The organism is Mesorhizobium sp. NPDC059025, assembly GCF_042739655.1.
Taxonomy (GTDB): domain Bacteria; phylum Pseudomonadota; class Alphaproteobacteria; order Rhizobiales; family Rhizobiaceae; genus Mesorhizobium.
The window spans coordinates 676511-791853 of the sequence record NZ_JBHYIM010000001.1; the positions used below are offsets into that span (position 1 = coordinate 676511).

Annotated in this window: 106 protein-coding genes and 1 pseudogene (2 of these 107 running past the window's edge); 72 read left to right on the forward strand and 35 right to left on the reverse strand. The window is 61.0% G+C overall.

Going from position 1 to position 115343, the window contains the following annotated elements:
- Positions 1-4, forward strand: partial view of a chloramphenicol phosphotransferase CPT family protein gene (locus ACFWYE_RS03260; protein ID WP_379109525.1) — the final stretch only. Its footprint begins 626 nt before the window's first position; the window shows 4 of its 630 coding nt (coding positions 627-630); the start codon falls outside the window, past its left edge; the stop codon is at positions 2-4.
- 23 nt (positions 5-27) lie between these two features.
- Here the strand turns inward: ACFWYE_RS03260 and ACFWYE_RS03265 are convergent, their stop codons facing one another.
- Positions 28-822 (reverse strand): class I SAM-dependent methyltransferase, encoded by a 795-nt coding sequence (locus ACFWYE_RS03265; protein WP_379109527.1) that lies wholly within the window; start codon positions 820-822, stop codon positions 28-30.
- Between the two features lie 115 nt (positions 823-937).
- On the opposite strand from ACFWYE_RS03265, the gene ACFWYE_RS03270 reads away from it, so the two are divergent.
- Both ACFWYE_RS03270 and ACFWYE_RS03275 read left to right on the forward strand, forming a co-directional pair.
- On the forward strand, positions 938-1675 hold the full coding sequence (locus ACFWYE_RS03270) for an AzlC family ABC transporter permease (RefSeq protein WP_379109529.1): 738 nt from the start codon (positions 938-940) through the stop codon (positions 1673-1675).
- Positions 1672-2022, forward strand: a complete 351-nt coding sequence (locus tag ACFWYE_RS03275) for an AzlD domain-containing protein (protein WP_379109531.1) — start codon at positions 1672-1674, stop codon at positions 2020-2022. Before ACFWYE_RS03270 ends, ACFWYE_RS03275 begins: the two co-directional genes overlap by 4 nt.
- Before the next feature lie 11 nt (positions 2023-2033).
- On the opposite strand, the gene ACFWYE_RS03280 is transcribed toward ACFWYE_RS03275, so the two are convergent.
- Complete coding sequence (locus ACFWYE_RS03280) at positions 2034-2456, reverse strand: HIT family protein (protein WP_379109533.1); 423 nt, start codon at positions 2454-2456, stop codon at positions 2034-2036.
- 78 nt (positions 2457-2534) lie between these two features.
- Between ACFWYE_RS03280 and ACFWYE_RS03285 the strand changes: the two genes are divergently transcribed.
- A complete protein-coding gene (locus tag ACFWYE_RS03285; RefSeq protein ID WP_379073040.1) occupies positions 2535-2867 on the forward strand; it encodes a DMT family transporter in 333 nt (110 codons plus the stop codon).
- 69 nt (positions 2868-2936) lie between these two features.
- Here ACFWYE_RS03285 and ACFWYE_RS03290 read toward each other — a convergent pair whose 3' ends face one another.
- The 3 genes from ACFWYE_RS03290 to ACFWYE_RS03300 are packed head-to-tail and all read right to left on the reverse strand — an operon-like array spanning position 2937 to position 5397.
- The gene (locus tag ACFWYE_RS03290) at positions 2937-4151 is read right to left on the reverse strand and encodes a GNAT family N-acetyltransferase (RefSeq protein WP_379109534.1); all 1215 of its coding nucleotides are present in this window, start codon (positions 4149-4151) and stop codon (positions 2937-2939) included.
- Positions 4152-4192: 41 nt separating this feature from the next.
- A complete protein-coding gene (locus ACFWYE_RS03295) occupies positions 4193-4921 on the reverse strand; it encodes a glycerophosphodiester phosphodiesterase (protein WP_379109536.1) in 729 nt (242 codons plus the stop codon).
- Positions 4922-4932: 11 nt separating this feature from the next.
- The gene (locus ACFWYE_RS03300) at positions 4933-5397 is read right to left on the reverse strand and encodes a RidA family protein (protein WP_379070819.1); all 465 of its coding nucleotides are present in this window, start codon (positions 5395-5397) and stop codon (positions 4933-4935) included.
- A gap of 136 nt (positions 5398-5533) precedes the next feature.
- Here ACFWYE_RS03300 and ACFWYE_RS03305 point away from each other — a divergent pair, with 136 nt between their 5' ends.
- The 5 genes from ACFWYE_RS03305 (at position 5534) to tsf (ending at position 9409) form a co-directional block, all read left to right on the forward strand.
- Positions 5534-6367, forward strand: coding sequence for a cell envelope integrity EipB family protein (locus ACFWYE_RS03305; protein WP_379070822.1), 834 nt, complete (start codon positions 5534-5536; stop codon positions 6365-6367).
- A 19-nt stretch (positions 6368-6386) separates the two neighbouring features.
- Positions 6387-6665 carry a DUF4031 domain-containing protein gene (locus ACFWYE_RS03310; RefSeq protein WP_379070825.1) on the forward strand — a complete coding sequence of 93 codons (279 nt, stop codon included), beginning with the start codon at positions 6387-6389 and terminating at the stop codon, positions 6663-6665.
- A complete protein-coding gene (locus tag ACFWYE_RS03315; RefSeq protein WP_379109538.1) occupies positions 6662-7273 on the forward strand; it encodes a LysE family translocator in 612 nt (203 codons plus the stop codon). The genes ACFWYE_RS03310 and ACFWYE_RS03315 overlap by 4 nt, the downstream gene beginning before the upstream one ends.
- Before the next feature lie 208 nt (positions 7274-7481).
- A complete protein-coding gene (rpsB, locus tag ACFWYE_RS03320; RefSeq protein ID WP_326892195.1) occupies positions 7482-8267 on the forward strand; it encodes a 30S ribosomal protein S2 in 786 nt (261 codons plus the stop codon).
- 221 nt (positions 8268-8488) lie between these two features.
- Positions 8489-9409 carry a translation elongation factor Ts gene (gene tsf / locus ACFWYE_RS03325; RefSeq protein WP_379070831.1) on the forward strand — a complete coding sequence of 307 codons (921 nt, stop codon included), beginning with the start codon at positions 8489-8491 and terminating at the stop codon, positions 9407-9409.
- A 241-nt stretch (positions 9410-9650) separates the two neighbouring features.
- Here the strand turns inward: tsf and ACFWYE_RS03330 are convergent, their stop codons facing one another.
- The gene (locus ACFWYE_RS03330) at positions 9651-10586 is read right to left on the reverse strand and encodes a LysR family transcriptional regulator (RefSeq protein WP_379109540.1); all 936 of its coding nucleotides are present in this window, start codon (positions 10584-10586) and stop codon (positions 9651-9653) included.
- A gap of 98 nt (positions 10587-10684) precedes the next feature.
- On the opposite strand from ACFWYE_RS03330, the gene ACFWYE_RS03335 reads away from it, so the two are divergent.
- From ACFWYE_RS03335 to lpxB, 14 genes and pseudogenes are all read left to right on the forward strand, one after another.
- Positions 10685-11416, forward strand: a complete 732-nt coding sequence (locus ACFWYE_RS03335; RefSeq protein ID WP_379109542.1) for a glucose 1-dehydrogenase — start codon at positions 10685-10687, stop codon at positions 11414-11416.
- Positions 11417-11459: 43 nt separating this feature from the next.
- On the forward strand, positions 11460-12002 hold the full coding sequence (locus tag ACFWYE_RS03340; protein WP_379109544.1) for a nuclear transport factor 2 family protein: 543 nt from the start codon (positions 11460-11462) through the stop codon (positions 12000-12002).
- A gap of 43 nt (positions 12003-12045) precedes the next feature.
- On the forward strand, positions 12046-13152 hold the full coding sequence (locus ACFWYE_RS03345; protein WP_379109545.1) for an aldo/keto reductase: 1107 nt from the start codon (positions 12046-12048) through the stop codon (positions 13150-13152).
- 160 nt (positions 13153-13312) lie between these two features.
- Complete coding sequence (gene pyrH / locus ACFWYE_RS03350) at positions 13313-14035, forward strand: UMP kinase (RefSeq protein WP_054310889.1); 723 nt, start codon at positions 13313-13315, stop codon at positions 14033-14035.
- Between the two features lie 55 nt (positions 14036-14090).
- Positions 14091-14645, forward strand: a complete 555-nt coding sequence (gene frr, locus ACFWYE_RS03355) for a ribosome recycling factor (RefSeq protein WP_129415073.1) — start codon at positions 14091-14093, stop codon at positions 14643-14645.
- Between the two features lie 4 nt (positions 14646-14649).
- A pseudogene (locus ACFWYE_RS03360) lies at positions 14650-15396 on the forward strand (isoprenyl transferase); the annotation flags it as partial.
- Positions 15393-16220, forward strand: a complete 828-nt coding sequence (locus ACFWYE_RS03365; protein ID WP_379109547.1) for a phosphatidate cytidylyltransferase — start codon at positions 15393-15395, stop codon at positions 16218-16220. The pseudogene ACFWYE_RS03360 and the gene ACFWYE_RS03365, both read left to right, overlap by 4 nt.
- Before the next feature lie 96 nt (positions 16221-16316).
- On the forward strand, positions 16317-17459 hold the full coding sequence (gene rseP / locus ACFWYE_RS03370) for an RIP metalloprotease RseP (protein WP_379109549.1): 1143 nt from the start codon (positions 16317-16319) through the stop codon (positions 17457-17459).
- Positions 17460-17679: 220 nt separating this feature from the next.
- Positions 17680-20073: an outer membrane protein assembly factor BamA gene (gene bamA, locus ACFWYE_RS03375; RefSeq protein WP_379070855.1), complete on the forward strand. Its 2394-nt coding sequence runs from the start codon at positions 17680-17682 to the stop codon at positions 20071-20073.
- 75 nt (positions 20074-20148) lie between these two features.
- Positions 20149-21201: a UDP-3-O-(3-hydroxymyristoyl)glucosamine N-acyltransferase gene (gene lpxD / locus ACFWYE_RS03380; protein WP_379070858.1), complete on the forward strand. Its 1053-nt coding sequence runs from the start codon at positions 20149-20151 to the stop codon at positions 21199-21201.
- Entirely contained in the window at positions 21194-21664 is a 471-nt protein-coding gene (gene fabZ / locus ACFWYE_RS03385) for a 3-hydroxyacyl-ACP dehydratase FabZ (protein WP_379070861.1), read from the forward strand. The genes lpxD and fabZ overlap by 8 nt, the downstream gene beginning before the upstream one ends.
- A 14-nt stretch (positions 21665-21678) precedes the next feature.
- On the forward strand, positions 21679-22512 hold the full coding sequence (gene lpxA, locus ACFWYE_RS03390) for an acyl-ACP--UDP-N-acetylglucosamine O-acyltransferase (RefSeq protein WP_129415081.1): 834 nt from the start codon (positions 21679-21681) through the stop codon (positions 22510-22512).
- The gene (locus ACFWYE_RS03395; protein WP_379109551.1) at positions 22487-23392 is read left to right on the forward strand and encodes an LpxI family protein; all 906 of its coding nucleotides are present in this window, start codon (positions 22487-22489) and stop codon (positions 23390-23392) included. Before lpxA ends, ACFWYE_RS03395 begins: the two co-directional genes overlap by 26 nt.
- Positions 23389-24558 carry a lipid-A-disaccharide synthase gene (gene lpxB, locus ACFWYE_RS03400; RefSeq protein ID WP_379109553.1) on the forward strand — a complete coding sequence of 390 codons (1170 nt, stop codon included), beginning with the start codon at positions 23389-23391 and terminating at the stop codon, positions 24556-24558. The genes ACFWYE_RS03395 and lpxB overlap by 4 nt, the downstream gene beginning before the upstream one ends.
- 26 nt (positions 24559-24584) lie before the next feature.
- On the opposite strand, the gene ACFWYE_RS03405 is transcribed toward lpxB, so the two are convergent.
- The 4 genes from ACFWYE_RS03405 to gltX all read right to left on the reverse strand — a co-directional run bounded on the left by ACFWYE_RS03405 (position 24585) and on the right by gltX (position 28740).
- The gene (locus tag ACFWYE_RS03405; protein WP_379109758.1) at positions 24585-25046 is read right to left on the reverse strand and encodes a hypothetical protein; all 462 of its coding nucleotides are present in this window, start codon (positions 25044-25046) and stop codon (positions 24585-24587) included.
- A gap of 142 nt (positions 25047-25188) precedes the next feature.
- On the reverse strand, positions 25189-25581 hold the full coding sequence (locus ACFWYE_RS03410) for a DoxX family protein (RefSeq protein ID WP_379073042.1): 393 nt from the start codon (positions 25579-25581) through the stop codon (positions 25189-25191).
- 270 nt (positions 25582-25851) lie between these two features.
- The gene (gene gltA / locus ACFWYE_RS03415) at positions 25852-27141 is read right to left on the reverse strand and encodes a citrate synthase (protein ID WP_129415086.1); all 1290 of its coding nucleotides are present in this window, start codon (positions 27139-27141) and stop codon (positions 25852-25854) included.
- Between the two features lie 177 nt (positions 27142-27318).
- Positions 27319-28740: a glutamate--tRNA ligase gene (gltX, locus tag ACFWYE_RS03420; protein WP_379109555.1), complete on the reverse strand. Its 1422-nt coding sequence runs from the start codon at positions 28738-28740 to the stop codon at positions 27319-27321.
- A gap of 91 nt (positions 28741-28831) precedes the next feature.
- On the opposite strand from gltX, the gene ACFWYE_RS03425 reads away from it, so the two are divergent.
- Positions 28832-31384, forward strand: coding sequence for a ComEC/Rec2 family competence protein (locus ACFWYE_RS03425; protein ID WP_379109556.1), 2553 nt, complete (start codon positions 28832-28834; stop codon positions 31382-31384).
- Between the two features lie 26 nt (positions 31385-31410).
- Here ACFWYE_RS03425 and lexA read toward each other — a convergent pair whose 3' ends face one another.
- Positions 31411-32133 carry a transcriptional repressor LexA gene (gene lexA / locus ACFWYE_RS03430; RefSeq protein WP_379070873.1) on the reverse strand — a complete coding sequence of 241 codons (723 nt, stop codon included), beginning with the start codon at positions 32131-32133 and terminating at the stop codon, positions 31411-31413.
- A 194-nt stretch (positions 32134-32327) separates the two neighbouring features.
- Positions 32328-33215, reverse strand: coding sequence for a LysR family transcriptional regulator (locus ACFWYE_RS03435; RefSeq protein ID WP_379109558.1), 888 nt, complete (start codon positions 33213-33215; stop codon positions 32328-32330).
- Between the two features lie 115 nt (positions 33216-33330).
- Here ACFWYE_RS03435 and ACFWYE_RS03440 point away from each other — a divergent pair, with 115 nt between their 5' ends.
- Positions 33331-33681 (forward strand): antibiotic biosynthesis monooxygenase, encoded by a 351-nt coding sequence (locus tag ACFWYE_RS03440; RefSeq protein WP_379070879.1) that lies wholly within the window; start codon positions 33331-33333, stop codon positions 33679-33681.
- Between the two features lie 263 nt (positions 33682-33944).
- Here ACFWYE_RS03440 and glp read toward each other — a convergent pair whose 3' ends face one another.
- The 5 genes from glp to ACFWYE_RS03465 are packed head-to-tail and all read right to left on the reverse strand — an operon-like array spanning position 33945 to position 39369.
- Positions 33945-35150: a gephyrin-like molybdotransferase Glp gene (gene glp, locus ACFWYE_RS03445; protein ID WP_379109560.1), complete on the reverse strand. Its 1206-nt coding sequence runs from the start codon at positions 35148-35150 to the stop codon at positions 33945-33947.
- Positions 35150-35635 carry a cyclic pyranopterin monophosphate synthase MoaC gene (gene moaC, locus ACFWYE_RS03450; RefSeq protein ID WP_379109561.1) on the reverse strand — a complete coding sequence of 162 codons (486 nt, stop codon included), beginning with the start codon at positions 35633-35635 and terminating at the stop codon, positions 35150-35152. The genes glp and moaC overlap by 1 nt, the downstream gene beginning before the upstream one ends.
- A gap of 2 nt (positions 35636-35637) precedes the next feature.
- On the reverse strand, positions 35638-36450 hold the full coding sequence (gene trpC, locus ACFWYE_RS03455; protein WP_379109563.1) for an indole-3-glycerol phosphate synthase TrpC: 813 nt from the start codon (positions 36448-36450) through the stop codon (positions 35638-35640).
- A gap of 16 nt (positions 36451-36466) precedes the next feature.
- The gene (gene trpD / locus ACFWYE_RS03460; RefSeq protein WP_379109565.1) at positions 36467-37477 is read right to left on the reverse strand and encodes an anthranilate phosphoribosyltransferase; all 1011 of its coding nucleotides are present in this window, start codon (positions 37475-37477) and stop codon (positions 36467-36469) included.
- Entirely contained in the window at positions 37474-39369 is a 1896-nt protein-coding gene (locus ACFWYE_RS03465; RefSeq protein ID WP_379109567.1) for a SurA N-terminal domain-containing protein, read from the reverse strand. The genes trpD and ACFWYE_RS03465 overlap by 4 nt, the downstream gene beginning before the upstream one ends.
- 119 nt (positions 39370-39488) lie before the next feature.
- Here ACFWYE_RS03465 and tpiA point away from each other — a divergent pair, with 119 nt between their 5' ends.
- The 7 genes from tpiA (at position 39489) to ACFWYE_RS03500 (ending at position 45542) form a co-directional block, all read left to right on the forward strand.
- Positions 39489-40256: a triose-phosphate isomerase gene (gene tpiA, locus ACFWYE_RS03470; RefSeq protein WP_379109568.1), complete on the forward strand. Its 768-nt coding sequence runs from the start codon at positions 39489-39491 to the stop codon at positions 40254-40256.
- Between the two features lie 141 nt (positions 40257-40397).
- Positions 40398-40877 carry a preprotein translocase subunit SecG gene (secG, locus tag ACFWYE_RS03475; RefSeq protein ID WP_379109570.1) on the forward strand — a complete coding sequence of 160 codons (480 nt, stop codon included), beginning with the start codon at positions 40398-40400 and terminating at the stop codon, positions 40875-40877.
- Between the two features lie 169 nt (positions 40878-41046).
- Positions 41047-41430, forward strand: coding sequence for a rhodanese-like domain-containing protein (locus tag ACFWYE_RS03480; RefSeq protein ID WP_379070904.1), 384 nt, complete (start codon positions 41047-41049; stop codon positions 41428-41430).
- A gap of 98 nt (positions 41431-41528) precedes the next feature.
- A complete protein-coding gene (locus ACFWYE_RS03485; protein WP_379109571.1) occupies positions 41529-41807 on the forward strand; it encodes a DUF1905 domain-containing protein in 279 nt (92 codons plus the stop codon).
- 277 nt (positions 41808-42084) lie between these two features.
- Positions 42085-43209, forward strand: coding sequence for a L,D-transpeptidase (locus ACFWYE_RS03490; protein ID WP_379070907.1), 1125 nt, complete (start codon positions 42085-42087; stop codon positions 43207-43209).
- Positions 43210-43349: 140 nt separating this feature from the next.
- Positions 43350-44987, forward strand: coding sequence for a CTP synthase (locus ACFWYE_RS03495; RefSeq protein ID WP_379070910.1), 1638 nt, complete (start codon positions 43350-43352; stop codon positions 44985-44987).
- 15 nt (positions 44988-45002) lie between these two features.
- Positions 45003-45542, forward strand: coding sequence for a DUF1697 domain-containing protein (locus ACFWYE_RS03500; RefSeq protein WP_379070913.1), 540 nt, complete (start codon positions 45003-45005; stop codon positions 45540-45542).
- Positions 45543-45631: 89 nt separating this feature from the next.
- On the opposite strand, the gene ACFWYE_RS03505 is transcribed toward ACFWYE_RS03500, so the two are convergent.
- Positions 45632-47080, reverse strand: coding sequence for an NCS1 family nucleobase:cation symporter-1 (locus ACFWYE_RS03505; protein ID WP_379109572.1), 1449 nt, complete (start codon positions 47078-47080; stop codon positions 45632-45634).
- Positions 47081-47275: 195 nt separating this feature from the next.
- Here ACFWYE_RS03505 and ACFWYE_RS03510 point away from each other — a divergent pair, with 195 nt between their 5' ends.
- Positions 47276-47794, forward strand: a complete 519-nt coding sequence (locus ACFWYE_RS03510) for a GNAT family N-acetyltransferase (RefSeq protein WP_379109574.1) — start codon at positions 47276-47278, stop codon at positions 47792-47794.
- A gap of 21 nt (positions 47795-47815) precedes the next feature.
- Here ACFWYE_RS03510 and ACFWYE_RS03515 read toward each other — a convergent pair whose 3' ends face one another.
- Positions 47816-48565 (reverse strand): sulfite exporter TauE/SafE family protein, encoded by a 750-nt coding sequence (locus ACFWYE_RS03515; protein ID WP_379109575.1) that lies wholly within the window; start codon positions 48563-48565, stop codon positions 47816-47818.
- A gap of 269 nt (positions 48566-48834) precedes the next feature.
- On the opposite strand from ACFWYE_RS03515, the gene ACFWYE_RS03520 reads away from it, so the two are divergent.
- The 14 genes from ACFWYE_RS03520 (at position 48835) to ACFWYE_RS03585 (ending at position 62189) form a co-directional block, all read left to right on the forward strand.
- On the forward strand, positions 48835-49737 hold the full coding sequence (locus ACFWYE_RS03520; protein WP_379109576.1) for a VOC family protein: 903 nt from the start codon (positions 48835-48837) through the stop codon (positions 49735-49737).
- On the forward strand, positions 49734-50567 hold the full coding sequence (gene kdsA / locus ACFWYE_RS03525; RefSeq protein ID WP_379109577.1) for a 3-deoxy-8-phosphooctulonate synthase: 834 nt from the start codon (positions 49734-49736) through the stop codon (positions 50565-50567). Before ACFWYE_RS03520 ends, kdsA begins: the two co-directional genes overlap by 4 nt.
- Before the next feature lie 91 nt (positions 50568-50658).
- Positions 50659-50862 (forward strand): dodecin family protein, encoded by a 204-nt coding sequence (locus tag ACFWYE_RS03530; protein ID WP_101937016.1) that lies wholly within the window; start codon positions 50659-50661, stop codon positions 50860-50862.
- Between the two features lie 89 nt (positions 50863-50951).
- Positions 50952-51941, forward strand: a complete 990-nt coding sequence (locus tag ACFWYE_RS03535; protein ID WP_379109578.1) for an isopenicillin N synthase family dioxygenase — start codon at positions 50952-50954, stop codon at positions 51939-51941.
- Between the two features lie 134 nt (positions 51942-52075).
- Entirely contained in the window at positions 52076-53350 is a 1275-nt protein-coding gene (gene eno / locus ACFWYE_RS03540) for a phosphopyruvate hydratase (protein ID WP_379109579.1), read from the forward strand.
- Positions 53350-53802, forward strand: coding sequence for a DUF6636 domain-containing protein (locus ACFWYE_RS03545; protein WP_379109581.1), 453 nt, complete (start codon positions 53350-53352; stop codon positions 53800-53802). The genes eno and ACFWYE_RS03545 overlap by 1 nt, the downstream gene beginning before the upstream one ends.
- Positions 53803-53929: 127 nt before the next feature.
- Positions 53930-54253, forward strand: a complete 324-nt coding sequence (locus ACFWYE_RS03550; RefSeq protein ID WP_379109582.1) for a septum formation initiator family protein — start codon at positions 53930-53932, stop codon at positions 54251-54253.
- A gap of 271 nt (positions 54254-54524) precedes the next feature.
- Complete coding sequence (pdhA, locus tag ACFWYE_RS03555) at positions 54525-55562, forward strand: pyruvate dehydrogenase (acetyl-transferring) E1 component subunit alpha (protein ID WP_379070942.1); 1038 nt, start codon at positions 54525-54527, stop codon at positions 55560-55562.
- A gap of 15 nt (positions 55563-55577) precedes the next feature.
- Complete coding sequence (locus tag ACFWYE_RS03560) at positions 55578-56966, forward strand: pyruvate dehydrogenase complex E1 component subunit beta (RefSeq protein WP_379070946.1); 1389 nt, start codon at positions 55578-55580, stop codon at positions 56964-56966.
- A gap of 18 nt (positions 56967-56984) precedes the next feature.
- On the forward strand, positions 56985-58358 hold the full coding sequence (locus ACFWYE_RS03565; protein WP_379109584.1) for a pyruvate dehydrogenase complex dihydrolipoamide acetyltransferase: 1374 nt from the start codon (positions 56985-56987) through the stop codon (positions 58356-58358).
- A 20-nt stretch (positions 58359-58378) separates the two neighbouring features.
- Positions 58379-59020: an SGNH/GDSL hydrolase family protein gene (locus ACFWYE_RS03570; protein ID WP_379109586.1), complete on the forward strand. Its 642-nt coding sequence runs from the start codon at positions 58379-58381 to the stop codon at positions 59018-59020.
- A gap of 164 nt (positions 59021-59184) precedes the next feature.
- Complete coding sequence (gene lpdA, locus ACFWYE_RS03575) at positions 59185-60627, forward strand: dihydrolipoyl dehydrogenase (RefSeq protein ID WP_379109588.1); 1443 nt, start codon at positions 59185-59187, stop codon at positions 60625-60627.
- 125 nt (positions 60628-60752) lie between these two features.
- Positions 60753-61727 (forward strand): lipoyl synthase, encoded by a 975-nt coding sequence (gene lipA, locus ACFWYE_RS03580; RefSeq protein WP_379070958.1) that lies wholly within the window; start codon positions 60753-60755, stop codon positions 61725-61727.
- 9 nt (positions 61728-61736) lie between these two features.
- A complete protein-coding gene (locus tag ACFWYE_RS03585) occupies positions 61737-62189 on the forward strand; it encodes a type II toxin-antitoxin system RatA family toxin (protein ID WP_379070961.1) in 453 nt (150 codons plus the stop codon).
- A gap of 36 nt (positions 62190-62225) precedes the next feature.
- On the opposite strand, the gene ACFWYE_RS03590 is transcribed toward ACFWYE_RS03585, so the two are convergent.
- On the reverse strand, positions 62226-62714 hold the full coding sequence (locus ACFWYE_RS03590) for a CinA family protein (RefSeq protein WP_379109589.1): 489 nt from the start codon (positions 62712-62714) through the stop codon (positions 62226-62228).
- Entirely contained in the window at positions 62711-63940 is a 1230-nt protein-coding gene (locus ACFWYE_RS03595) for a bifunctional 2-C-methyl-D-erythritol 4-phosphate cytidylyltransferase/2-C-methyl-D-erythritol 2,4-cyclodiphosphate synthase (RefSeq protein ID WP_379109591.1), read from the reverse strand. The genes ACFWYE_RS03590 and ACFWYE_RS03595 overlap by 4 nt, the downstream gene beginning before the upstream one ends.
- A gap of 139 nt (positions 63941-64079) precedes the next feature.
- Between ACFWYE_RS03595 and dusB the strand changes: the two genes are divergently transcribed.
- The 9 genes from dusB (at position 64080) to ACFWYE_RS03640 (ending at position 74602) form a co-directional block, all read left to right on the forward strand.
- Positions 64080-65108, forward strand: coding sequence for a tRNA dihydrouridine synthase DusB (dusB, locus tag ACFWYE_RS03600; RefSeq protein WP_379070970.1), 1029 nt, complete (start codon positions 64080-64082; stop codon positions 65106-65108).
- Positions 65105-66238, forward strand: a complete 1134-nt coding sequence (locus ACFWYE_RS03605) for a nitrogen regulation protein NR(II) (RefSeq protein ID WP_379109593.1) — start codon at positions 65105-65107, stop codon at positions 66236-66238. The genes dusB and ACFWYE_RS03605 overlap by 4 nt, the downstream gene beginning before the upstream one ends.
- Complete coding sequence (gene ntrC, locus ACFWYE_RS03610) at positions 66235-67695, forward strand: nitrogen regulation protein NR(I) (protein ID WP_379070976.1); 1461 nt, start codon at positions 66235-66237, stop codon at positions 67693-67695. Before ACFWYE_RS03605 ends, ntrC begins: the two co-directional genes overlap by 4 nt.
- Positions 67696-67840: 145 nt before the next feature.
- Positions 67841-70126, forward strand: coding sequence for an ATP-binding protein (locus ACFWYE_RS03615; protein WP_379109594.1), 2286 nt, complete (start codon positions 67841-67843; stop codon positions 70124-70126).
- Positions 70116-71477, forward strand: coding sequence for a sigma-54 dependent transcriptional regulator (locus tag ACFWYE_RS03620; RefSeq protein ID WP_129415155.1), 1362 nt, complete (start codon positions 70116-70118; stop codon positions 71475-71477). Before ACFWYE_RS03615 ends, ACFWYE_RS03620 begins: the two co-directional genes overlap by 11 nt.
- Positions 71478-71568: 91 nt before the next feature.
- Positions 71569-72429: a D-amino-acid transaminase gene (locus ACFWYE_RS03625; protein ID WP_379070982.1), complete on the forward strand. Its 861-nt coding sequence runs from the start codon at positions 71569-71571 to the stop codon at positions 72427-72429.
- A 144-nt stretch (positions 72430-72573) separates the two neighbouring features.
- The gene (gene hfq, locus ACFWYE_RS03630; RefSeq protein WP_018428055.1) at positions 72574-72819 is read left to right on the forward strand and encodes an RNA chaperone Hfq; all 246 of its coding nucleotides are present in this window, start codon (positions 72574-72576) and stop codon (positions 72817-72819) included.
- Complete coding sequence (gene hflX / locus ACFWYE_RS03635; protein WP_379070985.1) at positions 72820-74205, forward strand: GTPase HflX; 1386 nt, start codon at positions 72820-72822, stop codon at positions 74203-74205. It begins immediately after the preceding gene.
- A gap of 1 nt (position 74206) precedes the next feature.
- Positions 74207-74602 carry a VOC family protein gene (locus ACFWYE_RS03640; RefSeq protein ID WP_379070988.1) on the forward strand — a complete coding sequence of 132 codons (396 nt, stop codon included), beginning with the start codon at positions 74207-74209 and terminating at the stop codon, positions 74600-74602.
- 198 nt (positions 74603-74800) lie between these two features.
- On the opposite strand, the gene mazG is transcribed toward ACFWYE_RS03640, so the two are convergent.
- Positions 74801-75625: a nucleoside triphosphate pyrophosphohydrolase gene (mazG, locus tag ACFWYE_RS03645; protein ID WP_379109596.1), complete on the reverse strand. Its 825-nt coding sequence runs from the start codon at positions 75623-75625 to the stop codon at positions 74801-74803.
- A gap of 137 nt (positions 75626-75762) precedes the next feature.
- The gene (locus tag ACFWYE_RS03650; RefSeq protein WP_379070994.1) at positions 75763-76947 is read right to left on the reverse strand and encodes an aromatic amino acid transaminase; all 1185 of its coding nucleotides are present in this window, start codon (positions 76945-76947) and stop codon (positions 75763-75765) included.
- Between the two features lie 277 nt (positions 76948-77224).
- On the opposite strand from ACFWYE_RS03650, the gene ACFWYE_RS03655 reads away from it, so the two are divergent.
- The gene (locus ACFWYE_RS03655) at positions 77225-77374 is read left to right on the forward strand and encodes a hypothetical protein (RefSeq protein ID WP_379070996.1); all 150 of its coding nucleotides are present in this window, start codon (positions 77225-77227) and stop codon (positions 77372-77374) included.
- 81 nt (positions 77375-77455) lie between these two features.
- Positions 77456-78388, forward strand: coding sequence for an LLM class flavin-dependent oxidoreductase (locus ACFWYE_RS03660; protein ID WP_379109598.1), 933 nt, complete (start codon positions 77456-77458; stop codon positions 78386-78388).
- Positions 78389-78451: 63 nt separating this feature from the next.
- On the opposite strand, the gene ACFWYE_RS03665 is transcribed toward ACFWYE_RS03660, so the two are convergent.
- The 12 genes from ACFWYE_RS03665 to ACFWYE_RS03720 form a co-directional block, all read right to left on the reverse strand.
- Positions 78452-79819: an FAD/NAD(P)-binding protein gene (locus ACFWYE_RS03665; protein WP_379109599.1), complete on the reverse strand. Its 1368-nt coding sequence runs from the start codon at positions 79817-79819 to the stop codon at positions 78452-78454.
- A gap of 192 nt (positions 79820-80011) precedes the next feature.
- Entirely contained in the window at positions 80012-81184 is a 1173-nt protein-coding gene (locus ACFWYE_RS03670; protein WP_379109601.1) for an alpha/beta hydrolase, read from the reverse strand.
- A gap of 139 nt (positions 81185-81323) precedes the next feature.
- The gene (locus tag ACFWYE_RS03675) at positions 81324-83009 is read right to left on the reverse strand and encodes a transporter (RefSeq protein ID WP_379109602.1); all 1686 of its coding nucleotides are present in this window, start codon (positions 83007-83009) and stop codon (positions 81324-81326) included.
- Positions 83010-83094: 85 nt separating this feature from the next.
- Positions 83095-84795 (reverse strand): aspartate:alanine exchanger family transporter, encoded by a 1701-nt coding sequence (locus ACFWYE_RS03680; RefSeq protein ID WP_379109603.1) that lies wholly within the window; start codon positions 84793-84795, stop codon positions 83095-83097.
- A 57-nt stretch (positions 84796-84852) separates the two neighbouring features.
- A complete protein-coding gene (locus tag ACFWYE_RS03685; RefSeq protein WP_379109605.1) occupies positions 84853-86226 on the reverse strand; it encodes a glutamate decarboxylase in 1374 nt (457 codons plus the stop codon).
- Between the two features lie 473 nt (positions 86227-86699).
- Positions 86700-88292 carry a TolC family protein gene (locus ACFWYE_RS03690; RefSeq protein ID WP_379109606.1) on the reverse strand — a complete coding sequence of 531 codons (1593 nt, stop codon included), beginning with the start codon at positions 88290-88292 and terminating at the stop codon, positions 86700-86702.
- Positions 88289-90331, reverse strand: coding sequence for an FUSC family protein (locus tag ACFWYE_RS03695; protein WP_379109608.1), 2043 nt, complete (start codon positions 90329-90331; stop codon positions 88289-88291). Before ACFWYE_RS03695 ends, ACFWYE_RS03690 begins: the two co-directional genes overlap by 4 nt.
- Positions 90309-91382, reverse strand: coding sequence for a multidrug transporter subunit MdtN (mdtN, locus tag ACFWYE_RS03700; protein WP_379109609.1), 1074 nt, complete (start codon positions 91380-91382; stop codon positions 90309-90311). The genes ACFWYE_RS03695 and mdtN overlap by 23 nt, the downstream gene beginning before the upstream one ends.
- The gene (locus ACFWYE_RS03705; protein ID WP_379109611.1) at positions 91379-91687 is read right to left on the reverse strand and encodes a YtcA family lipoprotein; all 309 of its coding nucleotides are present in this window, start codon (positions 91685-91687) and stop codon (positions 91379-91381) included. Before ACFWYE_RS03705 ends, mdtN begins: the two co-directional genes overlap by 4 nt.
- Before the next feature lie 293 nt (positions 91688-91980).
- Entirely contained in the window at positions 91981-93345 is a 1365-nt protein-coding gene (locus ACFWYE_RS03710; protein ID WP_379109613.1) for a PepSY-associated TM helix domain-containing protein, read from the reverse strand.
- Positions 93346-93408: 63 nt separating this feature from the next.
- Positions 93409-93798, reverse strand: coding sequence for a DUF2946 family protein (locus tag ACFWYE_RS03715; RefSeq protein WP_379109615.1), 390 nt, complete (start codon positions 93796-93798; stop codon positions 93409-93411).
- A 134-nt stretch (positions 93799-93932) separates the two neighbouring features.
- On the reverse strand, positions 93933-96110 hold the full coding sequence (locus ACFWYE_RS03720) for a TonB-dependent receptor (RefSeq protein ID WP_379109617.1): 2178 nt from the start codon (positions 96108-96110) through the stop codon (positions 93933-93935).
- Positions 96111-96309: 199 nt separating this feature from the next.
- On the opposite strand from ACFWYE_RS03720, the gene ACFWYE_RS03725 reads away from it, so the two are divergent.
- The 14 genes from ACFWYE_RS03725 to ACFWYE_RS03790 form a co-directional block, all read left to right on the forward strand.
- Positions 96310-97308 carry a helix-turn-helix transcriptional regulator gene (locus ACFWYE_RS03725; protein ID WP_379109618.1) on the forward strand — a complete coding sequence of 333 codons (999 nt, stop codon included), beginning with the start codon at positions 96310-96312 and terminating at the stop codon, positions 97306-97308.
- A 210-nt stretch (positions 97309-97518) separates the two neighbouring features.
- Positions 97519-100098, forward strand: a complete 2580-nt coding sequence (locus tag ACFWYE_RS03730; RefSeq protein WP_379109620.1) for an ABC transporter ATP-binding protein/permease — start codon at positions 97519-97521, stop codon at positions 100096-100098.
- Positions 100095-101795 carry an ABC transporter ATP-binding protein gene (locus ACFWYE_RS03735; protein WP_379109622.1) on the forward strand — a complete coding sequence of 567 codons (1701 nt, stop codon included), beginning with the start codon at positions 100095-100097 and terminating at the stop codon, positions 101793-101795. The genes ACFWYE_RS03730 and ACFWYE_RS03735 overlap by 4 nt, the downstream gene beginning before the upstream one ends.
- Positions 101796-102110: 315 nt before the next feature.
- Positions 102111-103634 (forward strand): ABC transporter substrate-binding protein, encoded by a 1524-nt coding sequence (locus tag ACFWYE_RS03740; protein WP_379109624.1) that lies wholly within the window; start codon positions 102111-102113, stop codon positions 103632-103634.
- Between the two features lie 96 nt (positions 103635-103730).
- Entirely contained in the window at positions 103731-104660 is a 930-nt protein-coding gene (locus ACFWYE_RS03745) for an ABC transporter permease (RefSeq protein WP_379071023.1), read from the forward strand.
- A 9-nt stretch (positions 104661-104669) separates the two neighbouring features.
- Positions 104670-105527, forward strand: coding sequence for an ABC transporter permease (locus tag ACFWYE_RS03750; RefSeq protein ID WP_379109626.1), 858 nt, complete (start codon positions 104670-104672; stop codon positions 105525-105527).
- On the forward strand, positions 105524-107182 hold the full coding sequence (locus ACFWYE_RS03755; protein ID WP_379109627.1) for a dipeptide ABC transporter ATP-binding protein: 1659 nt from the start codon (positions 105524-105526) through the stop codon (positions 107180-107182). Before ACFWYE_RS03750 ends, ACFWYE_RS03755 begins: the two co-directional genes overlap by 4 nt.
- Position 107183: 1 nt before the next feature.
- Positions 107184-108380 carry a serine hydrolase domain-containing protein gene (locus ACFWYE_RS03760; RefSeq protein ID WP_379109629.1) on the forward strand — a complete coding sequence of 399 codons (1197 nt, stop codon included), beginning with the start codon at positions 107184-107186 and terminating at the stop codon, positions 108378-108380.
- 218 nt (positions 108381-108598) lie between these two features.
- Positions 108599-109627 (forward strand): extracellular solute-binding protein, encoded by a 1029-nt coding sequence (locus tag ACFWYE_RS03765; RefSeq protein ID WP_379109631.1) that lies wholly within the window; start codon positions 108599-108601, stop codon positions 109625-109627.
- Positions 109628-109708: 81 nt separating this feature from the next.
- The gene (locus ACFWYE_RS03770) at positions 109709-110674 is read left to right on the forward strand and encodes an alpha/beta hydrolase (RefSeq protein WP_379109632.1); all 966 of its coding nucleotides are present in this window, start codon (positions 109709-109711) and stop codon (positions 110672-110674) included.
- Positions 110675-110680: 6 nt separating this feature from the next.
- Positions 110681-112651, forward strand: a complete 1971-nt coding sequence (locus ACFWYE_RS03775; protein ID WP_379109634.1) for an MOSC N-terminal beta barrel domain-containing protein — start codon at positions 110681-110683, stop codon at positions 112649-112651.
- A 236-nt stretch (positions 112652-112887) separates the two neighbouring features.
- The gene (locus tag ACFWYE_RS03780; protein WP_379109636.1) at positions 112888-114297 is read left to right on the forward strand and encodes an aspartate aminotransferase family protein; all 1410 of its coding nucleotides are present in this window, start codon (positions 112888-112890) and stop codon (positions 114295-114297) included.
- A 1-nt stretch (position 114298) separates the two neighbouring features.
- Positions 114299-115252: a 3-hydroxyacyl-CoA dehydrogenase NAD-binding domain-containing protein gene (locus ACFWYE_RS03785; protein ID WP_379109637.1), complete on the forward strand. Its 954-nt coding sequence runs from the start codon at positions 114299-114301 to the stop codon at positions 115250-115252.
- On the forward strand, positions 115249-115343 hold the 5' end (the start) of the coding sequence (locus tag ACFWYE_RS03790; protein ID WP_379109639.1) for a 3-keto-5-aminohexanoate cleavage protein. Its footprint extends 730 nt past the window's final position; only the first 95 of its 825 coding nucleotides appear in the window; the start codon lies at positions 115249-115251; its stop codon lies beyond the right edge, outside the window. The genes ACFWYE_RS03785 and ACFWYE_RS03790 overlap by 4 nt, the downstream gene beginning before the upstream one ends.

Here is a 115343-nt window from a genome sequence, read left to right on the forward strand (position 1 = left end):
ATAGATTATCGCCAAAAAGCTGGCCGGTTATCGGCTCGCCGGCTTGCGCAGTCGAAAATGCAGAAAGATCGGGGCTACCCGGGTATCGGCCACAATAGGCTCTGCCGCCGCAGTTTCCTCGCTTGCCATGGGTTCGCCCAAGGCTTCGATGACAAAGCCAGACTGCACGATCATAGCTACCCACTGGCTGAGCGTGCGGTGGAAGCGCGGTACGCGGAAAGGTTCGGCTTCGGCCCGTTCATCGGCCGGTGCGGCTGAAAAGTGCCAGGTTTCGATCGCGCCGTCTGTTGCCGTGAAATAGCGGCCGACTTCGACAGCATGTACCTCGCCGTTGTCGTCGCGGATGTTGCGCCGGTAGGGCGGCACGAAGCAGGGATGCAGGATCGAGAACTGGAAGAATCCTTCCGGCTTCAGCACCCGGCATGCTTCGACAAGGGCAATCTCCGGCCTGGCTATGTCCATCATCGACATGAACGCCGTGGCGAAGTCGAATGTTGCATCGGCAAAGGGCAGGGCCGTTGCGCTGGCGTTCTGATAGACAATGCCGAGGGGGGCGGAGGTCTCGGATTCCTTGGCATGGCGGATGAAGGTCGGGGCGATATCGATTGCCTGCATGCGGGCGCCCGCCCGCGCGAGCTGGCGCGTGTTTTCACCCTCGCCGCAGCCGATGTCTATACCACTGAGCCTTCGAATCTCTGGCAAGAACGCCAGAAATGCCGGTGTGTTCAGAGCATCCCGGTAGACATCGTAGCCGGCACGCACGTGCCGGGTCCATGTCTCGGCGTTGGCTTCCCAGTATCGGCCTACTTCCTGTTCATCCATCGCCGTATCTCCAGCCAGAGGGCGGCTGCTTACAGCTTTTCCTGGATCAATGGAAAGACGGAATCCACCTTTCGGCGTGGTCGCATCACGTGGCAGCCCATGCTATGGCCGGGATATGTCGCCTTCTACCTCCGACACGGCAGTACCTCGTTCGACCTGGTTCCTACGCGGCATTCGCGCAGCATTTTCCCTTCCCGGCCTGATCCTCGTCAGCTCCTTCGTCGGATTCGCTGCACTGGCAAAAGATGCCGGAGTCACGATGGCGCAAGCCGCCTTCATGACCGGAACCGTCTGGGCGTTGCCTTCCATGGTAGTCCTCGTGGGCGCGATCGTGTCAGGTGTCGCGCTGCCGGCGGCATTGTTTGCGGTGACGTTGTCAGCCATACGCCTGATGCCGATGGTGATGGCGCTCGTGCCCGAGATGCGGACCGAGAGGACCCGGCAATGGGTGCTCTACCTTCTTGCGCATTTCGTGGCGGTGACCTCATGGGTCCTGGCGATGGAGCGCCTGAAGCACATTCCGCGTGACATGCGCACAACCTACTACGCCGGGCTCGGCGGCACGCTGGTCACGTCGAACATCATCGTGGTCACCGCCGTCTATGCGGTGGCGGATGCGCTGCCTTCCACCATTTCGGCGGCGCTGCTTATGCTTACGCCGATGTACTTCCTGACATCGTTGTGGGGTTCTGCACGCGAGCGGGTAGGGCACGTGGCGATGGTTCTGGGCCTTGCTCTCGGGCCGGTCTTCCACGTGCTGCTGCCGCAATTCGATCTCTTGGCCGCTGGAATGGTTGGCGGCACGGCTGCCTATGGTTGGCACCTTTGGCGGCGCAAGGCGGGCGCGGCATGAGTTATTTTTCCAACGGTGCCTGGTGGTGGCCGTATCTGTTCATTCTCGTTGCCGGCTTCGCCGCCACCGACATCTGGCGCTTCCTCGGCGTCTATCTCGGTGGCAAGCTTTCCGAAGATTCTGACCTGCTTGTGCTGGTCCGCACGATGGCGACGGCGCTTGTTGCCGCCGTCATCGGCAATCTGATCGTCTTTCCCGGTGGTGCGCTTGCGCACACATCGCCCACGCTGCGCATTGCCGCGGCAGGCCTTGGCTTCGCCGCTTACTTGTTATCGGGCAAACGCATGGTCGTCGGCATCATCATGGCCGAACTTCTGCTGCTGGCCGGGCTCTATCTGGAGTTCTGATCCTGAGCCGATCAGCTATCCAGGGCCGCCTTGATCTTTTCGGCGTTCGCAGCAAGCACTTCGGGCTTTTCCATTCCGCCACTGTGGGGCTTAAGCGACACACCTTCAAAGCGCGGAATGACGTGCACATGCAGATGGTAGACCGTCTGACCGGAAGCCGGTTCGTTGAATTGCATGATGGTGACACCGTCGGCGGCAAAGGCTTTCTTCACGGCCTGCGCTACTTTCTGTGTTACGGCGAAGAGGGGAGCCAGCGTCGCCGGGGCGGCGTCCAGTAGATTGCGTGAGGGGGCACGCGGAACGACCAGGGTGTGCCCCGTGCCTTGTGGCATGACATCCATGAAGGCGATTACGGCATCATCTTCGTAGACGCGGTGCGAAGGGATCTCACCGCGCAGCAGCCTGGCGAAGATGTTGGTATCGTCATAGCTCATGGTGTGCCTCTCGTGCTGCCGGGCGGGCTGGGGTACTCATCCTGCAGGTTGCACGAAATCAGGCGCCGGAAAAGCATGTTGCAAAACTATATCTATCTGGTGGTCGCGATCCTGTTCGAGGTGGTCGCCACGACAGCGTTGAAGGAAACACAGGGATTTACGAGGCTTGGACCGTCGCTCGTTTCCGTGGCGGGCTATGCGCTCGCCTTCTATTTCCTGTCGCTGCCGCTGCGCACCATGCCGGTCGGAATTGTCTACGCGCTCTGGTGTGCCGCCGGCATCGCCTTGATCACGGCCATTGGCTGGATCTGGTTCCGACAGGCGCTTGACACTCCGGCGCTGATTGGCATGGGGCTGATCGTGGCGGGCGTGGTGGTGATCAACGTGTTTTCCAAGACAGTCGTGCACTAGCGCGACACGGAATCAACAAGTTCGGAGCTTCTTGCGGCGTCTGAATGGACACCTCGTCTCAGTGGCGCATCAATCGATGACTGGCTCGCCTTTGCGGAACGGAGTGTGCTCGTCGAGATAGTCGCTCATTGCCGCCACTTCGCGGCGTTCGCGCAGGAGATAGTCGGCGACGGCTCGCCTGAGGCCGGGGTGGGCGATGTAATGTGCCGAATGCACCGTCACCGGCCGGTAACCGCGCGCCAGCTTGTGTTCGCCCTGGGCACCTGCCTCGACCACTTTCAGCCTGTTCTCAATCGCGAAATCGATGGCTTGATGGTAGCAGACTTCGAAATGCAGGAACGGATGGTCCTCGATGCAGCCCCAGTTTCGGCCATAGAGCGTGTCGGAGCCGATGAAGTTGATGGCTCCGGCAATATAGCGACCGTTGCGCTTGGCCATGACGAGCAGGATGTCATCGGCCATGCGCTCGCCAATCAGCGAGAAGAAACGGCGATTGAGGTAAGGGCGGCCCCATTTGCGTCCGCCGGTATCCATGTAGAAGGTGAAGAAGTCGTCCCAGGCCTGCTCGGTGATGGCCCTGCCGGTCAGCCGCTCGATGCTGATGCCGGGACTGAGCGCCTCACGGCGTTCCTTTTTCAAGGCCTTGCGCTTGCGCGACGCCAGCGTGGCAAGGAAATCGTCATAGCAGTCATAGGCTTCGTTGAAGAAATGAAACTGCTGGTCTGTTCGATGCAGGAAACCCGCGGCTTCGAGTGTGGCTATGTCGTCTTCACCCGCGAAGGTGACGTGTGACGATGAAACGCCAAGCCGTTCGGTGACGAGTTTCAGCCCGGCGGCCAGACCGGCTCTTACCGTACTGGCGTCTTCGCGGTCCGAGACGAGCAGGCGAGGTCCTGTGGCAGGCGTGAACGGCACCGAACATTGCAGCTTGGGATAATAGTTGCCACCGGCACGTTCGAAGGCGTCTGCCCAGCCATGGTCGAACACGTATTCACCTTGGCTGTGTGACTTCACATAGCAGGGTACAGCCCCCAGCAACCTGCCGTCGGCGGTTTCCAGCCTGAGATGATGGCCTTGCCAGCCCGTGCGCGAAACGGCACAGCCGGATTCCTCCAGCGCGCTTAGAAAATCAAATGAAATGAACGGATTGTAACCGCTCTTCGATGTCCTTGTCGTGCCAGAGAGGCTATCCCATTCCTCGCGGGTGAAGGCATTGATGCTGGCGGCTATGCGCACGGCATAGCCAGCCTCGTCGGATTCCTTCACATCGTCGCTCTGGTCCATGGCGTGTTATCTATGGTCCGTCGCAGCGCGTGCAAGATGGGTCAGGCGACCTGTACGTGATCGGGCTCGAATCCTTCGAATGTCATCTGGTCGGCATATCTGAAGGTGAGGTCGATTGCAGGTTGGTCGCGGATGGTCCAGGTTATGACCGGCATGCCGAGCTTTTCCCTTACGAAGGAAACAAAGCGATTGGGCAGGTCGCCGGCGGCATAGGACGTGAAGACGATACCATGTGCCAGCATGGAAAAATGCGCCTCGGTTTCATGGTTGCCGGTACCATAGGCGGTCAAGCCACCGGGAATGCCAGGTGCTTCCGTCTCGAATTCGCGGATCAGCCAATGATCGAAGGACATGATGGCGACCTGGCCTTCGTAGCGCTTGAGCAGGCGTCCCACCGCCCTGACAAGCCCGGCGTCATGTCCGGGCGTACCCTTGATCTCGACGACGAGCGGTACGCGCCCGTCAACGAGATCAAGCAGTTCACGCAATGTTGGCGGATGGTCGTCGGTGCCGCCGACACGCAGCTGCGCCATTTCGGCAGCTGTCCGCTGCCAGACGAAACCCTCGGTGCCGGTCAACCGGCGCAGGTCGTCGTCATGGATGACGATAGGCACTCCGTCGGCGGACAGGTGCACGTCGCACTCGATGGCGTAGCCGCGCTCGATCGCGGCAGAGAAGGCGGAGAGCGTATTTTCCCAACGTTTGCCGTTGAGGTCGTGAAAGCCGCGATGTGCGATCGGCCGGGCGGTCAACCAGGAGATGTCGGTCATGATCGAAGTGCCTATTCGACTTCCAGGATTGCTTCGATTTCTACGGGGGCATTGAGCGGTAGCGACGCGCTGCCGACGGCCGAGCGAGCATGCTTGCCTTTTTCGCCGAGCGCGGTCGCCAGCAGATCGGATGCGCCGTTGGCGACAAGGTGCTGTTCGACGAAATCGGGGGTCGAGGCGACGAATACAGTGATCTTGACGACACGGCGGATCTTTTCGAGGTCGCCGAGTGCCGCCCTGGCCTGCGCCAGGATGTTGACGGCGCAATATTTCGCGGCTTCCTGACCGGTGGCGACATCAACGTCGCGGCCAAGCAGGCCAGTCGCGGTCAGCTTGCCATCCTTCAAAGGCAGTTGGCCGGAGGTCAGCAGGAGATTGCCGCTGCGGGCGAACGGGACGTAGTTGGCGACCGGCACGGCGGGCACCGGCAAGGTGATGCCGAGATCGCTTAGCCGCTTTTCGATTGTTTCGCCCATGGTAATTCCCTATTGCTTGAAGGTGTCGCGTTGGTTGGGTCGAAACTGCATTGTTTGACACGCTTCCGCCACGACTTTTTGTGATGTAGATCATCTTTTGCGGCTCAGCTGTCAGCCGCACCGACCGGAGCTGCCCATGCGCGTGACGCGCCTTCTAACCAGTGCCTTTCTGCTCGCCACTGCTCTGCCCGCTGCTCCAGTCTTTGCCGCGCCGTTGCTGCAGCCACACCGCGCCGTCTATGACCTTGCATTGGACAAGGCTTCCGATCGGTCAGGCATCACCGGCCTGTCGGGGCGCATGGTCTACGAATTCAACGGCTCGCCTTGCGAAGGCTATACAGTCAAGTTCCGGTTCGTGACGCAGATCGCGACCAACGACAACAACACGCGCCTTACCGACCAGCAGACCACGACCTTCGAAGACGCGCAGGGCAAGACCTTCTCCTTCGTGACAAAGTCCTTTGTCGATCAGTCGATGGACAAGGAAATCAAGGGCACGGCGACAAAGGAACCCAAGGATCTCAAGGTCGTCCTGGACAAACCTGACAGGAAGACCCTGGAGTTGACCTCGACCCAGTTCCCCACCCAGCATCTGGTGGAACTGATCGGCAAGGCGGAAAAGGGCGAGACCTTCTACGAGACCAGCCTGTATGACGGGTCGGACACGGCAGACAAGGTGATGACGACGACTGTGGTGGTCGGCAAGCCCGTGGCTGCAGCGAAGGACGATCCGGAGGTTTCGGCGCTCGCCAAGTTCAGCAAGGACAAATACTGGCCGGTCGACATCGCCTATTTCGACCAGACCGACAAGGCTGATGGCGAAGAGCTGCCGTCCTATCGTATCTCCTTCAAGCTGCATGAGAACGGATTGACGCGGGATCTCACGATGGACTACGGCGATTTCTCGATGACGGGCAAGCTGGTCAATCTGTCGTTGTTCGATACGCCGCAGAAGCCCTGCAAGCAGTAGCGGCGCTGCTGCCGGTTCCATGGCGGTCTATGTCGATGCGGCAATCTGGAAATGGGCTGGCCATCGCTGGTGCCATCTTCTTGCCGATGACATCAACGAACTGCATGGGTTCGCGGCTCAACTCGGCGTGAAGCGTTCTTCCTATCAGGGACCGCCGAAGACATCGGCGCCGCATTACGATATTACGGGGTTCGAGCGCGATCGCGCGGTGCGGCTTGGCGCCATCGAATGCAGCCGCGAGGAGATCGTTGCCGTATTCCGGCGCGTTCGGATCAAGAACGGGAAGGTGAGGACATGACACTGACGGCCTTCTTTGCCTACAGCACCGCGGTCGTCCTGGCGGCGATGACGCCGGGGCCGGCGATGTTTGCGGTGATCACCAATGGCGTTTCGCGCGGTTTCGCGCGGGCCTTTACCGCCGGCCTGGGGGTGGCGGCGGGTGATGCCGTTCTGGTTACCTTGGCGCTACTCGGGCTGGTCACCCTGGTGCAGACCTTCGAATGGATATTCCTGGTCCTGAAATATGCGGGTGCCGCATATCTGATCTATCTCGGCTTCAAGATGTGGCGCTCGGCGGCCGCCCGGGCGGAAGAGGGTGGCAAGGGCGAGAGCCGGTTCGTTCGCTCCTTCGTGCTTGGAGCTTCCATTGCGCTCGGCAATCCCAAGGCGATCCTGTTCCACGCCTCGATCATGCCGCTGATTCTCGATCTCCACGCCATGACCTTTGCCGATGGCCTTGTCGTGGTTGCTGTCGTGGTTTCGGCCAACATCCTGACCATGGGTTTTTATGCGGCATTGTCGGGTCGTGCGTCGTACTGGTTCCGGGTGCCCGCGCGCATGCGTATGATGAACCGCGTCGCCGGAGGTGCGATGATTGGTACGGGAGCCTTTATAGCTGCGCGATAGCAGGGTACGGCCAGCAGGCTTGCTTTTGCGCTGCAACACGGTTATAGGCGCGACCATTCCACACACGGGCTTTGGTGTCTGTCCGGGAGAAATCCGGCTGAAACCTCCGGTGGCGGCTCAGGTTAACCCCGAAAAGCAATGCGCTTTCGATCCGGTTTTCCAGAAACCGTCAAATGTCCGTGGAGGTCAACCGGAAAGGAACTAGACAATGGCTCTGCCAGATTTCAGCATGCGTCAGCTTCTCGAGGCTGGTGCTCACTTCGGCCACCAGACCCACCGCTGGAACCCGAAGATGGCGCCCTACATCTATGGCGCCCGCAACAACATCCACATCATCGACCTGTCGCAGACTGTGCCGCTGCTGCATCAGGCGCTGAAGCAGGTTTCGGACACCGTTGCCCGGGGCGGCCGCGTGCTGTTCGTCGGCACCAAGCGCCAGGCTTCCGACATCGTTGCCGATGCCGCGCAGCGTTCGGCGCAGTATTACGTGAATTCGCGTTGGCTCGGCGGCATGCTGACCAACTGGAAGACGATCTCGAACTCGATCCAGCGTCTGCGCAAGCTTGATGACCTGCTCTCCGGTGGCGAAGCCCAGGGCTTTACCAAGAAGGAGCGCCTGAACCTCGACCGTGAGCGCGAGAAGCTGAACAAGGCTCTCGGCGGCATCAAGGACATGGGTTCGACCCCGGACCTGATGTTCGTGATCGACACCAACAAGGAAGCGAACGCAATTCTCGAAGCCAAGCGCCTCGGTATTCCGGTCGTTGCTATCATCGATTCGAACTGCGACCCGGACAAGATCGACTTCCCGATCCCGGGCAACGACGATGCTGCCCGCGCCATCCAGCTCTACTGCGACCTGATCGCCAAGGCTGCCATCGACGGCATCGCCCGCCAGCAGGGCGCGCTGGGCGTTGACATCGGCGCCGCGGCTGAAGCTCCGGTCGAGCCGGTTCTCGGCGAGACCCCGGCCAGCGAGACTCCGGAAGCGTAAGGCATTTTGCGGCCAGGTGGCATCACCTGGTGTCGCATAGATGCGGTGAAACAAAAAACTTGGAGCGGTTCCGCGTTTCCGTGAAAAATGGAAACGCTCCAAGGTCGAGGGCCGCCTCAGGCCTTCATCAATTTCATATCTTGGCGCGTTAAGCGCCTGAACGCGGCGCATCATCGAAGAATCGATGGTGCGCCAGCCTATTGCGAAACAAAGAGGCGACAATGAGCATTTCAGCAGCACAGGTCAAAGAACTGCGCGACCTCACCGGCGCGGGCATGATGGACTGCAAGGCGGCCCTGGCCGAAACCAACGGCGACATGGAAGCGGCGGTCGACTGGCTGCGCGCGAAGGGTATCGCCAAGGCCGACAAGAAGGCCGGCCGCACTGCCGCCGAGGGCCTTATCGCTGTGGACGCCGGCCTGCGCGAAGCCGCGATCGTCGAAGTCAACTCCGAAACCGACTTCGTTGCCCGCAACGATGCCTTCCAGGAGATCGTGGCCAATGTCGCCAAGGTCGCGCTGGCCTATGGCAAGACCGAGGCCGTTGCTGCTGCCAAGTATCCGGGTTCCGACAAGAGCGTCACGGACACCATCAAGGACGCCGTCGGCACAATCGGCGAAAACCTCGGCTTCCGTCGTTCCGACAAGCTGACGGTCACTGAAGGCGCGGTTGCGACCTACATTCACAACGCGGTTGCCGACAATCTCGGCAAGCTCGGCGTGCTGGTCGCCATCGAGACCGCCGGCGACGCGCACAAGGCTGGTGCCTTCGCGCGCCAGGTCGCCATGCATGTTGCCGCCACCAACCCGCTGTCGCTCGACGTCGACGCGCTGGATCAGGCGGCCGTCGAGCGTGAACGCGCGATCTTCTCCGAGCAGGCCCGCGCTTCGGGCAAGCCGGAAAACGTCATCGAGAAGATGATCGAAGGCCGTCTGCGCAAGTTCTACGAGGAAGTCGTGCTTCTGAAGCAGGCTTTCGTGCTGAATCCCGACCTGACCGTCGAGCAGGCGCTGAAGGCTGCCGAGAAGGATATCGGCGCTCCGGCCAAGATCACCGCCTATCTGCGCTTCGCCCTCGGCGAAGGCATCGAAAAGGAAGAGACCGACTTCGCGGCCGAGGTCGCTGCGGCAGTCAAGAAATAATCGCTCGAAGCTTCATTCTGGCTTTTTGATCGGCCGGGTGTCCGCGAGGATACCCGGCCGATTTCCTTTGCGGTGTTGATCAGGGCGACATCCGATTGAGACAACCCGCCATTAGAGTTCCTTCAGAGACGGGCCATCTTGCGCCTTTGGCCGACACTGTCGGCAATGTCCCATGGGACGCGATTGGCTGGCCACGGCGGCTCATAGAAACTGCAGGTGAAGCGCACAGTCGCTCGAGGCATCAGACTGCGGTGCTGGAATGACCAAGTGCCCGCGACGATGCCCGGCCGATTTCCTGGGCGGTGTCGATGAAGGCACGCAGCTTCGGTGCCATTGAGGCGCGGCGTGGGAAATAGAGGAACAAGCCCGGTTCCTCGATAGATGTCTCGGGCAAAACCTCAACCAGTCTCCCGGCTGCAAGATCTGTCCGCAGCAGAGGTTCGAAGGCGTAGGCCAGTCCTATTCCGGCAAGCGCGAGGTCGCGCGCCGACATAGGGTCGCTGACGATCGCGGTGCCGCGCGTAGCCACGCTGACGTCTTTGCCATCCTCCAGGAGGTCCCAGCGGTAGAGCGCGCCGGACCGCAGCAGCCGGTAGCCGATGCAGTTGTGGTCGGCGAGCTCACCCAGGCTTTCAGGTTTGCCATTTCGGCCGATATAGGCGGGCGAGGCGACGATGGCGGTGCGAAAGGGCGGTGTCAGCCGCACTGTGACCATATCCTGCGCGATCATCTCGCCCAGCCGAACGCCGGCGTCGAAACCGTCTCCGACGATGTCGGTCAGTCGTTCGTCGGTGAATACTTCGATGCTCACATCTGGATAGCGCTCCGCCATAGCCGTCAACACCGGCAACAGCGCCAGCGTCAGCGCCACCCGTGAGGTGTTGAGCCGCAACAAGCCACTGGCGCGGCCTTTCACGGCACGGATGCTTTCCATGCGTTCGGCAATATCGTCCAGGGCGGGTTCGGCTATGGCAACCAGCGCTCGCCCCGTTTCCGTCAGGGCGACGGAACGGGTCGTACGAGCAAACAGCGGCTGTCCTATCCGCTCCTCGACCAGTCGCACCGCGTGGCTGACCGCCGATGGGCTCATGCCAAGTTCCGCTGCAGCGGGCGCAAAACCGCCGCGTCGCGCCACGGCGACGATAACGGGCAAATGGCCAAGCAGATCGCGATCCATTCATGAATCGTATCGCATAATGAGTGCAGATAAAATGACATTATCAATTGATCCTCGAGCCGCCATCTTGATGACGGAATATCAAGCTGGAGCACGCAATGTCGGGGCAATTTGAAGGAAAGACCGCGATCGTGACCGGAAGCTCACGTGGTATCGGTCGTGCGATCGCTGAACGACTGGCCGATGATGGTGCAGGCGTGGTCATCAACTATCTCGAGAACGAAAGCCGTGCGCGAGAAGTCGTTGATGAAATCGAGGCGAAGGGCGGAAAGGCGATCGCGGTTCAGGCCGATGTGTCGAACCCCGTCGACATCCGCCGACTTTTCGATGAGGCCGAGGCGGCGTTTGGCAGACCCGATATTGTCGTGGCGAATGCCGCAACGGCGATCATCAAGCCGCTCGTCGAGGCCACCGAACAAGACTATGACCGTGTCTTCGACACCAACACCAAGGGTGTCTTCTTCATCCTGCAGGAAGCGGCGAAACGGCTGCGCGACAACGGACACATCGTCGTCACCTCGACGGGCGGTACAAAGATGTTCTTCGGCCAGACCTCCCTCTATCTTGCCAGCAAAGGCGCCGTGGAGCAGTTCGTACGTGTGCTGTCGCGCGAACTGGGGCCGCGCAACATCACGGTGAACGCCATCTCGCCGGGTTTCACCGACACCGAGCTCCTGCCTGATCGGGATCGCGTTGTTGCGGCAGGCATGTCGCCCTTCGGTCGCATTGGCACCCCGCAGGAGGTCGCTGAAGTCGCGGCGTTCCTTGCCAGCGATGCGGCGCGCTGGGTGACCGGCCAGAATGTCGGTGCCGGCGGCGGCGTCTTCTGACTGCCCCAGCTCCCATCAACTGATATCGAAAAGAGGAACGACGATGAACGCTTTGACGCGCCTTGCGCTTTACGCTGCAGTGGCGGCCGCTCCGGACATGGGAAGCAGCGCCGCAGCAACCGAACCCTCGAACGCTGAACTGCGAAGACTTGTCGACGAGCGTGCGCTGATCCGCATTGTCGACCAGATTGACCGCGCCGTTGACGCACAGGACTGGAAGCTGGCGCGCGGCTACTTCGCCGACCGCGTGCGGGTCGATTTCAGTTCGCTCAGCGGCCAGCCCGAAACCGTCATCCCGGCCGATGAGCTGATCGCCGGATGGGCCGGGAACCTGAAGGGCGGCAAGACCAGCCTGCATCTGCGCACCAACCATGATGTATCCATCGATGGGGACCGGGCCGTGGTGAAATCGAATGGCTATGCCTGGAACCGCATGGAAGGCAATGGTGATCCGCTGTGGGAGGTGTGGGGTACCTACACGGCAGAAATGGTGCGGGGCAGCAGAGGCTGGGCAGTCGATGCCTTTGCTTTTCACAAGATGCATGAGCGCGGCAACGACTGGGTGAAGACCACGCCCGGCAGATGAGCCGTGCAGCTGCAGGAAAGCGTCGGGATTTCAGGAGACTTCCATGGGCATGATCTACTACACGCTTGGCAACAGCGGCCTCAAAGTGAGTCGGCTCGCACTTGGTGCGATGACCTTCGGCACCGAGTGGGGCTGGGGTGCCGACAAAACAGCAGCGCGCGCGCTGTTTGACACCTATGTCGAGGCGGGTGGCAATTTCTTCGACACCGCGGACGCCTATACGGGCGGCACATCCGAGACCTGGCTAGGTGCGTTCATCGCGGAGAGGGGACTGCGCGACAAGGCGGTCATTTCCACCAAGTTCAGTATGAATCTGGAAGGGCCGGATCCCAACACCGGCGGTAATGGCCGCAAGAACATCGTGCGGGCGCTTGATGCTTCGTTGAAGCGGCTCGGAACCGACTATGTCGACCTTTACATCCTGCATTGTTGGGACCGGTTGACGCCGCCGGAAGAGGTGATGCGCACGCTGGATGATCTGGTGCGTGCCGGCAAGGTCCGGCATGTCGGTCTGTCCGATGTGCCGGCCTGGTATGCCAGCCGCGCACAGGCCGTTGCGGAATTTCGCGGCTTTGAGCCGATTTCGACACTGCAGCTCGAGTATTCGCTGGTTGAACGCAACATTGAGCATGAGTTCGTGCCGTTTGGCACCCGGCACGGTGCCGGTATCATGGTCTGGAGCCCGCTGGGCAGCGGACTGCTCAGTGGCAAGTACCACTCCGGTGATGCTCGGAAGGTGAGCGGGCGCCTGGAAACGGTGCGTGGGACGACCAATCCCGGTTTCCAGAAATTCAATGATCGAAATTGGGCCATTGTCGCCGAACTTGAAAAGGTCTCGGCAATGCTTGGCAGAAGCATGGCGCAGGTAGCGCTGAACTGGGTGGCAACGCAACCCGGCGTGGCCTCCACCATCATCGGTGCGACCAGGGTGGAGCAATTGCAGGACAATCTTGGTGCCCTGGATTTCGAGATTCCGACCGAGTTGCGGGCAAGGCTCGAACTCGTCAGCCGCCCCGTTGTTCCGTTTCCGTATTCCTTCTTCGGATCCGAGATCCAGGGTGGCATCAGCGGCGGCGCCACGATCGGCTCCAAGCCCTCAGGTTACTATCCGGAGACTCTGGTTGAAGGAACGTACGCCGGCGTCAATTAAGGAAAGCCGGCGAATCCATCAACAGGTGAAGGCCATCGGAGGAGGGCGCGGCGTGACATGGCCGCGCCCTTCGTGTATCCGGTGCAGCACATCGCCAACTGTACGGGACAGCGCCGGGCTTCGCCCGGGACCATCCCGCGACATGACCCCAGGGGACCCAATGACAACCAAACCGCTCTACCGACGTGTCCTGTTGAAAGCGTCGGGCGAGGCGTTGATGGGCGAGCAGCATTTCGGCATCGACGTTTCGGTAGTTGACCGCATTGCATCCGACATTGCCGAGGCGAGGGCACTTGGCGTCGAAGTCGGCGTCGTCATAGGCGGCGGCAATATTTTCCGCGGCGTGGCTGTCGCTTCGAAAGGGGGCGATCGGGTGACCGGCGACCACATGGGGATGCTGGCCACCATCATCAATTCGCTGGCGCTGCGCACTTCGCTCAACAAGATCGGCGTCGACGCAGTGGTGCTCTCTGCGATCGCCATGCCGGAGCTGTGCGAGAGTTTCTCGCAGCGCCAGGCGACCGCTTACATGAACCAGGGCAAGGTGGTGATCTTTGCCGGTGGAACCGGAAATCCCTTCTTCACGACCGATTCGGCAGCGGCGCTGCGCGCTGCCGAAATCGGCGCGGATGCCTTGTTCAAGGGCACGCAGGTGGACGGCGTCTATTCGGCCGATCCCAAGAAGGACCCGACAGCAACCCGTTTCGATCGCATTACCCACGCCGAAGTCATCAATAAGGGCCTTTCCATCATGGATACGGCTGCAATTGCGCTTGCGCGGGAAAACAACATTCCGATAATCGTCTATTCGATCCACGAAAAGGGCGGTTTCGGCGAGATATTGAAGGGCGGCGGCCACTGCACGGTGGTAGCCGACAATTGACAACAGGGCTCAGCCCTGACGCAAGTGGCCCGGACAGCGGGCCGGGGAGACGACAATGAGTGGCGACTACAACGATCTGAAGCGACGCATGGACGGGGCGATCGCCGCCTTCAAACAAGACCTTGCTTCGTTGCGCACGGGGCGTGCGTCCTCCAACCTGCTCGATGCCGTGCACGTCCAGGCCTATGGCTCGGCGATGCCCATCAACCAGGTCGCAACCGTTTCGGTGCCGGAGCCACGCATGATCTCGGTGTCGGTGTGGGACAAGTCGATGGTGGGTGCCGTCGACCGGGCCATTCGCGAATCCAACCTTGGTTTCAATCCGATCGTCGATGGCACCAATCTGCGCATTCCGCTGCCTGAACTCAACGAGCAGCGCCGCAAGGAACTGGTCAAGATTTCGCACGGCTATGCTGAAAACGCCCGTGTTGCTGCCCGCCATGTGCGCCGCGACGGCATGGATTACCTGAAGAAGGCCGAAAAGGACGGCGATATCAGCGAAGACGATCATCGCAAGGAGTCCGATCGCGTTCAGAAGCTGACTGACGAGACGATCACGACCATCGACCGGCTGCTTTCCGAGAAGGAAGCAGAGATCATGCAGGTTTAGGCTCGGCTACAGCCGACGCGAAAGCAGAACCATGGCAACGCCCGCGCATGTCGCGATCATCATGGACGGGAATGGACGCTGGGCCAAGGCGCGCGGTCTTCCGCGCGTCGCTGGTCATCGCGCCGGTGTGGAGGCCGTGCGCCGTACCGTGAAGGCCGCCCCCGACCTCGGTATTTCATACCTCACGCTCTACGCGTTCTCGTCGGAAAACTGGTCGCGGCCGAAGTCCGAAGTCTCTGACCTGATGGGACTGTTGAAGCTGTTCATCCGTCGCGATCTGGCTGAGCTGCATCAAAACGGCGTCCGGGTCAGGATCCTTGGCGATCGCGCGAGCCTGCAGCCCGACATTCGCAATCTGCTCGTGGAGGCGGAGACCCTAACCGCGGGCAATTCGAAGCTGACGCTGCTGATCGCCTTCAACTACGGCAGCCGTGACGAGATCGTGCGCGCGGCGCGCAAGCTGGCCGCCGCTGCCATAAACGGCGAGATCGCACCCGAGCAGATCGACGCCGAGAATTTCGCTGCGCATCTGGATACGGCAGACATACCGGATCCGGAACTTCTCATCCGCACCAGCGGTGAGATGAGGCTCTCCAATTTCCTGCTGTGGCAGGCCGCATACAGTGAGCTTGTCTTCCTGCCTTGCTATTGGCCAGATTTCAGCCGTGAGCATCTGGCGGACGCCATACGCGACTTTGGAGGGCGTGAGCGCCGGTTTGGCGGTCTTGCAGCGCAAGACGTCGCCTCATGAGTGATGGACTCAGCAATCTTCAAATTCGGGTGGTGTCCGCGGTTGTGCTTGGCATTGCCGTACTGGCGCTTACCTGGTTCGGCGCCTTGCCCTTCAGGCTTCTTGCGGCACTGATCGCCGGCGCGGTTTTCTACGAATGGATTCATATGGCTCGCGCCAACGGCGCAAGTCGGCTCGGCTTTCTTCCGGAAGCCTTGATGCTGGTCTTTATCGGTGTGCTCGTTGCTGGGGTCTCGGCTTTGACGACGGCGGCCGTGCTCGCGCTGCTGGTCGCCATCGCCGCGATCTGCGTGGCGATGCGTGGAGCGGGGCAATGGGATGCCGGTGGTCTCGCCTATGCGGGTCTTTCCGGGTTTGCACTGGCTTTCCTGCGCGATAGCGACCGGGCGGGCCTTGCCGCTGTGCTTTTCCTGTTTGCGGTGGTCTGGGCAACCGACATTTTTGCCTATTTTGTCGGAAAGGCCATCGGTGGGCCGAAGCTCGCACCTGCCATATCGCCTGGCAAGACACGAAGCGGCGCATTGGGCGGTGCGGTTTTCGGAGTTGTTGCGGGCGTTCTGGTTGCGGCGGTTCTAGGCCAACCCAATCTTGCTTCGCTTGCTGTCGTGGCGCTGGTGCTGTCAATCGTCGCACAGGCCGGTGATCTGTTCGAATCCTGGGTCAAACGCCGCCATGGGGCCAAGGATTCCAGCACGATCATTCCGGGCCATGGCGGTGTCATGGATCGTGTCGATGGACTTGTGGCTGCGGCCGTGGCCCTGTACCTGATTGGCTGGGTGGCAGGGTCTGCCGATCATCCGGCGCAGGGGCTCTTTCCGGTCTGAAGTTTCGACGTGCACAGCGCATCGGTGCCACGGATTCGCCTGGATTGATGTCACATTTGCGATGCGGACCAAGGACCGGGGAATTGAGGACGTGAATTGAACGAGTTTCTTTCCGCGCTGTTGAGCACCCAGGGCTTTGTGCTCGGCACGCTTGTGCCGTTTCTGTTCGTTTTGACCGTCGTCGTGTTCGTACACGAGATGGGGCACTATCTTGTCGGCCGCTGGTGCGGCATAGGCGTGCGCGCTTTCTCCATCGGTTTCGGTCCGGAATTGATCGGCTTCAATGACCGTCGCGGTACGCGTTGGAAACTCTGCGCGATTCCGCTCGGCGGCTATGTGAAGTTCGTCGGTGACATGAACGCGACTTCGAGCCAGCCCGGCGAGGAGGAACTCGACAAACTCAGCGACAGCGAACGCAGGATCGCCTTCCACACTCAGCCGGTCTGGAAACGGGCGGCGACCGTATTCGCCGGTCCTCTGTTCAATTTCCTTTTGACCATTGCGGTTTTTGCCGTGCTGTTCATGACTTTCGGCCGGTCGGTGCTGGAACCGGCGGTGGCCGAGGTTCGCCCCAGCAGTCCTGCAGCGGAGGCTGGCATTCTGCCGGGCGACCGCTTTGTCAGCGTCGATGGCGCGAAGGTCGAGAGCTTTGCCGATGTGCAGCGCCTCGTTTCCGGCCGGGCGGGTGATGCGATCACCTTCGTCATGCTGCGCGACGGCAAGGATGTCAGCGTGGTGGCGACGCCGCAATTGTCCGAACAGGAAGACGCGCTTGGCAATAAGGTCAAGATCGCGGTGATCGGCGTGACCACCAACAAGGAGGTCGGTCAGCCCAGGCACATAACCTATTCGCCAGGCGGCGCGGTCGTTGCGGCTGTCGAGGCGACCGGCCAGATCATCGAGCGCACCGGCCTGTTCATGAAGCGCTTCGTCGTTGGCCGGGAGGATAAATGTCAGCTCGGCGGGCCCGTCAAGATAGCCGGTATGGCCGGGCAGGCGGCGAAGCTCGGCTTCGAGTGGCTAGTGCAACTTGCCGCATTGCTGTCTGTCGGGATAGGGATACTCAATCTTCTGCCGATTCCGCCACTGGACGGCGGCCATCTTCTCTTCTACGGGATTGAGGCTGTCATCCGGCGACCGGTGTCCGAGCGGATGATGGAGGCGGTTTATCGGACGGGAATGATTCTCGTCCTGGGGTTCATGGGTTTCGTGTTCTGGAACGATTTGTTTGGATGCTGAAATCATGAAGGAATTTGGCTCATGGGGCGGGTTTGTTGAGGCACCGTTTACCATGAGCAGGGATATGAGTGACGCGAAAGCCACGCTGGGAACGTAAGTAAATACAAATTAACCAGAAGCCTTGCGTGTAGGGAAAATCCGGTTAATACGGTACGGGAAAATGACCGCGACGTCCGGTTTTCTCGCCGTGGGGACTACGAGAAAAAGGTTTTATAGCCCGATGAAGGCAGCATCCAAGTTTCTGAGCGCCGCGTCTGCGGCGGCTTTGTCAGCCGCCCTGGTTGTTCCAGGTTCGCTCGCTGTTCAGTTTGTATCGGTGTCTGCTGCCCAAGCGGCCGTGGTGAGCCGCATCGACGTGAACGGCAACACGCGCGTCGATGCCGAGACGATCCGCAACTATGTGAAGATCAAGCCCGGCAAGGCGTTTTCGAACGCCGACATCGACGAAGCCGTCAAGGCGCTGTTCGGTACCGGCCTGTTCTCGGATGTCCGTATCAACCAGGCTGGTTCTGCTCTGGTCATCAGCGTCTCCGAGTACCAGGTCGTCAACCAGGTCATCTTCCAGGGCAACAAGAAGATCAAGGATGCCCAGCTCGCGATGGCCGTGCAGCTGAAGCCGCGTTCGTCCTATTCGCAGGCCGCTGTCGATGCTGACATCGAGGCGATCAAGGAAGCCTATCGTCGTATCGGTCGTGACGACGCCGCGGTTACCAGCCAGATCATGGATCTGGGCGAGAACCGCGTGAACGTCGTCTACAACGTCAACGAAGGCGAGCGCACCAAGATCGTGTCCGTCAATTTCGTGGGCAACAAGGCGTTTTCGAGCCGTCGTCTGACCGACGTCATCGGCACCAAGAAGTCGAGCTGGCTCTCATTCATCCTGCGCGACGACGTGTTCGATGCGGACAAGCTGAAAGCCGACGAGGAGCTGTTGCGCCGCTTCTACTACAATCGCGGTTATGCCGATTTCCAGGTCGTGTCCGCTACGGGTGATCTTGATAGCGCCAACAACCAGTACACCGTCACGATCACGGTGGACGAGGGCGAGCGTTACGACTTCGGCGATATCAGCGTCGACTCGTCGATCCCGGAAGTCGACGCGCAGGCGCTGCAGTCCGTGGTTCAGACCTATAAGGGCGATACCTACAACGCTAAGAAGGTCGAAGATTCGATCATCGCACTGACCGAAAAGGTTGCCGGCCAGGGCTATGCCTTTGCTCAGGTGACGCCGCGTGGCGACCGTAATTTCGAAAACAAGACCATCTCGGTTACCTACACGATCGACCAGGGTGCCAAGGCCTATATCGAACGTATCGAAATCCGCGGCAACGTTCGTACCCGCGACTATGTGATTCGTCGCGAATTCGACCTCAGCGAAGGCGACGCCTTCAACCAGGTGCTTGTGCAGCGCGCGAAGAAGCGTATCGAAGCTCTTGATTATTTTGAGAAGGTGGACATCTCGACCCAGCCAGGTTCAGAGCCTGACCAGGTCGTTCTTGTGGTCGACCTCGTCGAGAAGTCGACGGGTGACTTCTCGGTCGGCGCCGGTTACTCGACCGGTGGTGAAACACCTGGTCCGTCGGTGATGGGTTCGATCACCGAGCGCAATTTCCTGGGCCGTGGCCAGTTTATCAAGCTGTCCGCCGGCGGTGGCAGGAAGTCGCGCGACTACAGCGTGTCCTTCACCGAGCCGTATTTCCTTGGTCGCCGCATTGCAGCTGGCTTCGACATCTACCGCTCGACGCGCGAATACGATGCCTACGATTCGGAAACGACCGGCGCGACGATCCGTTTCGGTCTGCCGATCACGCAGAACCTGACGACGCAGCTCGCCTACAACATCTCGCAAGAGAAGTATAAGTACGACAAGGGTTGCTACGATGCCTCCGGCGTCTTCAATCCGTTGCTCTGCAACGTCTCGCAGGCAATCCAGAACGCAATCACCGATCCGGTAACGGGAAATCTGCGTGGTGCCTGGATCAAGTCGTCGGTCAGCGGTTCGCTGGTCTACAACACCATCGACGACATGAAGAATCCGCACTATGGCATCTATGCCAACGGTGGTGTGGAAGTGGCTGGTCTCGGCGGCGATGCCAAGTTCGTCAAGCTGACGGCACGAGCTTCGATCTATCAGACACTGTCCGAAGAGCTTGATATCGTCGGCTTGGTGTCTGGTGGCGCTGGTCACATCATCGGTTATGGCGACAAGGACCTGCGCGTCTTCGATCTGTTCCAGAACAACGACCGCATGATCCGCGGCTTCGAGTTCAACGGTATCGGTCCGGCAGCGGCCCGGCCCGGCGGCGGCTACGACCATCTGGGCGGCACGACTTACTTCAATGCGTCGGCCGAAGCTCAGTTCCCGCTGCCACTCGTTCCGGAAAGCCTCGGCTTGCGCGGCGCGGTGTTCGCGGACGCAGCGACGCTTTATGGCAACGAGGTTTCGGGTGTCGACGGAACGACAACTGGCATGAAGCTGCGCGCATCTGCTGGTATCGGCCTGATGTGGGCATCGCCTTTCGGTCCTCTGCGTATCGACTATGCGATCCCGCTCAAGAAGGAAAAGACGGACGACGTCCAGGAATTCAACTTCGGCATTTCGACCCGATTCTGATTTGCGAACCATGGCGGCTTCCGGACATTTCGGTTCGGAAGGCCAAGGTCTGATTTGGCTGGATACCGCTCAGGAATGACCGAACCGGTGTTTTTTGTGGCTTCGCGCCGATTCACGGTGGCCGAAGTCGCGAATCTGACTGGTTCGGCTTTGTCTAACGAGGCATATGCCGAGACCGTCATCGAGACGATTGCCTCAGCTACCGACACCAACGACAAAGCCCTGGTCTTTGTGGACGGCAAGCGTAATGCCGGCCTGATGCCGACCTTGAACGCCGCTGCGGTGCTCTGCACGGCGGACATTGCTGACAAGGCGCCTGCCGGTGTCGCGGTTTTGATCAATCCGCGCCCGCAGCAGGCTTTCGCCATGATCGGCCGGCTGTTGTATCCCGATGCTTCCACGCCTGTCGCCCTGACCTCCGAAACGGGGATTTCGAGCCGCGCCTACGTTGATGATACTGCCCATGTCGAAGACGGGGCGATCGTCGAGGCTGGTGCCGTGATCGGCGCCGGCGCATATGTCGGCAGCGGCACGGTGATTGCAGCCAACGCCGTTGTCGGACGCAACTGTCGCGTTGGCCGTGACGGTTACATCGGCCCAGGTGCGAGTGTTCAGTATGCCCTGGTGGGCAATCGCGTGATCATCCACGGCGGAGCTCGCGTCGGGCAGGACGGTTTCGGTTTCGCCGGCGGCGCCAAGGGTCCTGAGCGCATGCCGCAGATCGGCCGTGTCATCATACAGGACGACGTCGAAATCGGTTCGAACACCACGGTGGATCGCGGTGCAATGGCCGATACCGTGATCGGTGAGGCGACAAAAATCGACAATCTGGTTCAGATTGCCCACAATGTGCGTATCGGCCGAGGCTGCATCATTGCCGGCCATTGCGGTCTTTCCGGTTCCGTGACATTAGGCGATTACGTCATGCTGGGTGGCCGTGTGGGTATCGCCGACCACATTACCGTGGGCGACAGGGTACAGGTGGCCGCGTCCTCAGGCTTGATGTATGACATTCCTGCGGGCGAGCGCTGGGCCGGCATGCCTGCGCAGCCAATGCGTGACTTCTTCCGGGAGCTCTCGGCGATCCGCGCATTTACGAAGCATTCCAAGGGGGACAAGAATGGCTGATACGGCCGGTTCGACGCTTGAAGTCGTCGATCTGATCGGGCTGATGAAAATCCTGCCCCATCGCTATCCGTTCCTGATGATCGACCGTATCATCGATATCGATGGTGACAACTCCGCCATCGGCGTCAAGAATGTCACGGTCAATGAACCGCACTTCATGGGCCATTTTCCGGAACATCCGGTGATGCCGGGTGTGTTGATCCTGGAGGCGATGGCGCAGACTGCAGGCGCGATCTGTATCCGCGCGGCGGGTGCTGAAAAGCCGTCACTCGTCTATCTGCTGACCATTGACGGCGCCAAGTTTCGCAAGCCCGTCGTTCCGGGTGACCAGCTGCTGATCCACGTGCATAAGCTCAAGAAGCGCGGCAATCTTTTGAAATTCGCCTGCGAAGGGAAGGTCGATGGTGCCGTCGTCGCCGAGGCCGAGGTTCAGGCGATGATGGTCGAGAACGAGCGACCGTAAGTTTTCAGGTACGCATGACAACCGAAACATTCATTCATTCCGCTGCCGTTGTTGAGTCCGGTGCCCAGATCGGCGTCGGAGCCCGCATCGGGCCATTTTGCCATGTCGGATCCGATACGGTCATTGGCGACAATGTCGAACTGGTGAGCCACGTTTCCGTGCTGGGTGGAACGACCATCGGCGCCGGCACCAAAGTGTGGCCGATGACCGTGCTGGGCGGACCGCCACAGAACACGAAGCACAAGGGTGGCCGCACGACACTGGTCATCGGCGCCAATTGCACCATCCGTGAAAACGTGACGATGCATCTCGGCACCGACAACAGCCGTGGCGAAACGACCGTTGGTGACAACGGCAATTTCCTTGCCTACGCACATATCGGTCATGACAGCGTTGTCGGCAAGAACGCGACATTCGCCAATGGCGCCACGCTTGGTGGCCATTGCGAGGTCGGCGACAATGTCTATATCGGCGGCCTGAGCGCCGTTCACCAGTTCGTGCGCGTTGGCGACAATGCTTTCCTGGCAGGCTGTTCGGCCTTCGTTGGCGATGTCATTCCTTATGCCATTGCCATGGGCAACCGCGCCAAGCTGCGCGGCCTGAATATCGTCGGCTTGAAGCGGGCTGGTCTGCCGCGCTCCGAAATCTACCTGCTGCGGCGCGCTTACCGCGCGATCTTCGACCCCTCGCGCACTGTTGCCGAGAATGTCGAACTGGCCAAGGCGGAGTTTTCCGGTTCCCCGGCGGCGATGAAGATCATCGACTTCATAACCAGCCGTGGCAAGCGGCACTACACCGTGCCGCCGCTGAAGGGCGGGGCCGATGACGACGCCGACGACGACAGCTGAGGGCGGTGGCCGCCTTCAGCTCCCGCCGGATGCCAGGGTCGGTATCATCGCCGGTGGCGGCAGGCTCCCGACTGACGTCGCCAATGGACTCGGCGAACAGGGACATAAGCCCTTCGTCCTGATGGTACAGGGCGAGGCGTTGCCGGAGAGCGCGCTCGGGAAATTTGAGCACGAGGTGCTTTCGCTTGAGAACATCGGTTCTCTGGTCGGAATCCTGAGACGCCGCGGCATCACGCATGTCGTGCTCGCCGGCGAAATCAGGCGGCGACCACGACTTGGCGCTATGCGCTTCAACCTCGGTCTGCTAGCCATTGTTCCACTTGTGATTTCCGCGCTGGCACGGGGGGACGATGGCCTTCTCAAGGTGGTCGTTCGCGGGCTTGAGGCGCGTGGTTTCACCGTTGTCGGGGCACATCAGATCGTCCCGGACCTGACGGCGACCGAAGGAGCCTTGACGCGCCTTGCTCCGTCCACGGCCGACTGGAAGGACATTGAGGCCGCGCACGAAGCTGCAATCGCTATCGGCATGCTCGACATAGGGCAGGGTGCAGTGGCGGTTGGCGGTCGTGCGATCGCGCTGGAAGGGATCGAGGGAACGGACGGCTTGCTGGCACGCGTGAGAGAATTGCGCGGGCATGGCCGGCTGGCTGGAAAGAAGGGCGGCGTGCTGGTCAAATGCGCCAAGCCCGGGCAGGAGCTCAGGGTGGATCTGCCTTCCATCGGCTTGCAGACCGTTGAGGGCGCTCACGCCGCCGGTCTGGCCGGCATCGCTGTGGAAGCCGGCCGCTCACTGGTTTTGGATAGCTCGGCGGTGATCGCAAAGGCGGATGCGCTCGGCCTCTTTGTGGTGGGTCTGCCAGCCAAGGAGCGGATCACATGACGGCTGGGCCGCTCCGGATCGCCATCGTGGCGGGTGAGGAATCCGGCGATCTGCTGGGTGCCGATCTGATCGCTGCGCTCAAGGCAAAGACCGGCCGTGAGATCCAGCTCGTCGGTCTTGGCGGGCGTCATCTCAAGACGCTCGGTCTCAATCCGCCATTCGATGCCAGCGAGATCGCCCTGATGGGATTCAGTGCCGTGCTCGCCGGCTTGCCCCGCTTGATCCGCCGTATCGGCCAGGTTGCCTCGCTGATTGCGACCGCAAAACCGGACTGCCTTGTTACCATCGACAGTCCGGATTTTTCGCTGCGCGTGGCGAAAAAGGTACGCGCGGCCAACCCGGCCATCCCGATCGTGCACTATGTATGCCCGAGCGTGTGGGCATGGCGGCCGGGCAGGGCGCCTGCGATGAAACCCTATGTCGATCATATCCTCTGCATCCTGCCGTTCGAAGCGAAGGCGTTGGAGCGACTGGGTGGACCACAAGGAACCTATGTCGGCCACAGATTGAGCCATGATGCCGATGTGTTGCGCGCTGCTGCAGCGCAGAACGCGCCTCGTGATCTTGGTGAGGACCGGGAAAAGACACTCCTGCTTCTGCCTGGCTCGCGGCGTGGCGAGGTGAAGAAGCTGCTCGAACCCTTCGGAGAAACCGTCGCGGTGCTCGCCGAACGCGGCCACAGGATGCGCCTGCTGTTGCCAACCGTACCCCATGTCGCGGAATTGGTACGAACGGCCGTTTCGTCCTGGCCACAAAAGCCTGAAATCATCGTGGATGCGGCACGCAAGTGGCAGGCATTCGGCGAAGCCGACGTGGCGCTGATTGCCTCAGGCACGGTTTCGCTGGAGTTGGCGCTGTCAGGCGTACCGATGGTTTCGACTTACAAGCTCGATCCGGTGGCAAAGCTGCTTCAGAAGCTTATCACCACCTGGTCGGCGCTTTTGCCGAATCTCATCGCCGATCGGGCGCTGGTGACCGAATTCTACGACATCTATGTGCGGCCGCCGAACCTTGCCCGCCAGATCGAGGCCTTGTGGTCGGACAGCGGACTTCGCACATGGCAGAAAGACGGGTTTGCCGAGGTGCGCCGCCGCATGGCGACCGACCTTCCGGCAGGCGAAATCGCGGCTGCTGTCGTCTTGGGGGAAATCGACAAGCACCGCTGATATCGTGGCTGCGTTGAACTGGCGCCCTAGCTCGCAGAGCCAGAGGCAACGGGCTCTGCGTTTTTCTTCCAGTCACCCGTAGTGTTCCACCAACGATTGGGATTCTCGCTGTCGTCCAGGCCCCTTGATCTGCTGCTGAGGATCGACTGAAGGCGGATTACGGGCTCCTGGTAGCTGTGTGTCAGAAAGATTGCCTCGACCACCTTCTCGGCCAGTTGCTGATCTTCGGGTATTTCAAAGAATATCTCAACGACACCGGGTCGCCTGCGGAGGTCGGTCTCCGGCCCGGCTGCCGCGCCTTGCAGTGGGCGATAGCGTTCCACGCCCTCCGCTGTCTGATAGGAGTTGCTGTCGTATTTTCCCATGACGAGCGGAATGATCGCGGTGACTTCGGCCATGATACGATCGACGTCTTCCATGGGTGCCTGAAAAGTCACCAGCAGCACGGATTGCAGGGTGACGGACCGGGTCGCAAAAGCATTCAGCATCTTGGCGTGCTCCGTGAAAAGAAACGAGCCGAGAATAGCCATGTCCTCCTGACAGGCTTGAGTCAGGAGTCGCCGGTGCCGAAACGAAAACAGCCGGCCTCGTAGCCGGCTGTCCATTGCTGGTCGGGAGTTTGCAGTCTGATTACTTGTCTTTGCCAAGCGCGGCGTCGACGCTCCACGCACCGGGACCAGCCGCGGCGATGAAGAGAAACACGAAGCAGAAAAGCATTGCCGCTTCGCCGCCATTGAGTACCGGGAAGAAGGCCTGCGGGGCATGCGCGATGAAGTAGGCGAATGCCATCAGGCCGGAGAGGATGAAAGCCACCGGGCGCGAGAACAGGCCAATGATCAGCAACAGGCCACCGACGATTTCCAGGACCGCGGCTGTCGTGGTCATGCCATTGAGCGGATAGGGGAACGGGGCTGGCCAGCCAAGCAGCTTCATAGTGCCGTGCGTCAGGAAAGTGGCTGCGGTCGTGATGCGCAGGATGCTGAGCAACTGTGGCGCCCAGGGCTGAAGAAAACCAAATTTCATATTGTCCCTCAATATCTCGTTTGAATGGTTGCGGGTGATCTCAAATGCAGCGTGTGCTGGCAATCCGCACCTAGCGGGGAAATGCGGCGGGGGCCATCTGTGCGCGGTCAAATGACGAGCCTCGCAAATCAACAGTTGTTGAGAGGGGCGTGATGTCCTGGCCGTCGCCGGACAGCGAAGACAAAGTCTTGCTGTGGTTCAACGCATATGAAAACCGCCCCTGATGCAGCGGCATCAGGGGCGGCGAAACGTCAGCCGAGGCGTGAACGGTCAGCGCTTGGCGATGGGCACATAGTCGCGCTCTGGCGCGCCGGTATAGAGCTGGCGAGGACGGCCGATCTTCTGGTGTGGATCCTCGATCATCTCCTTCCACTGCGCGATCCAGCCGACCGTGCGTGCGACGGCGAACAGCACGGTGAACATGGTGGTGGGGAAGCCGAGCGCCTTCAGCGTGATGCCGGAATAGAAGTCGATGTTCGGGTAGAGCTTCTTCTCGATGAAATATTCATCGGTCAGCGCGATCCTTTCGAGCTCGATGGCCACATCGAGTGTCGGATCGTCCTTGATGCCGAGTTCACCCAGCACTTCGTGCGTGGTCTTCTGCATGATCTTGGCGCGCGGATCGTAGTTCTTGTAGACGCGATGACCGAAGCCCATCAGGCGGAACGGGTCGTTCTTGTCCTTGGCGCGGGCGATGTACTCCGGGATGCGGTCGACGCTGCCGATCTCGGACAGCATGTTGAGCGCGGCCTCGTTGGCACCGCCATGCGCAGGTCCCCACAGGCAGGCGATGCCGGCTGCGATGCAGGCGAATGGATTGGCGCCCGAAGAACCAGCCAGCCGCACCGTCGAGGTCGAGGCGTTCTGCTCATGGTCGGCATGAAGGATGAAGATGCGCTCCATGGCGCGTGCCAGCACCGGATTGACCTTGTATTCCTCGCAAGGCACGGCAAAGCACATATGCAGGAAGTTGGCAGCGAAGTTGAGCTCGTTCTTCGGATAAACGAAGGGCTGGCCAATGTGGTATTTGTAGGCCATCGCAGCGATGGTCGGCATCTTGGCTATGAGGCGCACGGACGCAACCATGCGCTGGTAAGGATCGGAGATGTCGGTCGAGTCGTGGTAGAAGGCCGACAGGGCGCCGACCACGCCGCACATGACCGCCATCGGGTGCGCGTCGCGGCGGAAACCGGTGAAGAACCGGGTCATCTGCTCATGCACCATGGTATGGCGCGTGACCCGGTAGTCGAAATCGTCCTTCTGCGCCTTGGTCGGCAGTTCGCCGTAGAGCAGCAGGTAGCATACCTCCAGGAAATCGCCGTGCTCGGCGAGCTGATCGATCGGATAGCCCCTGTGCAAGAGCACGCCAGCATCGCCGTCGATGTAGGTTATGGCCGACTCGCAGCTCGCCGTTGACGTGAAGCCGGGATCGTAGGTGAAAGCTCCGGTCGTCGAATAAAGCGCACCGATGTCGATAACGTCCGGACCGACCGAACCGCTTCGGACCTTGAACTCGTGGGTCTTGCCGTCGAGCTCCAGTTTCGCCGTCTGTCCGGTCATTGCAAACTCCTTCTTGTTCCCTGGTCTGCAGGCCAGGACGATCCGCTACGCGGAACGCCACAAGCCCTTGAAATGCGCGAGATTACAGCCGCCGGAATAGTTAGGGCTGATTGATCCGGCGGCAATGTTGCACCGCAAAAGAAACCTTTCAATGCTAAAGTTCTTGGACCAGAACTCCTAATCGATTTGATCTGCGATGCGAGCAAGACTTTCGTCACGACCAAGCACGGCGAGCACGTCGAAGACGCCGGGTGAGGTGCTGCGGCCGGTCAGTGCCGCACGCAGAGGCTGCGCCACCTTGCCGAGTTTGACGCCCGCCGTTTCGGCATAGGCGCGTACCGCGGCTTCGGTCGTGGCGACGGTCCACTCGTCAAGCGCCTGGAAATGGCCAAGCACGGCTTTGAGAACGGCCTTTGCGTCGACGTCGAGCAGCGAAGCTGCTTTTTCGTCCAGTTGCAGCGGTCGCTGGGCCGCGATGAAATAAAGACTGTCGGCCAGTTCCACCAGCGTCTTGGCGCGTTCCTTCAGGCCGGGCATCGCCTGCAGCACCTGGGCTTTCTTCTTGTCGTCCAGCTGGTCGACCAGTGCTTCCCCATTGGGCAGATAGGGCAGCGTATCGAAAAACACCTGGGTCAGCGCCGCATCGTCCATACCCCGCATGTGCACGCCGTTCAGCGCCTCAAGCTTGGCGAAGTCGAAGCGGGCAGCACCCTTGTTGACGTCGACGATATCGAACCACGACACCATCTGCTCGATCGACATGACCTCATCATCACCATGGCTCCAGCCAAGGCGGGCGAGATAGTTGAGCAGCGCCTCAGGCAGGTAGCCCATGGCGCGATAGGCCTCGACGCCGAGCGCGCCATGACGCTTGGAAAGCTTTGCACCATCGGCACCATGGATCAGGGGAATATGCGCCATCTTTGGCACATCCCAGCCCATGGCGCGATAAATCGCGGTCTGCCGGGCGGCATTGGTCAGGTGATCATCGCCCCGGATGATGTGAGTGACACCCATGTCGTGATCGTCGACCACGACAGCATGCATGTAGGTCGGCACGCCGTCCGAGCGCAGGATGATGAAATCGTCGAGATCTTTGTTGGGAAAACGCACCTCTCCCTGCACGAGATCGTTGACCACGGTCTCGCCTTCGCGCGGCACCTTGATGCGGATCGCACCTGCCACACCCTCCGGAGCCTCGGAAGCATCACGGTCGCGCCAGTGGCCGTTATAGCGCGGCGGCAGCCCTTGCGCGCGGGCGGATTCACGCATGACGTCCAACTCGGCTGGCGTCTCGTAGGCATAATAGGCCTTGCCCAGCCGCACCAGTTCCTCGGCGACCTCGCGGTGGCGCGCGGCGCGCTGGAATTGCGAAACGGCCTCGCCGTCCCAGGTCATGCCCAGCCAGCTCAGTCCTTCGAGGATGGCGGCGGTGGCGGCGTCAGTCGAGCGCTCGCGGTCGGTATCCTCGATGCGCAGCAGCATCTTGCCATTGGTGTGCCTGGCATAGAGCCAATTGAACAACGCCGTGCGTGCGCCGCCAATGTGCAGATAACCGGTGGGGGAGGGAGCGAAACGGGTTACGACCTGATCGGACATGGAACTCTCGGGAAGAAGCGCAGGAGCGCGGACTTTCGTTGTTTGGGCGTTCATGTAGCATAGGAGGTCAGGGGCGCAAGGGGCAGGCCCGATGGCTGGACCGGGGAGGGTTGGGCGAGGGGGCGCTGATGCCGAACAGGGCATCAACGAGCGTCTTCTATTCGTGTCTCCGGCCGTCGATGACAGCAATGCCGCGGCGGCATCGCCTGACATTCAGCCGATCGGAATGCCATCATCGCTCGATGATCTGCTGGCAGCGCGCCAGCATCCTCGTTCCGATGCCCTGGATATGCCTTCCGGCGACAAGCCGTGGCTGGAAACCCGCTGGCAGAACTTGCGAAAGCTGATTGGCGGGGACCTGCGCGGCCCGTTCGCCGGGGCGATCGCGTTGGAGCTGGATCGCGGCGTCGCGTTCCTGTTCGCGCCGGTCTTTCTCGGGGCTGGAGCGACGGTCTATTTCTCACTCGATCGCGAGCCTGCCTTCGCGCAGTTGATTGCCGGCAGTGCTGTCCTTGCTGTCATTGCGCTGCTTTCACGCTCCCGCCTTGGCTTGCATCTCGCCGCGATGGCCGTCCTCTTCCTCGTGCTCGGTATCCTTGCCGGCAAGGTCGAGACGTGGCGCATGCCGAGCAACGTACTGGGAGCACAGGTGTCGACCAGGGTGACAGGCCGCGTCATTTCAGTCGAGCCGATGGCCAGTGGACGCACGCGGCTGACGCTCGACGTCATCGGTACTGAAAAGCCCAAGCTACGCTATCAGCCGGAGCGGGTGCGGCTTTCGGCTTTGGCAATGCCGGCCGAAATCCGCGCCGGGTCGATCGTTTCCGGCTATGCCCGGCTGATGCCGCCAGCCGGTCCGGTGCGGCCCGGCGGCTATGATTTTTCTTTCGAAAGCTATTTCGACGGGATCGGCGCGACTGGGTTCTTCATGGGCAAGCCGAAGCTTGAACCCCTGGAGAAGGTACCTGCATCGCTGCCCACTCGGCTGTCGGTGGCCGTCGAGACCGCACGCGAAACGATCGCGGATCGCATTCGCGCTTCGATTGGTGGGCCTGAGGGCGAGATCGCCGCGGCACTGATTGTCGGCGTGCGCGCCGGCATTCCGAACTCCGTCAACGAAGCCATGCGAAGGACGGGTATCTATCACATCATCTCGATATCCGGCCTGCACATGGCACTCGTCGCAGGAACCGTGATGTTACTGCTGCGCGGCGCTTTCGCGTTGTTTCCGGATTTCTCAGCGCGCCGGCCGGTCAAGAAATATGCTGCGTTCGCAGCCATTTGTTCGATTTCCGCATATCTCGCGATCTCCGGGGTGGTGGTCGCGGCGGAGCGTAGTTTCATCATGCTGTCGGTGATGCTGATTGCGGTGCTGTTCGACCGAGCGGCGCTGTCGATGCGCAACCTGGCCATCTCGGCGATGATCGTGATCCTGACCGCGCCGCATGAAGTGGTCGGTCCGTCTTTCCAAATGTCGTTCGCCGCGACTGCCGCCTTGATCGGCGCGTATGCGGCTTGGGCGCAACGGCGCGAAGTCATGCCTACCCCGGCACCGCTGGCACGCTCGTTCACCGGCTTTCTCGCGCACAAGTCGCTGATTGCGGTTGCTGGCATGGCTGCAACCTCGATCATCGCCGGCCTTGCCACGGCGCTGTTCGCGGTCTGGCATTTCCAGCGGGTCTCACCCCTGAGTTTGTTCGCCAACCTGGCGGTGATGCCAGTGGTTTCGTTTGTCATGCTGGCTGCCGTTCTCAGCGCGATTGCCATGCCGTTTGGCGCCGATGAACCGTTTCTCTATGCGATGGGCAAGGGACTGACGGTGATGATGGTGATCGCGGACTGGATTTCGCAGCGCTCCCCGGTCGACGGGGTTGGCCTTGTCTCGACGCAATCGGTGCTCTTCATTGCCGTGGCGCTTGCCATCGGTGCGATGGCGACGACATGGCTACGTTTGCTGGCATTGCCCTTTGTGCTGGCCGGTCTGATAGCGATGGGCAATGTAGAAACGCCCGATGTGTTGATCTCGGAGGACGCACGGCTCGTTGCCCTGCCAGTCGGCGATGACAAACTCGCTGTCAGCCGGGCACGACCCAATCCCTTCACGCTCGACAACTGGCGCCGGGCGCTCAACGTAGAGACGACGGTCTTGCCAGAAGATGTTTCGAGTGACGTCGAACTGACTGTCGAAAATGCACTCGACATGCCGCTTGGCACGCCATTCCTGTGCACTCGCCAGCTGTGCTTCGCTCGCCATCCATCTGGGGCTGTCGTGGTGACGACCGCTCGCATCGATGCAGCCAGATCGGCTTGCGGAGTCGCGGCACTCATTGTGATCGACGATGCGACCGCACCAGATCCCTGCAACGATCCGACTGTGGTGGTGGTCACCAAGCAGGATCTGGCCCGCGTCGGCAGTGCTGCGGTGCGCTTCGATTCCTTGCCAGATAAGCCGGCTAATATCTTGTTCGCGATCGATGCCAAAGATCGACCCTGGCATGTCCAGCGTGAATTTACGCGCGAGGCGAGGGGATTGCCGCCTCGCCTTGAAAACACGCCTAAATCCAAGCCCAAACCGTTGAACTCAAACCACCCCGCCCATTCAGACACACAATTTCCCGGAAAGTCTGTTTCCGGCAATCTGTAGTCGGCTAAATTTGTAGGGTGTCCGGTCTAATAGCGACGGATCAATCCGACCAGTTTACCTTGTACCTTGACCCGATCCGGTCCAAAGATTCGTGTTTCATAGGCAGGATTGGCTGCTTCCAACGCAATCGAGGCGCCCTTGCGACGGAAACGCTTGAGCGTCGCCTCTTCCTCATCGACCAATGCCACGACGATCTCGCCGGGATTGGCCGAATTGGCATTGCGGATGATGACCGTATCGCCATCGAAAATGCCGGCTTCGATCATGGAGTCGCCTTTGACTTCCAGGGCGTAGTGCTCGCCTCCCGAAATCATGTCCGGCGGTACGGAAATCGAATGGGTGCGGTGCTGGATCGCGTCGATCGGTACACCGGCAGCGATGCGTCCCATCACGGGGATGGAAACGGAAGCTGCGACGTCGTCGTCATTGCTAGGCGCCTGCAGGCGTTGCGGCTCCTTGGGTACAGAACGCCCCAGGCTGCCCTGGATGACCGCCGGAGAAAACTTCCTGGCTGCGTTAAGGCCGGGAGCAATCGAATCCGGCAACCGCAGCACTTCCAGCGCGCGAGCCCGGTTCGGCAATCGGCGGATGAAGCCACGTTCCTCCAGAGCAGTTATTAGCCTGTGGATTCCTGACTTGGAGGCCAGGTCCAGCGCCTCTTTCATTTCGTCGAAAGAAGGGGGGATTCCGCTTTCCTTCAGCCGTTCATGGATGAAGAGCAAAAGCTCATGTTGCTTGCGTGTCAGCATCGCCACCCTCCGTGGAACGGAACCGGAATCAGAAAAACAAACCCGGAACAAACACTATCTGTTCCATTTGTGTTCCGCAACCATTTAAAGTTTAATGAATTTGTTGACGCTTTGTTCAGCCTAGCAAGAAGCCAGGCTGTTCCCTGTTGCCATATCTCCCGTCGCAGAGCAGGCCGAAGGATGCTGCCCTACCCTTACTCGGCAAATAGATTCTCAGCCATGTAGTCCACGAAAACCCGTACTTTGGGCGAGAGATGGCGATTTGTCGGCCACAATATTCGGAACGTACCCGTTTCGCCGAGATAATCCGTCAGCAGCGATACCAACTTGCCTTCGGCCAGTTCTGCAGACACGGCGAACGGCGGCAGACAGGTGATACCGAAGGACCGTTCGGCGAGGTAGATCAGCGGCTCCAGCGTGCTGGCAACGGTGGTCACGGGAAGATCGAGTTTCAGGTCACAACCGCTGCGCACGAGGGGCCAGGGCTCGAGCCGCCCCGAATTCGCGTAACGATGGTGGAGACAGCGGTGCTTGAGCAGGTCCTCCGGCACTCTGGGCGTACCATGTTCGGCGAGATATTTCGGTGCCGCGACGAGTTTGTGCCGAAAAGTACCGAGTTTGCGGCTTATCAGGCGCGTGTCCCGGATGTCTCCGGTGCGGATCACCGCGTCAAAGCCCTCTTCGATGACGTCGACCAGCTGGTCTGTAAAATCAAGGTCGAGATTGATATCCGGATATTGTTCCATGAAGGCCGATATGGTCGGCATCAACAGCATGCCCGCGAGCGGGAGAGAGACGCGAAGCTGTCCTCGGGGGCTCGCCTGCGATCTCGCAAGCTGGATCTGCGCTTGCTCGTATTCCGATTGAATGCGCCGGCAGGTTTCGAGAAAGAAACTGCCTTCCTCTGTCAGAGCCATACTCCGCGTCGAGCGGTGAAAGAGGCGGGCGCCCATTTCGTTTTCGAGCCGCGCAATCGCCTTGCCGACGGCCGAGGCCGTAAGGCTGAGCCGGCGCGCGGCACCGATAAAGCTACCGGCTTCCGCAACCTGTACGAAGATACCGAGTGGTCCAAGCTTGTCCAATTGCGGAATTTTCTTCGTTATTGATGGGAGAGAATGGGCATTTATCTGCTCATCTGTCCTGAATATCCAGAGGTTGCCGCGGCAAGATCGCCGCAATCGTCAGATGGAGACACTCATGGACAAGCCTACCGCAGCCTTTTCTGCATCTCCTCAGTCAACGACTTTTGTCGTGAACGTCATTCACGCCCATCCAGGAAAGCAGGAGGAGGCGTTTGCTGTCATCCAGGATGTCGTGCACTACGTGGCAGAGCGCAAGGAAGGTTTTCTCTGGAGTACGCTCGCCAAGAGCACCGACGGCGAAACCGTCGTCAATGTCGAAGCAATCCACGGTGCCGGCAATGTCAGCGAGTTTTTCTCCGATCCTGTATTCCTGGAGAAATTCCGGAAGCTCGACACCGTATCGAGAAGCGAATTCCACACCTACACGGTCGATGACCTTGTCTTGCCGAAGCGCGCAGTGAAGTGATCGTCAGATGAACTGCCCGGGGCAGCACTGGATATCCAGTTGTACCACTGCCGCTGACAGCATCGAAAACAGGCGCACCCATCGCTTCAGGTGAGCCGAAAATATCCGGGAGCCAGCGGCGGACAGGAGTCTGAACAGCCCGAACAAAGTGACGTTGTCGGCTCCCGGTATTGTCTCAGAGACCGCATCCTCGGGTCTCGTTCGCACAAAGTCGCCGCAAGAAGACCTTAATTTATTTCGGAACGTGTATCTGCCAGCGACGGTCAGCGCAGCATCAATACGTTGCAGATGGAGCCGGCTTCTGCTGCCGCAGCGTGCGGCGCTCGAATGATCAAGCCGTTGGCCTCCGAGAGAGTCCGGAGCATCGAGGAATCCTGCACGCCAAACGGGGTAGCCCTCAATGTGTCGCCGTCGAGTTCGACCCGGGCACGGATGTAATCCTGACGGCGGTCATTGGCTCCCATGTTGGTGGCGAGCCGCGCTTCGCGGATGTTCTGGCTGAAAGGCCGTCCACCGAGTTGCGCCAGCAGGGGGTTCAGGAAGAGTTGCGAGCAGACCAGACTAGCGACGGGGTTGCCGGGCAGCCCGATGCAGCGGATTGCACCCATGCGGCCGAACATCAGTGGTTTTCCGGGGCGCATGGCGAGCTTCCAGAAATCCAGTGTCATGCCTTCACCGGTCAGGACCTCATGGACGAGATCATGGTCTCCGACAGAAGCACCACCCAGCGTGACGATCACGTTGGCGCCAGCCTCGACCGCCTGCCGTATTGCGGCGGCTATTGCTCCCCTGTTGTCGGGGGCGATGCCAAGGTCCAGTGCACGCGCACCGACGGACTGAGCTGCCGCTGCCACTCCATAGGCATTGGACGAGATGATCTGATCCGGCCCCGGCGTGCTACCAGGTGGAAGCAGCTCGTCGCCGGTGGCGATGATGGCCACCAGAGGGCGGCGCACCACGGCAACGGCCGGATGGTTGGCGGAAGCGGCAAGCGAGAGCGCGGCGGCGTCGAGAACCCGGCCCTTCTTGAGCAATACGTCACCGGCATTGAAGTCCAGGCCTTTGCGACGGACATTACGCCCCTCGGAAGAGGGCTCGTGAACCTCGATCGTGTCGTCGCCGAGGTCGCTTACGTTTTCCTGGATCACGATGGTATCGGCGCCGGTGGGCAGAGGTGCACCTGTAAAGACACGCACCGTCTCGCCGCTGCCGACTGTGCCCCGGAACGCACGGCCGGCTGGTGCGCTGCCGATCACCTTCAACCTGGCCGGCGTTGCTGCGACGTCGGCAGCTTTCGCTGCATAGCCATCCATGGCGGAAGCATCGAAAGGCGGCTGGGTGCGCAGCGCCGCCAGCGGGGCCGCCAGCACCCGGTCAAAGGCGTCCGCCAACGCTACGGTCTCGGCGCCAAGCGGTTCGGCATCGCTCAGCAGCCGCTGTAACGCTTCTTCGACCGGAACCAGCGACATCAGGCGCCCGCCTTGTAGTCTCCGGACTTCCCGCCGGTTTTTTCCACCAGCCTTATGCCGGAGATGGTCATTGCGCGATCCACTGCCTTGGCCATGTCGTAGATGGTGAGACAGGCGACCGAAGCGGCTGTGAGCGCCTCCATCTCGACGCCGGTCTTTCCGGTGACGCGGGCAAGTGCCGTGACCTTCAGGCCAGGCAAGGCGTGGTCCGGTTCGATATCGAGTGAAACCTTGGTCAACAGCAGGGGATGACAGAGCGGGATCAGCTCATGCGCCTTCTTTGCGGCCATAATCCCAGCGATGCGGGCAGTCCCCAGCACATCGCCCTTCTTGGCATTTCCGTCGAGGATCATGGCCAGTGTCGCAGCCTGCATCGAAACACAACCTTCGGCCACCGCTGTGCGCACCGTCTCGGCCTTGTCGCCGACATCGACCATGTGCGCCTCGCCCTGCGCACCAAGATGGGTGAGGGCGTTCCTGGACATCTTCAGACGGCCTCGGCTCTGGCATCGAGGCCGAGCAATTCGCGCGTTGCCGCTGTCACGTCGGCCTGCCGCATCAGGCTCTCGCCGACGAGGAAGGTGCCGATGCCGCTTTTTTCCATGCGGCGGCAGTCGTCATGGGTGAAGATGCCGCTTTCGCTGACCAGCAAGCGATCGGCCGGCACCATCGCCGCCAGCCGTTCTGAGGTTTCGAGACTGGTCTCGAACGTGCGCAGGTTGCGATTGTTGATGCCGAGGAGGCGCGACCTGAGTTTCAGCGCGCGCTCGGTCTCTTTCTCGTCATGCACCTCGACCAGCGCGTCCATGCCGAGCGAAAAAGCGGTATCCTCGAGCTCCGCGGCCAGGCGATCATCGACACTTGCCATGATGATGAGGATCGCGTCGGCGCCCCAGGCGCGCGCTTCGTAAACCTGGTAGGGATCGAACAGGAAGTCCTTCCGCAATGCCGGGAGAGCAACAGCCTCGCGGGCCGAGGTCAGGAACTCCGGCGCGCCCTGGAAAGATGGTGAATCGGTCAGCACCGACAGGCAGGCAGCACCGCCGGCCTGGTATGCCTTCGCGAGGACCGGTGGGTCGAAGTCGGCGCGGATCAATCCCTTGGACGGGCTTGCCTTCTTGATCTCCGCGATCAGCGCAAAGGCGCCGGCAGCGCGCTTGGCTTCGAGTGCGGCCAGGAAACCGCGCGGACGGTCGGCATCGGCGGCACGTGCCTTGATCTCGGCGAGCGGCAGGAGCGCCTTGGCAGCGGCAATCTCTTCGCGCTTGTAAGCTTCGATCTTGCGCAGGATATCGGCCATTGTCGTCGGTCCTGACCTATTCGTTGGAAACCTTGACCAGCGTTTCCAGCACTGCCCTGGCCTTGCCGGAGTCGATGGCTGTCGCGGCCTGTTTCACTCCGTCTTCCAGGGTTGCCGCCCTGCCAGCCACCACCAGGCCCGCACCGGCGTTCATCAGCACAGTATCACGATATGCCCCCGGCGCGCCGGAAAGCAGCTTGCGCAGGGCCTCTGCATTGTAGTTGGCATCACCGCCGCGCAGGTCCTGTTTGGTATGGCGTTTCAACCCGACCATCTCCGGCGTCAGCTTGAAGGTGCGGATTGCGCCGCCAACCAGTTCAGCCACGTCGGTCTCGCCGGTGGTGGTGATTTCGTCATAGCCGTCGCCGTGCGCCACCCAGGCGTGGTCGGCACCCAGTGCCTTCAACGCCTCCGCTACCGGGACGATCCATTCCGGCGCGAACACGCCGACCATCTGGCGGCCGACGCCTGCAGGATTGGAGAGGGGCCCAAGCAGGTTGAAAATCGTGCGGGTGCCAAGTTCGCCGCGCACCGGGCCGACATGTTTCATGGCTGGATGATGTGAGGGCGCGAACATGAAGCCGACGCCAGCCCTGGCAATGCAATCACCGATCGCTTCGGGCGTGAGGTCGATCTTGATGCCGAGGCCGGTCAACACGTCGGCCGAACCAGTCTGTGAGGAGAGGCCACGATTGCCATGCTTGGCCACTGGAACGCCGGCGCCTGCGACGACGAAAGCGGATGCGGTCGAAATGTTGAGCGAATGCGAACCGTCCCCGCCGGTGCCGACGATATCGACCGCGCCGGCTGGGGCCTCTACGCGCAGCATCTTGTCGCGCATGGTTGCGACCGCGCCGGAAATCTCGCTGACGGCTTCGCCACGCACGCGCAGCGCCATCAGGAAGCCGCCGATCTGGCCTGGCGTTGCATCGCCCGACATGATGATGTCAAAGGCTTCGCGCGCTTCCTCGAAGGACAGTATATTGCCCGCCGCAACCTTGGCGATATGAGGCTTCAGAGCACTCATCGGATCTGCTGAGCCTGCTCTATCGCCACCTGGTCAACCTTGACGCTGAACTGCGACTGCAGCTGTGCGACCATTTCTTCCAGCAGGTCATCGGACATGCCGGACGCGAAGGACTTCCTGACGTCGTCGGGAACCGCCGAGGCGTCGGCGGCCGCTGGCTCGAACACTTCCGCCACCTTGAACAGGATCTTGGCGGTACCTGTCGGGGCAGAGACGATGCCGGAGCCACCTTCGGCGACGGCAAAGGCAGCCGTGGTGCCTTCCTTGCCAAAGTCGGCATCGTCGGCTTCACGCTTCAAGCCGCGCTTGGTCTGCTTTTCGAGCTTGAGTTCGCCGGCGACGGTATCGAGGGTGGCTCCTGCCTTGACGCGCTTTTCCAGCTCGTCCGCCTTGGCGGCAAGCCGCTTCTCAGCTTCGGCCTCGGTCCAGTCCGCGACTACCTTCTGCCGCACTTCATCCAAGGTGCGATCACGAGCCGGCGTGACGCCGTTCAATTCGTAAAAGACATAGCCATTGTCGGCGGTGGTCAGCCCCTCATTCTCGATGCCCTGTTCGGCGTCAAATACAGCGCGGATCAGGGACACCGATTCCGGAAGGCCGTTTACGACCGTCCCGTCCGGCCGCTGGCCAGTCCGGTCGATGGCCTCGATCGGGACCACCTTCAACTTCAGCTTGTCGGCGGATTCCTGCATGGTGGAGCCGCCAGCACGCGCATCCTCATAGGAATCGTGTGTATCGAGCAGGATGCGGCTCGCTTCGTTGACGGCCAGTTCCTTGCGGATCTGGTCGGATACTTCGGCGACCGACTTCACCACTTCCGGCTTGATTTCGGTGACGCGGAGCAAGACCGGGCCAAAGGCACCCTTGACGACCGGGCTTACTTCATTGGCCTTGAGTGCGAAGGCGGCTTCCGCCACAGCTTTGTCGGCGATCTTGTCCTTGGCCAGCGTTCCAATCAGCGTGTCGGCGGGTGTCTTGCCTTCGGCAGTCACCAGCTTGTCGAAAGTCGCGCCGCTGCGCAGCGAATCGAATGCCGCGGTTGCAGCTTCCGGTGACTTGAAGACGAGCTGTTCGATCGTGCGGGTCTCGGGTGTCGTGTAGCGGGCCTTGTTCTTCTCGTAGTCGTCCTTGATCTGCTGCTCGGTCACCGCGGAGAGGTCCATGATGTCCTCGGGCTCAAGGCGGACATAGGAGAACTTCCGGTATTCGGGGGCGGCATATTTCTTCTTGTTGGCCTCGAAATAGGCGTTCAGATCGCTGTCGGACGGCGCCGGGATCGGCTCGACCAGCGACTTCGGCAGGACCAGGTAATCGATGGTGCGGTCTTCTCCGCGGTAAAGCGCGACAGCCTTCAGGAACGTATCCGGCGCCTGCATGCCGTCGGAGACAGCTTCGACGATCTGCTGGCGGGTCGCCACCTGCACGCGGTTCTTCAGATAGTCTTCCGGCCGCATGCCGATCTGCCGCAGCACATAGTCGAACAGGCGGCGGTCGAACTGGCCGTTGCCGCCCTTGAAGGCTGGATCGTCACGTGTGAGTTCGGCAACACGATCCTCGGAGAGGCCAAGACCAAGCTTGCGGGCCTGCTCATCCAGCACCGCGCCCGAAACAAGTTGCACGAGCACGCGGTTGTCGACGCCAAGCGCCTTGGCCTGTTCCCGCGTTAGCCGCTGGCCGAACTGCTGTGACATGACATTGAGCTCGCGATCGTAGGCGAGGCGATATTCCGTGACGGAAACGGACGTGCCTCCCGTCGTCAGCACGCTGTGGTGCCCGGCGATCGTGCCCATCATGCGGCTGGAGATGCCCCAAACAGCGAAGCTGACCACCAAGAGGGAGAGCAGGGCTTTCGCGACCCAGGTTCCCGCCGCGCTTCGCAATGTAGAGAGCATGATGATGTCCGTATTTGAAGTAAGCCAAGCGCAATAGCGTCCTTCAAGCCTACTGTCGATTGCTTTGTGGCCTGTTTTTGGTAGGGAAGGCGCGAACAGAACGATCGGAGAACCGCAGAATGACGCCAGGTATACGTCCCCTTGTGGCAGGCAACTGGAAGATGAACGGAACCGGCGCTTCGCTTGGTGAACTGCGTTCGATCGGCCATGGCTTCATGAGCGGCCTGGACACGGAAGCCGATGCGCTTGTCTGCGTCCCGGCGACGCTGCTTTCGCGTGCTGCCGAGGCGGTTGCAGGCACTCCGGTCAAGGTTGGCGGCGAAGATTGCCACGCCAAGGAAAACGGTGCGCATACCGGTGATATCTCAGCGGAGATGCTGAAGGACGCTGGTGCCAGCCATGTCATCGTCGGGCATTCCGAGCGTCGCACCGACCATGGTGAGGACGATGCAACCGTCCACGCCAAGGCGGAAGCGGCCTGGCGCGCCGGTCTTGTCGCGATCATCTGCATAGGCGAGACCCGCGAGCAGCGCGAACAGGGTGCCACACTCGATATCCTTTCCCGTCAGGTAGCCGGTTCGGTACCGGCGAGTGCTACGGCCGTGAATGCTGTCCTGGCCTACGAGCCAGTGTGGGCGATCGGCACCGGCCTGACGCCGACAAGCGGTGATGTCGCCGAAGCACATGCTCATATCCGTGCGAAACTTACCGAAAAGCTCGGCGCAGTCGAAGCGGCGAAGATTCGCATTCTTTATGGCGGTTCGGTCAAACCTTCCAATGCGGTCGAGTTGCTGGGCGTTGCCAATGTCGACGGTGCGCTGGTCGGCGGCGCCAGCCTCAAGGCCGCCGACTTTCTCGGCATCGCCGAGGCGTATCGGAGCCTCTAGGGACGCGGTCGGCGGTTGCAAAGGCGACCCCGATCCCCATATTCGGGTGCCGGGCTTGGAAATGCCACGAAAGCATTGTATGAGCCGCCACCTGTTCACCGGTCGCCGCTGGTGTCCGCGCCAGTTTTGCCAAGGTAGACAATGCAAACCGTCCTGATCGTCATCCATCTCATGATCGTGCTCGCGCTTGTCGGCGTGGTGCTTCTGCAACGCTCGGAAGGCGGCGGTCTCGGCATCGGTGGTGGTTCGGGTTTCATGACCGCGCGTGGTGCGGCCAACGCGTTGACGCGGGCAACCGCGATCCTGGCAGCGGCTTTCTTCGCCACGTCGCTCATCCTTTCGATCTTCGCTCGTTATGGCGGCAAGCCGACCGACTTCCTGGATCGTGCTCCGATCACGCAGCAGACAGGCGGCAAGGGTGTCCTCGACCAGCTTCCCGGCAACACGACGCCGGCTGCACCGGCCGGCAATACGGCTCCGACCCCGCCGTCGGGTGATGCCGCCAAGCCGCAGTCGACGCAGCCTGCCGCACCTGCCAACGATGCTGCCGCTCCTGCGGCCAACGGCACGACGGCTCCCGCAGCGCAGCAGCCCGCCCAGCCGCAGGTTCCAAACCAGTAAGAATTGGACGCAAGGCTTTCCGTGATGAACACCCGCCAGGCCGACCGGTCCGGCGGGTGTTTTCGTTTTTGGCGACGACTTGTCCTCAAGGCGTAAGCCTTTCGAGGGTCTATCCAGAGTTTAAAGGTCCTACTAGGCTCCGTGCAGTTCGTCCCCGAGGAGCCAGATAATGCCAAGCAGCATCAAGGAGATGATGGCGACCGCGAATGCGGCGGTGCCGAAGATCACTGCGGACGAGGCCCGAAAATTGATTGCCAGCGAGAATGCCTTGGTCGTTGACGTGCGTGACGCGCCGGAAGTCCTGGCCAGCGGCAAGATCAAAGGTGCAATCAACATCTCGCGTGGCATGCTGGAGTTCCGCGCCGACGCGGATACGCCCTATCACAACGCGGAGCTTCGTAAGGATCGGCCGATCATTCTCTATTGCGCCTCGGGTGGGCGCTCGGCCCTGAGCGGCAAGGTGCTCAAGGATATGGGCTACCAGCGGATTTATAATCTCGGCGGTTTCAAGGATTGGGCCGACGGCGGCGGCGATGTTGAATCGGTTGCATAGCCGGAGTGCCGTGCTCGCCGAACGCCTGAAATCTGCCACCCCTTGTCGGAATTACGGTTCATCGTGCGTCCTTGGTGAAACCCGTCAGGAGGCAGGAGATGGGACAACTTCTCGACACATCCTTTGATGCGCAGATACGCAAAAGCGCGACCAAAGGCGGCTGGACCTATATCATCTGGCCGCATTCGGCTGAGTTTTTCGGGACGCGAGGGCTGGTGAAGGTTCGCGCAACCGTTGATAGTGTTGCGTTCCAGAGCTCGTTCATGGCGCTTGGCGATGGCAATCACAAACTGCCGCTCAAGGCCAGTCTTCTCAAAGCGATTGGCAAGCGTGCCGGCGATTGGGTTGCGATCTCGTTGAGCGAACGCCTGAATTGAGCGGGGCCTGCGATCCGGCGGGATCCTGTTGTCCCGATTGGGCACAGTTGCCGAGAAAGTAACCTTCGGTGCGGCACAGTAACACTATTACCTGTTGTTCCTGGAACACAGTTGGCGCAAATGCGATGCCATCACGAAGATTCGATCTTGTACCGTGGGCAAAGGCGCTTGAGCGGTCCCCACCTGTTCGATTATAGCGAAATTGCGGCAATTGCGGTGCCTTGAGGGCGCCGCCTGTTGCCGTGGGCAACACGATTCTTCTGGACGGAACTTCGCCATGCGGCTTCGCAGTTTCATTCTCGCCGGCCTTTGCGCCGCGCTCACCTTCGGTGCGCCTGCCTATGCGGCGGCACCCGCCAACCCAAAGGCAACCAAGGCTGACACCGCCAAGACCAAGAGCGCGGCTGTCGAGCTGAAGCAGCTCAAGAAGAAAAAGAAACCGACCGATGCTGACCTCGCTCGTATCGAGGATCTCGAAAAGCAGGTTCAGGTCGAGCGTGCCCTCGCCAAGGAAAAGGCGCTTGAGGCTCGCAAGATGGCGATGCGCGAAGCCGCCAAGGTCAAGGCCGAAGCAGCTCGCCAGGAGTTCCTGACCAAGAAGGGCCAGAAGCCGGTCATCCAGTCGGCTGAACCCGTGGAAGATGCCAAGCAGGCAAAGAAGCTGGTCAAGCTCGAGCTTGCCAAGCCGATCGAACCGATGCCGGCGGTCGTCGAGGAGCCTTTGACGTTCGAGGCCGAGGACGTCGTTGCCAATGGCAACAATGGTGAATTGCGCAGCGAGCCGCGTGCCGGCGAAGTCCGTCCCCGTAACAACAACGGCCTGTTTGCCGGTCTGTTCGGCGGCAATGCCGGTTCATCGTCGATGTCCATGCTGCCGCAGACGCGTGCGCTGGATGCGGTCATGGATAAGAAGTCGGCCAAGAAGCCGTTCAAGGTGAAGCCGGAATATGAGCCGCAGGAGGTGACGTTCACCGGCTATGAACCTGGCACGATCGTCATCAACACGGCGGAGCGCCGTCTCTATCTCGTTGAGTCCTGGTCAACCGCCCGTCGTTATGCGATCGCGGTCGGCAAGGAAGGCCTGCAATACAAGGGCGACACCACCGTTGGCGACAAGCAGGAGTGGCCGCGCTGGATTCCGACAAAGGACATGCAGGAGCGTGAGCCGAAGAAATACGGCCAGTACAAGGACGGCATGCCCGGCGGCGGCTTGAATCCGCTCGGCGCGCGCGCCATCTATCTCTACGATGGCAAGAAGGATACGCACTTGCGCATCCATGGCACGATTGCTCCGCAGACGATCGGCACCAGCTCTTCCAACGGCTGCTTCCGCATGATCAACGATCACGTCATCGAGCTTTACAACCGCGTCAAGATGGGCACCAAGGTCGTCGTCCTGTAACGCGGTACGAACAAGTGGCGGAAGGGCCGGCTCCAGCCGGCCCTTTTGTTTTGGCTGCAGCCCGGCCAAGCGAGTAGTTCCGGGAAAAACCACGCGCGGCGGTTTTTCCACTGGCGGAATCGATCAGGCCGCGCTAAGCGATGGTTCCCATGGCGCGATATGTATTCATCACCGGCGGCGTGGTTTCTTCCCTTGGAAAAGGCATAGCCGCAGCGGCTCTCGGAGCCCTGTTGCAGGCGCGCGGCTACCGCGCGCGCATCAAAAAACTCGACCCCTATCTCAATGTCGATCCCGGCACGATGTCGCCTTACCAGCACGGTGAGGTGTTCGTGACGGACGATGGCGCCGAGACCGATCTCGATCTCGGCCATTACGAACGCTTCACCGGTCGTTCAGCGAACCAGAACGATAACATCACCACCGGTCGCATCTACAAGAACATCATCGAACGCGAACGGCGCGGCGACTATCTCGGTGCCACCGTGCAGGTCATTCCGCACGTGACCGACGAGATCAAGAACTTCGTGCTCGACGGCAACGAGGACTATGACTTCGTGCTGTGCGAAATCGGCGGCACGGTGGGCGACATCGAAGCGATGCCGTTCCTGGAAGCCATCCGTCAGCTCGGCAACGATCTGCCGCGTAACAATGCTGTCTACGTGCACCTGACGCTGATGCCTTACATTCCGGCTGCAGGTGAATTGAAGACCAAGCCGACGCAGCACTCGGTCAAGGAACTGCGTTCCATCGGCATTGCGCCCGATATCCTCCTGGTGCGTGCCGACCGGTCGATCCCGAAGGAAGAGCGCCGCAAGCTGTCGTTGTTCTGCAATGTGCGCGAGTCGGCCGTCATCCAGGCGCTTGACGTCGGACATATCTACGACGTGCCCATGGCCTATCACAATGAAGGACTGGACACGGAAGTGCTCGCCGCCTTCGGCATCGAACCTGCGCCGAAGCCACGCATGGAGCCGTGGCAGGGCGTGGCGGAACGCATCCACAATCCGGAAGGCGAGGTTACCATCGCCATCGTCGGCAAGTATACCGGGCTCAAGGATGCCTATAAGTCGCTGATCGAGGCGCTGTCGCATGGTGGCATGGCCAATCGCGTCAAGGTCAAGCTCGACTGGATCGAAAGCGAAGTCTTCGAGAGGGAAGATCCTGCGCCGTTCCTGGAGAAGGTGCATGGCATCCTGGTGCCGGGTGGCTTTGGCGAGCGTGGCTCGGAAGGCAAGATCCTGGCTGCCAAATTCGCCCGTGAGCGCAAGGTACCGTATTTCGGTATCTGTTTCGGCATGCAGATGGCGTGCATCGAGGCGGCTCGTTCGCTGGCCGGCATCGAAAACGCCTCGTCGACGGAATTCGGTGCCACCAAGGAGCCGGTCGTTGGCCTGATGACGGAATGGCTGAAGGGCAACATGCTGGAGAAGCGGCAGTCGGCCGGCGATCTCGGCGGCACGATGCGGCTCGGTGCTTATGACGCGCGTCTTGAAGCGGGCTCCAAGATCGCCGAGATCTATGGCGATACCGATATTTCCGAGCGCCATCGCCACCGCTACGAAGTCAACATCGACTACAAGCAGCGACTGGAAGACTGCGGGCTGGTCTTTGCCGGCATGTCTCCCGATGGGGTGCTACCCGAGACGGTCGAGTATCCCGACCATCCCTGGTTCATCGGCGTGCAGTACCATCCGGAATTGAAGAGCCGTCCGCTCGATCCGCATCCGCTGTTTGCCTCCTTCATCGAGGCGGCGGTCGAACAGAGCCGCATGGTCTAAGACAAGGGTAGGGCGGTGCGGACCTATATTGCGCTGCTCTATTCCATTGTGCTGACACCGCAGCGGCGCGTCGTGATGGCCGATCTCAAGGCGATGGCCGAGGGGCTGGGGTATACCAACACGCGCACGCTCGCCGCCAGTGGCAACCTGGTGTTCGATGCACCGGAAACGTCGATAAGCGAACTGGAGAACCGACTGGAGGCGGCATTTCCCAATGCCTTCGGTCGGCATGTCGACATCATCGTGCGCGATGCGGCCGGCTGGCCGGCATTTGCAGCGGGCAATCCGTTTCCGAAGGAGGCAGCCGCGACGGCGGACCAGGTCGCTGTTCGTGTCATGCGTCAGCCGGTGCCCGAATCGGCGGTCGACGCGCTCAGGTCTCATGCGGCGCCGGACGAGAAGATCGCACTGGTGAATGGCGACATCTGGATCGTCTTTTCACGGGAGAGACCGAATTCGCGGCTGCTCGGTGCAGTCGGCCACAAGCGGCTTGGCATCGGCACCTCGCGCAACTGGAACACGGTGCGCAAGCTGGCCGAGATGGTAGAGCTGTAAGCTCTAGCTTACTGTTGATGGCCCAATGATCCGCGTCAGTTCGGAATGAGCGGCGCGCTCTTGCGAACGCGCCGCCGTTGCTTGTCGCGTCAGGCTCTTGCTGGTACCCGGACCGAGCCTGAGCGCAGGACATAGTAGATGATACCGGCGATCGCGACGCCGAAGAACCAGCCATAGACACCCCACCATGACGGTAGCCAGTCGGTGAAATTGGGCAGGATCGACGAGAAGATGGCGCCTATGCCCGCGGCGATGAAGGCATTGACATGCCAACCACCCTGGAACCGGAATTCTCCGTCCTCGCGGTACAGGGCTTCGACGTCGACCTCACCTTTCCGGATCAGGTAGTAGTCGACCATCATGACACCGAAGATCGGTCCCATGGTGGCGCCGATGATGCCGACAAACGACGCTGCACTGCCTTCCCAAGGGGCGAACGGGTAGAGCACCAGGGCGATCAGGGCTGCGATGTAGCCGCCTTTCTTGAAATCGATCTGCTTCGGGAAGACGTTGGCGAAATCGAAAGCCGGCGAGACAAAATTCGCCACCACATTGATGCCAAGCGTGGCCACGGCGAAGGTCAGTGCTGCCAGCAATGCCAGGAACCAGCTGTCGAACTTGGCCGAGATCTGGTCGGGATGCAGCAGAACTTCACCATAGACATCGTAGGCGGCAATGGTGGTTACACCCGCAACCAGTGAGAACAGGATAAGGTTGACCGGCAGCCCCCAGATGTTGCCCTTGCGCAGGGCTGCCTTGTCTGGCGCGTAGCGGGCGAAATCGCAGAAATTCAGGTAGAGCGCCGAGAAGTAGGTAACCCAGATGGCGGCTACGCCGAACAGCGCCGTCCACGAGCCTGGATCGCCCGGAATGCCGGCGTCCTTGGTCTTTTCGCGCAGGACATCAAGCGGGATGTCGCTCGTGAAGGCGAATTTGCCCGACTTTACACAAAGATAGACGGCCAGGATCAGCATCATCACCCACACCGCCGGGCCAGCCCAGTCCTGGAACCGGCGAACAGTCTCCATGCCTTTCTGGATAATGAGCAACTGCAGCGCCCAGATCACGAAAAAGCAGATTACCTCCAGCGTCGAGTGGCCGAGCATGTGGCTGTTCTGGTGGAAGGCAAGCATGCTTTCGTTGCGGATAAGCAGGGCGACGATGGCGCCGGAAGCCGCGGCAGTCTGCGCGCCATACCAGAAGCAGGCAACGATGGCGCGCACCAGCGCCGGTATGTTGGCGCCCCAGATGCCAAAGGACGCACGCGCCAGAACCGGGTAAGGTACGCCGGTCTTGACCCCGGCATAACCGACCATGTTCATCAGCGCGTATATGATGAGCGAGCCGATGCCGATCGCGACGACGAAATTGAGAAACCCGCCGCAGAACAGAAACAGGCTGGCAGCGAGGTAGTAGCCCCACAGGCTGTGGACGTCGGACGTCCAGACGTTGAAGATCGAAAACGGTCCCCAGTTACGGACCTTGGCAGGCGCGAGGTCCTCGTTGTAGAGATTGGGTGAAGCACCGGGTATGGTCATAGCAGTCCCCTCTCATGACCTTATTTTTTGCGGAAAGGTTATGCCTGCCGCAGGGGAAGGGGAAGAAACCGATTTGCCGGTTTTCCCGAAAAAGACATTCAACGAGAAAAGGGCTTCACGCCGGCCATTTCGATTTGAGCATGCCAGCAGCGAGTCGGTATCTGTTGCGCGGTTGGACCAGGCGGGGACTTGCAAATGACGGTTGCGCAGGATGGCCGCATGGCGCTGGAGACTTGGTCTTCAGGCGATATCGACATCCTCGAACGCTGCAACACGATCGAGGCCAAGCGTTATATCGGCGGCCCGGAAACGCCGGAAAAACTGCTCGATCGTCACCGGCGCTATCTGGAAAAGGCTGTTGCGGGCGAAACCCGGATGTTCCGTATTTCCTATGATGGGCTTGGTGCCGGGTCGATCGGCTATTGGGAGCGGATGTGGCGCGGTGACCTTGTCTACGAAACCGGCTGGGCGGTGGTGCCCGGTCTGCAGGGGCACGGGATCGCAGGCAAGGCGACAGGCTTGCTGATCAATGTGCTGCGTGGTGAGCGCCGGCATCGCTATCTGCACGCCTTTCCGGCACCTGAAAATCCCGCCTCCAACGCCATCTGCCGCAGGCTCGGTTTCGAGCTGATGGGCGAATGCGACTTCCAGTATCCGCCGGGCAATGCGATGCGCAGCAATGATTGGCGGCTTGATCTGCAGGCTCGCACCTGATTTGGCGATGGCGAAGGGAGCTCAGAAGAGCGGTCTCAGCGTCATCTCCAGCCCCAGCAACAGCAAGCCGAGCAGGAATATCCTGCGGAACAATACTTGGCTGATCCTGCCCCGCAAGACCTGCCCGAACCACATGCCGGCAAGCGCCGGCAAAACGGCGAGCGCTGATAATGCAAGGTTTTCAGTTCGGAACACGCCGCGTGCCGCCAGTCCTGCCGCCAGGGCTAATGTCGAAACGGTGAACGACAGGCCCAGGGCCTGTACCAGATCGTCTTTTCCCAGCCGAAGCGCCTGCAGATAGGGTACGGCGGGAATGACGAAAACGCCGGTGGCACCGGCAATCAGGCCGGTGACCGCGCCGACAAGCGGCGACAGCAGGCGCTCCAAACGCTTGCTTACGCTGAGCTGACGCGCCAACAGCGTGTAGGCCGAATAGAGAACGAGAATGATGCCGAGTGCCGTGCTTGTCAGGGAGGTGTCGCCTTCGGCAAGCCATGACGCGCCAAGCATCGTTCCCACCACAATCGCCAGCATCATCGCCCAAAGCCTGCGGATGAGCAGGGTGACATTCGGTCCCGCCAGCAGCTGCCAGATATTGGTGAGGGACGAGGGAATGATCAACAGACTGGCCGCTGCCAGAGGTGAAACGAGCGCCCCCAGCACACCCATCGCCACCGTTGGCAGGCCCATGCCGGTTACGCCCTTGACGAGACCGGCAACGAAGAATGTCACGGCGACCGCGACGACCAGGGGAAACGAGAGATCAAACACGGATAGCGAAAAGCGGCGTCTGGTCGATCATATCCGGTTCCCTCGTTCGGCGCAGCTGTGTGCCCGGTGAACCCTCACCGGGCTGGGACAGCAGGTTTCAAGATAATGGGTTGTCCCATTCAATGATTTCATCGTCGTCGAAGCGTCGAAGGCATCCGCGGTAGAGCTTGTTCTGCCCGGAATGTTCCCCACCCGTCATGCGGATGACGCAGGATCATGGCAGGGACTCTCCCGTTCTAAGAGCCATTTTCCTTGAACCGGCAGTCGGAATGATGCACACCGCCGCCAACATGCAGCGACCAGTCCATCCGCTCGATCACATCGTTTTGCCGACGGCGACGCTCGAAAGCGCCGAGGCGCGCCTTGCCTTATTGGGATTCACCGTCGCGCCGCGCGGCATTCATCCCTTCGGTACCGAAAACTGCTGCGTCTACCTTGCGGACGGTACCTTCCTGGAGCCGCTCGCCGTGGGGGACGCCGAAATAGCGGCGCAAGCGATCATGGCTGGCAATGTCTTCGTGGCTCGCGATCACACGTATCGCGAGGATCATGGTGCTGAAGGATTTTCGGCGATCGTCTTCGGCACTGACGATGCCGACCACGATCACCGTGCCTATGTCGAGGCCGGCATTTCGGCAGGTGAGAAGCTCGATTTCTCGCGCCCATTCACCGATCGTTCCGGCAAGAGTGATACGGTTTCGTTCAGGCTTGCCTTCGCATCGGGGCGCGACACGCCCGACGCCTTCGTCTTCGCCTGCCAGAGGATCAATGCGCCCAAGGTGGATCGTGCCGCCTTGCAGGCGCACGCCAACGGCGCCGCCGCCATCCATGGCATCGTGGCTGTAAGTGACGATCCAGCCGGGCAGCAGGCTCTCCTGGCAAAGGCCGCCGGCTGTGGCATGGCTTCGGCGCAGGCAAATGGTCTGTTGGCTTTGCCGAATGCCGATGTCCTGCTCATGCGACCTGACGAATTCGAGGCAGAATTCGCGATCGGTGCCGGCGGGCGCACGGCGCTCCGTTTCGCCGCCGTGATTTTCGCCGTGCCAGATCGTGCCACGACAGAACGACTGCTTGTTTCGGCAGGCATCAAGCACCATTTGCAGGGCGGCCGGCTTGTCGTGCCGCCCGCGCCGGGCCAGGGTGCAGCCTTCATCTTCGAGGATCTGAAATGACCAAACCCAATGCCAAGGTGACTGTCGGGCAGACGCTGTTCGCCAATGATGCGCCGCTGTCGCTGATCGCCGGGCCGTGCCAGTTCGAATCGCGCCAGCATGCCTTCGACATGGCAGGTGCGTTGAAAGAACTGACGGGAAAGCTTGGTATCGGCTTCGTTTACAAGTCCTCCTTCGACAAGGCCAATCGCAGTTCGCTGGGCAGCACGCGGGGCGCGGGGCTGGAAGCGGCGTTGCCGGTCTTCTCGGAGTTGCGCAAGGAACTTGGCGTGACGATCCTGACGGATATCCACACCGAGGATCAGTGTGCGATCGTGGCGCCGCATGTCGACGTGCTGCAGATCCCGGCATTCCTGTCGCGCCAGACGGATCTGCTTGTTGCCGCCGCCAGGACCGGCAAGGTCGTCAATGTGAAGAAGGGGCAATTCCTCGCTCCCTGGGACATGAAAAACGTCGTGACCAAGCTGACCGATTCAGGCAACCCGAACGTACTGGTGACGGAGCGCGGGGCTTCGTTCGGCTACAACACGCTGGTTTCCGATATGCGGGCCCTGCCGATCATGGCCGATATCGGCGCGCCGGTGATCTTCGATGCCACCCACTCGGTGCAGCAGCCAGGCGGGCAGGGCGCCACGTCTGGCGGCGAGCGTCGCTTCGTGGAAACGCTGGCCCGGGCAGCCGTGGCTGTCGGCGTGGCTGGTGTCTTCATCGAGACGCATGAAGATCCCGACAATTCGACCTCCTCGGACGGCCCCAACATGGTGCCGTTCAAGGACATGCCGGCACTGCTGGAAAGGCTGATGGCGTTCGACAAGGTGGCCAAGGCCTGACGGAAGGCTCGGCAAGACTACCTTTGCTTGCGAGGCGTATTTCCCGGTTGTAGGCTTGCCGGGCAAATTGGCTCGTCGTCAGGAGTAGGACATGTCCGTCGCCCGCGTTACCGAGATCACCGCTTCCTCCAAGAAAAGCTTTCAGGATGCCATTGAGAAAGGCGTCGAACGCGCCTCCAAGACGCTCAAGAACGTCGAGGGCGCCTGGATACAGGACCAGAAGATCGTGGTCGAGGGCGGCAAGATCGTTGCCTACCGCGTCAACATGAAGGTCACCTTCATTCTCGCGGACTAGCACGCCTGGCTGGAACAACGCTTCCTCATTGATGCGGCTCGCACGGAAGCTATGCTCGCATTGGAACCAGAATCCGATGGGAGTGGAAAATGGTTGCGGCGTTTCCGGTTTTCGATCTTTCCCGTTTTGAGCAGGCGGATGTCGCCGGCCGCAAGGCGCTTGGTCGTGAGGTCGACGAAATCTGCCGTGCCACGGGTTTCCTGGCGGTCAGCGGGCATTCGGTTCCGCAGGCCGTGATCGATGCCGTATGGTCGAAGGCACGGGCCTTCTTCGATCAGTCTGCCGAAATGAAGGAAAAGGTGAGGGCTCCCTATCCGGGCTACCCTTATGGCTACCTTGGCTCGGGTGCCGAGGCCCTGGCAAAATCCAAGGGAGCCGACACGCCGCCGGATCTCAAGGAGAGTTTCAACGGCGGTCCGCTCTCGGTTCCGCAGGGGCTGACGGATCCGCAGGCGCTGGCTTTCTGTTATGCCGAAACAATCTGGCCGGAATCTCCGGACGGCTTCGTCGATGCCTGGAAGGCATATTATGCGTCGATGGAGGATCTTGCCGCACGGATCATGCGTGTGTTCGCCGTCGCGCTCGACCTGCCGGAAGACCATTTCCAGCCGATGATCGATCGGCCGATCAGCGCCCTGCGTGCGCTCAATTATCCCGAGACCGATACACCGCCACTTGCCGGTCAGCTGCGCGCCGGCGCGCATACCGACTACGGCAGCCTGACCATCCTGTTGCCGCAACCTGGCTCGGGTGGATTGCAGATATTCACCCCGGAAGGCGATTGGCGCGAGGTGCCGCCCGTCGAAGGAGCGTTCGTCATCAACATCGGCGACCTGATGGCGCTTTGGACCAATGATCGCTGGGTTTCGACCCTGCACAGGGTGGTCAACCCGGATGTCGGTGCGGCCAGGTCCGCGCGGCGCCAGTCGCTTGCCTTCTTTCACCAGCCAAACTGGCTTCAGGAAATCGCCTGTATCGAAACCTGCCTGGAGCAGGGAGAGGCACCGCGCTACCAACCGGTGCAGTCAGGCCCCTACCTGATGGGCAAATTCAACGCGACAGTGAAGCCGGCAGCCTGACAAAGCCCGGACAAAGAACGGAATCTGCCACCGGGCGCGGTTGCGTTTCGCGAAGCTTTGGCTATTGAGTTTGCGCAGCGTCACCCCGCCGGTGCCACCTCGCGCATTGTCCTCATCCCAAGCAGGAGCTTCAAATGACCGCCATCATCGACATAGTTGGCCGTGAAATTCTCGACAGCCGCGGCAATCCGACAGTCGAGGTCGATGTCGTCCTCGAGGATGGTTCGATGGGCCGCGCCGCCGTGCCGTCCGGTGCTTCCACCGGCGCCCACGAAGCGGTCGAACTGCGTGATGGTGGTCCGCGTTATCTCGGCAAAGGCGTCGAGCGTGCCGTCGAGGCCGTCAATGGCGAGATCTTCGAGGCGATCGGCGGCATGGAAGCCGAGCACCAGATCCAGATCGACCAGACCATGATCGAACTGGACGGCACCGCCAACAAGAGCCGGCTCGGCGCAAACGCCATCCTCGGTGTCTCACTGGCTGTCGCCAAGGCCGCGGCCGAGGCATCCGGCTTGCCGCTCTATCGCTATGTCGGCGGTCCGAACGCCCGCGTTCTGCCGGTGCCGATGATGAACATCATCAATGGTGGCGCCCACGCCGACAATCCGATCGATTTCCAGGAATTCATGATCATGCCCATCGGTGCACCGACGCTGCGCGATGCCGTGCGCTGGGGCTCGGAAATCTTCCACACGCTGAAGAAGGGCCTGAAGGACGCCGGTCACAACACCAACGTCGGCGACGAAGGCGGTTTTGCACCGAACCTGAAGAGTGCCCCGCTGGCACTCGACTTCGTCATGGCTTCGATCGAGAAGGCCGGCTTCAAGCCAGGCCAGGATGTTGCGCTTGCGCTCGACTGCGCGGCGACCGAATTCTTCAAGGACGGCAACTACGTCTATGAGGGTGAGAAGAAAAGCCGCGATCCCAAGGCGCAGGCAAAGTACCTCGCCAAGCTCGCCGCCGATTATCCGATCATCTCGATCGAGGACGGTATGGCGGAAGACGACTGGGAGGGCTGGAAATATCTGACCGATCTCGTCGGCAAGAAGGTGCAGCTGGTGGGCGATGACCTGTTCGTCACCAATTCCTCGCGCCTGCGCGACGGCATCAAGATGGGCGTCGCCAATTCAATCCTGGTCAAGGTCAACCAGATCGGTTCGCTGACCGAGACGCTGGAGGCGGTAGAGACGGCGCATAAGGCTGCCTATACCGCTGTCATGTCGCACCGTTCCGGCGAGACGGAGGATTCCACGATTGCCGATCTCGCCGTTGCGACCAATTGCGGACAGATCAAGACGGGTTCGCTGTCGCGCTCCGACCGCATAGCGAAGTACAATCAGCTGATCCGCATCGAGGAAGAACTCGGTGCGCAGGCGCGCTATGCCGGCACGTCGATCCTCAAGGCTTGATGGCTGATACCCACAGCGTCTATCGTCGGCGACCGATCTTAAGGATCGGTCGCTGCGCGGTCCCATTTGTGCTTGCCGCCGTCGTTACGACAGCGGCCTTTGCACAAGAGGTGCCGAAAGGCTTTCGCTCGCCGACCGGCAACATCCAGTGCCTGTTTTTCGACGCTTCCTCGGTCCGCTGCAGCATTGCCGCGGTTTCAAACCGGCCGGCGCAGCGACCGGCCGATTGCGATCTGGAATGGGGGCACGATTTCGGCCTTGGAGCGAGCTCGCGGGAAGGTGAGCGCTTGTGCGTGGGCGATACCATCGCCGACGACTATCCGGTTCTGCATTACGGCGAAAGTACGGGTTATGGCGCCGTCATCTGCCGCTCGGCGCGCAAGGGTGTGACCTGCGTCAACCGCGCGGGTGCCGGCTTCGAGCTGTCGCGTTCCCTGCAGCGCGTTTTCTGAGCGCGGACACGGCTCTCACAGGCAGTTTGAAGTATGGAAAGCGATCTCGTCCAGAGGCGTCGCCACCGTCATCGTAACCCTCCATTAAGCACAATCGGGCGACAAGAGGCAGACGAGGAGTCGCGCCATGTGGACACGCCAGCACAAGCAGACAAACACCGGTCGGTTGATCGTGCCAACGCTTTGTGCTGTGGTTCTGTGCTATTTTGGCTACCATGCCTATCACGGTGCCTTCGGTATCAATTCGAGGGCCAAGCTCCAGGAGCAGGTCGCGAGCCTGCAGGCGCAGCTTGCCTCGGTCAAGGAGCGGCGCATGGAGATTGAGCAGCGCGTCAGGCTTCTGCATGATGGCTCGATCGAAAAGGACATGCTGGACGAGCAGGCGCGGCGGGCACTCAATGTGACGAGCGCCAACGAAGTCGTCATCATGTTGCCGGCGAAAGCGAATTAACCTGATATCGGTTAATCGCTGTTATTTCCAATATTTCTAATTGCTTAGATGCATGCCAGCCATGCATTTTTCCGCATGGCGTAACGGCAGCTTGCGTGTTAGCCTTTTTGCCAATCGGTGGGGGAGACGCAACATCTCTCCGGAGCAATTCCAGCAAAAGTGCGCAGCGGTTTTGCGTTCGGGATTGTGCGCAGAGCCGAGGAATTGGAGTGTTTCCGGGAAAACGGCAGCATTCTAGGGTCCGCGAAGAGACACCAACAGGGAGTGAAGCATGGCAACCGCCGCCAGAAAAGCGCCTGCCAAGTCCAAATCTGACAAATCGATAAGCCTGACGCCTCCCAAGCCCCTGGAGTTCACCAAGGAGCAAGAGCTTTCGGCCTACCGCCTGATGCTTTTGATGCGTCGCTTCGAGGAAAAGGCCGGCCAGCTTTACGGCATGGGTTTCATCGGCGGTTTCTGCCATCTCTATATCGGCCAGGAGGCGGTTGTTACCGGCCTCAAGATGTCGCTCATCGAGGGCGACCAGATGATCACCGCTTATCGCGACCACGCCCATATGCTGGCGATGGAGATGAGCCCGCGCGGTGTCATGGCCGAACTGACCGGACGCCGTGGAGGCTATTCCAAGGGCAAGGGCGGTTCGATGCACATGTTCTCCAAGGAGAAGAATTTCTACGGCGGCCACGGCATCGTCGGTGCACAGGTCTCGCTGGGCACGGGTCTGGCGTTTGCCAACCGGTATCGCGGCAACAAGAATGTCTCGGTGACCTATTTCGGCGACGGCGCGGCCAACCAGGGCCAGGTCTACGAAAGCTTCAACATGGCCTCCCTATGGAAGCTGCCGGTCATCTATGTGATCGAGAACAACCGCTATGCCATGGGAACGTCGGTGTCGCGTTCGTCCGCCGAGACCGATTTCTCGCAGCGCGGCCTGTCGTTCCGTATCCCCGGGATCCAGGTCGACGGCATGGACGTGCGCGCGGTCAAGGCCGCAGGCGATCTCGCCACCGAATGGTGTCGCGCCGGCAATGGTCCGATCATCCTCGAGATGCAGACCTATCGCTATCGCGGTCACTCCATGTCCGATCCGGCAAAGTACCGTACCAAGGAAGAAGTGCAGAAGATGCGCTCCGAGCATGATCCCATCGAGCAGGTCAAGGCGCGCCTTGCCGCCAAGAAATGGGCGAGCGAGGACGATCTCAAGGCCATCGACAAGGACGTGCGCGACATCGTCGCCGATGCCGCCGACTTTGCGCAGACCGATCCAGAGCCGGATGTCTCCGAGCTGTGGACGGACATTCTGGTATAAGGGGAGGGTGCGACCATGCCGATCGAAATTCTCATGCCCGCGCTCTCGCCAACCATGGAAGAGGGCAATCTTTCGAAATGGCTGAAGAACGAGGGTGACAAGATCGCTCCCGGCGACGTCATTGCCGAAATCGAGACCGACAAGGCGACCATGGAAGTGGAAGCTGTCGACGAAGGCACGCTTGGAAAGATCCTGATTGCCGCGGGTTCGGAAGGCGTCAAGGTCAACACGCCGATTGCGGTCCTGCTGCAGGAGGGCGAAAGCGCCGGCGATATCGGCAAGGCCGCCGCTCCGGCGAAGGCCGAGGCGCCTGCCGTCGCCGAGCCAGCTCCTGCTCCGGCATCGAGCGCTGCTGCCGCCCCTGTTGCCGCAGCGCCGAGAACTGAAGTGGCCGCCGATCCCGACATCCCGGCCGGTACCGAAATGGTCTCGACCACCGTCCGCGAAGCATTGCGCGACGCCATGGCCGAAGAGATGCGCCGCGACGCGGACGTCTTCGTCATGGGCGAGGAGGTCGCCGAATACCAGGGCGCCTACAAGATCACCCAGGGCCTGCTGCAGGAATTCGGGCCGCAGCGTGTGGTCGACACCCCGATCACCGAACACGGCTTTGCCGGTGTCGGTGTCGGCGCCGCCATGACGGGCCTGAAGCCGATCGTCGAGTTCATGACCTTCAACTTCGCGATGCAGGCAATCGACCAGATCATCAATTCGGCCGCCAAGACGCTTTACATGTCCGGCGGCCAGATGGGCGCGCCGATCGTGTTCCGTGGTCCGAACGGCGCGGCTTCCCGCGTTGCCGCGCAGCACAGCCAGGACTACGCCGCCTGGTACAGCCATATTCCAGGCCTCAAGGTGGTGCAGCCCTACAGCGCGGCCGATGCGAAAGGCCTGTTGAAAGCCGCGATCCGCGATCCCAATCCGGTCATCTTCCTGGAAAACGAAATCCTCTACGGTCACTCCTTCGATGTGCCGAAGCTGGATGATTTCGTTCTGCCGATCGGTAAGGCGCGGATCCATAAGGTCGGCAAGGATGTCACCATCGTCTCATGGGGCATTGGCATGACTTATGCGGTCAAGGCCGAGGCGGAACTTGCGAAGCTGGGGATCGATGCCGAAATCATCGATCTCAGGACCATCCGGCCGATGGATCTGGAGACCGTCATCACCTCGGTGAAAAAGACCAATCGTCTGGTCACCGTGGAAGAGGGCTTCCCGCAGTCGTCGGTTGGCGATTTCATCGCCAACCAGGTGTCGCGCCAGGCCTTCGACCACCTCGATGCGCCCGTCATCACCGTCGCTGGCAAGGATGTACCAATGCCTTATGCGGCCAACCTTGAAAAGCTGGCGCTGCCCAATGTCGCGGAAGTGATCGAGGCGGTGAAAGCCGTCACCTATCGCTGATCTGGCCGGGAGGACAACATGCCGATCAACATCACCATGCCGGCCCTCTCGCCAACCATGGAAGAGGGCAATCTCGCCAAGTGGCTGGTCAAGGAAGGCGACAAGGTTTCGCCGGGCGACGTGATCGCCGAAATCGAGACCGACAAGGCGACGATGGAAGTCGAAGCCGTCGATGAAGGCACCGTAGCAAAGCTGGTTGTTCCAGCAGGCACGGAGGGCGTGAAGGTCAACGCCGTGATCGCCATCCTGGCTGGGGAAGGCGAGGACGCAGGCGCTGCCGCCAAGGGCGGCGCTGCCGCGCCTGCCAAGGCAGAGGCTCCCAAGGTAGAAGCAAAGGTCGATGCTCCTAAAACCGAAGCAGCGAAGGCTGAGGCTGCCGCGACACCGGCCGCACCGAAGCCCGCTGTCAACGGAGCTACTCCGGTAACCGCGGGCGAACGCACCTTCGCTTCGCCGCTCGCTCGCCGCATCGCGAAGGATGCCGGCGTCGATGTTGCCGCCGTCACCGGTTCCGGCCCGCATGGCCGCGTGGTGAAGGCGGATGTCGAGGCGGCGATTGCCGGTGGTGGCGTGGCGAAAGCCGCATCCGCCGCAGCGCCAGCTGCTGCTGCTCCGGCGGCTGCCGCGCCTGCGGTCAAGCCGATGTCGGACGACGCGGTGCTCAAGCTGTTCGAACAGGGCTCCTACGACCTCGTCCCGCACGACAATATGAGGAAGACCATCGCCCGGCGTCTGGTCGAGGCGAAGTCGACCATCCCGCATTTCTACCTCACCCTCGACTGCGAGCTGGACGCGCTGCTCAAGCTGCGCTCCGAGCTCAATGCGGCCGCGCCGATGAAGAAGACCGAAAAGGGCGATGCCCCGGCCTACAAGCTTTCGGTCAACGACATGATCATCAAGGCGATGGCACAGGCGCTGGTTGCCGTGCCGGATGCCAATGCGTCGTGGACGGATACGGCCATGGTCAAGCACAAGCATGCCGATGTCGGCGTGGCGGTGTCGATCCCGGGCGGGCTGATCACGCCGATCGTCAGGAAGGCCGACCAGAAGACGCTGTCGGTGATCTCCAACGAGATGAAGGACCTGGCCAGGCGTGCGCGCGACCGCAAGCTGAAGCCGGAAGAGTATCAGGGCGGCACCACTGCGGTGTCGAACCTGGGCATGTTCGGCATCAAGGACTTCGCCGCCGTCATCAACCCGCCGCATGCGACGATCCTGGCGGTTGGTGCGGGCGAGGAACGTGCTGTGGTGAAGGGCGGCGAGATCAGGATCGCCACCGTGATGTCGGTGACGCTGTCGACCGACCACCGCGCCGTCGACGGTGCGCTGGGAGCCGAACTGCTCGGCGCCTTCAAGCGCATCATCGAAAACCCGATGACCATGCTGGTCTGACAACCGCGGTAGGGCGGCATATGAAGACCGTGCTTTGCTACGGCGACTCCCTGACCTGGGGCTATGATGCCGCAGGTCTCGGCCGTCGCCATGCGTTCGAGGATCGCTGGCCGAGCGTATTGCAGGCGGAGCTCGGTGGGGCGGCGCGGGTAATCCCCGAAGGGTTGAATGGCCGCACAACAGCCTTCGATGATTATCTGGCCGATTGCGACCGCAACGGTGCTCGCACTCTGCCCACGATCCTTGCGTCGCACGCACCGCTTGATCTGATCATCCTGCTGCTTGGCACCAACGACATGAAGTCGTTCATCTGCGGTCGCGCAATCGGCGCCAGGCAAGGCATGGGACGACTGATCGATATCGTGCGCCGTCTCGCCTATCCGATGGCAGCTACGGCGCCCAGAGTCCTGCTGGTGTCACCGCCGGCCGTCAGGGAAACCACGGACATCAATTTCTCCGCCATGTATGGAGAGAGTATCGCGGAATCGCGCAAGCTCGCGCAGTTCTATGCAGCACTTGCCACAGAGGCGAATTGCGGTTTCTTCGATGCCGGTACGGTCGCAGAGGCAACACCGCTGGACGGTGTGCATCTCGATGCCGAAAACACCCGCCGCATCGGTTTTGCCCTGGCGCCGAAAGTGCGCGACATGCTGGAGCTATGATTTGCCGGACCTCATCATCGGAGCGGCAATGACCAGCCAGGCAGTTGAAATGTGTGCTCGGACTTTACAAATCGCGCGGATTTGCCGAGGTGGCGCGACGGCAAGGAACAAGACTGGGTGCTGCTGATCCGCAGTGCTGCTTGATGAAAAAGGCAGGGAAGAACATGGCTGACAACTACGACGTCATCATCATCGGTTCCGGTCCGGGCGGCTACATCGCGGCCATCCGTTCCGCGCAGCTCGGTTTCAAGACGGCGATCGTCGAACGGGAGCATCTGGCCGGCATCTGCTCCAACTGGGGCTGTATCCCGACCAAGGCGCTGCTGCGTTCGGCAGAAATCTTCCACTACGCCGAGCACGCCAAGAGCTATGGCCTGACACTCGAAGGCACGATCAAGCCCGACCTCAAGGGTATCGTCGACCGTTCGCGCGGCATCGCCCAGCGCATGAACAACGGTGTCGGCTTCCTGATGAAGAAGAACAAGGTCGACGTGATCTGGGGGGAAGCCAGGATCACCAAGCCGGGCGAGATCGTCGTCGGCAAGTCATCCAAGAAGCCGATGGAGCCAATGGGGCCGATCCCGAAGGGCACCAAGGGCGAGGGTACCTATACGGCCAAGCACATCGTGATCGCCACCGGTGCGCGCCCACGCGCGCTGCCGGGCATCGAGCCGGACGGTAAATTGATCTGGACCTATTTCGAGGCCATGGTGCCGCAGCAAATGCCGAAGTCGCTGCTGGTCATGGGCTCGGGCGCCATCGGCATCGAGTTCGCCTCCTTCTATCGCACGATGGGCGTTGATGTGACGGTGGTCGAGATCATGCCGCAGATCATGCCGGTGGAAGATGCCGAGATTTCCACCTGGGCGAAGAAGCAGCTCGAGAAGCAGGGCATGAAGTTCCTGCTCGAGACCAAGGTCACCAAGGTCGAGAAGGGCGCCAATTCCGTTACCGCAACGGTCGAGGGCAAGGATGGCAAGACCCAGACGATTACCGCTGATCGGATGATTTCCGCGGTCGGCGTCCAGTGCAACACCGAAAATCTCGGTCTGGAGACTATCGGCGTGAAGGTCGACCGTGGCGCCATCGTCATTGACGAATTCTGCCGCACCAATGTCCCGGGTATCTATGCCATTGGCGACGTTGCCGGGCCGCCCATGCTGGCGCACAAGGCCGAGCATGAGGCGGTGATCTGCATGGAGAAGATCGCCGGTCTTCATGTTCATCCGATGGATAAGTTGAAGATCCCGGGCTGCACCTATTGCAGCCCGCAGGTCGCATCGGTTGGCCTGACCGAGGCCAAGGCCAAGGAACAGGGCAAGGATATCCGTGTCGGCCGCTTCCAATTCGTCGCCAATGGCAAGGCTGTAGCGCTCGGCGAGGACCAGGGGCTGGTCAAGACGATCTTCGACAAGAAGACCGGCCAGTTGCTTGGCGCTCATATGGTCGGCGCTGAAGTGACCGAGCTGATCCAGGGCTTCGTCGTGGCGATGAACCTCGAAACCACCGAGGAAGAGCTGATGCACACCATCTTCCCGCATCCGACGCTGTCGGAAACGATGAAGGAAAGCGTGCTCGATGCCTATGGACGGGTGCTGAACGCGTAGGAATGCAAAAATGACCGTGGCAGCATGCGTCGCCACGGTCTTTTTCTTCCATCAGAAAAGCCTTAGATGAGGCTTGTACCCAGTCTCCGACTCCGAAGGTTTCGGGGAGATGCAGGAAAGATCAGATGGTCACCGTTCTCGATCTCGTCGCCAACAAGCCGCGCCCCCGTCATCCGGAGAAGGCGCATCGGCCCGACCAGGAGGTGCTGCGCAAGCCGGACTGGATCCGCGTCAAGGCGCCGGTCTCCAAGGGTTACTCCGAGACGCGCGAGATCGTGAAATCGCACAAGCTGGTCACGGTCTGTGAGGAGGCCGGCTGTCCCAACATCGGCGAATGCTGGGAAAAGAAACACGCGACCTTCATGATCATGGGCGAGATCTGCACGCGTGCCTGTGCTTTCTGCAATGTCGCAACCGGCATCCCGACCGCACTCGACGCTGACGAACCAAACCGCGTCGCCCAGGCCGTCAAGACGATGGGCCTTTCCCATGTCGTCATCACTTCGGTTGACCGGGACGATCTCGAAGACGGTGGTGCGCAGCATTTCGCCGATGTCATTCTTGCCATTCGGGCCGCTGCACCGACGACGACGATTGAAATCCTGACGCCGGACTTCCTGCGCAAGGATGGCGCCCGCGCGCTGGAAATCGTCGTGGCAGCCAAGCCTGACGTGTTCAACCACAATCTCGAAACCGTGCCGTCAAATTACCTGACTGTGCGTCCGGGCGCCCGTTATTTCCATTCCATCCGGCTTCTGCAGCGGGTGAAGGAACTCGACCCGTCGATCTTCACCAAGTCCGGCATCATGGTCGGGCTCGGCGAGGAACGTCATGAGGTTCTGCAGCTGATGGACGATCTGCGCTCGGCCGACGTCGACTTCATGACCATCGGCCAGTACCTGCAGCCTTCGAAGAAGCATCATCCGGTGAAGAAATTCGTCACGCCGGAGGAGTTCCAGTCCTACGCGATCGTCGGAAAGAGCAAGGGATTCCTGCTGATGGCATCGAGCCCGCTGACGCGCTCCTCGCACCATGCCGGCGACGATTTCGCCCGGTTGCGCGCTGCGCGCGAAGAACAGCTCAAGAAAACCGCCCGATAAGCCGGTTTCATGCCGAAATTCGAGGCGACGCGCCGTGTATCCCACAGCCCGGACCAGATGTTCGCGCTGGTCGCCGATGTGGAGAAGTACCCGCAGTTCGTGCCGTTATGCGAGGCGTTGACGGTGCGCTCGCGCCGAGAACGCGACGGCCGCACCGTGCTCCTCGCCGATATGAGTGTAGGCTACAAGGCGATCCGCGAGACATTCACCACGCAGGTGCTGTTGAAGCCTGACGAGCGCATCATCGATGTCAAATACATTGACGGCCCGTTCAAATATCTGAGCAACATATGGGGGTTCGAGCCGGCGAGCGATGGCTGCTTCGTGCGATTCTTCATCGATTACGAGTTCAAGAGCCGCATTCTGGGCGCGATGATGGGCACGATGTTCGACCGTGCGTTCCGCATGTTCTCCGAAGCGTTCGAAAAGCGCGCTGACGTGATTTACAGGAAGGAAAGTTGATCTACGGCCCTCGCCAGTTGATCGCGAAGCGCGTTTTCAGTCGGCGAGAGCCCTGAGCCCAATTTCAAGCGCATGCCGCACTGTCTCGCGGCGAATGAAGTCACGGCCTCGATTGTCGAATATGCGATGCTCCGAGATCGTCGGCTGGCCTTTCACCGAAAGGCCAAACCACACAAGTCCGACGGGCTTTTCCAGAGAGCCGCCGTCGGGGCCGGCAATGCCGGTCACAGCCAGGGCGATGCCCGCACGCGACCGGGACAGTGCACCAGCCGCCATCTCCAGTGCCGTTTCAGCAGACACCGCGCCGAAGGCGTCCAGCGTGGCCGTCCTGACGCCGAGCATGTCCATCTTGGCTTCGTTCGAATAGGTGACGAACCCGCGGTCGACGACGGCTGATGAGCCGGCAATGTCGGTCAGATGGGCAACGATCATGCCGCCAGTGCAGCTTTCGGCGGTCGCCGCCATGATCTTGCGCGCCATACAGGCCTTCAGAAAACGGTCGGCCAGCGGCGTGAGTTCGCTCATTCCGGCACCTCGCCCGGATAGACGACACTTGCTGTGGCAATCGCGGCGATGCCTTCCTGGCGGCCGACGAAGCCGAGTTTTTCGTTTGTCGTCGCCTTGATCGAGATGCGTTCTGTCGCAATGCCCAGCATCTCGCAAAGCGCGGCAGTCATCGCTTCACGATGCGGGCCAATGCGTGGCGCCTCGCAGATCAGCGTGATGTCCGCATTGGCGATGCGCCCGCCACGAGCCCGCACGATCCTGGCTGCATGCTCGACGAACAAGCGCGAGGCCGCCCCCTTCCATTGCGGATCAGAAGGTGGGAAATGCGTGCCGATATCGCCTGCGCCGCAGGTGGCGAGCAGTGCGTCCGTCAGGGCATGCAGGCCGACATCGGCGTCGGAATGACCTGACAGCTTGCGGTCGTGCGGAATGGCTACCCCACACAATGTCACGTGGTCGCCCGGTTCAAAGGCGTGCACGTCATAGCCATTGCCCGTGCGGATGTCCGGGAAACTCAAGCGTGCACCATTCAACCGTTGATCCGCCATGACGATATCCCGTGCCCAGGTCAGTTTTACGTTGTCGGGTGAGCCGGGCACGATCTTGACTGGTAGCCGTGCCCATTCGGCGATGGCCGCGTCGTCGGTGAAATCGTCCCGGCCTGCCTGATGCGCCTTCTCGTGCGCCGCCAGAATGGCGCGGAACGGAAAGCCTTGCGGCGTCTGTGCCGCATGCAGCCCCGCACGCGGTACCGTCTCGCCGATGGTGCCGTCCCGGCTTTCGCGTTTCAACGTGTCGGCCACGGGAAGTGCAGGAAGTGCTCCCTGGTCGGCGCCGATCACATCGATGACGCGATCGATGAGATCGCGATCGGCAAAAGGCCGCACGGCATCGTGGATGAGCACCTTTTCCGGTGTCCCGTCGTCCAGTGCGACGAGACCAAGCCGGACCGAGTCTTGCCTGGTTCGGCCGCCGGTGACGATCGTGACGCCGGCAAGATGATCGCCAACTGCCTTTTGCAGCAATTCCAGGTCGTCACTGTGGATGACGACGACGACCTGGCCAATGCGCGGATGCGAAAGGAACGTCTCTATCGTGCGAGCGAGGATGGCGCGGCCGCCAATATGACGATATTGCTTGGGGCCGTCAGCCTGGCCGGCGCGCTCGCCGCGGCCAGCCGCGACGATGACGGCGGCAACGCCGCCGCCGGCGGACACGGCCCTGATTGCGCTCGGTTCCCTCATGCGCAGAGGCTTAGTCGCGGGCGAAGAGGAAGGCCAGCGTTTTCCCAAATAAGCCGCAATGCATGTTCATTCTGCATTGCACAATCATCCCGATCTGGCTAGTGAATAGGCAAAGACAGACGTTGCTTGGTTTTTGTGCATGACTTATCCGGACAAGCTCGCCTTGCCGCTCGTTGTCGGCGGGGTTGCCGTACGCAATCGCGTTTTCCTGGCGCCCATGTCAGGCATCACTGACGAGCCGTTTCGCAAGCGCGCTTATGCGCATGGTGCGGGTCTCGTCGTCTCGGAAATGGTGGCGAGCGGTGAACTCGCGCGGGGCCGGGAAGGGTTCGACCTGCGTATCCGCCATTCCGGTCTGCCGGTCCATATGGTGCAGCTTGCCGGGCGCGAAGCGGTGCATATGGCGGAAGCCGCGCGCATTGCAGCGGGCGAGGGCGCCGACATCATCGACATCAATATGGGCTGTCCGGCGAAGAAGGTAACCGGCGGCTATGCCGGCTCGGCGCTGATGCGCGACCTCGACCACGCGCTGACCTTGATCGAGGCGGTGATCGCTGCGGTGAAGGTGCCGGTGACTGTGAAGATGCGGTTGGGCTGGGATGAAGAGGCCCTGAACGCGCCGATGCTTGCCCGCCGCGCGGAGCAGGCTGGGGTGAGCATGGTGACGATCCATGGCCGGACCCGCTGCCAATTCTACCAGGGCAAGGCCGATTGGCGCGCGATCGCACGCGTGAAGGAAGCCGTGTCGATACCTGTCGTTGCCAATGGCGATGTCGCGACGCCGGCCGATGCCGTCACTATCCTCGAACAATCCGGCGCGGACGCCGTGATGGCCGGCCGCAGCCATTACGGTGCGCCATGGACCGCGGGCACCATCGCGGCCACTGCCGCCGGGGACGAGGTATCAGGTCTGCCAAAGGCAGGCGCTGAATTCGCCGACTATATCGTCGAGCACTATGAAGACATGCTTGCTCTTTACGGTATCGAGAGCGGGTTGAGGCAGGCCAGGAAACATCTCGGCTGGTATCTGGATCGACACGCAGGAGCGACGCCGGCGCCTCTGCGCAAGGACATACTGACTTCGTTCGACCCTGCCACAGTCGTGAAGCTGTTGCGTACGGTGTTTTCAGACGGGATGCAGTCTGGTGAAATCAGGAGCGCGGCATGACCATCGCGACGACCGCAGTCGCGGATATGGCCGACGCCGCGCAGGTTCTTCTCAACACGATTCGCCGTCCGGTGATCATGGTCGGGCCAGAGGGCAACATCACCTACGCCAACGCCGACGCCGAGGACTTCTTTCGTTCCAGCGCGACCATGCTGGCACGCAACACCTTGGCCAAACTCATCCCGTTTGGCAGCCCGTTGCTGGCTCTTGTGGATCAGGTTCGCGACCGGCGCACGCCGGTCAATGAATATCGTGTCGATGTTTCCTCGCCACGCCTCGGCATCGAGAAGGTTGTCGATCTTTATGCCGCGCCGGTACCGGAGTTTCCGGATTCGGTGGTGGTGATGTTCCAGGAACGCTCGATGGCCGACAAGATCGACCGGCAGATGACACATCGTGGCGCGGCGCGTTCCGTCACCGGCCTGGCGGCAATGCTGGCGCATGAGATCAAGAACCCGCTTTCGGGTATCCGCGGTGCCGCGCAGTTGCTCGAACTTTCCGCTTCGGACGAGGATCGCGCGTTGACTCGACTGATCACCGATGAGACCGACCGCATCGTATCGCTGGTCGATCGTATGGAGGTGTTTTCCGATGAGCGACCGATCGACCGGTATCCGGTCAACATCCACGTGGTCCTCGATCATGTGAAGGCAATCGCGAGAAACGGTTTCGCCAATCGGATCAAGGTCGTAGAAGACTATGATCCTTCGTTGCCTTCGGTCTATGGCAACCGCGACCAGCTTATTCAGGTGTTTCTGAACCTCGTGAAGAATGCCGCGGAAGCGATCGGTTCGGATCCGCTCGGCGAGATCACGCTGACCACCGCCTTCCGCCCCGGCATCCGTGTCTCCGTGCCCGGTACCCAGGACCGCGTGTCGTTGCCACTGGAATTCTGCGTGCACGATAACGGCTCCGGTGTATCGGAGGATATTCTGCCAATCCTGTTCGATCCATTCATCACCACGAAGCCGAACGGCTCCGGCCTGGGGTTGGCACTGGTTGCCAAGATCGTCGGCGAACATGGCGGCATCATCGAATGTGAGTCGACACCGCGCGGCACCACCTTCCGCGTGCTCCTGCCTGCCTGGAAGGAGCCGACAACGGAAAGCCATGAAGGATATCGTCCATGAGCACGCGCGGCACCATTCTCGTCGCCGATGACGACGCTGCGATCCGCACGGTGCTCAATCAGGCGCTGTCGCGCGCGGGACACGAGGTGCGGGTGACGTCCAACGCCTCCACGCTATGGCGCTGGGTTGCGGCGGGCGAGGGTGACATTGTCGTCACCGACGTGGTGATGCCCGACGAAAACGCCTTCGACATGCTGCCCCGCATCAAGAAGGCACGACCGGAACTGCCGGTCGTCGTCATGAGCGCGCAGAACACCTTCATGACCGCCATCCGCGCCTCCGAGGCCGGCGCCTATGAGTATCTGCCGAAACCGTTCGATCTGACCGAACTGCTCAACATCGTCGCCCGGGCGATGGCCGAACCACGCCGTCCCAAGGCTGACGTCCGTCCTGACGATCAGCCCGAAACGATGCCGCTCGTCGGTCGCTCGGCCGCCATGCAGGACATCTACCGCATGCTTGCGCGCATGATGCAGACCGATCTGACCGTCATGATCAGTGGTGAATCCGGTACCGGCAAGGAACTGGTGGCGCGTGCTTTGCACGAATATGGCCGCCGCCGCGGCGGTCCTTTCGTTGCCATCAACATGGCCGCGATTCCGCGCGATCTGATCGAATCGGAGCTGTTCGGCCATGAGAAAGGTGCCTTCACCGGCGCGCAGAACCGTTCCACCGGTCGCTTCGAGCAGGCCGAAGGTGGCACCCTGTTCCTCGACGAGATCGGCGACATGCCGATGGAGGCGCAGACCAGGCTGCTGCGCGTGTTGCAGCAGGGCGAATACACGACCGTGGGCGGGCGCACACCGATCAAGACGGATGTGCGTATCGTTGCGGCCACCAACAAGGATCTTCGCACCCTCATCAATCAGGGCCTGTTTCGCGAAGACCTGTTCTATCGTCTCAATGTCGTGCCATTGAGGCTCCCTGGGCTGCGTGAACGTGCCGAGGACATTCCCGACCTTGTACGGCATTTCTTCAAGCTCGGTGCCAAGGATGGGCTGCAGGCCAAGCGCATCGCGCCTGCCGGTGTCGAATTGATGAAGCGCTATCCGTGGCCCGGCAATGTGCGCGAACTGGAAAATCTGGTGCGGCGGCTGGCCGCGCTTTATCCGCAGGACGAGATTTCGGCCGAGATCATCGATGCGGAGCTGAAGACCGGCGAGGCACCCGCCGTACCCAATTCCAATGTCCTGATCCCCGATGACCTGTCCATCAGCCAAGCCGTCGAGCACTATCTCCAGCGTTATTTCACATCCTTCGGCGACGAGTTGCCACCATCCGGGCTCTACCAGCGCATTCTGGAGGAAGTCGAACATCCGCTGGTGCTGGCCGCGATGACGGCGACACGTGGCAACCAGATCCGCGCGGCCGATCTGCTCGGCCTCAATCGCAACACCTTGCGCAAGAAGATCCGCGATCTTGGCGTCAACGTCTACCGCGGGGCGCGGCAGGGCTAGTCCGAGTCCGCGATGACCAGATCGAACTAGTCCATCAAAAACCGGTTGATGAGACGTCGAAAGATTTTTGTGATCGGACGTCTTGTTGCATATTCGCCACAATGCGTTGCATAGATGCTACGCAACCATGACAGCAAGCGGCGAAATGGCTGAGCAGGCCATACCATTGAACGGACCATTGTTTCGGAGATCCGGCGTGCAGGAGGCCAGGCGGCTGATGGCGCTTCCCGGCATCCTCGCGATCATCGGTGCCTTGCTGACCGCCGCGGTTTCCTTTGCGATCCTGGTCGGAGCGACGCCGATCACGCCTGATCGGACAACGACGCTATGGCTGATCGGCCTCAATGCGCTGTTCATCTTCTTCCTGGTGGCGCTCGTCGCCCGCGAAGCCAGGCGAATCATCATGGCGCGTCGCGTCGGCAAGGCTGCGTCACGTCTGCATGTGCGCATCGTCTTGATGTTCGCGCTGGTCGCCGCGGTTCCGGCGATCCTGGTGGCCATCATCGCGGCCATCACGCTGAACATCGGTCTTGATCGCTGGTTCGAGATCCGCACCAAAACCATCATCAATTCGTCGCTTTCGATCGCGGAAGCCTATGTCCAGGAAAATGCACGCAACCTCCAGGGAACGACCTTGTCCATGGCTTACGACCTGGACAGCTCGCGTACGCTCTACGGGCTTGATCGAGGCGGCTTCCTGGACCTGATGAACAAGGAAGCAATCGGTCGTGGCCTTGCCCATGCCGCGCTCGTCAAGGAGGACGGCACTCCGGTGCTAAGTGCAAAAACCGGTATCGACTTCCCAATGCCCCCGCCGCCCGACGGGGCAGTCAAACAGGCTGTGGATGGCAAGCCGCTGCTGATCGAGCCGCGCACGCGCAACATCATGGGCGCAATCATCAAACTGAAGGAAATCGAGGGGCTTTATCTCTACACCATTCGCGTGGTCGACCCCGAGGTGATCAGGGCGCGGGAGATCGTGCGGGCAAACACCGCGGAGTATCGCGGCCTCGAAACCAACCGCGGATTCTCCCAGGTTGCGTTTGCGTTGCCTTACATGTCGCTGACGCTCATCGTCATCCTGTCCGCCATCTGGACGGGTATCGCCGTGGCGGATCGTCTGGTGCGTCCGATCCGTCAGCTGATCGGTGCTGCCGACGAGGTGGCGACGGGAAATCTCGATGTCTCGGTTCCGGTCCGCAATTCGGACGGCGACGTCGCGCATCTGGGAGATACGTTCAACAAGATGCTGCTGGAGTTGAAATCCCAGCGCAATGAAATCCTGACCGCCAAGGATCTGGCCGACGAGCGGTTGCGGTTCTCGGAAGCCGTTCTGGCGGGCGTCACCTCGGGTGTTGTCGGTGTCGATCCTTTTGGCATCATCACCATTGTCAACAAGTCGGCAGAGGCGATGTTGGCTATGTCGTCCGAGACCGCACTGGGGCAAAACCTTTCTGCCGTGCTGCCTCATGTCGGGCGCGTGTTGGAGATCGGCCGCAAATCCGGCAAACCGGTCTATCGCGAGCAGGTGACCTTCTTCCGCGCCGGCGCCGAACGGACCTTCAATGTCCAGGTGACGATCGAGGAAGACCAGGACGATGCCTATGAGGGCGAAAAATCCTATGTCGTGACCGTGGACGACATCACCGATCTCGTCACGGCACAACGCACTTCAGCCTGGGCCGACGTTGCCCGGCGCATTGCCCATGAAATCAAGAATCCGCTGACGCCGATCCAGCTTTCGGCCGAACGCATCCGGCGTCGTTACGGCAAGGTGATCACCGAAGACCGTGAGGTGTTCGACCAGTGTACCGACACCATCATTCGGCAGGTCGAGGATATCGGGCGCATGGTTGACGAGTTCTCGTCCTTCGCGCGCATGCCCAAGCCTGAAATGAAAGCGATCGACTTGCGCGAGCCATTGCGTGAGGCCTCGTTCCTGGTGGAAGTCAGCCAGTCCGACATCGCATTCGAACGTTCCTTCGGTGACGAGCCGCTCAAGGGCACCTTTGACAACCGCTTGCTGTCGCAAGCGTTCGGCAATGTCATCAAGAATGCCGCCGAGGCCATGGAGGGGCTCGAACGGGCGCCGGGTGAAAAGGGCGTGATCCGTGTCCAGGCAGCTCACGTCGACGGTTCGATCCGGGTGGACGTGATCGATAACGGCAAGGGGCTTCCGCGTGAAAACCGGGGGCGGTTGCTCGAGCCGTATATGACGACGCGCGAGAAAGGCACCGGACTTGGCCTCGCGATCGTCAAAAAGATCGTGGAAGACCATGGCGGACGGCTGGAACTGCACGACGCACCTGCCGACTTCCATGGTGGGCGTGGGGCCATGATCAGCATCATCCTTCCTGCCGGTACGGCACCACGTGGCCGGGAGATGGCGGAAAACGAACGAGAAACTGAGAAGGTCGGTAATGGCGTCTGATATTCTGATCGTCGACGACGAAGAAGACATCCGTGAACTGGTTGCGGGTATCCTGAGCGACGAAGGCCACGAAACCCGCACGGCTCATGATGCGGACAGTGCGCTGGCGGCGATCGCCGATCGCGCGCCGCGCCTCATCTTCCTCGATATCTGGCTGCAGGGATCGCGGCTCGATGGCCTGGCGTTGCTTGACGAAATCAAGACCCTGCATCCCAATCTGCCAGTGGTGATGATTTCCGGTCATGGCAACATCGAAACGGCGGTATCGGCCATTCGTCGCGGTGCCTACGATTTCATCGAAAAGCCCTTCAAGGCCGACCGGCTGATCCTCGTCGCGGAGCGTGCGCTGGAGACTTCCAAGTTGCGGCGTGAGGTTTCCGACCTCAAGCAGCGCAGCGGCGAAACATTCGACCTGATCGGCATGTCGTCGGCGATGAGTCAGCTGCGGCAGACCATCGAGCGTGTCGCGCCGACCAACAGCCGTATCATGATCATGGGACCATCGGGCTCGGGCAAGGAACTGGCGGCGAGAGCCATTCACGCCTTGTCGGCGCGCAAGAGCGGGCCGTTTGTGACCTTGAGCGCGGCCAACATCACGCCCGAGCGCATGGAGATCGAGCTGTTCGGCACCGAATCGAATGGCACCGAGCGCAAGGTCGGGGCTCTCGAAGAGGCACATCGCGGCATTCTCTACATTGATGAAGTCGCCGATATGCCGCGCGAAACGCAGAACAAGATCCTGCGTGTGCTGGTCGAGCAGCAGTTCGAACGGGTGGGCGGCACCAAGCGTGTCAAGGTGGATGTGCGCATCATCTCGTCGACCGCGCAAAACCTTGAAGCGATGATTGCCGAGGGGCGCTTCCGCGAAGACCTATATCACCGCCTGGCTGTCGTGCCGGTGGCGGTGCCCGGGCTTGCGGAGCGACGCGAGGATATTCCCTATCTGGTCGATACCTTTGTCAAACAGATCGCAAGGCAGGCGGGAATCAAAGCGCGGCGTATCGGTGACGACGCGATGGCGGTGCTCCAGGCACACAACTGGCCAGGCAATGTGCGACAGCTGCGCAACAACATCGAACGGCTGATGATCCTGGCGCGCGGTGACGATGTCGAGGCACCGATCACCGCCGACCTGCTGCCGTCCGAAATTGGCGATGTGATGCCACGCACACCCAACCAGTCGGACCAGCACATCATGGCGCTGCCGTTGCGTGAGGCTCGCGAGCAGTTCGAGAAGGATTACCTGATCGCGCAGATCAATCGCTTTGGCGGCAACATCTCCAAAACCGCCGAATTCATCGGCATGGAGCGCTCCGCCTTGCATCGAAAGCTCAAGTCTCTCGGTGTTTGACCAGCCGTTGCGGGGCGGCTGGACCATGTCTTTGTCCGATACGCAGTCATCGGAATCGCGTAAGAAAACCTGATATTTCAGAGGGTTCGCCATGCCGCGCATTGCCTATGTCAACGGACGCTATGTCGCCCACCGCGATGCCGCCGTGCATATCGAGGATCGGGGCTACCAGTTCGCCGATGGCGTCTACGAAGTCTGCGAGGTGGCACGCGGTTTCATCGTTGACATGAAACGCCATCTCGATCGGCTTGAGCGCTCCCTGCGGGAGCTTCGTATTGAATGGCCGGTCGGCAGGAAGCCGCTCGAGATTGTCTTGCGCGAGGTTGTCAGGCGCAATCAGGTGTTCAATGGACTGGTCTATGTCCAGGTGACGCGTGGTGTCGCCAGCCGGGACTTCCTGTTTCCCGCAGACACGTTGTCGTCGCTCGTTGTAACAGCGAGAAAGGTGAACCCGGCGCTGGCGGCCAAGCGTGCCGAAGACGGTATCAAGGTCATCACGGTGCCGGAGAACCGCTGGGACCGTGTCGACATCAAGTCGGTCGGGCTGCTGCCGAACGTGCTGGCAAAGCAGAAGGCGAAGGAAGCCGGAGCCCAGGAAGCCTGGTTTGTCGACGAGAGCGGCAACGTCAAGGAGGGAGGGTCGTCGAACGCCTGGATCGTCACGAAAGACGGTGTCCTGGTGACGCGACCTGCGGACCACGGCATCCTGCGCGGTATCACCCGTACGACGATATTTGACGTTGCGGCCAAGCTTGGCCTGAAGATTGAAGAGCGCGGTTTTTCCGTTGCCGAGGCCAAGGGCGCGCGTGAAGCGTTCATCAGTTCGGCAACGACAATCGCCATGCCAGTGGTGGCCATTGACGGACAAACCGTTGCCAATGGTCATCCGGGCTCGATAACACTTTCGTTGCGGCAGGCGTTTTTTGACGTTGCGGAAAAAAGTCCGGCCTGATAACCGGCACAACAGGAATGGACATCAATACATCTCGTTCTACTTGTCGTTGTTCACGACAAGCATGTCTGCAAGCTTGACATATGCCGAGTATTTTGGCGCACTGGCATGCATACCGAAGGGGATCGGCGAAAGATAAGAACAATGGCAGAGCGTTCGCAAAATCTTCAGGACCTGTTCCTGAACTCGGTGCGCAAGAGCAAGAATCCACTCACAATCTTCCTCATCAACGGCGTGAAATTGACCGGGGTGGTGACCTCGTTCGACAATTTCTGTGTGTTGCTGCGGCGCGACGGGCATTCGCAGCTCGTCTACAAGCATGCCATTTCCACGATCATGCCGAGCCAGCCGGTTCAGATGTTCGATGGTGAGGAAAGCCAAGGCGGCTAATTGACCAGGCAGGACGACGCGAGCCGGAAGGGCCGCGGGCAATCGACACATGATGAGGGCGCGGGCTCCGGAGAGGCAACCCGTGCCCTCGTTGTCGTACCCGTACTGCCGAATCACACAAGGCAGGAAGACGACACCGGCCGCGTTCGGCTGGCGCGGTCACCCGAAGCGCGGCTGGAAGAGGCCGTCGGTCTGACGCGCGCCATCGATCTCGATCCTGTCCAGACATCGATTGCTGTCGTCGCCGAACCGCGACCGGCGACGTTGCTGGGATCAGGAAAGGTCTCGGAACTGGCTGAGGCGGTCAAGGACAAGGGCGCCGAACTCGCCATCATCGACCATCCGCTGACGCCGGTGCAGCAGCGCAACCTCGAGAAGGAACTGAACGTCAAGGTTCTGGACCGGACCGGCCTCATCCTCGAGATCTTCGGGGAGCGTGCCCGAACCAAGGAAGGTACGCTGCAGGTCGAGCTGGCGCATCTCAACTATCAGAAGGGTCGACTGGTGCGATCCTGGACCCACCTCGAGCGCCAGCGCGGTGGCGCCGGTTTCCTGGGCGGTCCCGGTGAAACGCAGATCGAGGCAGACCGCCGTGCGTTGCAAGAGAAGATCATCAAGCTGAAGCGTGAGCTGGAGACGGTACGGCGCACGCGCGATCTTCATCGTGCCAAGCGAAAAAAGGTGCCTTTCCCGGTGGTTGCGATTGTTGGCTACACCAACGCAGGAAAGTCGACCCTATTCAACAAGCTGACCGGCGCCGGCGTGCTGGCGGAAGACATGCTGTTTGCAACGCTCGACCCGACATTGCGGCGGGTGCGACTTCCACATGGCACGCCGATCATCCTTTCCGATACTGTTGGTTTCATTTCCGACCTGCCAACCCATCTGGTCGCAGCTTTCCGCGCTACCCTCGAAGAGGTGGTAGAGGCTGACCTGGTCATCCATCTGCGTGACATATCCGATCCGGACACGGCCGCGCAGGCGGAAGATGTCGAGCGTATCCTGGGCGATCTCGGCGTCGATGCGGCCGACGCCAATCGTGTCGTTGAAGTCTGGAACAAGATCGACCTGCTGGACGAGGGCAACCGGGAGCGCCTTTTGTCGGAAAGTGCTGATGTGAAACGCCCACCGATCGCCATTTCGGCGGTGACGGGCGAGGGCCTCGACGCTCTCAAGGCGCTGATCGAAACACGCGTATCGGGTGAACTGCAGTCGGTCGAAATCACCTTGCAGCCCGCGCAACTCGGCATGGTCGACTGGCTTTACCGCAACGGTGACGTCGTCAGGCGCACGGACAATGAAGACGGCAGCGTTTCCCTGTCCTTGATGGCGACCGAAAGCGCGCGCGAAGAGATTGAAGGTCGACTGCGGCGCAAGAGCGGCTGAGATGCCCAGTCTCCCCAAGATGCGGGTGGCGAGGCCATCCGACGACCTCGAGGCGTTGCTGCGCTTTTATCGGGACGGCCTGGGCCTGCAGGTCCTGGCGCGCTTCGACGATCACGATGGCTTTGACGGGATCATGTTGGGGCACCCGAATGCTCCCTACCATCTGGAGTTCACGAAGGCTCACGGGGAGGTCGCTGGTCGAGCGCCGTCGGAAGATCACCTTCTTGTCTATTATCTTCCTGATCGGACGATATGGGAGGATGCCGTCGCTTCCATGAAGGCGGCGGGTTTTGACCCGGTTCCATCATTCAATCCCTACTGGGACAGGGTTGGCATCACCTTCCAGGATCCGGATGGGTATCGTGTGGTGCTCCAGCGAGCCGAGTGGAGCCGCTAGAGCATTTTGTAGCCAAGTGGAATCACTTGGCGTTACAAGAGTGCGACGAAAACAAAAACTTAGAGCGTTTCCGCGTTTCCGTGAAAAACGGAAACGCTCTAGAGTGGCGCGGTTGTTCAGGGAAACGCTTTAACTTTTTGTTTTTACGCAATTCCCGACGCAAACCGCTGCGCGTCTTTGCTGGAATTTCTCCAGATTTCAGTCGGCACTCTTGGCTTGCTGCCAAAGCGCCTCCATCTCGTCCAGCGATGCGTTCTCCAAGCTGTGGCCAGAGGTCTCAAGTGCCTGCTCCACATAGTGGAAGCGTTTGCGGAACTTGTCGTTGGTGCCGGAGAGGGCTGCCTCCGAATCGACCTTGAGATGGCGGCCGAGATTGACGACGGCAAACAGCATGTCGCCAAATTCATCCCTGATCGAAGCGATATCGCGCTTGGCCAAGGCTTCGCGCAACTCCGCGATCTCCTCTTCGATCTTGTCGAGGATCGGCTCGGCTTCACTCCAGTCAAAGCCGACGCGAGCGGCTTTCTCCTGCAATTTCAGCGCCCTGGTAAGTGCGGGCAGGGCAACGGGCACGGAATCCAGGAAACCCTTGCCGTGATCTTCCGGATCCAGGCCGCGCGCAAGCCTTTCGGCGCGGCGCTCCGCTTTTTCTTCTGCCTTGATCTTTTCCCACATGCCCTTGGCCATTCCGGCATTGCGGGCTTCTTCGCTGCCGAAGACATGTGGGTGGCGGCGGATCATCTTGCGGGTGATGCCTTCGACCACGTCGCCGAAGGCAAACTCACCTTGTTCGTCAGCCATCTGGGCGTGGTAGACGACCTGAAGCAGAAGGTCGCCAAGTTCCTCGCGCAGATTGTCGATATCATTGCGCGCAATGGCGTCGGCCACCTCGTAGGCTTCTTCGATCGTGTAAGGGGCGATGGTCGAGAAATTCTGCTCGATGTCCCAGGGACAGCCGGTGACCGGCGCGCGCAGGGCCGCCATGATCTCGATGAGGCGGGAGATGTCCTTGGAGGGCTTCATGGCCAGAGCCTAATCCGCATCGGGCAGAACGGCCAATGCCGCTGAGCGGCATCGGCCTCTTGTCCACAATCTCGCGGAACCATCCCGTGCGCGGCCCATCGGGGCTTTTCGAGAGTCGATTCCGATTCAGCCGCGGGCTAATCGAGTACCGAAACAATTGCCTTGGCGAGTTTGTCCAGGCCGTCTTCGGGCAGGCCGGCCACATTGATGCGGCTGTCGCCCACCATGTAGACGCCGTGTTCGTTTCGAAGCCGATCGACCTGCGCTTCTGTCAAGCCGAGGCGCGAGAACATGCCGCGGTGTTCAGCAACAAAATCGAAGCGGTCCGAATTGGACTGCCTGCGCAGCGCCTCCGCGAAAGCGACGCGCAGCCGCAGCATGCGCTGGCGCATTTCCTCCAGCTCGGTCTCCCAGTCAACGCGCAGTTTCTCGTCCTGCAGCACGATGCGGACCGCTGCTGCGCCATGATCCGGTGGCATCGAATAGAGCGTGCGTGCCGCTGCCAGCATGTGGCTCAGCGCGATATCGGCTTCCGCACCGTTCTTCGCCAGGATCATCGCGGCGCCGACACGGTCGCGATAGACAGCAAAATTCTTCGAGCAGCTCGAAGCGACCAGCATTTCGGGCACCTTGCCGGCGATAAGGCGAAGGCCGGCCGCATCGGCCTCCAGGCCTTCACCGAAACCCTGATAGGCAATGTCGACAAACGGCAACAGGCGGCCTTCGACCAACAGATCCGCCACCTTCGCCCACTGCTCGATGGTAAGGTTGGCGCCGGTCGGGTTGTGGCAGCAACCGTGCAGCAACACCGCGTCACCAGGCTTGGCGGTCTTCAGCGTCGCCAGCATGTCGTCGAAGCGGACAGAACCGCTTGCAGCATCGAAATAGGGATACTCGGCGATGGTCAGTCCAGATTCCCGCATCATGGGGATGTGGTTCGGCCAGGTCGGGTTGGAAATCCAGATCGTGGCGCCTGGCCGGGTGCGCTTCAGCAGTTCTGCGGCCAGTCGCAACGCGCCGGAGCCGCCTGGCGCCTGCGCCGCGCGGATTCGGGTGAGGTCGGCTCCGTCACCGAAGACCAGCCTGGTCATGACTTCGTTGAAGGCGAGATCGCCGGCAAGGCCAAGATAGGTCTTGGTGTCCTGGTTCTGCAGAAGCCGCGTTTCGGCCTCACGCACCGCCCGCATGACCGCCGTCTTGCCGTCACGATCCTTGTAGACGCCGACGCCGAGATCAACTTTGTCGGTGCGCGGATCGGCACGGTAGAGCCCGATCAGGGCAAGAATCTTGTCTGTCGGCGCTGGCTGCAGGTCTTCAAACATCTGAGGCTTTTCCATGGGCATCGCGCCGCCTTGTGGGCGCGGCGGAGTGATACGAAAAACGATGGTGTTAGGCTAGGATTATTGCGCCGGATATTGCGGTTGGCTCTGTAGGCGCTCGTGTGTCCTGCTTGCATGGGGCAAATTTCCTGGACCCATCATGGACGGAACAATCTTCGACATCGTGGTCATTTTTGAGAAAGCCATCCCAATCCGAGCCAAAAAATAGCAATCGACAAAATCTACTGAGTTTATAGACTAATGGGAAATGGAGGACGCGATGGCGAATTTCCTGACCCAGGCCGGTGCACGAAAGTTCCGCCACCGTGGCATTTCCGTGTCGCCTGTCGGCGGTGCGCTGCTGCCTTATGCGGTTTTCGCCGTATCCTTCCTTTTTGCAAGCGCCTTCATTTTTGGGCTTGTGCCTTGAGTTGACGCGGTGAGGTAACCGCCTGCAATTCCAGAGGAGTTGAACCGCCCGCCTGTCCACCACAACAAGGGAGAAGTTGTGATGAGCGTTGTGTTCACTTTTGTATCCCCTGCAAGCGTCGATCAATCACATGTTGCCTCCAAAAGGCATGCAGCCGGAAGCCGGGTTACGCCCGCTTCGGCGTGGCGCGCAGGTTTTCAGTCCTGGCTGTCTGGCGAGCAGAACAACTCGCTTGATTTTGTCGACCGCACTGTCGCCAGGGAAATCGAGCAGCAACAGATTGTGCTGACCCACGGCGCCGGCGAACTCGATCCCGTCAGCGCAGCGCGCCGGCTGGCGGCGTTGCAGCTCCAGCACAATGGTCGAATTGCGCTTCGGGTGCCTGCGCGCGGAATGGTCGATACAGACCGGCAGCCTAGCCATATCGCCTTCTGGCGGCGGGTCGATGAATATCTGACGCTCCTGAAGCGCCTATGGGCAAATGAAAAACCGATCGATCACGAAGGCCCGTTCTACAGTGTCGTGGGCGGCTTCGTGCCGCGCAAGGGTGCGCGCGGCACGGCGGTGCCGATCCGCATGGCGGGACTGTCTGGAACGGCCCTGAATGTCGCCGGAAAGCATGCTGACGTTTTCGAACTTGCTGCCGTATCGCCGGACGAGGCCCGCTTGCTGGCGAGCCGAGTTCGTGCCGCGGCAGCGAGACATGGTCGACAAGGCAAGGTTCGTTTCGCGCTGCCGGTTGTTTTTGACGCTTCAGGCCAGGAAACCGCTGCCTCAGGTCAGTTCATACTGTCGCGACCGCCGGCTCAGGCCGCGCTTCAGCTGCTGAGCTTCGTCGATGCCGGTGTTTCGGAATTCATGGTTGGAGGAATCGGGACGACCGAAGATCTTGACGCTTTCGAACACGTGGTGTCCTTCGTTCAGAATTCATCGTCGCGGCGCGAAGCTGCCTGGGCGGCAAGCGCAGGCGTGGCGGCGGGTCGTCTCGATATGGTGCCAGTCGGACGCTACTGACGCTCTGCAGGACGGTGCATGCGACGGCGCGGACTGAGGTTCGCGCCTTTTTCGTCGTCAGGCCTAACGGAACCCGGGTGCCGTGCGCTGCGTCAATTGTCCCGCCAGTTTGGCGGTCTGATTGCGGATGTCCGGCACGGCGTCGATCTCGAAGAAAGTTCCACGGGTGAGCGGGCCGACGGCAAAGAGGCGATCGGATGCAGTGCCGTTGCGGTCAATCACCGCGCAATCCAGCGTCACATCGAGGCCGAGCCGCAGTGGATCGGGCCGGGCAAGGCCCCGATCAGTCAAGGACCTGATGACCGCGACCGAGCCGGTCGAGACGTCCTTGACGATCCCCGTGCAGTCATAAATGCGGCCTACCCGCAAGGTTTCGGTATGTCTTGATCGGCGGGGTAAAAGTTTCACCAGCCTGTCGCCATTGTCGGAGGCCGTAGCGATCACGCGCGCGGCGAGCAACTTCAACTGGCCGGTGCGAACCGCCTGGTTCACGCGGGCGTGAATCTGTGGTGGCATGCGATGGCGGTGGATATCCCACCACGCCTTGGTGTGTTCCAGGAACCGCCGCTTGGCGGTGGATGGCCAGTTTTGCCAGATCCGCTGGTTGAACGGCCGCAGTCCATCGACGACGTCACGCCAGTTGCCACCAGCTTTTTCCGTCTCGCGTACCAGTTTATGGAACCAGTCGACGAAGTAGGACAGTTCAGTACCGAGGGGAATGTCGGCACTGTCCAGTTTGATCGGATTGCCCTTCTGGTGCGGCCAAGGCAACAGCCCGCGCCGCGAGACGGCCGTTATTTCTCCCTTGTGTCCCCGGTGCTCGAGCATCAGCCAGGCATCGACCATGCTCAGCCCGGTGCCGAGGATGAGCACAGGTGCATCGAGATCCAATGGTGTATCGTCGACGGAGCCCATGCGGACCGCGAAGTTCTGATCGGGTGCGGGTTCCTGGTCGTGCCCGGTGGCCAGGACGGCTACATGGCCGACAAGGCTGGTGCCATCGGTGAGCCGTGCCTCGACGCCGGCCGGCGTCGTGACGATGCCAAGGCATTCCTGCCTGATCAGCCGCAAGCGCCCCGTCGTGCGCTCCCGTTCGGCGAGACCTTCGAGTATGTCTTGCAGGTAGCGCCCATAGGTGCTGCGCGGCGTATAAACCGGGCCGGAATCCCTCTGAACCAGACCTTTTTCCTGAAGCCAGCGCCAATAGTGGGATGGATTGTCAGGAAAGGCGCTCATATTGGTGGCTGCGACATTCAACAGATGATCGGGCAGGGGTGCGGAATACGCCATGCCCTTGCCGAAGCTTTCGCGGCGTTCGATCAGGGTGACACGCAGACCCGGATCGTTCGAACGCAGCAGATGCGCAGCCAGGATGACGCCACTGGCACCGCCGCCAATTATGATAACGGAATTGCGCGAACGCTCGATCATCGTCGCTCCTCCCTTAAGTCCATAAGAATAGTAAACTTAAGGATGTTTGCGCGAAACGGAATCCTGAAATTGGAGCAGCGGTTGACAAGTTAATTCGCTTCGACGGGCTACGAATGGAATTGTTTTTCTCGGCAGAACCCGAAAAGCGTACAGCCATCCGACCGGCTGTCGCTTGCTCGGCCGAGGGAGAGATCAGCGTCCACCGAGTGTCAGGACTTCGAGTGGCGTTGTGATGACGATATCCGCTGCTGAGCCGATGGATTGGCCGAGGCCCTGCGCGAAACGGTTGACGCGGCTGGTAACATCGGAATTGCGTCCGAGCGCCCGCGCATCCTCTTCATTCAAACCCTGTCCCAACAGTTTGATGACGTTGGGATTGTCGGCAAAGGTCGTGTGCCCCAGCTCGTCACCTGGCTTGACCTTGGAAAGGTCGACGACAATCACGCCATAGTTGACGATATCCTTGGCGTTCAGGTAGTCGCCGAGCCTGGGCTTGTCGCCCGCGATCCAGCTGGAAATATCCAGAGCCTGATCATCCCTCGATGCCAGCACGATGAAGGGATGTTTTGGCTTGCCGTAGCGCTCCATCTGGCTCTTGAAGACGTCGACATCGAGATCCGGTGAGGCGAGAACCACATCGCCCAACTTGCCACTGAGATCCTTGTCTCTGGTGATGGCGAGCTGACGCAGCGCTTCCATGGTCACCCAGTTGCCGAGCGAATGGGCGACGATATCGATACGCTTGGCGCCGGACCTGGCAACAAGCCGCAGAGTTTCTTCAAGCGCATCGCGGGCAACGGTAGCGCTGTTGGTGTCGTAGACATAGTCCACGGTCTTGCCGGCAGACGCCCACGTGAACAGCACGGGTGCTCCCTTGTAGCCGGAATCCTGGGCGATCTGGGTGATGCGGTATACGGCGTCGTCGAAATGGGTGTTGTAACCATGGATGAAGACGAGGGCATTGCCGCCATGCGCCTTGATGTCGGCGCCGAGCGCCTTCGAGAAGACTTCGCCGTCACGATAGCCGGTGAGTTTCTCGGCCGTGAAGTATCTGGCCGGATCCGCGACGCCCCCGGTCGGGCGCTCGATACGGCCCGGCTTGTGGTTTGCCGGGACACTGACATCGACCATCGCGTAGGCGGTCCTCCGGGAGCGCTGCCCGGAAAACACTTCGCGGGGGTCCCTGGCCTTGGCGCGTGTGGTGGCGATATAGATATGATGGTCACGAGCGATTGAGGCAGCTGGAAAGGCGACTTCCTTCGCTGGCAGCAGATCGTGCTGTTGTCCGGCACAGCCCGCGACGACCACCCAGCCGGCGAGCGCCAAGGTGCGCAGATATCTTGTGGCGCTAGAAAACCCTATCAAGATTGTCCCTCTCTCCGCCCGTCCGCAGCCATTTGCCTGATCCAAGCCTTTGTTCTGCATCCGGTTTGTACTCAAGGGCAACAGCGCTCCTGCGATGCTGTCTCGTTGGGTTGAAGGCAAACGGCACATGCTTCGCTGTTCAGGTCAGTGCCACCACGCCGGGGCCAAGAATGGTGAGCAGTATGTTGCCGATCGCGTAGGGAACAGTGAAGCCGAGCGCCGGTGCCGGGCTTTCGGCGACGTCGCTTGCAGCCAGCATGGCAGCGTCCTGCGTCTGCGCTCCGGCCAGGGCGCCCATCAACAGCACCGGATTTATCTTCAGGATGAAATGGCCGACGAAAAGGCCGACGATCTGCGGCACCAGAGTCACGATGGCGCCGGCGAGCAGAAGGGTCGCGCCGTGCGAGCCCATCGCCGACACGGCTTGTGGCCCGGCGGTGAGGCCGACCAAGGCGCAGAAAGAGGCCAGCCCGAAGTCCCACATGATCTGGGTTGCCGCCAACGGTACGTTGGAACGCTCTGGCCGGCGGGCATGCCACCAGCCGAAGATGAGACCTGCCACCAATGCTCCACCACCGGCCGACAGCGTGATCGGCAGGCCGGCGATGTTGAGCGTCAAAAGGCCTATCAGCACACCCAGCAGAAGCCCGGCAGCGAGGAAGGCGACATCCGAGCGGTTGTTGGTGCTTGCTGGCGTGCCGATCTGTGGCAAGGCAGCCGCAAGACGATCAGCAGGGCCGGCAAGAGACAGCGTATCCCCAGGTAGCAGCACAGTCTGAGCGGTGACGGGGATATCATGGGACTGACGGCGTATCCGGCGCAGAAATAGCCCGTGGCCGCCCGCGCCGAGCTTCGCGACGGCGTCACGCAACGTCAATCCGGCGAAGGATGGCTTGATGATGACGTCCGCACCGTTGCCGAGCAGGTCTGTGACCAATTCCTCTGCAGCCACCTCCTGGCCGATCTGGCTGGCAACCTTGACGATGGCTGGTCGATAGCCTTCGATCGCGACAAGATCGCCACGCCGCAGAACAAGATCTGGCACCACGACGAGGTCCTTGCGGCTTCGGCGCACGCGCTGCACGGCGACCTGCGGGCCGAAAGCCGTTTCGAGACCCGCGATCGTCTTGCCGTCGGCTGCATCGACCTGGAAAACACGCGCCACCAGCGAGCGGAAATCCAGGAGATCGCCTTCGCCGTTGAGTGCCTTGGCCTGGCTTGCCTCCAGGTCCCGTGCGGCGTCCTTCAGATTGATGCCGATCAGGCGCGGGCCGATCTGGGAGCAGAACAGCACGACACCGATGGTGCCGAAAACATAGGTGAGGGCGAAGGCGACAGCGGCGTCGCCCTGGATCTTGCGCAAGGCCTCTGCCGAAAGACCAAGTTCGTTCAAGGCACCGTAGGCCGTGCCGAGCATTGCCGTCTGGGTAAGGCCCCCGGCTGCAACGCCGATGGCAATGCCCTGATCGAGGTCGAGCAACCTGGCTACGATTGCGGTGGTAACAAGGCCAACCGCCGCGACTACCACGGCGATCAGCGCCTGCGGCAGGGTCGAGCGTCCGAGCGAGGCGAAGAATTGCGGGCCACTCTGGAAACCGACCGCGAAGACGAACAGCAGGAACGCGACGGATTTCAGGGTAGGCGAAAGATCGGGGACGGCGCCACCGAATATAGCACCGAGGAATGTGCCGACGATCAGGGTACCCGCTGCGTTACCGAAGGAGAAGCCAGCTATTTTCTGCCGACCGAGCAGCACGCCCAGAGCCACGGTGAGGAACAGCATCGCTTCGGGTGTACCGATGATCGGCTTCAGAAGATCAAGCATAGGCAGCCCCAGGTCCCCAGAACCCTTGTGATCGTAATGAACCGGCCCGAGACGTGTCTCGGGCCGGTCTCCGTTTGGAGGGCGGTCAGTGCGCGAGCAGCATGGCGAAGTAACCGAACACGGTCAGAAGTACGCCGGAGACAGCATAGCCCACCGGGAATCCGATCCATGGCACGTTGGAACCCAGCAGCTTCGCGGCTTCGCGCGCCGGGCCGGAATGGCTGCGGGCACCAGCGACACCACCCATCAGCAAGGCCGGGTTCATCTTGAAGACGTGGTAACCGATCGCCCAGACCACGAAAGGCGGTATCGAGCAGGTCAGGAAGCCAACGACGAAGATCTTCAGCGCCAGGACGCCAGTGAGCTGCGTGAGCAAGTCCGCACCAGCGTTGACGCCGACGATGCAGACGAAAACGATCAGGCCCATGTCTTCGAGGATGTTGCGCGCGGCATTCGGCGTGTTGCCGAAGAAGCGCAGGCGCGACACCACCGAGGAGACCAGGATGCCGGACACCAGCAGACCACCGGCATTGCCGAGTCCGACAGCGGCGCCGAAGGCTGGTACCTCGATCAGGCCGATGAGCAGGCCGAGGATCATGCCGAAGGAGAGTGTCAGCAGATCGGTTGCCGTGTTGTGGCGAGCGACTTTGCCGACCAGCTTGCCGGCGGCATCCACAGCGCTCTTCAAGCCGGTGAAGAACAGCACGTCGAAGCGCTGCAGTGTCGTTTCCAGGCCAATCGGGATCGGCACGCCGCCGCGCTCTATGCGCGTCAGTTGCACCTGGCCGGCGATCGGCGAGGAGCGGAATTCCTTGAGTGCCTTGCCGATCGCTTCCTTGTTCATGACAACGATCTCGGCCTGGTCGAGTGGAATGTTCAGTACGCGTGAATCAGGCACTTCCGGGCCGATGATGCCCATATGGTCGGTCAATGCATTCAGATTGCCGCCAAGCGCAAGCACATCGCCACGCTGTAATCTGAGCTCCGGATCGGCGCCGAGCAATTCCTTGCCGCGCTCGACATTCTCGATCTGGTACTCTGGATAGATTGCCCTGAATTCGGCAACCGTCTTGCCCGCTACCTTGTCGCTGTCCAGCCGATAGGCGCGGAAGCCGAAAGGCTGGTAGCCGGAGAGACCGGCGTCATCGACATTTGGAACGCCGTGTTCGGCTTCATACTGAGTGGCCGCGGCTTTTGCGTCCACCCCCCACCATTGCGGCAGATACTTGGTGATCAGGATAATGCCGACCGTGCCCCAGATGTAGGTGATGCCGTAGGAGAGTGCGATCATGGCCGAAACCTGATCGTGTGTCGTTCCAGCGGGCAAAGGCACAACACCGGAGGTGATTGCCTGATCGGCCGAGCCGAGCGCTGCCGACATCGTCATGGCGCCGGCGAGAATACCACCGGCGGTGCCGAGTGGCAGATCGAACAACTTGACGCCCGCAACCACGATGCCGAGCCCCATGAATGAGCAAAGCACCGCTAGGAACGCGAACTTCAGCCCGTCGCCTTTCAACCCGTTGATGAAAGAAGGGCCGACGCGCAGGCCGACCCCATACATGAACAGGTAGTAGAATAGCAGCTTGGTGAAATCATCCAGCTGGAACCGGGTGCCGTAATACGAGCCCAGAACCGCAACCGCGCAACCGACGATGATCGAGGCGGCAACGGCACCCAGGCCGTAGCCCTTGAATTGCCAGGAGCCGACCCAGATCGACAGACCGACCACGAGGAACAGCAGGATGTAGGGGTTGGCGCCCAGAAAACTCATCAAAGCAGCCATGAAGGTATCCTTTCGCTGTGGGGCGCCGGCCCCTTGCGTTCAAGCGGGTTCAGACGCTCAGCACTTGCTGGGGGCAACCTTGTGCGGGTCGTGCAGCTTTGGCGGCGTGGCATTGCCGCCATGCTCCTTCAGCCAGTCGCAGGCGTGAACGATGTCCCTGGCCAGCCCGTTGATGACATTGCGGTTGATATGCGGACGCACGACAACACGCAGGCTGTTCACGCTCTGCGCATCCGGTGGCATTGAATAGGCAGAAAGCACCCAGCCGCGCTCGCGCACCTTCGCCGAAATGTCGAATTCGTTGAAGTTCTTGAATGCAGGTTTCAGCGTCAACGCCACGACTGGAATGCGCTGCGTCTTGTTCATGATCTCGAAATAGCCGCTCTGGACCAGGAGCTCGCGCAGATGTTCGGCATTTTCCAGCGTCCGCGTCATGATCTCCTTGTAGCCCTCGAAGCCGAGGCGCAGGAACGCGTAATACTGGTAGGCAATCTGCGCTGCGTTGCGGCTGAAGTTCAGCGTCGCAGTCGGCATCTCGCCGCCGAGATAATTAACGTAGAACATCAGGTCTTCATTGAAGATCGAACGCTCGCGGAAAATGATCCACCCCAGCCCCGGCGGCACCAGGCCGAACTTGTGGCCGGACGCGTTGATCGATTTCACGCGCGGCAGACGGAAATCCCATTTGTAGTCGGGGTAGAGGAAGGGATTGACGAAGCCGCCCGAAGCGCCGTCGATGTGCATCGGGATATTGATGCCGGTGCGCTTCTCGTAGGCGTCCAGCCAATCATGGATCTCCTGGATGTCGTCGTCTTCGCCGGTGAAGGTCTGGCCGGCGATCGCCACCACGGCAATGGTATTTTCATCGACAAGCTTGTCGAGATGTTCGGTGGTCAGGCGATAGTTGCCCGGCTTCAGCGGAGCAATGCGCGGCTCGACATCGAAATAGCGCAGGAATTTCTTCCAGACGATCTGGACGTTGCCGCCGGTGACCATGTTCGGCTTCGTGCCATCCTTGCCGGCAGCCTCACGCGCCTTGCGCCAGTTCCATTTGTGGGCGAGACCGGCAAGCATGCAGGCTTCGGACGAGCCGACCGTTGCCGTGCCATAGGGCTCGACATTCTTGGGGCCATTCCACAGCTGATGCAACCAGCGCACCATCCGGCCCTCCATGGCGAAGAGCTGCGGATACATGTCGTGGTCGATGTAGTTTTTCAGGAAATGACTGTGCAGGATTTCAAGGGATTCCGGCTCCGTGAAGGTCGTCACGAAGGAGGACAGGTTCATGACGGGTTGGGAATCGGTCCAGGCCTCGCTGTTCACCACCGATTTGGCGGCAAAAGCCGACATGCTTCGCTGCGGGAAGTGATCGTCGGGAATATCCTCGTTGAATTCATCGAAGAAGATGTCGAACGGAGACTTGTGTTTCATCGTCAATATCCTCGCATGATGGAGCCGAAGAAGTTCGAGCGGCGCTACTTGTCGTTAGCCGGATAATATCGAGTGCCGGCGAGACCGTTGCAGGCAACGGAGACAGATCTGGAAACAGGAGATGTCGGCACGGTGGATGCCGTTCGGTGCGCGATGGCTTCGCCAAAACGGCGAACGACCATGATGTCCCCTCGATTGGCTCTCGCAATAGAGAGCAAGTCAGCCCCCGCCAACCTGCCTATATAAGTATTCCTGCATAGTACGATTGAATTGTCTAGGCAGCTTTCTTGCCAGACGTACAAATTCAAGCAGGCTGAAGAAGATAATTAACAAACTGAAATTACGATGAGCCGGGCGCGCTGACACATGCCTGATATTATATCGCCGCTCGGTATGTTCCTTGTGGAAAAAACTGCAAAGCTGACGAAGTATCACGGACCAAATCAGGTGGCGGCCAGCTGCATGGCAGACAGTCAGAACCGACCTGGTCCGTTGCGATTGGTGAGCGTACCCGTGGCGAAGGCAAGCGTTGCAGCGGCGACAAGCGAATCGGAATAGGCGGTGGCCCTTGAGAATTTCGCCTGGAGAAGGGCAGTCTGCGCGATCGAGACATCGGTGATCGTGCCCAGGCCCTGCTTGTAGTAGTCGAGCGCGGCATTGTAGGCGGTCTGAGCCGCATTGTTCAGTTCCACAGCCGCAGCATATCCCGCAAGCGACGTGCGCAGCATGTCATAGGATGTCACGATCTCTCGCGCTGCCGTGTTCTGCAGTTGCGCCATTTCCTGTTCGGATGCTGCAGCCTGGGCGACTGCTCCCTGCAGGCGAGCATCCCGTAACCCGCCATCGAAGATCGGCATGGAAATGCCGACGACGAGATTTGCGTTGGGCTGATTGACCCGCAGCTTTGTGCGCAGGTCGAAGCGTGAATCTTCGGTCGAGAGCTCACCGATGTTTCGGTTGATGTTGCCCGCAATCGCCAGTTTAGGCATGAATTCCGCGCGAGCAGCGGCGATGCCGCTGCGGTCGGCCTGCAGCCTGGCGAATGCCGCCTGAACATCGGGGCGACGCTGCAAGGAACTCGCAATCAGCCTGTCTAGGTCGGTCGGCACCGCCTTGGGCAGGATGCGGTTGGATATATCCTGGATCTTGATCTCGGTCGTTGGTGTAATGCCGATTGCCTCCAGCAGTCCCATGTAGGAGCTGCGTTCATGGCCCTGCGATTGTGTCAGGTTGAAGCGCGCCTGCGCCACCTGCTGCCTGGCGGTTGCCACCTCCATGGTCGTGGCAAGACCGCGTCCAAGCCGGGCCTCGGCTGCCTCCAGCACCAATCGCGAATTGGTGAGTGTGCCCTGGGCAATCTTCAACTGTACGCGGGCGGCTGTGAGAATGAAAAATGCGTTCGAGACATCGAAGATGAGTTTCTGGTGGGTCCCATTGAAGGTGACGTTGGCGGCATAGGAAAGCTGATTGGCAGCTTCCCGCGTCGCATCACGTTGACCGAAATCGAACAGAAGCCACTTCACGGTCAGCGAGGGAACGACTTGTGTGCCCGTGGTTGTGAGTGTGCCGGCGGGGATCGGAATAGGAAGGTCCAAGCCAGGCGCGGTTGCGGAAGTCTGTGCAAGGCCGGCAACGACATCCGCCGTGATGATCGGAAGATACGTGGCTTCCGTCGCGCCGACGGCGATTGCCGCTTGCCGTGCGCGCTGCCATGCCGCCCGTGTGACCGGGTTGGCCATCTGCGCCATGTCGATCAACTCCGGCAGCGAATAGGCATGCCTGGGATCGATTGTCGGTTTGTTGAGCGTGATCGGGATCGCCGGGTTTGAGGTCAACCCGAAATCCGGCTTGCCATCGGCCGCTCTTGGAGCCGTCGACACGTTACCTGGAGCCTTGGAAGAGGGTTTGTCCGCAGCGGGCGGTGCAAGATCCTGGAGAGCCGATGCCGTGCAACCGGTCAACAGGAAGACGGCGCCGATCAGGGCGCAATATAACGCGCGCGCTCGGCGGCCCCAGCCATTGGGGAGGCGGTCGGTCGAACATGCCGGGCGCAATCGCAGGCTCATGCCGGCTTTCCCTTTGCTTCCGCCCGCTCCGCGGCCTGCGCGATCTCTTCATAGAGCGCAAACCGCGCTGCCAGTTCGGCGCGAAGTTTCCGGGGAAACCCGCCGCGCCCGCCGCGTTCGGCGCGCAACAGTCTGGCTTCGATGCGTCGCAGCGCCATTCTCACCGAGCCGGCTGCATCGCTCCAACGGCCGGTCCTCAAATCCGTCGTGCGCTTGCGGAGCCATTTCGCGACCGTGTCCTCATAGTCCTGCGTCGCGGCTTTCACCGGTTTTGGCATACGGTGAAGCGGGTATGCCGCATCGTCGCGCTCGCGCAGCAGGATGACGGGCAGGGCTATCGCTTCGATCTCATCGGCGATCTGTTCTGCGGTCTCGGCCTGGATTTCGCCATGCCGCACCCTCGTCGCCTCGAAACGCAGCATTTCGGTCTGTCGCATCGCCTTGGACAATCCACCTGCAAGGCGGGCGTAGGCATTTGTACGTTCCCCCTGCCTTGTCATCAAATCAGAGAGTGCCGACATGCCCGCCGCCAACTGCCTGCGTATCCCTGCACCAACGCTGACTGGCCAGATCGTTGAAAACACCACCCACACGACGACGTTTCCGAAAATGATGCCGATGATGCGGTCGCGTGCCGCATCGGTGTCCAAACTCGGGCCGAATCCGTGCAGCACAACCAGAAAGAAACAGAGCGCCATCTGCCAGCCCATGTAGGAGATGCGCTCCGACCCCACGGAGACCCAGGCAGCAATGAAACTCGCGGCACCAACCAGCAGCGCCAGTTGGCCGATGTCGGTCATGTGAGGCACCAGCCAGACAGTCGAGGCGAACGCCATCGCGCCGCCGATGAGGCAGCCGATGATGCGCAGTGTCAGCTTGTGCGTGGTCTCGCCGGTCGAACCCAAGGCGACCATGAAGCAGGTGATCATGGCGGTGTGGATCTCGAACCAGTTGAGCGCGGTATAGGTGACGTAGGTGATCATCACCGCAAGCAGGGTCTTGAGCGCGAACTGCGTGTAGACTGGGTTGGTGAAGGCATCCGGCGCGAAGAAGCCTTCCCGTTCTCCGGGAGGCAAAGGCTGGGGCTGATGTTCTTTTGACTGGATTTGCGAGATCCGGTTGATAAGCCGAGCGGTATCAGGATCGAAGCCAAGGGGAATATTGGCTTCCCTGACAGGATGCAGTCGCTGGGCGCGGATATAGGAAGCCTGTTCTCTGAGCGCTTTGGCGGCGAAGGCGCTGCCCCGGCCGAAGCCTTCATCCCCGACAGAACGCGCCAGTGCAAGCGTCAGCAAGGCATAGCTCGCTTCGGTCAGTTCGCCGGAGCGCATCGCCTCCTTTTGGTTCATCAGCGACAGGATACGCGAGAAAGCACGGTATTTGCCGAGTTCGCCATTGCCGGCACCAAGCAGTTTTCCGGCGTAGCGCTGCACCTGGCTGCTCTCATCGTCGATCAGTTTGGCGACGGTTTCGAGCCGTTCCGCGATCTCGTTGCGCAGCAATCTGGCGGGACTTCGACCTGCCACCACATTCAGCGCGATCAGGTAGATCATCGGGAAAAACACGACGACCCACATCCACGCGAGCGCCCGTACCAGAAGCTCGGCGATCGGAACGATGTCATAGAGGGTCATCACAAAGGCGAACACCATGGCGACGGTGCCGAGCGGCGGGCCGGCTTTCGAAGCCTGCGCCAGATACATGCCGCCAAATGTGAAGAAGGCGACAAGGCCAAGCCGCAGCATGGGGCTGTCGGCAACGACCATCAGGCACAGAACGCCTAATCCTATGCCGAAGGTTGCGCCGATCAGCACGCCAGCCGCCGTGACAATGCCGGTGCCGGCATCGGCGCGCGAAGCAAAGAAGACGAGGTAGCAGGAGAGGGCGGCCTCCGGTACCTGCAGCGCCATTGCGGTGACCGTCACCAAAACGCAGACCAGAGCGATGCGCAAAGAGAGATCCAGCCGGCCCGGATAGGGCTGCAATTCGTCCCACAGCAGGGAGAGCGTCGAAGTTCTACCTGGCGGCCGGTACAGCATCGGCGCCGTCCCTCCTTTCCGCTGCGGGCCCGACGATCACCACAGCCGACGCGCCAACACGCATGAGGTCTTCCGGCGGGTTTTCCAATCTCACATAGACAGGAAACCGCTTGGCGACACGTACCCAGTTCAGCGAGGAGGAAACGATCGGTATGCCGAGAATGGTGGCGGATTCATCGGAGCGCACGCCCCAGCCCACACCCGAGATAGTGCCTTTCATGCGGCGGGTGGAGTCGGCCATCACAAACACATCGGCGGTACTGCCGACCTTAATGGCGCCGAGATCGGTTTCGCGGAAGAAGGCAACCGTTTCCCATTCGGCGGTGTTGATGAGCGTGAACAATGTCTCGGCCGGTATTGCCACCTTGCCGACAGACAGTTCCATGCCGACGATCTTGCCATCGAACGGCGCTCGCACGGTGGTATTGTCGAGATCCCGCTGGGCGAGGTCGACCGTCGCTCGCGCCACATCGGCCTGTGCCTTGCGCGTTTCCAGCGTGCCGATGATCTTGTTGGCGCCCTGAGCCTGCTGCAGCGCCTGTTGCAGGCTGACCTGGGCGTCACTGGCAGCGGTGCGCGCCATGTCGACTTCCTGTGCCGTGACGAACCGTTTTGGCAGCAGCGGTTCGAGGCGCTTCAAAGTCTGTTTGGTCATTTCGGCATTGATGCGCGCGCGTTCGATCTGTTTGTCGGCGATGCCGGCATTGTCGCGCTCGGTGGCAAGGTTGCGTCCGCCTTGCGCCACCTCCGATTCTGCTGCACGCAATTCGGCCTTGGCTTGTTCTAGGCGTAGGCGGTACGGCTCAGGGTCGAGCTGGAAAAGGATATCTCCTTTTCTTACAGAGGCACTGTTGGCGACGCTGACCGAGATGACCTTACCCGGTACCGAGGCTGCGATCGGCACGGTCGGCGCATCGATTTCGGCGACGTCGGTGCGCGGACTGCGGCTGGCCTCCCACCAGGCGAAATAGACCGCGACAGCCGCGCCAGCGATGATGGCGAGTGCAAGGATCCACGCAACGCCGCGGCGGATGAGGTCGAGCGCGCTCACCCGGGCACTCCACCGAACAGGACAAACCATGTTCCGATACCGCAGAGCATCGCGAGGCAGATGTAGACAAGCAACGGTGCGGGCAGATGCTCGTCGATGCCTGCCGCAACCAGGATCAGCCGGATAACGATGGTGGTGATGATGCCGATCACGGCCGCAATGATCCAGGCCGGAAAATAGGAACCGAAAATCGGGATGGCCGGGGCTGCTGGCGAGCACGCTGACAGAACGAGAAATCCGCCAAGTTGAATTCCACGCTTCAGCGCTTCCGGAATCCAGCCAAGCTTGCCGTATCTGTCATGCATAGGCAGTTTCGGCCCCCAGATGCGTCGATTTGTTACCGTTAGAGCAGGAAATGGCTCCAACCAAGTCTCGGAGCGCGGACAGAAGCTCAATCCACCGGATATTCGGTGATAAAGTCGTTCAATTCTCACATTCGTCTTGCTGGGCACCCAAAAGGCGGCACTCCCAAAACTGAAACTGTGCTCTTCAAGCGCCGAAGCGCAGATTGTTCTTTTCGTACCTTCCCCTAGATTGGCTGATGTTCCTTTCTGTTGTGGTGAGCGGGGCGCAGGCCGATTGACTGCGCCCCGTAGGATCAAGCCACTCTCTCGCGCCGGATCCTGGAATACGTCCAGTCGAGAACCAGCATGACCATGAGCGAGATCCCGACCAGCGGGAAGACGAGGCCACCGACAATCAGCATGGCCAGCAAGCCGCGAAACACACGCTTGTCACCGGGCAGAGGGGGAACGCCGAACGAACCTGAGGGCCGCCGTTTCCACCACATGACACCCGCCGAGACTGCAAGCGCGATGATGGCGATGCACGCACCAAGCAGTACCAATTGGTTCACAAGGCCGAACTGCTGCCCCATATGGACGCTGATGCCCCATTCAATTGCCTTGGCGAAGGGACCGTAGTCGGCATAGCTGACATCAATGAGTGGCTTGCCGGAATACTGGTCGAGGTGGATGATCCGCTGGCTTGCAAGATCGTCGGGAAAGACGGAGCCAGTGTAGACGCCAGATGGGTCTGCGGGCAGGTTGACCGCATAACCCTTGTAAAGACCAAGCTTCTCAAAGGTAGCGACCGCTTGATCAAGGCCGACGGGTTGACCATCCTGACCCATCGATTGTGGTATCTTGGCCTGTTCCAATGACCAGGACATCTGGGCGATGTGGCTGGCGTGTTCGTCCGACATCGGAACCCCGGTCCAGACGCCGTTGGGATAGCCGTAATTGTTGCCATTTACCCAATCGTTGACCTTTGCGCCCCAGACGCCGGACCAGGGCATGCCCGTGATCGCCAGGAAGACGATGAAGAAGCCGACGAAAATACCCGTGACCGCATGCGTGTCGCGCCAGAATATGCGCTGACGCGGCGTTCCTCTTACGCTCACCACGCCGCCCGCCCGACGGCGCGGCCACCACAGATAGATCCCGGTGCCGACCAGCAGGATCGACCAGCCTCCGGCGATCTCGATCAGCATGCGGGCGGTCGAGCCGAAATATTTGAGACTGTGCAGATAGCGGATGGTCCACATGACCGTGCCACGGTCGGGCAGGGCGCCGAGAACCTTGCCGGTGTAGGGATCGACATAGACGGCGAGCTTGCCCTGATCGGCCGTCTCGATCGTTATCTCAGCGGAACTGTCGGCTGTGGCAGGGGCGGTGAATTTGACCGCCGTTCCCGGGCTGGCGGCCAGGGCTGCGGCAACCATCCGTGAAGGCGGAGCCTTTGCCACGCTTTCCTGAACCTCGACACGTTTGAGGTCGGAATGGACGATGCCATCGATTTCGTCCTTGAACAGATAGAGCGCTCCCGTCAGCGCAAGCGTGATCATGAAGGGCAGGACAAGCAGGCCTGCGTAGAAATGCCAGCGCCAGACGGCGCGATAAAGATCGGACGCGGAGCGCGCAACGATGCCTGCGGGCTCCCGCCCGAGGGTGAGTTCGGACATGGGGTATCTCCTGACGTTGTGAAATGCACGACGGGCTCGATCCGTCGTGTTCGAACGGTGCGGTCAGGAAGAGAGCGGTGGGGCCCTGGGGCCAGGAACGAAGCCGCGCAACGATGGCGTGAACGGGTTCGGCGCAAGCCGCGGGGGAACCGGCTCAGCTCTGGTCGCAGTCAGATAGACATGATCTTGTCCACCCACGACGGCCGGAGCAGCCAAACCCGCGATGTTGCACAGGGCCGCGCAAGGGCAGGTGCTGCCCTTCCCAGCTGGTCCCGTTGGATCCGACGGAGGCTCCGCGCCGTCGGTGGTGCAGATGACGTGCAGCGGATCGGCGGCCGAGGCAGCCATCGCGCCTTGCGTCATTCCGGATATGAAAGCCTGCAGCAGGAACAGATAGACAAGGACGACCGCAACGGCGGTGGCCGTCAGCCTGTCCCTGAAAATATCCCGCATCGCTCCCATCGACTGCAGATGCCAGACTCTCGGCGTGAAGTCACTGCGGCAGATGGGTTGCCGAAGCTTGTATCGGCGTTCTCGCGGATGAGGTCGCCTCGACCGGCAACAGGTGCGGCGGTTGGTGGGCTACCTCACCACTTGACCGTAGCACCGGCTCCGAAAACGCGGCCACGACCGATGTAGACGCCGCGCACGCCGGGCGCCATGGTCAGTGAGTAAGCCAGCGGCCGCTCGTCGAGCAGATTGTTGACGAAGCCATAGAAGCCGTATTTCTCGTTTTCCCAGCCGATGCGCGCGTTGATGGTGTGATAGGGCTCCAGCTCTTCCTTGTCGGCGAGGTCGGAGACGCGTGTCCCGACATATTGATAGCTGACGTTGGCGGTGAAGTTGCCGCTCACCCCCAGCGCCTCGCCCGGCAACCGATAGCCGAGACCGAGATTGGCCGTCCACTCCGGCACCTGCGGCACACGATTGCCTTCGCGTGCACCCGTCAGCATCGATTCCGGCGTCACATCGATCATCTCGGATTTCGTGTATCCGATGCCGCCTGTCAGTTCGAGACCGTCGGTCAGCTCGGCGGAACCGCCAAGTTCCAGGCCGTAGCTGCGGAAATTCTGGTTGGTCATGAAGACGCGCATCGTTGCCAGGTCGAAACCGCTGAGCTGGCCGTCGCGGACGTCATTGTAGAAGACGGCCCCGCGCAGGGCGATGCCTTCGGTGAGATTGGCCTTGGTGCCGATTTCGTATGTCCAGCTCTTGGCAGGGTCGAACTTCAGCGAGGGCATGCCAAACCCGGCATATTGTGAGGTCTTTTCGAAGCCGCCTGAAGCATAGCCGCGGGCGATGGAGGCATAGCTCATCACGTCCGCGTTCCAGTTGTAGGCGATCGCGGCGCGTCCGGTCATGTAGGTATCCGACATCTCGTTGGCCTGTTTGAAGGCCGGGATCGTGCCGGGGAAACCGTTCGTCACGTAGTTGCCGTCGAAGGTCTGGCGATCATGCGCCAGTCTGAGGCCGCCCGAAATGGACCAGTGCTCGTTCAGCGGCACTGTTGCGTCGCCGAAAGCGGCATAAGTCTCGCTGGTCATCTTGTTATCGAAGGTGCCGTTCATCGTCGGGAACGGCGTCGCGGTCTTGCGATGGAAGTCGTAGTCGGAACGCAGGTAGCTTGCTCCTGCAACCCATTGCCAATCCGATGACTCTGAGGAGTTCAGGCGGAATTCCTGAGTAAAGATGCGCTCTTTCTCGTCAGAATCAACTTTGTCGGCTGCAGGGTTGAACAGGAACTGTGGCGGCAGGCCGAGATAAGGACCGTAGAGATAGGAATCCGTGAAGTCGCCGAAATTGGAGATGCCGATGTCCTGATAGCTGGTTGTCGAGGTGAAGCTGACGTTCTCGAAATCCTTGCGGATGTTGATCGTGCCCTGCGCGATCGTGCGCAGGTTCTTCGGCTCGACATCCTCGCCGCTGAGAGGGAAATCGGGATGATTGTAGAGCAGATAGGCGGGGTTGTTTCTCTGGTCACGGCTGTATGAACCGCTGACATCGATGGTCCATGTTGCATCCGGCGTATAACGCACGGTTCCACGTGCGGCGCCGATCTTGGCACCGCCGAGGTCCTTGTCGAGATACGGGTTGGGGATATCGCCGTCATACTTCTGCAGGCGCACTGCGCCGCGGCCGGCCAGGATGTCAGGCGAGATCCAGCCGCCGGCTATGCCTTCGACGAAGGCGTGTCCGTTGCTGCCGATCTCGGTGTTGATGCGGAAATCGCGCTCGCCGTCCGCAGGCCGGCTGACGACGTTGATGGCGCCGGCAAGTGCATTGCGCCCGAATGTGGTGCCTTGCGGTCCACGCAGCACTTCGACCTGCTCGACATCGAGCAGGGGCGGGGCAAAGCCGATGACGCTGGTCGGTACGCCATCGATGGAGAAGCCAACCGTGGAATCGAATGAATTGAGCGGGCCGCCAAGCGTCGAGACGCCGCGGATGTTCAGGTAGTTGTCGCCGAAGCGTGTGTAGTCGATGAAGTTGGTGTTGGGAGCTTTCCTGGCGATATCAGCGCCGGAATCCAGGCCGGAGGCGGAGATATCCTTGGACTGGATCACCGTTGCGCTGACCGGTGCCTTTTCTTCGACTTCCGTGCGCTTTCGCCCGGTGAGCACGATCCTGTCGAGCAAGGTGGCACCTTGCTCGGCCTGTGCCGCTTCCTGGGACAGAGCCGGTTTCGGCAATATTGTTGCAACCGGCAAGCTCAACAGAGCGGCAGCGCCGCAGGCCAGCGACCTGCGATATGCTTTCAAGCGCATTGGATCCCCACGCAGTTCAAATGCGCCGGCCGGGGCGGACCCTAGCCAGCTTCCTAAATCATGATTATAATTATCAGGTATTAGTCATGCGGCTGGGCAGCCGCAATCGTTTCACTATCGCGGCAGCAAGCAAAACCATCGCGGGAAACAGAAACCGTGGTTCTGCGTGCCGGCCGTGCCGGATCCGGGGATATCGCTCATGGGTGGTTCAACAGCCTTCGTGGGAGACTTTTCAGTCTCCGACCTGCTGCGTGAAGCCGCCGAGCGCGCGATCACCATCGAACACAAGGTTCTGGCTGGAACGTCGATCGAAACCCCGGCCATGTCCGGCATGCTCAAGGCCGAGGAGGTTCAGCCCGGCCTGTTGATGTCCGGCTACGATATCACCTATCTGAGGGACAGCGGCCTGGCGATCGAGATCGAGCCGTCGCTGCTGTGCACGGTGTTGCTCGATGGCAGCAGTGAGCCGCTGCAGCTTGATGGTCATTCCTCCGTAGCCCACAGACCGGGCAGGATCGAGGTTCTCGGTTTCGGGTCGCGACAGGCAGGCGAACGTGTCTGGTTCACCGGCCAGCGAGCGAGAGCCTTCGGCATCACCGTCAGGCCGGATTTTCTCGATCGTTTTGCGAGCAGCGTGGACAATGACAGCCTGTCCTGCCTGAGAGATTTCCTGCAGCCGGGTTTCCGGCGTGCAACCCTGCCTCATCTGGCGCGTGCGGTGGAAATTGCCAATGAGGTGCTGGACCACCCCTACGAAGGAAGCCTGGCAAGGCTTTACCATGAGAGCCAGACACTGCGTTTCCTGCTGGAAATCGCCATCGCGCTGCACGAGCAGGAGCGTGTCGGCCAGAAAATCGGGCGATTGCAATACGAAAGAGCGCACAACGCCCGCGAGATCCTCGATCGGCGCCTGGCCGATCCGCCTAAGGCGCTCGACCTTGCCCGTGAGGTCGGCGTGAATCTGACCACGCTGCAGTCGAACTTCAAGCTTGCCTTCGGAACGACGATCTTTGGCTATGTCCGGGTCCAGCGGCTGAAGATGGGGCGCATCCTGATGTCGGAGCATGGCTTGCGCGTTGCGGAAGCTGGCCGCCATGTCGGGTTCTCGAACCCCGCGGCCTTCACCGCCGCATACAGAAAGCATTTCGGCCATCCGCCGACCGCCGATCAGGTGCGGGGCCAGCAACGACAGCATTGAAACGGGCCGGTTTGCTGGCGCGATAGTTTTCCTTGCTTTCGCGATAGCGGCAGCGGTTGCGGTTCACGGGGCTAGGCGGCTATTTCATGATTTGAATAGTCATGTTTTCCTGAGGCTCTGAGCGTTCGGGCAAACACCAGGCGCAATCCATCGATCCTGTCGGGACGCAGTCCGTCGGCGCTGGCGATTGTGCATGCAGCGAGGATGGCGATGGCACGCGGTTTCCAGAACGCGTTGATGAAGGCTTTCGGCGCGACCGAACACGTCATGACCGTGCTGAGCGTGGAAGATCTGGCGCCGGCCTTTCGTCGCATCCGCTTTCATGCACCGACCATGATCGATGGACGCGAAACACCAACCGCCAGTTTCATCCGTTTGTGGGCTCCCGATCCGGACGGTTCCGACAAGGTTCACCAGCGCGGTTACACGCTGATTGATCCGGATCCGGAAAGCGGCGAGGTCACTTTCGATTTCGTGCTTCACCAGCCGGCAGGCCCGGCAGCCAGCTGGGCCATGGCAGCCAGACCCGGCGACGCGATCACGGCCTCCTACATCTCCTATACCAAATTCGATCCCCCCGAACCGGAGCCGGATGGCTATCTCCTGATCGGGGATCCGTCAGCCATTCCCGCGATCAACAGCATCCTTGCTGTTCTCTCGCGGGAAGCGCCCATTGTCGTGCTGCTCCAGGAGGTCTCGGCAGGCGACAGAGCCATTCCAATTACCGCGCATCCCAATGCCAGCGTAGATTGGGTTTCGCAAAGCACAGCCGAGGCTATGGCAGGTGCCATTCCGCATCGCGACTGGTCGAACTGGCACGCCTGGCTCGCCGGCGAGGCCAAGATGGTCAAGGAAGTGCGCGCGTGCCTCAACAAGCAGCATGGCTTTCCGCTCGCCGATATCCAGCATCGTGCCTACTGGGTGCGCGGCAAAGCGATGCGGCTGCGGAAGGACCATGGCGGGGAAGAGGCCGAGCCGGCAGTTGAGGCCAAGGTCGCCGAACAGGCGGTGCAGGTGGCAGAGCCGTCGAACCCCGAGCCTGCACCTGCGGTTGGCCGCTGGCGCTCCCAGCGCGGTCTTGAGTTGCTCGTGCCGCTGCGATGGAAGCTGCGTGCCGCCGGCGTGCTGCAGGGATTGATCTCGCTGATGCGTCTGGCACCGTTCGTCCTGCTCGCGGAAATCGGCCGCAAGCTGCTCTCCGGTGAAGCCGGCTGGAGCGCATACCAACCATTGGTGATCGCGACGCTTGTGCTTTATGGGGCGGCTGCTTTCTTCTCTTCGATGCTGCTCTTGTGGCTGCATGTGGTGGATGCCGATTTCGGCCGCGATCTGCGCCGCACGGTGATCGACAAGCTCGGCCGGCTGCCGCTTGGTTGGTACACCGAGCGAAACGCTGCTTCCGTGCGCCAGTCGGTGCAGGAGGATGCGAGCCGCTTGCACTACATGGTCACGCATGCAGTACCGGATGCCGTCGCCGGGGCCATCACGCCAATCGCCGTAATCATCTATCTTTTCACCGTCGACGCCGGTCTTGCGGCGATGCTTTTCCTGCCGATCGTCGCCTTCATATTCCTCTTCAGCCACATGATGCGCGGCAATGGCGACAATCTGGCTCGGGTGGCCGATTGGACGAAGAAGGCCAATGCCGCCGCGGGTGCCTTTGTCGACGCGCTCGCCGTCGTGCGCGTATTTGGCGGCAACGGGCGCGACTTGCGCGCGGTGCTGGACGGCCAGGCGAGGTTCCTCAATGGCTGGCAGCGGCCGATGGCAGGCCGCAAAGTGCTTTCGCAACTTGCCATTCAGCCGCCTACCTTCCTGCTGCTGATCGTCGCCGGCGGCATGTGGCGTATCAGCACCGGTGGAATGACGCCGGCCGATATCCTTCCTTTCATTTTCCTCGGTACGGCCTTCGGAGCGCAGATCATGGCCGTGGCCTACGGGCTCGTTCCGCTGCGCGAGGGGCGGATGGCGGCCCGACGCATCGGCGTTTTGCTGGAGGAAAAGGAGTTGGGCAGCCGGGGCGCGAATGGTGACCTGCCTGCAGGGCCGCTGACACTGCGGTTCCGGGATGTTTCCTTCAGCTATCGCCCTGGCAAGCCCGTGCTCAGCGGCATTTCGCTTGAACTGAAACCCGGCACGATGACCGCTTTGATCGGGCCGAGCGGTGCAGGCAAGTCGACACTTGCCGCGCTTCCGGGGCGTTTTCACGATGTAACGGAAGGCGCCATCACGCTGTCGGCGGGGGGCGCCGAGATCGACATCCGCGATCTCAGTCCTGAGGTCCTCAACAAGCGCATAGGCTTCGTATTCCAGGACGTATGTTTTATCCGGGCTTCGGTTCGCGACAACATCGCACTGTCCAGGCCTGCTGCCAGCGACGCCGAGATCGAAAGCGCGGCGCGTGCTGCCAACATCCACGACAGGATCGCCCGTTTGCCACGTGGATATGACAGCGTCATCGGCGAGGATGCCTATCTTTCAGGTGGCGAGGCGCAGCGCCTGTCGATAGCGCGTGTTCTTCTGGCCAATCCGCCGATCCTGGTCCTCGACGAGGCCACGGCATTTTCCGACCCGGAATCCGAACATCTCGTGCAACAGGCGGTCGCTGCGCTGACGCGGGACAGGACCGTCCTGGTCGTGGCGCATCGACTGCACACGGTCACGCGGGCCGACACGATCGTCGTGATGAAGGACGGCAGCATCGTGCAATCCGGTCGTCATGACGGCCTGGTCGCCATTCCGGGGCTCTATCGGGACCTCTGGCATGCCGGAGAGGAGGTCGCGGCATGAGCCTGTTGGTCCCGAAGGAAGCTCGGCGCCATATCGCGCCTTACGTCGCCTGGGTTGTTTTTGCCGCGCTGGCGCGCGCCGCAGCGGCACTTGCTCTCTTGCCTTTGCTTGGCACGCTTTTTGGCGCCGGCCCGCACGGAGCACTGCCATGGCTCGGTGTGCTTGCCGCCGCGATCGCTGCCGGATGGTTTGCGGAATCGCGATTGATCGTACGTGCCTTCGACCTGGGCTTCGCCGTTGCCAACAGGACCAACCACGCGCTCATCGACCATCTGCTGGCCGTTCCGCTCGGGGAGTTCCGCGCGAAACAGCAGGGCGAGGCCAAGCGTGCTCTCGCCGGTTCGGTCCCTGAGCTTTTTGCCGCCTTCGTCAACCTTTGCGGTCAGGTAGGCATTTCGCTGCTGCTCCCACCACTCATCGGCATTGGCCTGCTTTTCGTGACCTGGCCGCTTGGTCTGGTCGCCGTGGCTGCCGTGCCCATCCTCCTGACGGCGCTGTTTTTCGGGGCCAGGTTGATGCGGCAGTCGGAAGCTGCCTTTGCCGCTGCTTCTGAAGAGGCCGCCGAGCGGACCGATGAGTTCGCGAAGGCGCAGCTGATCCTGCGCGCGGCCGGCCGCCTCGGTGTCGAAGGCACGCCGCTCGGGGATGCCGTCGAACGGCAGCTTCGCGCCGGACTTCGCATGCTCTGGTTCACCGTACCCGGCACCTTGCTGTTTTCGATTGTCTTTCAGGTGGTGCTTGTTGCGCTCATTGGCGTGATTGCCTGGCTCGTCGCCGCCGGCAAGGTCAGTGCGGCAGAGGCCGTCGCGCTCATCGTCGTGACGACGCGCTATCTTGAACCTTTCACGACGCTCTCGGATCTGGCGCTGGCACTTGAATCCGTGCGCGGTGCCTGGCGTCGCACCATGGACATCCTCGCGCTGCCTACGCTGTCACATCCGGCAACAAATGCGGTTGCCGGGGCGCCGGATGTGGAGTTTTGCGATGTCGGTTTCGCGCCGGGCGGCAATGTCGTGCTGGACGGCATCTCCTTCAAGGTGCCGGCCGGTTCCACCACCGCGATCGTCGGCCCTTCCGGCTCCGGCAAGAGCACGATCCTGTCGCTGATTGCCAGGTTCCATGACGTCGACGGCGGCAAGGTTCTGGTGGGTGGACGAGACGTCCGTGATTATCATCCATCGAGCCTCATGGATCAGATGGCGGTGGTTTTCCAGACCGTTCAGTTGTTCGAGGGCGGCATCAGGGAGAACATCCGGATTGCGCGTCCAGCCGCCACCGATGGTGACATCCAGCAAGTGGCGAGCGCGGCCAAGGTCGATGAAATCATTGCACGCCTGGGAACATGGGACGCGGCTGTCGGGGAGAGGGGTTCCGCGCTTTCAGGTGGCGAAAGGCAACGGGTGAGCATCGCGCGAGCCCTGCTGAAGGAGGCGCCGATCCTGTTGCTGGATGAGGCCACGAGTTCTCTCGACACCGGCAACGAAGCGGCGATTGCTGCCGCTGTCCGCAATTTCGCCAATCGTACCGTGTTGATCGTCGCCCATCGGCTGGAGACCATCGCGCACGCCGACAACATCGTGTTCGTGGAGAACGGCCGGGTGGTGGAAGCGGGTCCGCGTGAAGCCCTCATCCGCGCCGGTGGGCGCTTCGCGGCCTACTGGATGCATCGACGCGCTTCCTTGGCCTGGCAGTTCTAGGCTCTCGATCACAACACATCGGGCAATACCAACCCCGGCCGCATCGGCCGGGGTTGGATGATGTTTGCGGCGCGACGCTGCAGGCTCGCAACTGGGTATTCACGGGTTCCGGTCGGGCCGCGTGTGCAAGAGTTCCTAGTGTCGTACCTGACATGCCTTCTGAAAAAGGAACATCTAAATCGTTGTCGAACGGCACAACGATCTTGACATTATTTGCGATCTGCGATCGCATAATGATGTTGGCCGATCGACGTTGTTGACGGCAGGCCAGCGGCGAAAACAAGAAGGCGCAAAGCGCCCCAGAGGGAGTTTCAGATGAAAACCATGATGAGGGCGTTGCTGGCGGCTGCGCTGGGTTTGGCAGTACTTGCGCCAAGCGGTGCTGCGCAGGCCGAGTCGGTTATCCGCATGGCATCGCCTTATCCGGCGACCACACTTGATCCGTCTCGCTCCGGGGCGGCCGGCAATATCGAAGTTTTCGGGCAGCTCTATTCACGTCTTCTGCATCGCAATTTCGAAACCGGCGAACTGGAGCCGGGGCTGGCGGAAAAGTGGGACATCTCCGCTGACGGTTTGATCTATACCCTGCATCTGCGCGACGCCAAGTTTTCGGACGGCTCGCCGGTGACTGGCAGCGATGTCGCATTCAGCCTGGAGCGTGTCCGTTCCGACAAGGAGTCGGCCTTGCCATCCCCTCTGGCGGCAGTGGAGTCGATCTCGGCGCAGGACGCCAAGACCGTCGTCATCAAGATGAAGCATGCGCTGGCACCCATGCTGGCCAATCTTGAACTTTGGAATGTCGGCATTGTCTCCAAGGTCGATGTCGACAAGCGCGGTGTCGATGGTGCCTTTGCCTCGGTGCCGCTTTCGTCGGGCCCCTACATGGTCAAAGAATGGAAGCCGGGTGAAAAGCTCGTGCTCGCCCCCAATCCTCACTACTGGCGCCAGGGTTACCCGAAGTCGGATGCGATCGTGGAACTGCTCGAGATCGCCGAGCCGGAGACGGCCGCCGCCATGCTGAAGACGGGCGAAGTCGATGTCATGCGCGGTGTCAACTGGTCCCAGGTCGACGATCTCAAGGCGACCGACGGCATCGACATGCGCATGGAACCCTCGAATGTCATTTTCGTCTCGCTTCTCAACCACGGCCGCGAGCCGTTCTCCAGTCTCAAGGCAAGGCAGGCGGCCGCTTATGCGCTGGATAACAAGGCGCTTACCCAGGCGGTCACCGGCGGCTATGCGAAGCCGGCGAACACCCCGCTTCCCGGGTCGCTGCAGTTCCACGATGACAACTATCCCGGCATCGTCGCCGATATGGAGAAAGCCAAGCAGTTGCTGGCGGAGTCCGGCATGGCCGGGAAGGAAGTGAAGATCATCCTGGGAGGAGGCTCGACCAACCAGCAGATCGGGCTGTTGATGCAGGCGCAGTGGGAAGCGATCGGACTGAAGCCGGTGCTCGTCAATGTCGATACGCCTGGCTGGTGGGATGCTACCGGCAAGGGCGAGTATGACGCCACGCCGACCTGGTGGATGAACGAAGTGACCGATCCCGACCTCGCGGTGCGCTGGGCACTGTGCGGCGAGTGCGATTCTCACGCCTTCAACACCTTCTATAACAACAAGCGGCTCAACGAGCTGACAGAGCAGGGATCACGCGAGCAGGACCCGGCCAAGCGGGCCGCCATCTACCAGGAGATCTCGAAGATCGCCACGGAAGAGGTCTCGCAAATCCCGCTTTATTACTCGCCTTACGCAATCGCCTATTCGAAGCGTCTGAAGAACCTGAAGATGACGCCGGCGATGCAGTGGACGCTCGAAGAGACGATGATCGAGCAATAGATCCTCCCAGAGGTGGTGCGGTGCCGTAAGGCACCGTGCCGCTTTCTTTGTGCCGGCCCTTGCCGGCTTGGTTCCAGCAATGGAAACGGTGGCGAATTGCAGACAGTTTTCAGACGCATCATCCAGCTGATCTTCGTGCTCGCCGGCATCTGCATCGTCACGTTCCTGCTCGTGCATATGGTCCCCGGTGATCCTGCCCGGGTCATTGCCGGGGATCGCGCCAGCCCGGAAACGATCGAAGCGATCAGGCAGCGTTTTGGGCTGGACCAGCCGCTGTGGCACCAATTCATGACCTATGCCGGCAATCTGTTTGCCGGGGATATCGGTCAGTCGATGCGCTACAAGCGTCCGGTCGTCGCCTTGATCGGGCAGTATATCTGGCCAACGCTTTTCCTGACCGGCTACGTCATCTGCCTCGCGGTGCCGCCATCGGTTGCACTCGCGATTGCCAGCGCGCGCCGGCCAGGCAGCCTGGCCGATCAGCTCATTCGTTTCATCGGCATTGCGGGCATGGCGATTCCGGTGTTCTGGCTCGGCATCATGATGTCGCGTTTCTTCGGCGTCGGGCTCGGCTGGTTCCCCGTCTCGGGTTACGGCAAGACCTTCGCCGATCACCTGCACCACCTTTTCCTGCCTGCGCTGTCGACGGCGATCTGGATGGTGCCGGTTCTGGTCCAGAGCCTGCGGGCCGCTCTCATCGAAAAGGCCTCGGCCGATTTTGTCGTCGCAGCGCGGGCGCAAGGGGCCGGCGAACGCGAAATCTTCTGGCGCACCGTCCTCCCCAATGCGGTCCTGCCGACGTTGAATCTGTTCGGCGTCCTCGTGGCTTTCCTGATCGGCGGCACCATTATCGTTGAAACGGTCTATGCGGTGCCGGGTCTTGGCACGCTGATGGTCAATTCGCTTCTGGCGCGCGACTACCAGGTCGTTCAGGGGCTCACCCTGATGTTTGCGGTAACGACGGTGGCGGTGACTTTCGTGGTCGATCTCGTGTCTGCTGCGATCGATCCCCGCGCGCGGCTGTAGGAGATAGCCATGTCGATGGAAGCCGCTCCTGCATCCGGGCCTATCCAACAAGCCGATGTCATCGTGCCCTGGAGCATCATTGTTGCCGGATCGATTGTCGGCGCATGGGTTCTGCTGGCCTTGTTCGCGCCCGTGGTTGCGCCGTACGACCCGACCGCGGTCGACATCATGAACGCGCTGAAAGGCCCGAGCGCTGCCCACTGGTTCGGCACGGATCAGGTCGGTCGGGACATGCTTTCGCGTGTCATTCACGGCGCACGCATAGATCTCTTGATGTGCCTTGCCGGTGTGCTGCCACCGCTCATCATCGGCACGACCGTCGGCCTGCTGAGCGGCTATTATGGCGGTGTGATCGATACGCTTCTGATGCGTCTATACGATCTCACGGCAGCCTTTCCATTCTTCGTCCTGGTGCTGGCGATCGTCGGCGTGCTTGGACCGGGGCTGCTCAATTTTTTCATCGCGCTGGCTCTGGTGGGCTGGGTGACCTACGCGCGACTGGTGCGCGCCGAAGTCATGGCGATCCGGGACAGCGAATACGTGCAGGCCGCGCAGTGCCTGGGTTATCCCGATCGCGTTGTCCTGCTGCGTCACGTGCTGCCCAATGCTTTCGGACCCGTGGTCGCCTATGCGGTGAGCGATGCGGTGCTGGTCATGCTTGCGGGTGCGAGTTTCGGCTTCCTCGGCATGGGGGCACAGCCGCCGCTGGCGGAATGGGGCGTGATGATCGCGGACGGAAGCCGCTACATCCGCCAGGCATGGTGGATCTGCATGTTCCCCGGCCTTGCGGCCATTTCGCTGGGGCTCGGCCTGGCTTTCCTCGGTGACGGCCTCGGTCAACTGCGCCGCGGGCAGGTGTCGGCATGAACGGCCCTCTCGCGCCACTCAGAATCGCGGGCCGCCCGCTGCTCGATATCGCCGATGTCTCGGTGACCTTCGGCAATACGCGCGTGCTGAAGAACGTGTCGTTTCAGATCATGCCCGGCGAGATCGTCGGCATTGCCGGTGAAAGCGGCTCCGGCAAATCGACCATCTGCCGCGGCGCGATGGGGCTGCTGCCGTCGACGGCCGAAGTAGCCGGGATGGTCCGCTTCGACGATCAGGCAATGCTGGGTCTTGGCGAGGCCGAATGGACGAAGCTGCGCGGTCGCGACATGGCGATGATCTTCCAAAATCCGGCGTCGCACCTGAATCCGCTGCAGAAGGTCGGCAAGCAGATCGCACAGCCTATGATCCGACATCTTGGCCTTTCGACAGGCGAGGCGTGGGAGAGGGCGGTCAGGCTTCTCGAGGATGTCGGCATCCGCGAGCCCGCCATGCGGGCAAAATCATACCCGCATGAATTGTCGGGCGGCATGAAGCAGCGCGTCATGATCGCAGCCGCGATCAGTTGCGCGCCGAGACTACTGATCGCCGACGAGCCCACCACCGCCCTCGATGTCACCGTCCAGGCAAAGATCCTTGAATTGCTGAAAGATCTCAACCGGCAGCGAGGCCTTGCGATCGCACTGATTTCCCATGACCTGGGCGTTCTGGCCGATATCTGCTCGCGCATCATCGTCATGCGCCATGGCCAGATCGTCGAACAGGGAGAAGCCGGGCAGATCATCGGCACGCCGCAGCATCCCTACACAAAGTTGCTGGTGGATTCGCAGCCGGGAAGAAAACAGTTCAAGGCCGGCTGGGCGCAAAGCGAAGATCAGGCGCCATTGCTGCAGGTCGAAGGCCTGCGGGTTCTCTTTCCGGCAAAGCGGGATCTTGTCGATATCCTACGCAGCCGGAAGGCTACGCCTTTTGCGGCGCTGGATGGTGTGGACCTCGCTGTCTCGACCGGTGAAACGGTTGGCATTGTCGGTGAAAGCGGCTCCGGAAAGAGCACGCTGGCGCGCACCATCATCAGCCAGAACCGGCCGACGTCCGGCACGGTCAAACTGGGTGGTCGCCCCATCGAGCGGCTTGCCGGCCGCGAGCTCCTGGAATTGCGGCGTCGCGTCCAGATGGTTTTCCAGAACCCGTATGATTCCCTCAATCCGCGCATGACCGCGCTGGAGACGATCGCCGAGCCGATCTGGCGCCATGGCATGGCCGATCGGCGGGAGGCGCTGAATCAGGCTTTGAAACTTCTCGACATGGTGGAATTGCCGTCGGCGCTCGGCGAGCGGAAGCCTCGGCAATTGTCGGGCGGTCAATGCCAGCGTGTGGGTATCGCCAGGGCGCTGGCATTGCAGCCGCAGGTGCTGATCGCCGATGAGATCACTTCGGCGCTCGACGTGACCACGCAGGCTCAGATCCTGGAACTGCTTGCTCGCCTGCGTCGCGAGCGGTCGCTGACACTGATCTATATCTCGCACGACCTGTCAGTCGTCAGCTCCTTCTGCCAGCGCGTCTATGTGTTTCGCTCGGGCAGGATCGTGGAGCAGGGTGCTGCCGCGGATGTGCTGACGAACCCGCAGGAAGCCTACACGCGGGAGCTTGTCGCCTCGCTGCATCGGCTGCCTGGGCAGGCAATGGAGGGAGTTTGACATGAACGCCAACAGCAGTGCGCAGTGGCGCGATCCTGGCCTGCCGGGATCCTCCATCATTCCGCGTACGGATTGGGACTATCCTCCCTATCATCGCTGGACGTTCCAGCATGTACGGGAAATGACCGCAACCGCCCGGATCTGGCGCGGTCAAGGGCCGACCTTGCCGCTGCCGACGCGCACCGTCGAGATCGATCACATCGAGTTCGATGTCGCGGGGCGCCGCCGCACGATCCGCGACTTCCTCGACAACAGCTTTACCGACGGGTTTCTCGTGCTGTCGCGCGGTGAAATTGTCGCCGAGCACTACATGAACGGGATGAAACCGCATGGCCACCACCTAGCGATGTCGGTGACCAAGTCTATCGTTGCCACCGTGCTGGGCATTCTTGTTCACAAGGGGCTTGTCGAGACCGCAGCGCCGGTGACGAAGTACCTGCCGGAACTCGAAGCGACGGCGTATCGCGGAGCAACGGTCCAGCAGGTCCTGGACATGACGAGTGGTGTCCTGTTCGACGAGTCCTACACGACGGAGGGCTCGCACATGCAGCAGCTCGACCAGGCCTGTGGCTGGAAGCCGATGACGAGGCCCGAGTGGCCGCAAACGGTATGGCAGCTGATCATGACGCTGACCGAGCAGCAGCGGCCGCACGGACAGGTTTTCAATTATCGGTCGATCGAAACCGACATCCTCGGCTTCCTGATGGAGCGGGTCAGCGGGCTGCCGTTGGCCGAGCTGATCAGCAATGAATTGTGGGCGCCGATGGGCGCGGAAGAAGATGCCTACATCACGGTGGATCACGGCGGTTATGCACTTGCCGACGGTGGCCTCAACGCGACACTGCGCGACTACGCCCGTTTTGCCCTGCTGCATCTGCGTGGCGGCACGCTGAACGGCCGCCGGATCGTTCCGTCGGACTGGATCGAGGAAACCCGGCGTGGCAACCATGAGCTCTTCCAGGGCATCTATCGGACCGTCCTGCCGAACGGTGCCTACCACAACCAGTTCTGGATCGAGGATCCCGAGCGGCGGTCCTATATGTGTCGGGGCATCTTCGGCCAGTATATCTACATGGACCCGCAGACCGATTTTGCCGCAGTGAAGCTGTCGACCTGGCCGGAGTTCGTCAATCCGGACCGTTCGATCGAGGCTTTGGCGGCAATCCACGCCATTCGTGATGTCTGCGCGGAGACGTAAGCTTTCGGCAGGGTCACTATTGTCAGTATTATCAATATTTTGCCAGGGCTTCCTGTCGCTGGATTGGAGGTATTTGCAGGCATCGACTGCATCGCGATTTTCGTAATAGGCAAATAATTTTTGCGATCGCAGATCGCACTCTTGTGCACTTTGCGATCGCATGCCAGTCTGCCGGCGAAGCGCACATGACGAGGCGCGGAACCGGGAGGGGAAACAGAATGGCCTGGACCTTAGCTGCGGCGGCCGTCGCAACGCTTGCCGGCATCGGTACGGCACGTGCCGAGGGCGTGCTCAACATCTACAATTGGGGCAACTACACCAGCCCGGAGATGGTCAAGAAGTTCGAGCAGAAATACGACGTCAAGGTCACGGTGACCGAGTACGATTCCAACGATACCGCGCTCGCCAAGGTTCGCCAGGGTGGCCACGGCTATGACGTCGTGGTGCCCTCCGCTCCGGTGGTCAAGGTCTGGATCGACGAAGGTCTCGTTCTGGAGAGTCGTCCGGACCAGATGGAGAATTTCAAGAATGTCGACCCACGCTGGGTCGATGTGCCGTTCGATCCCGGCCGGCGCTATTCGGTGCCGTGGATGTGGGGAACGACCGGCGTCACGGTCAACAAGTCGGTCTATTCCGGCGACATCAATACATCGGCCATCTTCATGGACCCGCCTGCCGAACTGGTTGGCAAGGTCAATGTGGTGCCAGAAATGTCGGACGTCATGTTCCTTGCGGTTTCCTACGTGGGCGGCGAGCCGTGCACCAACGACAAGGCGGTGCTGAAGAAGGTGCGCGATACGCTGGTGGCAGCCAAGCCGAAATGGCTGGCCATGGATTTCGGCAATATCGACAAATACTCGCGCGGCGACATCGCTGCCGGTGTCAACTGGAACGGATCGTCTTTCCGCTCTCGGCTGCAGAACCCCGACATCCTCTATGGCTACCCCAAGGAAGGGTATCCGGTCTGGATGGACAATCTGATGATCCTGAAGGACGCCAAGAATGTCGAGAACGCCAGGTTGTTCATGAATTTCGTCATGGACCCGGAGAATGCGGCGATGCTGTCGGCGTTCTCCCGCTATGCAAACGGGATCAAGGGTTCGGAGAAGTTCATGCCCGCGGACATGAAGGATGCGCTGGAACTCAACATTCCGGCTGACCTGGTCCAATACGGGAAGGTCAATGTCGGCTGTCCCGCCGATGTCCAGGCGATGTATACGAAGATCTGGACCGACCTGTTGAAGTGAACCCGGCATCCAGGTCGTGAATTCACACATGCGGCGGAAATGACGCTGGAATTCACGGCCTGATCGGGAGTTGGAGTGGAAATGGCACTCGATCCGGAAATCAGCGGCATGCTCGACCGGCTGGCGCGCGAGCAGGCCGCCCAGCAGGATGAGGTTACGCTGGACGGCTCGCGCCGCAGCTACCGCGACCAGTATCGGGAAATGAGCCGGCCACCCGAAAAGCCGGTGGAGGAGAACACCGTCAGGCTTGGAACGGGCAGGGGCGATGTCTCGCTTCATCTTTACAGGCCGGCGGGTGTTGCTACGGGTCCTTTGCCGGTTATCCTCTATCTGCATGGCGGCGGCTTCGTTCTTGGCGATGCCGCAACCTACGCGCTGCAGTCCGCGCGCATCGCGTTGGAGTGCGGCGCACTGGTCGTCTTCGTCGAATACCGGCTTGCGCCGGAGCATCCATTCCCGGCGGCAGTGGAAGATGCGCTTGCAGCCGTGGACTGGGTCCTGGCGAGGGCGGCCGATCATGGTGGAGACCCGGCTTGCTTTTCGCTGATGGGGGACAGTGCGGGTGCAAACCTGTCGATCGCACTCATGCGGCATTACCGGCAGCAAAGGCTGTTTCGTGCCGTCTGCCTGCTCTATCCGCTCGTCGACGCCAGGCCCTATCTCGGCCTCGTGTCTCCGTCAGGCTCGGACCGTGAATTTGCCACCGGCTACTATCTGGAGTTCGCGGAGACCGAATATTTCGCGAAGGCCTATCTGCCGGATTCTGAAATGGCCACTGACACGCGCGTTTCGCCTGTGCTGGCGACCGATCTCGATGGTCTGCCACCGGTTCTTTTCTATGCGGCCGAAAATGACGTGTTGTGTGACCAGGGGCGGGCTTTTGCCGAGCAGCTCAAGGCTGCCGGAAACGATGTCCGCTATCGCTGCTTCGACGGGCTGATACACAATTTCATGCAGCATGCCGGCATCTCGAAGGCGTCGGACGCGGCTTTCCGGGAAGTTTGCGCTGCCGTTCAGCTCGCGCTCAAGGGCAAGGATCCGCGGTAGGCTGCCATGGTCGATACGTCATGGCGCCTGCAGCGCATCACCTTCTATCCGCTGAAGTCGGGCGCCGGTGTTCCGATCGAGACGGTGCGTCTGGAAGCCGAAGGGCTGACTGGCGATCGACGCATGATGGTGGTCGACGAAACCGGTAACTGCCTCACCGCCCGCAAGGCACCGCGCCTGATGCAGATCCGCACGCATGTGGATGGTGACGACATCATTCTCTCTGCGCCTGGCATGTTGCCGCTGGTGTTCTCGCGGGCCCGGCTCGATGTCGCTCGCGACGTGACAATCTGGGGCGACGATGTCGTGGCACTCGACGCCGGTGAGAGGGTTCACCAGTGGCTGACGCGTTTCCTCGACCGCTTCTGCAGGATGGTCGTCAAGGGTGCGGTCACACACCGGCCCCTGGCGATCGGCCCCGGCGGAACGGTGAGCTTTGCCGATACAGCGCCATTGTTGCTGACCAATTCGGCGTCACTTGCCGAGATCAATCGCTATCTCGACGTCGAAGCCGAAATGGAGCGGTTTCGGCCTAACCTTGTGATCAATGGTGCGCCTGCCTTTGACGAGGACGGCTGGAGTCATGTGCGTATCGGCGATGTGGAGTTCGAGGCCATCGGCGCGTGTGACCGTTGCGTGATGATCACGCTCGATCCCGCTACCGGCGCGGCGAGGTCCGATCACGAACCTCTGGCAATGCTGGGCCGGCAGCGTCGCGGTGAGGATGGCAAGGCCTATTTCGGCCAGTTTCTCGTCCCGCGCACGCTCGGCAGGCTGCATGTCGGCGACAAGGTCGAAGTGTTGTCGCGCAAGCCGGCGATCACGATTCTGCCGGGGAATGCGCAGCCGGTCACGCGGCTGCCATCCACTTCGGCGAATGCCGGCACAGATGCTCGTCATGGCAGTCACGAGCGTCTGCTGCGCTGTGTGGCCGTCATCGACGAGGCGAACGATTTCCGTACCTTCCGTTTCGTGGCGGATCATGCCGTCGACTACAAACCCGGCCAGTTCATTACCCTGCTGCTGGATATCGACGGCGAGACGTTGCGCCGCAACTACACGATCTCTTCATCGCCATCGCGGCCGCATTATCTGTCGGTGACGGTGAAGCGGGTTGATGGTGGGCGCGTCTCCAACTGGTTGCATGATACGTTGAAGGTTGGTGACAGCATTCGCTCACTTGGGTCGAATGGCCGCTTCCACCTGGCGGCGGTCGGGACTGCCGGGAAGCTCCTGCTGCTGTCGGGCGGCAGCGGCATCACGCCGATGATGGCAATGCTGCGCTTCATTGCCGACACAAACCTGCCGCTCGATGTGTGCTTCCATCACAGCGCACGCGGCATCGAAGATATCGCCTTCCTGCACGAACTGCTGTCGATCAGGATGCAGATGGGCGATCGGCTGAAGCTTTCCTGGAACCTCACGGGGAGCAATGCGGTTGCGGACGCCAATGCCCTGGCTGCAAGGTTCGAAAGCAGCAAGCATGGCATGCGAGCTCTGGTTGGCCGGCTCGATAACGCCATGATGCAGGCGGTTTGTCCCGATTTTGCCGAGCGGGCGGTTCTGTGTTGCGGCCCGGATGGGTTTCGAACCGGGGCTCGTGAAATCTACGAAGGCTGGAAGGCGCGGCCGGAATTCCCGTTCCTGGAAGAAACCTTCGGCCCTGATCGGGCGGCGATGCCAATGCCGGAAATCGGCAACTACAAGGTCTCCTTCCTCAAGGCCGGCAAGTCGGTCAGCGGCTCGGGCACGGTGACGCTGCTGGAACTGGCGCGCAAGGTCGGTGTCGAGCTGACGTCCGACTGCGAAGCCGGCATCTGTGGAAGCTGCCGCTGCAAGGTGGTGTCCGGAGAATGGCGGGTGGCTGCCAATGCGGCCGATCCGGAGCGGTCGGTGCTTTCGCAGGGCGAAAAGGAGGAAGGTTATGTGCTGGCCTGCTCCACCAGCCCGATCGGAGATGTCTGTATCGAAGCCTAGCGCTGTGTCATTGTCTTCGGCAGTTTTTGTTTCATTTCCGAAGTGGAATGCTTCGTAAGACTCTGGCTCTGTCAACTGTGTAAGTTCTTTAAAAATCAATTGGATGTTTGTTTTTTCATCCGCCTGACGGCAGTGAAAATTCTGGATCATCGACTTTCTGTTGTGTGATCGTCGATCGCAAATTATACAGAGAGAAAGCATCGGATTTTCCAACGTGCCGGTGCGGGAGGAGAAAGATGGTGGCAAGCGCCGGATTTGATGGCGAGGCCCTGGTGGCGCTCGATCGGGAAACCCAGTTTCATCCCTTCACGGCGATTGCCGATCAGCAGGTGAATGGCGCACTGGTGATGGCGCGGGCATCGGGTTCTTCCATCACCGACGTTTCCGGCAAGACCTATCTCGATGGCGCAGCCGGTCTCTGGTGTGTCAACGTCGGCTACGGGCGCAAGGAAATCTCCGACGCCATTCACCGGCAGTCGCTGGAACTGCCTTATTTTCACTCCTTCAACACCGTCGCCAACGAGCCAAGCATCAGGCTGTCGGAAAGGCTTTTGCAACTGGCGCCGAACGGAATGCGGCGCGTGTTCTATGGCCTGTCCGGTTCGGATGCCAACGACACTGCGGTGAAGATGCTGTGGTCGTACAACATGCTTCGCGGTAAGCCACTGAAACGCAAGATCATCTCTCGGTCCTACGCCTATCATGGCGTAACGGCGGCAGCCGGCAGCCTGTCCGGCATTCCGATGGTTCACCAGAATTTTGGACTGCCGCTCGAATTCGCAAGGCACGTTTCGCGTCCCGACCTTTATCGGGATGCGCCGGCGCGAGGTTATGTGACCGAAGAAGACTATTCGGACTTTCTCGCCCGGGAACTCGAGGAAGCGATCATCGCCGAAGGCGCCGATACGGTCGCGGGTTTCATTGCCGAACCGGTGATGGGAACCGGTGGCGTGCTGCCGCCACCGACCGGCTACTTCGCCGCCGTCGCCAGAGTGCTTGAAAGGCATGATGTTCGCCTTGTTGCGGACGAGGTCATCACCGGCTTCGGGCGTGTAGGGGCATGGTTCGCGTCCGATCTCTACGGCATGGAGCCCGATCTCATCGTTGCCGCAAAGGGCCTGACCAGCGGCTACCTGCCGTTGTCGGCCGTGCTGGTCGGCGAACGCATATGGTCGGTGTTCGAAGAGGCCTCCCGCGACGGACGTCCGTTTGCGCACGGTTTCACCTATTCGGGACACCCGACCTGCGCTGCGGCAGCCCTGGCCAATCTCGAGATTATCGAGCGCGAAAGACTTGTCGATCGCGTTGCCGCGATGGCGCCATCGTTCGGATCGCGCTTTGCCGAGACCTTGCTCAACCTTCGGCTGGTCGGCGACGTGCGCAGCGCCGGCTTCATGATGGGTGTGGAGCTTGTCGCGGATCGGGCGACGAAGGCGGCATTCCCGGCTTCGCTGAAGGTCGCCGGTCGTGTCGCCTTGTCGGCGCGCCGTCGGGGCGTGCTCGTCCGGGCTTTGCCGAATTCCGACGTGATCGCGCTGTCTCCGCCTTTCGTGGTGACGGACGCGGAACTGTCGCAGCTCGCCGAAACCTTGCGCGACGCGGTCGATGAGGTGACCGCTGACCTCGTTCGCGAAGGGCACCTCTGAGATGACGGAGGCCAAGGCTTTCCGATCCGAAGCAATCGAGACGGTGGCCATTGTCGGCGCAGGTCTGATCGGCGGGGCCTGGGCAGCCTATTTCCTGAGCCGTGGTCTCAAGGTGCATGCGTATGATCCTCAATCCGGTGCGGAAATCCGGTTGCGCAAGACAGTCGATGACGCGCTTCGTGATCTGTCGCAGCTGAAGCCTGTCGCCAGCGCTTGCGTCGACAACCTGTTGTTTTTCGAGCGGCTCGAGGATGCGTTGGCAGGCTGCGACTACGTCCAGGAGAACGCGCCTGAGAAGCTCACGCTCAAGCAGGACCTTCTTGCCGCAGCAGATGCGATCACCGCGCCCGATGTGGTGATCGGCTCCAGCACCTCTTCATTCATGGCCAGCGAGCTCCAGCTGCGGTGCAGGCATCCTGAACGGGTGCTCGTCGCGCATCCATTCAACCCGCCGCATCTCGTTCCTCTCGTTGAGCTGGTGAAGGGAATGGTGACGGCACAGGCGGCGCAGGACGCCGCCTACGCATTCATGGAGCGCATCGGCAAGGTGCCGATCAAGGTGGCGCGGGAAGCGCCGGGGCATGTCGCGAACCGCATGACTGCGGCACTGTGGCGTGAAGCCGTCAACATCGTTGCCGAGGGTATCGCCAGCGTTGGCGATGTCGATCGGGCCATCCGTTCCGGCCCCGGCTTGCGTTGGGCGATCGACGGCCCGCACATGCTTTACCACCTCGGCGGCGGCGAGGGCGGCATGGCGGCCTATCTGAAGCATCTCGGCCCGGCGCAGGAAGCGCGATGGGCCTCGCTCGGGGCGCCGAAGCTCGATGCGAAAACCTGCGCGGCATTGATTTCCGGGATCGAGGATGAAGCGGCGGGCCAAGACATCGAAGAACTGTCTGCACGCCGTGACAGGCTGCTGATTGCTTTGTTGCGCACACTGGAGGGCACCGCATGAGCGGCATGCCGATCCTGCCACGCATCATGGTTGCACCGAACGGTGCCCGGCGCACCCAGTCCGATCATCCACGCCTGCCGATGTCGCCGCA

Coding starts and splice junctions, on each gene's coding strand:
- ACFWYE_RS03265 (WP_379109527.1), bottom strand. CDS start 822: ATGGATGAACAGGAAGTAGGCCGATACTGGGAAGCCAACGCCGAGACA.
- ACFWYE_RS03270 (WP_379109529.1), top strand. CDS start 938: ATGTCGCCTTCTACCTCCGACACGGCAGTACCTCGTTCGACCTGGTTC.
- ACFWYE_RS03275 (WP_379109531.1), top strand. CDS start 1,672: ATGAGTTATTTTTCCAACGGTGCCTGGTGGTGGCCGTATCTGTTCATT.
- ACFWYE_RS03280 (WP_379109533.1), bottom strand. CDS start 2,456: ATGAGCTATGACGATACCAACATCTTCGCCAGGCTGCTGCGCGGTGAG.
- ACFWYE_RS03290 (WP_379109534.1), bottom strand. CDS start 4,151: ATGGACCAGAGCGACGATGTGAAGGAATCCGACGAGGCTGGCTATGCC.
- ACFWYE_RS03295 (WP_379109536.1), bottom strand. CDS start 4,921: ATGACCGACATCTCCTGGTTGACCGCCCGGCCGATCGCACATCGCGGC.
- ACFWYE_RS03300 (WP_379070819.1), bottom strand. CDS start 5,397: ATGGGCGAAACAATCGAAAAGCGGCTAAGCGATCTCGGCATCACCTTG.
- ACFWYE_RS03305 (WP_379070822.1), top strand. CDS start 5,534: ATGCGCGTGACGCGCCTTCTAACCAGTGCCTTTCTGCTCGCCACTGCT.
- ACFWYE_RS03310 (WP_379070825.1), top strand. CDS start 6,387: ATGGCGGTCTATGTCGATGCGGCAATCTGGAAATGGGCTGGCCATCGC.
- ACFWYE_RS03315 (WP_379109538.1), top strand. CDS start 6,662: ATGACACTGACGGCCTTCTTTGCCTACAGCACCGCGGTCGTCCTGGCG.
- rpsB (WP_326892195.1), top strand. CDS start 7,482: ATGGCTCTGCCAGATTTCAGCATGCGTCAGCTTCTCGAGGCTGGTGCT.
- tsf (WP_379070831.1), top strand. CDS start 8,489: ATGAGCATTTCAGCAGCACAGGTCAAAGAACTGCGCGACCTCACCGGC.
- ACFWYE_RS03330 (WP_379109540.1), bottom strand. CDS start 10,586: ATGGATCGCGATCTGCTTGGCCATTTGCCCGTTATCGTCGCCGTGGCG.
- ACFWYE_RS03335 (WP_379109542.1), top strand. CDS start 10,685: ATGTCGGGGCAATTTGAAGGAAAGACCGCGATCGTGACCGGAAGCTCA.
- ACFWYE_RS03340 (WP_379109544.1), top strand. CDS start 11,460: ATGAACGCTTTGACGCGCCTTGCGCTTTACGCTGCAGTGGCGGCCGCT.
- ACFWYE_RS03345 (WP_379109545.1), top strand. CDS start 12,046: ATGGGCATGATCTACTACACGCTTGGCAACAGCGGCCTCAAAGTGAGT.
- pyrH (WP_054310889.1), top strand. CDS start 13,313: ATGACAACCAAACCGCTCTACCGACGTGTCCTGTTGAAAGCGTCGGGC.
- frr (WP_129415073.1), top strand. CDS start 14,091: ATGAGTGGCGACTACAACGATCTGAAGCGACGCATGGACGGGGCGATC.
- ACFWYE_RS03365 (WP_379109547.1), top strand. CDS start 15,393: ATGAGTGATGGACTCAGCAATCTTCAAATTCGGGTGGTGTCCGCGGTT.
- bamA (WP_379070855.1), top strand. CDS start 17,680: ATGAAGGCAGCATCCAAGTTTCTGAGCGCCGCGTCTGCGGCGGCTTTG.
- lpxD (WP_379070858.1), top strand. CDS start 20,149: ATGACCGAACCGGTGTTTTTTGTGGCTTCGCGCCGATTCACGGTGGCC.
- fabZ (WP_379070861.1), top strand. CDS start 21,194: ATGGCTGATACGGCCGGTTCGACGCTTGAAGTCGTCGATCTGATCGGG.
- lpxA (WP_129415081.1), top strand. CDS start 21,679: ATGACAACCGAAACATTCATTCATTCCGCTGCCGTTGTTGAGTCCGGT.
- ACFWYE_RS03395 (WP_379109551.1), top strand. CDS start 22,487: ATGACGACGCCGACGACGACAGCTGAGGGCGGTGGCCGCCTTCAGCTC.
- lpxB (WP_379109553.1), top strand. CDS start 23,389: ATGACGGCTGGGCCGCTCCGGATCGCCATCGTGGCGGGTGAGGAATCC.
- ACFWYE_RS03405 (WP_379109758.1), bottom strand. CDS start 25,046: ATGCTGAATGCTTTTGCGACCCGGTCCGTCACCCTGCAATCCGTGCTG.
- ACFWYE_RS03410 (WP_379073042.1), bottom strand. CDS start 25,581: ATGAAATTTGGTTTTCTTCAGCCCTGGGCGCCACAGTTGCTCAGCATC.
- gltA (WP_129415086.1), bottom strand. CDS start 27,141: ATGACCGGACAGACGGCGAAACTGGAGCTCGACGGCAAGACCCACGAG.
- gltX (WP_379109555.1), bottom strand. CDS start 28,740: ATGTCCGATCAGGTCGTAACCCGTTTCGCTCCCTCCCCCACCGGTTAT.
- ACFWYE_RS03425 (WP_379109556.1), top strand. CDS start 28,832: ATGGCTGGACCGGGGAGGGTTGGGCGAGGGGGCGCTGATGCCGAACAG.
- lexA (WP_379070873.1), bottom strand. CDS start 32,133: ATGCTGACACGCAAGCAACATGAGCTTTTGCTCTTCATCCATGAACGG.
- ACFWYE_RS03440 (WP_379070879.1), top strand. CDS start 33,331: ATGGACAAGCCTACCGCAGCCTTTTCTGCATCTCCTCAGTCAACGACT.
- glp (WP_379109560.1), bottom strand. CDS start 35,150: ATGTCGCTGGTTCCGGTCGAAGAAGCGTTACAGCGGCTGCTGAGCGAT.
- moaC (WP_379109561.1), bottom strand. CDS start 35,635: ATGTCCAGGAACGCCCTCACCCATCTTGGTGCGCAGGGCGAGGCGCAC.
- trpC (WP_379109563.1), bottom strand. CDS start 36,450: ATGGCCGATATCCTGCGCAAGATCGAAGCTTACAAGCGCGAAGAGATT.
- trpD (WP_379109565.1), bottom strand. CDS start 37,477: ATGAGTGCTCTGAAGCCTCATATCGCCAAGGTTGCGGCGGGCAATATA.
- ACFWYE_RS03465 (WP_379109567.1), bottom strand. CDS start 39,369: ATGCTCTCTACATTGCGAAGCGCGGCGGGAACCTGGGTCGCGAAAGCC.
- tpiA (WP_379109568.1), top strand. CDS start 39,489: ATGACGCCAGGTATACGTCCCCTTGTGGCAGGCAACTGGAAGATGAAC.
- secG (WP_379109570.1), top strand. CDS start 40,398: ATGCAAACCGTCCTGATCGTCATCCATCTCATGATCGTGCTCGCGCTT.
- ACFWYE_RS03480 (WP_379070904.1), top strand. CDS start 41,047: ATGCCAAGCAGCATCAAGGAGATGATGGCGACCGCGAATGCGGCGGTG.
- ACFWYE_RS03485 (WP_379109571.1), top strand. CDS start 41,529: ATGGGACAACTTCTCGACACATCCTTTGATGCGCAGATACGCAAAAGC.
- ACFWYE_RS03490 (WP_379070907.1), top strand. CDS start 42,085: ATGCGGCTTCGCAGTTTCATTCTCGCCGGCCTTTGCGCCGCGCTCACC.
- ACFWYE_RS03495 (WP_379070910.1), top strand. CDS start 43,350: ATGGTTCCCATGGCGCGATATGTATTCATCACCGGCGGCGTGGTTTCT.
- ACFWYE_RS03505 (WP_379109572.1), bottom strand. CDS start 47,080: ATGACCATACCCGGTGCTTCACCCAATCTCTACAACGAGGACCTCGCG.
- ACFWYE_RS03510 (WP_379109574.1), top strand. CDS start 47,276: ATGACGGTTGCGCAGGATGGCCGCATGGCGCTGGAGACTTGGTCTTCA.
- ACFWYE_RS03520 (WP_379109576.1), top strand. CDS start 48,835: ATGATGCACACCGCCGCCAACATGCAGCGACCAGTCCATCCGCTCGAT.
- kdsA (WP_379109577.1), top strand. CDS start 49,734: ATGACCAAACCCAATGCCAAGGTGACTGTCGGGCAGACGCTGTTCGCC.
- ACFWYE_RS03530 (WP_101937016.1), top strand. CDS start 50,659: ATGTCCGTCGCCCGCGTTACCGAGATCACCGCTTCCTCCAAGAAAAGC.
- ACFWYE_RS03535 (WP_379109578.1), top strand. CDS start 50,952: ATGGTTGCGGCGTTTCCGGTTTTCGATCTTTCCCGTTTTGAGCAGGCG.
- eno (WP_379109579.1), top strand. CDS start 52,076: ATGACCGCCATCATCGACATAGTTGGCCGTGAAATTCTCGACAGCCGC.
- ACFWYE_RS03545 (WP_379109581.1), top strand. CDS start 53,350: ATGGCTGATACCCACAGCGTCTATCGTCGGCGACCGATCTTAAGGATC.
- ACFWYE_RS03550 (WP_379109582.1), top strand. CDS start 53,930: ATGTGGACACGCCAGCACAAGCAGACAAACACCGGTCGGTTGATCGTG.
- pdhA (WP_379070942.1), top strand. CDS start 54,525: ATGGCAACCGCCGCCAGAAAAGCGCCTGCCAAGTCCAAATCTGACAAA.
- ACFWYE_RS03560 (WP_379070946.1), top strand. CDS start 55,578: ATGCCGATCGAAATTCTCATGCCCGCGCTCTCGCCAACCATGGAAGAG.
- ACFWYE_RS03565 (WP_379109584.1), top strand. CDS start 56,985: ATGCCGATCAACATCACCATGCCGGCCCTCTCGCCAACCATGGAAGAG.
- ACFWYE_RS03570 (WP_379109586.1), top strand. CDS start 58,379: ATGAAGACCGTGCTTTGCTACGGCGACTCCCTGACCTGGGGCTATGAT.
- lpdA (WP_379109588.1), top strand. CDS start 59,185: ATGGCTGACAACTACGACGTCATCATCATCGGTTCCGGTCCGGGCGGC.
- lipA (WP_379070958.1), top strand. CDS start 60,753: ATGGTCACCGTTCTCGATCTCGTCGCCAACAAGCCGCGCCCCCGTCAT.
- ACFWYE_RS03585 (WP_379070961.1), top strand. CDS start 61,737: ATGCCGAAATTCGAGGCGACGCGCCGTGTATCCCACAGCCCGGACCAG.
- ACFWYE_RS03590 (WP_379109589.1), bottom strand. CDS start 62,714: ATGAGCGAACTCACGCCGCTGGCCGACCGTTTTCTGAAGGCCTGTATG.
- ACFWYE_RS03595 (WP_379109591.1), bottom strand. CDS start 63,940: ATGAGGGAACCGAGCGCAATCAGGGCCGTGTCCGCCGGCGGCGGCGTT.
- dusB (WP_379070970.1), top strand. CDS start 64,080: ATGACTTATCCGGACAAGCTCGCCTTGCCGCTCGTTGTCGGCGGGGTT.
- ACFWYE_RS03605 (WP_379109593.1), top strand. CDS start 65,105: ATGACCATCGCGACGACCGCAGTCGCGGATATGGCCGACGCCGCGCAG.
- ntrC (WP_379070976.1), top strand. CDS start 66,235: ATGAGCACGCGCGGCACCATTCTCGTCGCCGATGACGACGCTGCGATC.
- ACFWYE_RS03615 (WP_379109594.1), top strand. CDS start 67,841: ATGGCTGAGCAGGCCATACCATTGAACGGACCATTGTTTCGGAGATCC.
- ACFWYE_RS03620 (WP_129415155.1), top strand. CDS start 70,116: ATGGCGTCTGATATTCTGATCGTCGACGACGAAGAAGACATCCGTGAA.
- ACFWYE_RS03625 (WP_379070982.1), top strand. CDS start 71,569: ATGCCGCGCATTGCCTATGTCAACGGACGCTATGTCGCCCACCGCGAT.
- hfq (WP_018428055.1), top strand. CDS start 72,574: ATGGCAGAGCGTTCGCAAAATCTTCAGGACCTGTTCCTGAACTCGGTG.
- ACFWYE_RS03640 (WP_379070988.1), top strand. CDS start 74,207: ATGCCCAGTCTCCCCAAGATGCGGGTGGCGAGGCCATCCGACGACCTC.
- mazG (WP_379109596.1), bottom strand. CDS start 75,625: ATGAAGCCCTCCAAGGACATCTCCCGCCTCATCGAGATCATGGCGGCC.
- ACFWYE_RS03650 (WP_379070994.1), bottom strand. CDS start 76,947: ATGTTTGAAGACCTGCAGCCAGCGCCGACAGACAAGATTCTTGCCCTG.
- ACFWYE_RS03655 (WP_379070996.1), top strand. CDS start 77,225: ATGGCGAATTTCCTGACCCAGGCCGGTGCACGAAAGTTCCGCCACCGT.
- ACFWYE_RS03660 (WP_379109598.1), top strand. CDS start 77,456: ATGAGCGTTGTGTTCACTTTTGTATCCCCTGCAAGCGTCGATCAATCA.
- ACFWYE_RS03665 (WP_379109599.1), bottom strand. CDS start 79,819: ATGATCGAGCGTTCGCGCAATTCCGTTATCATAATTGGCGGCGGTGCC.
- ACFWYE_RS03675 (WP_379109602.1), bottom strand. CDS start 83,009: ATGCTTGATCTTCTGAAGCCGATCATCGGTACACCCGAAGCGATGCTG.
- ACFWYE_RS03680 (WP_379109603.1), bottom strand. CDS start 84,795: ATGGCTGCTTTGATGAGTTTTCTGGGCGCCAACCCCTACATCCTGCTG.
- ACFWYE_RS03685 (WP_379109605.1), bottom strand. CDS start 86,226: ATGAAACACAAGTCTCCGTTCGACATCTTCTTCGATGAATTCAACGAG.
- ACFWYE_RS03690 (WP_379109606.1), bottom strand. CDS start 88,292: ATGAGCCTGCGATTGCGCCCGGCATGTTCGACCGACCGCCTCCCCAAT.
- ACFWYE_RS03695 (WP_379109608.1), bottom strand. CDS start 90,331: ATGCTGTACCGGCCGCCAGGTAGAACTTCGACGCTCTCCCTGCTGTGG.
- ACFWYE_RS03705 (WP_379109611.1), bottom strand. CDS start 91,687: ATGCATGACAGATACGGCAAGCTTGGCTGGATTCCGGAAGCGCTGAAG.
- ACFWYE_RS03710 (WP_379109613.1), bottom strand. CDS start 93,345: ATGTCCGAACTCACCCTCGGGCGGGAGCCCGCAGGCATCGTTGCGCGC.
- ACFWYE_RS03715 (WP_379109615.1), bottom strand. CDS start 93,798: ATGCGGGATATTTTCAGGGACAGGCTGACGGCCACCGCCGTTGCGGTC.
- ACFWYE_RS03720 (WP_379109617.1), bottom strand. CDS start 96,110: ATGCGCTTGAAAGCATATCGCAGGTCGCTGGCCTGCGGCGCTGCCGCT.
- ACFWYE_RS03725 (WP_379109618.1), top strand. CDS start 96,310: ATGGGTGGTTCAACAGCCTTCGTGGGAGACTTTTCAGTCTCCGACCTG.
- ACFWYE_RS03730 (WP_379109620.1), top strand. CDS start 97,519: ATGGCACGCGGTTTCCAGAACGCGTTGATGAAGGCTTTCGGCGCGACC.
- ACFWYE_RS03735 (WP_379109622.1), top strand. CDS start 100,095: ATGAGCCTGTTGGTCCCGAAGGAAGCTCGGCGCCATATCGCGCCTTAC.
- ACFWYE_RS03740 (WP_379109624.1), top strand. CDS start 102,111: ATGAAAACCATGATGAGGGCGTTGCTGGCGGCTGCGCTGGGTTTGGCA.
- ACFWYE_RS03750 (WP_379109626.1), top strand. CDS start 104,670: ATGTCGATGGAAGCCGCTCCTGCATCCGGGCCTATCCAACAAGCCGAT.
- ACFWYE_RS03755 (WP_379109627.1), top strand. CDS start 105,524: ATGAACGGCCCTCTCGCGCCACTCAGAATCGCGGGCCGCCCGCTGCTC.
- ACFWYE_RS03760 (WP_379109629.1), top strand. CDS start 107,184: ATGAACGCCAACAGCAGTGCGCAGTGGCGCGATCCTGGCCTGCCGGGA.
- ACFWYE_RS03765 (WP_379109631.1), top strand. CDS start 108,599: ATGGCCTGGACCTTAGCTGCGGCGGCCGTCGCAACGCTTGCCGGCATC.
- ACFWYE_RS03770 (WP_379109632.1), top strand. CDS start 109,709: ATGGCACTCGATCCGGAAATCAGCGGCATGCTCGACCGGCTGGCGCGC.
- ACFWYE_RS03775 (WP_379109634.1), top strand. CDS start 110,681: ATGGTCGATACGTCATGGCGCCTGCAGCGCATCACCTTCTATCCGCTG.
- ACFWYE_RS03780 (WP_379109636.1), top strand. CDS start 112,888: ATGGTGGCAAGCGCCGGATTTGATGGCGAGGCCCTGGTGGCGCTCGAT.
- ACFWYE_RS03785 (WP_379109637.1), top strand. CDS start 114,299: ATGACGGAGGCCAAGGCTTTCCGATCCGAAGCAATCGAGACGGTGGCC.